Origin of the sequence: Spirillospora sp. NPDC052242 (genome assembly GCF_040679555.1) — a bacterium.
In the GTDB taxonomy this organism is placed as follows: Bacteria; Actinomycetota; Actinomycetes; order Streptosporangiales; family Streptosporangiaceae; genus Spirillospora.
The window spans coordinates 1-112766 of the sequence record NZ_JBFAUZ010000007.1 but is presented as its reverse complement, the minus strand read 5'-3'; the positions used below and the strand labels follow the sequence as shown (position 1 = coordinate 112766).

111 protein-coding genes (1 of these 111 running past the window's edge) are annotated in these 112766 nt (G+C 74.4%); 79 read left to right on the top strand and 32 right to left on the bottom strand.

What is annotated here, in order from left to right; genetic code table 11:
* The 5 genes in view from pnuC to AB0L25_RS07925 are tightly spaced (at most 44 nt apart) and all read left to right on the top strand, a layout consistent with a single transcriptional unit that may run on beyond the window.
* Positions 1-194, top strand: partial view of a nicotinamide riboside transporter PnuC gene (pnuC, locus tag AB0L25_RS07945; RefSeq protein WP_500169783.1) — the end only. The gene continues 460 nt to the left of window position 1, outside the view; only the last 194 of its 654 coding nucleotides appear in the window; its start codon lies off the left edge, out of view; its stop codon occupies positions 192-194.
* Positions 191-1468: a bifunctional 3,4-dihydroxy-2-butanone-4-phosphate synthase/GTP cyclohydrolase II gene (locus AB0L25_RS07940; protein ID WP_500169781.1), complete on the top strand. Its 1278-nt coding sequence runs from the start codon at positions 191-193 to the stop codon at positions 1466-1468. The genes pnuC and AB0L25_RS07940 overlap by 4 nt, the downstream gene beginning before the upstream one ends.
* A complete protein-coding gene (gene ribH / locus AB0L25_RS07935; protein WP_500169779.1) occupies positions 1465-1977 on the top strand; it encodes a 6,7-dimethyl-8-ribityllumazine synthase in 513 nt (170 codons plus the stop codon). Before AB0L25_RS07940 ends, ribH begins: the two co-directional genes overlap by 4 nt.
* A gap of 44 nt (positions 1978-2021) precedes the next feature.
* A complete protein-coding gene (gene hisG, locus AB0L25_RS07930; RefSeq protein ID WP_500169777.1) occupies positions 2022-2897 on the top strand; it encodes an ATP phosphoribosyltransferase in 876 nt (291 codons plus the stop codon).
* A complete protein-coding gene (locus AB0L25_RS07925; protein WP_500169775.1) occupies positions 2890-3336 on the top strand; it encodes a PH domain-containing protein in 447 nt (148 codons plus the stop codon). Before hisG ends, AB0L25_RS07925 begins: the two co-directional genes overlap by 8 nt.
* 28 nt (positions 3337-3364) lie before the next feature.
* On the opposite strand, the gene AB0L25_RS07920 is transcribed toward AB0L25_RS07925, so the two are convergent.
* On the bottom strand, positions 3365-4009 hold the full coding sequence (locus tag AB0L25_RS07920; protein WP_500169773.1) for a hypothetical protein: 645 nt from the start codon (positions 4007-4009) through the stop codon (positions 3365-3367).
* A gap of 139 nt (positions 4010-4148) precedes the next feature.
* Between AB0L25_RS07920 and AB0L25_RS07915 the strand changes: the two genes are divergently transcribed.
* From AB0L25_RS07915 to AB0L25_RS07900, 4 genes are read left to right on the top strand one after another with little or no spacing between them, the layout of a single operon-like run.
* Positions 4149-5033, top strand: coding sequence for an AAA family ATPase (locus AB0L25_RS07915; RefSeq protein WP_500169771.1), 885 nt, complete (start codon positions 4149-4151; stop codon positions 5031-5033).
* 1 nt (position 5034) lies between these two features.
* A complete protein-coding gene (locus tag AB0L25_RS07910; RefSeq protein ID WP_500169769.1) occupies positions 5035-6150 on the top strand; it encodes a vWA domain-containing protein in 1116 nt (371 codons plus the stop codon).
* On the top strand, positions 6143-7273 hold the full coding sequence (locus tag AB0L25_RS07905) for an XdhC family protein (protein ID WP_500169767.1): 1131 nt from the start codon (positions 6143-6145) through the stop codon (positions 7271-7273). Before AB0L25_RS07910 ends, AB0L25_RS07905 begins: the two co-directional genes overlap by 8 nt.
* Entirely contained in the window at positions 7263-7850 is a 588-nt protein-coding gene (locus AB0L25_RS07900; RefSeq protein ID WP_500169765.1) for a nucleotidyltransferase family protein, read from the top strand. The genes AB0L25_RS07905 and AB0L25_RS07900 overlap by 11 nt, the downstream gene beginning before the upstream one ends.
* Here AB0L25_RS07900 and AB0L25_RS07895 read toward each other — a convergent pair.
* From AB0L25_RS07895 to AB0L25_RS07880, 4 genes are all read right to left on the bottom strand, one after another.
* Positions 7828-8292: a MarR family winged helix-turn-helix transcriptional regulator gene (locus tag AB0L25_RS07895; RefSeq protein ID WP_500169763.1), complete on the bottom strand. Its 465-nt coding sequence runs from the start codon at positions 8290-8292 to the stop codon at positions 7828-7830. The genes AB0L25_RS07900 and AB0L25_RS07895 overlap by 23 nt on opposite strands.
* Positions 8293-8318: 26 nt before the next feature.
* A complete protein-coding gene (locus tag AB0L25_RS07890) occupies positions 8319-9536 on the bottom strand; it encodes a DUF6986 family protein (RefSeq protein WP_500169762.1) in 1218 nt (405 codons plus the stop codon).
* Positions 9533-10438, bottom strand: a complete 906-nt coding sequence (locus AB0L25_RS07885) for an aldose 1-epimerase family protein (RefSeq protein WP_500169760.1) — start codon at positions 10436-10438, stop codon at positions 9533-9535. Before AB0L25_RS07885 ends, AB0L25_RS07890 begins: the two co-directional genes overlap by 4 nt.
* Before the next feature lie 113 nt (positions 10439-10551).
* Positions 10552-11514 carry an oxamate carbamoyltransferase subunit AllH family protein gene (locus tag AB0L25_RS07880; RefSeq protein ID WP_500169758.1) on the bottom strand — a complete coding sequence of 321 codons (963 nt, stop codon included), beginning with the start codon at positions 11512-11514 and terminating at the stop codon, positions 10552-10554.
* Positions 11515-11735: 221 nt separating this feature from the next.
* Here AB0L25_RS07880 and AB0L25_RS07875 point away from each other — a divergent pair, with 221 nt between their 5' ends.
* Positions 11736-13478: a PucR family transcriptional regulator gene (locus AB0L25_RS07875; RefSeq protein WP_500169757.1), complete on the top strand. Its 1743-nt coding sequence runs from the start codon at positions 11736-11738 to the stop codon at positions 13476-13478.
* A 139-nt stretch (positions 13479-13617) separates the two neighbouring features.
* A complete protein-coding gene (locus AB0L25_RS07870; protein ID WP_500169755.1) occupies positions 13618-15063 on the top strand; it encodes a uracil-xanthine permease family protein in 1446 nt (481 codons plus the stop codon).
* Positions 15064-15184: 121 nt separating this feature from the next.
* Here the strand turns inward: AB0L25_RS07870 and AB0L25_RS07865 are convergent, their stop codons facing one another.
* The 5 genes from AB0L25_RS07865 to AB0L25_RS07845 all read right to left on the bottom strand — a co-directional run bounded on the left by AB0L25_RS07865 (position 15185) and on the right by AB0L25_RS07845 (position 19171).
* Positions 15185-16024, bottom strand: a complete 840-nt coding sequence (locus AB0L25_RS07865; protein WP_500169753.1) for a polysaccharide deacetylase family protein — start codon at positions 16022-16024, stop codon at positions 15185-15187.
* A 306-nt stretch (positions 16025-16330) separates the two neighbouring features.
* On the bottom strand, positions 16331-17176 hold the full coding sequence (locus AB0L25_RS07860) for a DUF2705 family protein (RefSeq protein ID WP_500169751.1): 846 nt from the start codon (positions 17174-17176) through the stop codon (positions 16331-16333).
* Positions 17155-18072, bottom strand: a complete 918-nt coding sequence (locus AB0L25_RS07855; RefSeq protein WP_500169749.1) for an ABC transporter ATP-binding protein — start codon at positions 18070-18072, stop codon at positions 17155-17157. The genes AB0L25_RS07860 and AB0L25_RS07855 overlap by 22 nt, the downstream gene beginning before the upstream one ends.
* 98 nt (positions 18073-18170) lie before the next feature.
* On the bottom strand, positions 18171-18545 hold the full coding sequence (locus AB0L25_RS07850) for an FKBP-type peptidyl-prolyl cis-trans isomerase (protein ID WP_500169748.1): 375 nt from the start codon (positions 18543-18545) through the stop codon (positions 18171-18173).
* A gap of 44 nt (positions 18546-18589) precedes the next feature.
* Positions 18590-19171: a uridine kinase family protein gene (locus tag AB0L25_RS07845; RefSeq protein ID WP_500169746.1), complete on the bottom strand. Its 582-nt coding sequence runs from the start codon at positions 19169-19171 to the stop codon at positions 18590-18592.
* A 48-nt stretch (positions 19172-19219) separates the two neighbouring features.
* On the opposite strand from AB0L25_RS07845, the gene AB0L25_RS07840 reads away from it, so the two are divergent.
* Entirely contained in the window at positions 19220-20614 is a 1395-nt protein-coding gene (locus AB0L25_RS07840; protein ID WP_500169744.1) for an acyl-CoA synthetase, read from the top strand.
* A 9-nt stretch (positions 20615-20623) separates the two neighbouring features.
* Here AB0L25_RS07840 and AB0L25_RS07835 read toward each other — a convergent pair whose 3' ends face one another.
* On the bottom strand, positions 20624-21199 hold the full coding sequence (locus tag AB0L25_RS07835; protein ID WP_500169742.1) for a TetR/AcrR family transcriptional regulator: 576 nt from the start codon (positions 21197-21199) through the stop codon (positions 20624-20626).
* An 89-nt stretch (positions 21200-21288) separates the two neighbouring features.
* On the opposite strand from AB0L25_RS07835, the gene AB0L25_RS07830 reads away from it, so the two are divergent.
* The 13 genes from AB0L25_RS07830 (at position 21289) to aroQ (ending at position 32400) form a co-directional block, all read left to right on the top strand.
* Complete coding sequence (locus AB0L25_RS07830; RefSeq protein ID WP_500169740.1) at positions 21289-21948, top strand: NAD(P)-dependent oxidoreductase; 660 nt, start codon at positions 21289-21291, stop codon at positions 21946-21948.
* 103 nt (positions 21949-22051) lie between these two features.
* On the top strand, positions 22052-22999 hold the full coding sequence (locus tag AB0L25_RS07825) for an ABC transporter ATP-binding protein (protein WP_500169738.1): 948 nt from the start codon (positions 22052-22054) through the stop codon (positions 22997-22999).
* Positions 22996-23835, top strand: a complete 840-nt coding sequence (locus AB0L25_RS07820) for an ABC transporter permease (RefSeq protein ID WP_500169736.1) — start codon at positions 22996-22998, stop codon at positions 23833-23835. The genes AB0L25_RS07825 and AB0L25_RS07820 overlap by 4 nt, the downstream gene beginning before the upstream one ends.
* A 40-nt stretch (positions 23836-23875) precedes the next feature.
* Entirely contained in the window at positions 23876-25120 is a 1245-nt protein-coding gene (locus tag AB0L25_RS07815) for a sensor histidine kinase (RefSeq protein ID WP_500169734.1), read from the top strand.
* Positions 25117-25722: a response regulator transcription factor gene (locus AB0L25_RS07810; RefSeq protein ID WP_500169733.1), complete on the top strand. Its 606-nt coding sequence runs from the start codon at positions 25117-25119 to the stop codon at positions 25720-25722. The genes AB0L25_RS07815 and AB0L25_RS07810 overlap by 4 nt, the downstream gene beginning before the upstream one ends.
* 89 nt (positions 25723-25811) lie before the next feature.
* The gene (locus AB0L25_RS07805; protein WP_500169731.1) at positions 25812-26975 is read left to right on the top strand and encodes a pyridoxal phosphate-dependent aminotransferase; all 1164 of its coding nucleotides are present in this window, start codon (positions 25812-25814) and stop codon (positions 26973-26975) included.
* An 82-nt stretch (positions 26976-27057) separates the two neighbouring features.
* Positions 27058-27537, top strand: coding sequence for a sigma factor (locus AB0L25_RS07800; RefSeq protein WP_500169729.1), 480 nt, complete (start codon positions 27058-27060; stop codon positions 27535-27537).
* Between the two features lie 10 nt (positions 27538-27547).
* Positions 27548-28246 carry an SseB family protein gene (locus tag AB0L25_RS07795; RefSeq protein ID WP_500169727.1) on the top strand — a complete coding sequence of 233 codons (699 nt, stop codon included), beginning with the start codon at positions 27548-27550 and terminating at the stop codon, positions 28244-28246.
* A 40-nt stretch (positions 28247-28286) separates the two neighbouring features.
* Positions 28287-29045, top strand: coding sequence for a phytanoyl-CoA dioxygenase family protein (locus tag AB0L25_RS07790; RefSeq protein ID WP_500169725.1), 759 nt, complete (start codon positions 28287-28289; stop codon positions 29043-29045).
* Between the two features lie 121 nt (positions 29046-29166).
* Positions 29167-30345, top strand: a complete 1179-nt coding sequence (gene aroC, locus AB0L25_RS07785; protein ID WP_500169723.1) for a chorismate synthase — start codon at positions 29167-29169, stop codon at positions 30343-30345.
* 14 nt (positions 30346-30359) lie between these two features.
* On the top strand, positions 30360-30872 hold the full coding sequence (locus AB0L25_RS07780) for a shikimate kinase (protein ID WP_500169721.1): 513 nt from the start codon (positions 30360-30362) through the stop codon (positions 30870-30872).
* Positions 30872-31948 (top strand): 3-dehydroquinate synthase, encoded by a 1077-nt coding sequence (gene aroB, locus AB0L25_RS07775; protein WP_500169719.1) that lies wholly within the window; start codon positions 30872-30874, stop codon positions 31946-31948. Before AB0L25_RS07780 ends, aroB begins: the two co-directional genes overlap by 1 nt.
* A complete protein-coding gene (aroQ, locus tag AB0L25_RS07770; RefSeq protein WP_500169717.1) occupies positions 31945-32400 on the top strand; it encodes a type II 3-dehydroquinate dehydratase in 456 nt (151 codons plus the stop codon). The genes aroB and aroQ overlap by 4 nt, the downstream gene beginning before the upstream one ends.
* Positions 32401-32413: 13 nt before the next feature.
* Here aroQ and AB0L25_RS07765 read toward each other — a convergent pair whose 3' ends face one another.
* The gene (locus tag AB0L25_RS07765; RefSeq protein ID WP_500169715.1) at positions 32414-32989 is read right to left on the bottom strand and encodes a TetR/AcrR family transcriptional regulator; all 576 of its coding nucleotides are present in this window, start codon (positions 32987-32989) and stop codon (positions 32414-32416) included.
* A gap of 158 nt (positions 32990-33147) precedes the next feature.
* On the opposite strand from AB0L25_RS07765, the gene AB0L25_RS07760 reads away from it, so the two are divergent.
* Complete coding sequence (locus AB0L25_RS07760; RefSeq protein ID WP_500169713.1) at positions 33148-33813, top strand: enoyl-CoA hydratase-related protein; 666 nt, start codon at positions 33148-33150, stop codon at positions 33811-33813.
* A gap of 82 nt (positions 33814-33895) precedes the next feature.
* The gene (locus tag AB0L25_RS07755; protein ID WP_500169712.1) at positions 33896-34942 is read left to right on the top strand and encodes an LLM class F420-dependent oxidoreductase; all 1047 of its coding nucleotides are present in this window, start codon (positions 33896-33898) and stop codon (positions 34940-34942) included.
* 84 nt (positions 34943-35026) lie between these two features.
* Here AB0L25_RS07755 and AB0L25_RS07750 read toward each other — a convergent pair whose 3' ends face one another.
* Positions 35027-36529 carry a flavin monoamine oxidase family protein gene (locus AB0L25_RS07750; protein ID WP_500169710.1) on the bottom strand — a complete coding sequence of 501 codons (1503 nt, stop codon included), beginning with the start codon at positions 36527-36529 and terminating at the stop codon, positions 35027-35029.
* A 122-nt stretch (positions 36530-36651) separates the two neighbouring features.
* Here AB0L25_RS07750 and AB0L25_RS07745 point away from each other — a divergent pair, with 122 nt between their 5' ends.
* From AB0L25_RS07745 to AB0L25_RS07720, 6 genes are all read left to right on the top strand, one after another.
* On the top strand, positions 36652-37740 hold the full coding sequence (locus tag AB0L25_RS07745) for a M24 family metallopeptidase (protein WP_500169708.1): 1089 nt from the start codon (positions 36652-36654) through the stop codon (positions 37738-37740).
* A gap of 40 nt (positions 37741-37780) precedes the next feature.
* Positions 37781-38338 carry an elongation factor P gene (gene efp, locus AB0L25_RS07740; protein WP_378306788.1) on the top strand — a complete coding sequence of 186 codons (558 nt, stop codon included), beginning with the start codon at positions 37781-37783 and terminating at the stop codon, positions 38336-38338.
* Positions 38339-38371: 33 nt separating this feature from the next.
* Positions 38372-38788, top strand: a complete 417-nt coding sequence (gene nusB / locus AB0L25_RS07735; RefSeq protein ID WP_026405821.1) for a transcription antitermination factor NusB — start codon at positions 38372-38374, stop codon at positions 38786-38788.
* Positions 38789-38837: 49 nt separating this feature from the next.
* Entirely contained in the window at positions 38838-39623 is a 786-nt protein-coding gene (locus AB0L25_RS07730) for a class I SAM-dependent methyltransferase (protein WP_500169706.1), read from the top strand.
* 34 nt (positions 39624-39657) lie between these two features.
* A complete protein-coding gene (locus AB0L25_RS07725; RefSeq protein WP_500169705.1) occupies positions 39658-40923 on the top strand; it encodes a DNA polymerase IV in 1266 nt (421 codons plus the stop codon).
* A 147-nt stretch (positions 40924-41070) separates the two neighbouring features.
* The gene (locus tag AB0L25_RS07720; RefSeq protein WP_500169703.1) at positions 41071-41499 is read left to right on the top strand and encodes an SCO2097 family morphological protein; all 429 of its coding nucleotides are present in this window, start codon (positions 41071-41073) and stop codon (positions 41497-41499) included.
* A 100-nt stretch (positions 41500-41599) separates the two neighbouring features.
* On the opposite strand, the gene AB0L25_RS07715 is transcribed toward AB0L25_RS07720, so the two are convergent.
* The 3 genes from AB0L25_RS07715 to AB0L25_RS07705 are packed head-to-tail and all read right to left on the bottom strand — an operon-like array spanning position 41600 to position 46467.
* Complete coding sequence (locus AB0L25_RS07715) at positions 41600-44146, bottom strand: transglutaminase TgpA family protein (protein WP_500169702.1); 2547 nt, start codon at positions 44144-44146, stop codon at positions 41600-41602.
* A gap of 53 nt (positions 44147-44199) precedes the next feature.
* On the bottom strand, positions 44200-45528 hold the full coding sequence (locus AB0L25_RS07710; protein WP_500169700.1) for a DUF58 domain-containing protein: 1329 nt from the start codon (positions 45526-45528) through the stop codon (positions 44200-44202).
* 3 nt (positions 45529-45531) lie between these two features.
* Positions 45532-46467, bottom strand: coding sequence for an AAA family ATPase (locus tag AB0L25_RS07705; protein ID WP_500169953.1), 936 nt, complete (start codon positions 46465-46467; stop codon positions 45532-45534).
* 520 nt (positions 46468-46987) lie between these two features.
* On the opposite strand from AB0L25_RS07705, the gene mraZ reads away from it, so the two are divergent.
* The 19 genes from mraZ to AB0L25_RS07610 all read left to right on the top strand — a co-directional run bounded on the left by mraZ (position 46988) and on the right by AB0L25_RS07610 (position 68780).
* On the top strand, positions 46988-47419 hold the full coding sequence (gene mraZ / locus AB0L25_RS07700) for a division/cell wall cluster transcriptional repressor MraZ (protein WP_500169698.1): 432 nt from the start codon (positions 46988-46990) through the stop codon (positions 47417-47419).
* Between the two features lie 233 nt (positions 47420-47652).
* Positions 47653-48651 (top strand): 16S rRNA (cytosine(1402)-N(4))-methyltransferase RsmH, encoded by a 999-nt coding sequence (gene rsmH, locus AB0L25_RS07695; protein ID WP_500169952.1) that lies wholly within the window; start codon positions 47653-47655, stop codon positions 48649-48651.
* On the top strand, positions 48648-49277 hold the full coding sequence (gene ftsL / locus AB0L25_RS07690) for a cell division protein FtsL (RefSeq protein WP_500169696.1): 630 nt from the start codon (positions 48648-48650) through the stop codon (positions 49275-49277). Before rsmH ends, ftsL begins: the two co-directional genes overlap by 4 nt.
* Complete coding sequence (locus AB0L25_RS07685) at positions 49274-51616, top strand: peptidoglycan D,D-transpeptidase FtsI family protein (protein WP_500169694.1); 2343 nt, start codon at positions 49274-49276, stop codon at positions 51614-51616. Before ftsL ends, AB0L25_RS07685 begins: the two co-directional genes overlap by 4 nt.
* Positions 51617-51709: 93 nt before the next feature.
* On the top strand, positions 51710-53245 hold the full coding sequence (locus tag AB0L25_RS07680; RefSeq protein WP_500169692.1) for a UDP-N-acetylmuramoyl-L-alanyl-D-glutamate--2,6-diaminopimelate ligase: 1536 nt from the start codon (positions 51710-51712) through the stop codon (positions 53243-53245).
* Entirely contained in the window at positions 53242-54681 is a 1440-nt protein-coding gene (locus AB0L25_RS07675; RefSeq protein ID WP_500169691.1) for a UDP-N-acetylmuramoyl-tripeptide--D-alanyl-D-alanine ligase, read from the top strand. The genes AB0L25_RS07680 and AB0L25_RS07675 overlap by 4 nt, the downstream gene beginning before the upstream one ends.
* Entirely contained in the window at positions 54678-55733 is a 1056-nt protein-coding gene (mraY, locus tag AB0L25_RS07670; protein ID WP_500169689.1) for a phospho-N-acetylmuramoyl-pentapeptide-transferase, read from the top strand. Before AB0L25_RS07675 ends, mraY begins: the two co-directional genes overlap by 4 nt.
* On the top strand, positions 55730-57190 hold the full coding sequence (murD, locus tag AB0L25_RS07665; RefSeq protein ID WP_500169688.1) for a UDP-N-acetylmuramoyl-L-alanine--D-glutamate ligase: 1461 nt from the start codon (positions 55730-55732) through the stop codon (positions 57188-57190). The genes mraY and murD overlap by 4 nt, the downstream gene beginning before the upstream one ends.
* Positions 57191-57201: 11 nt before the next feature.
* Complete coding sequence (ftsW, locus tag AB0L25_RS07660; RefSeq protein ID WP_500169686.1) at positions 57202-58503, top strand: putative lipid II flippase FtsW; 1302 nt, start codon at positions 57202-57204, stop codon at positions 58501-58503.
* A 25-nt stretch (positions 58504-58528) separates the two neighbouring features.
* Entirely contained in the window at positions 58529-59623 is a 1095-nt protein-coding gene (murG, locus tag AB0L25_RS07655) for an undecaprenyldiphospho-muramoylpentapeptide beta-N-acetylglucosaminyltransferase (protein ID WP_500169684.1), read from the top strand.
* A complete protein-coding gene (murC, locus tag AB0L25_RS07650; protein WP_500169683.1) occupies positions 59620-61041 on the top strand; it encodes a UDP-N-acetylmuramate--L-alanine ligase in 1422 nt (473 codons plus the stop codon). The genes murG and murC overlap by 4 nt, the downstream gene beginning before the upstream one ends.
* A 172-nt stretch (positions 61042-61213) precedes the next feature.
* Entirely contained in the window at positions 61214-61984 is a 771-nt protein-coding gene (locus AB0L25_RS07645) for a cell division protein FtsQ/DivIB (RefSeq protein ID WP_500169681.1), read from the top strand.
* A gap of 465 nt (positions 61985-62449) precedes the next feature.
* A complete protein-coding gene (gene ftsZ, locus AB0L25_RS07640; RefSeq protein ID WP_500169680.1) occupies positions 62450-63982 on the top strand; it encodes a cell division protein FtsZ in 1533 nt (510 codons plus the stop codon).
* Between the two features lie 5 nt (positions 63983-63987).
* Complete coding sequence (gene pgeF / locus AB0L25_RS07635; RefSeq protein WP_500169950.1) at positions 63988-64746, top strand: peptidoglycan editing factor PgeF; 759 nt, start codon at positions 63988-63990, stop codon at positions 64744-64746.
* Positions 64746-65459: a YggS family pyridoxal phosphate-dependent enzyme gene (locus AB0L25_RS07630; RefSeq protein ID WP_500169678.1), complete on the top strand. Its 714-nt coding sequence runs from the start codon at positions 64746-64748 to the stop codon at positions 65457-65459. Before pgeF ends, AB0L25_RS07630 begins: the two co-directional genes overlap by 1 nt.
* A gap of 102 nt (positions 65460-65561) precedes the next feature.
* Positions 65562-66092: a cell division protein SepF gene (locus AB0L25_RS07625; RefSeq protein WP_500169676.1), complete on the top strand. Its 531-nt coding sequence runs from the start codon at positions 65562-65564 to the stop codon at positions 66090-66092.
* Positions 66093-66113: 21 nt separating this feature from the next.
* Positions 66114-66398, top strand: coding sequence for a YggT family protein (locus tag AB0L25_RS07620; protein WP_500169674.1), 285 nt, complete (start codon positions 66114-66116; stop codon positions 66396-66398).
* Between the two features lie 49 nt (positions 66399-66447).
* Positions 66448-67374 (top strand): DivIVA domain-containing protein, encoded by a 927-nt coding sequence (locus AB0L25_RS07615; protein WP_500169673.1) that lies wholly within the window; start codon positions 66448-66450, stop codon positions 67372-67374.
* Between the two features lie 143 nt (positions 67375-67517).
* Positions 67518-68780, top strand: coding sequence for a prolipoprotein diacylglyceryl transferase (locus AB0L25_RS07610; protein ID WP_500169671.1), 1263 nt, complete (start codon positions 67518-67520; stop codon positions 68778-68780).
* 28 nt (positions 68781-68808) lie between these two features.
* On the opposite strand, the gene AB0L25_RS07605 is transcribed toward AB0L25_RS07610, so the two are convergent.
* Both AB0L25_RS07605 and ileS read right to left on the bottom strand, forming a co-directional pair.
* Positions 68809-69534, bottom strand: a complete 726-nt coding sequence (locus AB0L25_RS07605; protein ID WP_500169670.1) for a DUF1707 SHOCT-like domain-containing protein — start codon at positions 69532-69534, stop codon at positions 68809-68811.
* Positions 69535-69703: 169 nt separating this feature from the next.
* The gene (gene ileS / locus AB0L25_RS07600) at positions 69704-72883 is read right to left on the bottom strand and encodes an isoleucine--tRNA ligase (protein WP_500169669.1); all 3180 of its coding nucleotides are present in this window, start codon (positions 72881-72883) and stop codon (positions 69704-69706) included.
* Between the two features lie 691 nt (positions 72884-73574).
* Here ileS and AB0L25_RS07595 point away from each other — a divergent pair.
* The 3 genes from AB0L25_RS07595 (at position 73575) to AB0L25_RS07585 (ending at position 75594) form a co-directional block, all read left to right on the top strand.
* Positions 73575-73955, top strand: a complete 381-nt coding sequence (locus AB0L25_RS07595) for a TraR/DksA family transcriptional regulator (protein WP_500169948.1) — start codon at positions 73575-73577, stop codon at positions 73953-73955.
* 68 nt (positions 73956-74023) lie between these two features.
* Entirely contained in the window at positions 74024-74662 is a 639-nt protein-coding gene (gene lspA / locus AB0L25_RS07590) for a signal peptidase II (protein ID WP_500169667.1), read from the top strand.
* On the top strand, positions 74662-75594 hold the full coding sequence (locus AB0L25_RS07585) for an RluA family pseudouridine synthase (RefSeq protein WP_500169665.1): 933 nt from the start codon (positions 74662-74664) through the stop codon (positions 75592-75594). Before lspA ends, AB0L25_RS07585 begins: the two co-directional genes overlap by 1 nt.
* Before the next feature lie 6 nt (positions 75595-75600).
* On the opposite strand, the gene AB0L25_RS07580 is transcribed toward AB0L25_RS07585, so the two are convergent.
* From AB0L25_RS07580 to AB0L25_RS07570, 3 genes are all read right to left on the bottom strand, one after another.
* Positions 75601-75912 carry an AzlD domain-containing protein gene (locus tag AB0L25_RS07580; RefSeq protein ID WP_500169664.1) on the bottom strand — a complete coding sequence of 104 codons (312 nt, stop codon included), beginning with the start codon at positions 75910-75912 and terminating at the stop codon, positions 75601-75603.
* The gene (locus tag AB0L25_RS07575) at positions 75909-76628 is read right to left on the bottom strand and encodes an AzlC family ABC transporter permease (protein WP_500169662.1); all 720 of its coding nucleotides are present in this window, start codon (positions 76626-76628) and stop codon (positions 75909-75911) included. The genes AB0L25_RS07580 and AB0L25_RS07575 overlap by 4 nt, the downstream gene beginning before the upstream one ends.
* Positions 76629-76707: 79 nt before the next feature.
* Positions 76708-77115, bottom strand: a complete 408-nt coding sequence (locus tag AB0L25_RS07570) for a chorismate mutase (RefSeq protein ID WP_500169660.1) — start codon at positions 77113-77115, stop codon at positions 76708-76710.
* Positions 77116-77420: 305 nt separating this feature from the next.
* Between AB0L25_RS07570 and AB0L25_RS07565 the strand changes: the two genes are divergently transcribed.
* Both AB0L25_RS07565 and dnaE read left to right on the top strand, forming a co-directional pair.
* Entirely contained in the window at positions 77421-78284 is an 864-nt protein-coding gene (locus tag AB0L25_RS07565) for an AraC family transcriptional regulator (RefSeq protein WP_500169658.1), read from the top strand.
* A 126-nt stretch (positions 78285-78410) separates the two neighbouring features.
* The gene (gene dnaE, locus AB0L25_RS07560; RefSeq protein WP_500169657.1) at positions 78411-81941 is read left to right on the top strand and encodes a DNA polymerase III subunit alpha; all 3531 of its coding nucleotides are present in this window, start codon (positions 78411-78413) and stop codon (positions 81939-81941) included.
* 54 nt (positions 81942-81995) lie between these two features.
* Here dnaE and AB0L25_RS07555 read toward each other — a convergent pair whose 3' ends face one another.
* From AB0L25_RS07555 to AB0L25_RS07545, 3 genes are all read right to left on the bottom strand, one after another.
* Positions 81996-83678, bottom strand: a complete 1683-nt coding sequence (locus tag AB0L25_RS07555) for a LamG-like jellyroll fold domain-containing protein (RefSeq protein WP_500169655.1) — start codon at positions 83676-83678, stop codon at positions 81996-81998.
* A 357-nt stretch (positions 83679-84035) separates the two neighbouring features.
* Positions 84036-84926 (bottom strand): LLM class flavin-dependent oxidoreductase, encoded by an 891-nt coding sequence (locus AB0L25_RS07550; RefSeq protein ID WP_500169653.1) that lies wholly within the window; start codon positions 84924-84926, stop codon positions 84036-84038.
* Positions 84927-85050: 124 nt separating this feature from the next.
* The gene (locus AB0L25_RS07545) at positions 85051-85752 is read right to left on the bottom strand and encodes a DUF6882 domain-containing protein (protein ID WP_500169651.1); all 702 of its coding nucleotides are present in this window, start codon (positions 85750-85752) and stop codon (positions 85051-85053) included.
* Between the two features lie 182 nt (positions 85753-85934).
* Here AB0L25_RS07545 and AB0L25_RS07540 point away from each other — a divergent pair, with 182 nt between their 5' ends.
* Positions 85935-86483 carry a hypothetical protein gene (locus AB0L25_RS07540; RefSeq protein ID WP_500169649.1) on the top strand — a complete coding sequence of 183 codons (549 nt, stop codon included), beginning with the start codon at positions 85935-85937 and terminating at the stop codon, positions 86481-86483.
* Here AB0L25_RS07540 and ybaK read toward each other — a convergent pair.
* Together ybaK and AB0L25_RS07530 are read right to left on the bottom strand one after the other, a co-directional pair.
* Positions 86367-86873, bottom strand: a complete 507-nt coding sequence (ybaK, locus tag AB0L25_RS07535) for a Cys-tRNA(Pro) deacylase (RefSeq protein ID WP_500169647.1) — start codon at positions 86871-86873, stop codon at positions 86367-86369. The two genes, AB0L25_RS07540 and ybaK, sit on opposite strands and share 117 nt — an antisense overlap.
* Before the next feature lie 63 nt (positions 86874-86936).
* Positions 86937-87599: an LON peptidase substrate-binding domain-containing protein gene (locus AB0L25_RS07530; protein WP_500169646.1), complete on the bottom strand. Its 663-nt coding sequence runs from the start codon at positions 87597-87599 to the stop codon at positions 86937-86939.
* 241 nt (positions 87600-87840) lie between these two features.
* Here AB0L25_RS07530 and hisD point away from each other — a divergent pair, with 241 nt between their 5' ends.
* From hisD to AB0L25_RS07490, 8 genes are read left to right on the top strand one after another with little or no spacing between them, the layout of a single operon-like run.
* Positions 87841-89148 carry a histidinol dehydrogenase gene (gene hisD, locus AB0L25_RS07525; RefSeq protein ID WP_500169644.1) on the top strand — a complete coding sequence of 436 codons (1308 nt, stop codon included), beginning with the start codon at positions 87841-87843 and terminating at the stop codon, positions 89146-89148.
* Positions 89145-90233, top strand: a complete 1089-nt coding sequence (locus AB0L25_RS07520) for a histidinol-phosphate transaminase (RefSeq protein WP_500169642.1) — start codon at positions 89145-89147, stop codon at positions 90231-90233. The genes hisD and AB0L25_RS07520 overlap by 4 nt, the downstream gene beginning before the upstream one ends.
* Complete coding sequence (gene hisB, locus AB0L25_RS07515; protein ID WP_416500817.1) at positions 90230-90823, top strand: imidazoleglycerol-phosphate dehydratase HisB; 594 nt, start codon at positions 90230-90232, stop codon at positions 90821-90823. Before AB0L25_RS07520 ends, hisB begins: the two co-directional genes overlap by 4 nt.
* Before the next feature lie 2 nt (positions 90824-90825).
* Positions 90826-90996, top strand: a complete 171-nt coding sequence (locus tag AB0L25_RS07510) for a CG2302 family histidine operon protein (protein WP_500169640.1) — start codon at positions 90826-90828, stop codon at positions 90994-90996.
* Complete coding sequence (gene hisH, locus AB0L25_RS07505; RefSeq protein WP_500169638.1) at positions 90993-91634, top strand: imidazole glycerol phosphate synthase subunit HisH; 642 nt, start codon at positions 90993-90995, stop codon at positions 91632-91634. The genes AB0L25_RS07510 and hisH overlap by 4 nt, the downstream gene beginning before the upstream one ends.
* A 57-nt stretch (positions 91635-91691) precedes the next feature.
* Positions 91692-92411 (top strand): bifunctional 1-(5-phosphoribosyl)-5-((5-phosphoribosylamino)methylideneamino)imidazole-4-carboxamide isomerase/phosphoribosylanthranilate isomerase PriA, encoded by a 720-nt coding sequence (priA, locus tag AB0L25_RS07500; protein WP_500169637.1) that lies wholly within the window; start codon positions 91692-91694, stop codon positions 92409-92411.
* A complete protein-coding gene (hisF, locus tag AB0L25_RS07495; protein ID WP_500169635.1) occupies positions 92408-93169 on the top strand; it encodes an imidazole glycerol phosphate synthase subunit HisF in 762 nt (253 codons plus the stop codon). The genes priA and hisF overlap by 4 nt, the downstream gene beginning before the upstream one ends.
* Before the next feature lie 24 nt (positions 93170-93193).
* Positions 93194-94066: an ATP-grasp domain-containing protein gene (locus tag AB0L25_RS07490; protein WP_500169633.1), complete on the top strand. Its 873-nt coding sequence runs from the start codon at positions 93194-93196 to the stop codon at positions 94064-94066.
* 92 nt (positions 94067-94158) lie between these two features.
* Here the strand turns inward: AB0L25_RS07490 and AB0L25_RS07485 are convergent, their stop codons facing one another.
* Entirely contained in the window at positions 94159-95904 is a 1746-nt protein-coding gene (locus AB0L25_RS07485; protein ID WP_500169632.1) for a CocE/NonD family hydrolase, read from the bottom strand.
* A 292-nt stretch (positions 95905-96196) separates the two neighbouring features.
* Between AB0L25_RS07485 and AB0L25_RS07480 the strand changes: the two genes are divergently transcribed.
* Positions 96197-96784: a hypothetical protein gene (locus AB0L25_RS07480; RefSeq protein ID WP_500169631.1), complete on the top strand. Its 588-nt coding sequence runs from the start codon at positions 96197-96199 to the stop codon at positions 96782-96784.
* Between the two features lie 30 nt (positions 96785-96814).
* Here AB0L25_RS07480 and AB0L25_RS07475 read toward each other — a convergent pair whose 3' ends face one another.
* Both AB0L25_RS07475 and AB0L25_RS07470 read right to left on the bottom strand, forming a co-directional pair.
* Positions 96815-98005, bottom strand: coding sequence for a winged helix DNA-binding domain-containing protein (locus AB0L25_RS07475; RefSeq protein ID WP_500169629.1), 1191 nt, complete (start codon positions 98003-98005; stop codon positions 96815-96817).
* Positions 98006-98024: 19 nt separating this feature from the next.
* Positions 98025-98369: a hypothetical protein gene (locus AB0L25_RS07470; protein WP_500169627.1), complete on the bottom strand. Its 345-nt coding sequence runs from the start codon at positions 98367-98369 to the stop codon at positions 98025-98027.
* 142 nt (positions 98370-98511) lie between these two features.
* Here AB0L25_RS07470 and AB0L25_RS07465 point away from each other — a divergent pair, with 142 nt between their 5' ends.
* Positions 98512-99126 (top strand): phosphorylase family protein, encoded by a 615-nt coding sequence (locus tag AB0L25_RS07465; protein ID WP_500169625.1) that lies wholly within the window; start codon positions 98512-98514, stop codon positions 99124-99126.
* Between the two features lie 33 nt (positions 99127-99159).
* Here the strand turns inward: AB0L25_RS07465 and AB0L25_RS07460 are convergent, their stop codons facing one another.
* The 3 genes from AB0L25_RS07460 to AB0L25_RS07450 all read right to left on the bottom strand — a co-directional run bounded on the left by AB0L25_RS07460 (position 99160) and on the right by AB0L25_RS07450 (position 104264).
* The gene (locus tag AB0L25_RS07460; RefSeq protein WP_500169623.1) at positions 99160-100482 is read right to left on the bottom strand and encodes a hypothetical protein; all 1323 of its coding nucleotides are present in this window, start codon (positions 100480-100482) and stop codon (positions 99160-99162) included.
* A 63-nt stretch (positions 100483-100545) separates the two neighbouring features.
* Positions 100546-102372: an ABC transporter ATP-binding protein gene (locus tag AB0L25_RS07455; protein ID WP_500169621.1), complete on the bottom strand. Its 1827-nt coding sequence runs from the start codon at positions 102370-102372 to the stop codon at positions 100546-100548.
* A complete protein-coding gene (locus tag AB0L25_RS07450; protein ID WP_500169946.1) occupies positions 102369-104264 on the bottom strand; it encodes an ABC transporter ATP-binding protein in 1896 nt (631 codons plus the stop codon). Before AB0L25_RS07450 ends, AB0L25_RS07455 begins: the two co-directional genes overlap by 4 nt.
* Positions 104265-104451: 187 nt before the next feature.
* On the opposite strand from AB0L25_RS07450, the gene AB0L25_RS07445 reads away from it, so the two are divergent.
* The 11 genes from AB0L25_RS07445 to AB0L25_RS07395 form a co-directional block, all read left to right on the top strand.
* Complete coding sequence (locus tag AB0L25_RS07445; RefSeq protein ID WP_500169619.1) at positions 104452-105141, top strand: TIGR03085 family metal-binding protein; 690 nt, start codon at positions 104452-104454, stop codon at positions 105139-105141.
* 252 nt (positions 105142-105393) lie between these two features.
* The gene (locus AB0L25_RS07440; protein ID WP_026405868.1) at positions 105394-105600 is read left to right on the top strand and encodes a cold-shock protein; all 207 of its coding nucleotides are present in this window, start codon (positions 105394-105396) and stop codon (positions 105598-105600) included.
* Positions 105601-105768: 168 nt separating this feature from the next.
* Positions 105769-106152, top strand: coding sequence for a phosphoribosyl-AMP cyclohydrolase (hisI, locus tag AB0L25_RS07435; protein ID WP_500169617.1), 384 nt, complete (start codon positions 105769-105771; stop codon positions 106150-106152).
* Positions 106149-106808, top strand: coding sequence for a TIGR02234 family membrane protein (locus tag AB0L25_RS07430; RefSeq protein WP_500169615.1), 660 nt, complete (start codon positions 106149-106151; stop codon positions 106806-106808). The genes hisI and AB0L25_RS07430 overlap by 4 nt, the downstream gene beginning before the upstream one ends.
* Positions 106805-107488 carry a winged helix-turn-helix domain-containing protein gene (locus AB0L25_RS07425; RefSeq protein ID WP_500169613.1) on the top strand — a complete coding sequence of 228 codons (684 nt, stop codon included), beginning with the start codon at positions 106805-106807 and terminating at the stop codon, positions 107486-107488. Before AB0L25_RS07430 ends, AB0L25_RS07425 begins: the two co-directional genes overlap by 4 nt.
* 118 nt (positions 107489-107606) lie before the next feature.
* Positions 107607-108041, top strand: coding sequence for a DUF2752 domain-containing protein (locus tag AB0L25_RS07420; protein ID WP_500169611.1), 435 nt, complete (start codon positions 107607-107609; stop codon positions 108039-108041).
* Between the two features lie 89 nt (positions 108042-108130).
* Positions 108131-108937 carry an indole-3-glycerol phosphate synthase TrpC gene (trpC, locus tag AB0L25_RS07415; protein ID WP_500169609.1) on the top strand — a complete coding sequence of 269 codons (807 nt, stop codon included), beginning with the start codon at positions 108131-108133 and terminating at the stop codon, positions 108935-108937.
* A gap of 118 nt (positions 108938-109055) precedes the next feature.
* The gene (gene trpB, locus AB0L25_RS07410; RefSeq protein WP_500169608.1) at positions 109056-110294 is read left to right on the top strand and encodes a tryptophan synthase subunit beta; all 1239 of its coding nucleotides are present in this window, start codon (positions 109056-109058) and stop codon (positions 110292-110294) included.
* Positions 110291-111103: a tryptophan synthase subunit alpha gene (gene trpA / locus AB0L25_RS07405; protein ID WP_500169607.1), complete on the top strand. Its 813-nt coding sequence runs from the start codon at positions 110291-110293 to the stop codon at positions 111101-111103. The genes trpB and trpA overlap by 4 nt, the downstream gene beginning before the upstream one ends.
* 184 nt (positions 111104-111287) lie before the next feature.
* Positions 111288-111782, top strand: a complete 495-nt coding sequence (locus tag AB0L25_RS07400) for a vitamin K epoxide reductase family protein (RefSeq protein ID WP_500169605.1) — start codon at positions 111288-111290, stop codon at positions 111780-111782.
* A 106-nt stretch (positions 111783-111888) separates the two neighbouring features.
* Positions 111889-112766, top strand: an 878-nt coding sequence (locus AB0L25_RS07395) for a DsbA family protein (protein WP_500169603.1), incomplete at its 3' end; no start/stop codon positions are given.

Below are 112766 nucleotides of genomic sequence, written 5' to 3'. Positions count from 1 at the left end.
ACTTCTGGGTCGTGTGGGTACTGGTCGACCTCGTCGGCGTCCCGCTGGCCCTCCAGTCCGGGCTGTACGTCTCCGGCGCCGTCTACGGGATCTTCTTCGTGATGGTGATGGCCGGGCTCCGGAACTGGCTCCGCGAGTCCCGGGAGGTCCGGGCCCCGCGCACAACCCCCAAGGACAAGGCGGTGACCGCATGAGCGGCAACGACGGCACGACCGGCAACGGGACCATCGGCGAGAACGGGCCCATCGACAACGGGAACGGCATCTTCGACGACATCGCGGCGGCGGTCGCCGACATCGCGGCGGGGCGCCCCGTCGTGGTAGTCGACGACGAGGACCGCGAGAACGAGGGCGACATCATCTTCGCCGCCGCCAAGGCGACGCCGGAGCTGCTGACGTTCACGATCCGCTACACCAGCGGGGTCATCTGCGTCCCGATGGAGGGCGCCGACCTCGACCGGCTGCAGATCCCGCTGATGACCGCGCAGAACACCGAGCGGATGCGCACCGCCTACACCGTCAGCGTCGACGCCCGCGACGGCGTCACCACCGGCATCTCCGCCGCCGACCGTGCGAAGACCATCCGGACGCTGTGCGACTCGGCGTCCGAGCCGCGCGACCTCGTCCGTCCCGGGCACATCTTCCCGCTGCGCTACCGCGAGGGCGGCGTGCTGCGGCGGCGCGGCCACACCGAGGCCGCCGTCGACCTCGCCCGGATGGCGGGCCTCGCCCCGGCGGGCGTCCTCGCCGAGGTCGTCAACGAGGACGGCACCATGGCGCGCCTCCCCGAACTGCAGGTGTTCGCCAAGGAGCACGGCCTCAAGCTGATCTCCATCGAGCAGCTCGTCGAGTACCGGCGCCGCACCGAGGCGCTCGTCACCCGCGTCGTGGAGACCCGGCTGCCCAACCGGTACGGGACGTGGCGCGCCGTCGGGTTCTCCAGCGCCGTCGACGGCGGCGAGCACGTCGCGCTCGTCCTCGGCGACCTCGGGGACGGCGCCGACGTGCTGGTCCGCGCGCACTCCGAGTGCCTCACCGGGGACGTCCTGCACTCCGAGCGGTGCGACTGCGGCACCCAGCTCGACGCCGCGATGGAGCGCATCGCGCAGGAGGGCCGCGGCGTCGTGCTGTACCTGCGGGGCCACGAGGGCCGCGGCATCGGCCTGCTGGCCAAGCTGCGCGCCTACGCCCTCCAGGACACCGGCTCCGACACCGTCGACGCCAACCTGGAGCTCGGCCTGCCCGCCGACGCGCGCGAGTACTCCAACGCCGCGCACATGCTGCGCGACCTGGGCGTACGCTCGATACGGGTGCTCACCAACAACCCGGCGAAGCTGCGCGGCCTGCACGGCTTCGGCCTGGACGTGCTGGGCCGCGAGGCCATGCCGGTGGTGGTCACCGAGGACAACCGGCGCTACCTGACGGTCAAGCGCGACCGTCTCGGACACGACATCGAGGGACTCTCATGAGCGGCGCGGGACGCCCCGAGGACACCGTCGTCGACGCGGCCGGGCTCACGCTCGGCGTCGTCTGCACCCGCTGGCACGAGCCGATCACCGACCCGCTGCTGGAGCGGTCCCTCGCGGCCGCGAAGGCGTGCGGGATCGACCAGCCCGTGGTCGTCCGCGTCGCCGGCGCCCTGGAACTGCCCGTCGTGGCGCAGCAGCTCGCCCGCGACCTGGACGCCGTCGTCGTCCTCGGCGCGGTCATCCGGGGCGAGACGGCCCATTTCGACTACGTGTGCGACTCGGTGACCGCCGGTGTGACACGCGTCGCGCTCGACGAGTCGACTCCGGTGGGCAACGGGGTCCTCACATGTGACAACATTGAGCAGGCAATGCAGCGCAGCGGGCTGCCCGGCAGCCGCGAGGACAAGGGATGGGAGGCGACTGTGGCCGCACTCGACACGGCACTGACCCTGCGAGGTCTGCGGCATCACGGTCACGCCGGGTACGGCCTGGAGCATTCGGGCTCCTGAACGTCCCCGGAAACCCGTACGCATCCCATCGAAAGGCAACTTCCGTGCTGTCACTCGTCCTGCCCAAGGGGTCGCTGGAGAAGGCGACCATGCAGCTGTTCGACGCCGCCGACCTCACCGTCCGGCGCACCTCGGACCGCGACTACCGCGCCTCCATCGACGACCCGCGCATCGACCGCGTCCGCGTGCTGCGGCCGCAGGAGATCCCGACCTACCTCGAACAGGGCCTGTTCGACCTCGGCATCACCGGCCGCGACTGGATCACCGAGACCGACTCCGACGTCGTCAGCCTCGGCGAGCTGAAGTACTCCAAGGCCACCTCCAACCCGGTCCGGGTGATCATGGCGGTGCCCGAGGACGCGCCGTGGCGGAGCGTGTCCGAGCTGCCCGAGGGCGTCCGGATCTCCACCGAGTTCCCCGCGATGACCGAGCGCTTCCTCGAGAAGCACGGCGTGAAGGCCCGGGTCGTCCCGTCCTACGGCGCGACCGAGGCGAAGGTCCCCGACATCGTCGACGCGATCGTCGACCTCACCGAGACCGGCTCGTCGCTGCGCAAGAACGGCCTGCGGATCCTCGACACGCTCCTCACCAGCTACACCGAGCTGGTCGCCAACCGCGAGGCGTACGAGGACGCCGAGAAGCGCGCCGCGATGGAGGACGTCGCGCTGCTCCTGCAGGGCGCGATCCGCGCGCGGGGCAACGTCCTGCTCAAGCTGAACGTCGCGCAGTCCGACCTGCAGGCCGTCCTCGACATCATGCCGTCGATGTCGTCGCCCACGGTCACGTCCCTCGCGGGGGGCGAGTCCAACGCGGTCGAGTCGGTCGTCGCCAAGCGCGGCGTCAACACGCTGATCCCGGCGCTGAAGGCCGCGGGCGCCCACGACATCCTCGAGATCCCCATCTCCAAGATCGTTGACTGAGACCCCGGCCCTGCCGACCGAGTGGCGTCCCCGCACCACCCGGCTCGTCGCCTACGCCACGGCGGGCGCGATCACCCTGGCCATGATCGTGCTCGCCGTGTTCGTGGCGCCCCAGTTCACCGTCGTCGACCGTGTCCTGATGGTCCTGTTCGGCCTCGGCCTCGCCTGGATCCTGCACATGCTGGCCCGCTGCCGCGTCACGGCGGACGAGACGGGCCTCACGGTCGTCAACGCGTTCCGCACCCGCCGCCTCGAGTGGCCCGAGGTCCTCGACGTCACGATGACCGTCGGCGACCCCTGGCCGCGCCTCGACCTGTCCGACGGCACCGCGCTCGGCGTGATGGGCATCAACGGCGCCGAGAAGAAGCTCGCCGGCCGCCAGGTGGCCGAGCTGGCCGCGCTCCTCAAGGCCCGCGCCGAAGCCCCCGACCCGGACTGACCCGCGGCCCGGCCGCGGGGGAGCGGCGTCACGCGGCCGTGGCGAGGGTGAAGGCGCCCGCGATCAGCAGGGCGGCCGCCCAGAGGCGGTCGAGGTCCCACCACGTGCGCTTGAGGATCGCCGCGCCGACGAGTTCGTAGACGAGCACGGCGACGACGCCCGCGACGGCGAGCATCGCGAGCGTGTGCACGGCCGTCACGAAGATCCCCGCCGACAGCGCGCTGCCGGACGCGTCCGCGAGCCCGTGATGGTGGTGGCCCGCGGCGACGGGCGCCGCCGACGGGGCGAGCAGCGGCACCAGCATCAGCCCCGCGCCGTGCGCGGACGACATCACGAACGACCAGCCCGCGAGCTGCCACAGGCCCACCGGGGCGGGGGCGCGGTGCGCCGCGCGGCGCCCGAGCAGCAGCCACGCCCCGAACCCGATCAGCACCAGCCCGCCGCCCGCGGCGAGGGCCCGGGCGGGGACGACCGTGCCGATCAGCGCGACGGCGACCGCGACGGCGCCGATGGACGCCGCGTGCCCCGCGGCGATCGCCGGCAGCGCCTGCACGACGAGCGGACGGCTGCGCTCCTGCAGGCCGCGCGTCACCGCGAACAGCCAGCCCATCGCCGGATTCAGCCCGTGGAACGCGCCGAGCGCCACGAGCGCGGCGAGCGAACCGTCGCGCATGCCCCGTCCCTCTCCGTGCGCCGTCCGTCGCGGTCAGCGTCCGACGCGGGGCGCGGGATGTCCACCGGCGCGGAGGTGACAGTCGGGAAACCGCCCGCGCCCTATGGGCGATCGCGATCTCGGTGTATAGCCTGGCGATGTGGTGGCGGACACGGTGCCGGGCGGGGCGGTCGCCTCGCCGGCGGAGCTGGCGGGCCTGCTGGACCGGCACGACTACCTCTGCGACGAGGGCCTCGCCACGGCGTGCTTCCTCGCGCTGCGGATGGGACGGCCGCTGTTCCTGGAGGGCGAGGCCGGAGTCGGCAAGACCGAACTGGCCAAGACGCTCGCGCGGGCGCTGCGCGCGCCGCTGATCCGGCTGCAGTGCTACGAGGGGCTCGACGCGTCGCAGGCGCTGTACGACTGGGACTTCCCGCGCCAGATCCTGCACCTGCGGGCCGCCGAGGCCGCGGGCACGGCCGACGCCGCCCGGCTGGAGGGCGAACTGTACGACCGCCGGTTCCTGCTGGCCCGTCCGCTGCTCCGGGCCCTGGAGACGACCCCGAGCGTCCTGCTGGTGGACGAACTGGACCGCGCGGACGACGAGTTCGAGGCGTTCCTCCTCGAGATCCTCAGCGACTTCACGATCACCGTGCCCGAACTCGGGACGATCCGCGCCGAGCGTCCGCCCGTCGTGGTCGTCACGTCCAACCGCACCCGCGAGGTGCACGACGCGCTGAAGCGCCGCTGCCTCTACCACTGGCTCGAGCACCCGTCGTTCGAGCGGGAGGTCGCGATCATCCGGCGGCGGCTGCCGGACGCGACCGCGCACCTGGCGGGGCAGGTCGCGGACGCCGCGCGGCGGCTGCGCGGCGGCGGGCTGCTGAAGCCGCCGGGCGTCGCCGAGACCATCGACTGGACCGAGGCGCTGCTGGTCCTCGGCGCCCGCGAGCTCGACCCGGACGCGGCGGCGGTGACGCTCGGCGCCGTCCTGAAGTACCGCGAGGACCAGGAGCGCGGCGGCGCGCTGCTGGCCGGGGGCTGACATGGCGGGCACGGACGTGACCGGGACGCTCGCCGGGTTCGCCCGGACGCTCCGCGCGGCGGGCGGCGCCGCCGACCCCGAACGCGTGCAGGCGATGGTCGCGGCGCTGCGGCACCTCGACGTCCTCGACCCGTCCGACGTGTACTGGGCGGGACGCCTCACGCTGTGCGCGGGCCCGGACGACCTGCCCCGCTACGACCGCGCGTTCGCCGCGTACTTCTCCGGGGAGACGCCGCGCCCGCCGCGACGGCCACCGGTCGTCGTGCGCCCCTCGCCGGTGCCGGTGCCGGAGGCGGGCGGCGGCGACGGCACCGGCGACGCGCGCGCCGTCACCGCGAGCCCCGCCGAGGTACTGCGGGAACGGGACGTCGCGCGGCTCGGGCCCGCCGAACGCGCCGAGGTCGCCCGCCTGATCGCGCTGCTGGACGCGGGCGCCGAGCCCCGCCGCTCGCGCCGGTTCGCCCCCGCGTCCGCCGGTCGGCTGGACCCGCACCGGACCGTCCGCGAGACGCTCCGGCGCGGTGGCGAGACGGCCCTGCCGCGCCACCGCGCGCACCGCCTCCGGCCCCGCCGCCTCGTGCTGATCGTCGACGTCAGCGGCTCGATGGCCCCGTACGCGGACGCGCTGCTGCGGTTCGCGCACGCCGCCGTCAGGTCCGGCGGCCGGACGGCCGAGGCGTTCACCGCCGGAACCCGCCTCACCCGCGTCACCCGGGAGCTGGCCGCCCGCGACCCGGACGCCGCGCTGGCGAAGGCGTCCGCGGCGATCCCCGACTGGAGCGGCGGCACCCGCCTCGGCGAGGAGCTGCGCGAGTTCCTCGACCGCTTCGGGCGCCCCGGCATGGCCCGCGGCGCGATCGTCGTCATCGCGTCCGACGGCTGGGAGCGCGGCGACGCGGCCCTGCTCGGCGAGCAGATGGCCCGCCTGCACCGGCTCGCGCACCGGGTGATCTGGGCGAACCCGCACCGGGCCCGGCCCGGGTACGAGCCCCTCACCGCCGGGATGGCCGCGGCGCTCCCGCACGTCGACGACTTCACGTCCGGCCACAGCCTCGCCGCCCTGGAACACCTGGCCCGCCTCGTCGCGGGCGCCGAGAGGACGATCCATCATGCGTGACGTGCTCGGGGACGTCGGCGGCTGGTACGCCGCCGGGGAGACGTTCGGGCTGGCGACCGTGGTGCGGACGTTCCGGAGCGCGCCGCGGCCGCCGGGGGCCGCGATGGCGGTGTCGGCGGACGGGGAGGCGGCCGGCAGCGTGTCCGGCGGGTGCGTCGAGGGCGCGGTGTACGAGGTGGCGCGCGAGGTGCTGGCGTCCGGCGAGGCGGTGGTGCGGCGGTACGGGGTCAGCGACGACGACGCGTTCGCGGTCGGGCTGACGTGCGGCGGGATCCTGGACGTGCTGGTGGAGCCCGTCGGCCCGGAGACGTTCCCCGAGTTCGGCGACGTGGCCGCGGCCGTCGAGAAGGGGGACCCGGTCGCGGTCGCGACGGTCGTCGGGGGGCCCGGCCGGATCGGCGCGCGGCGGGTGGTGTGGCCGGACCGCGCGTCCGGGACGCTCGCGCCCGGCGCGGCGCACGCGGCGCGGCTGGACGCGGCGGTCGACGACGACGCGCGGGGGATGCTCGCGCAGGGCGTCACGGGGGTGCGGCGGTACGGGCGGGAGGGGGAGCGGCGGCTGGACGAGCTGGAGGTGTTCGTGCACGCGTTCGCGCCGCCGCCCCGGCTGCTGGTGTTCGGCGCGATCGACTTCGCGGCGGCCGTCGCGCGGATCGGCCGGTTCCTCGGGTACCGGGTGACGGTGTGCGACGCGCGTCCGGTGTTCGCGACGCCGAAGCGGTTCCCGGACGCCGACGAGGTGATCGTCCGGTGGCCGCACCGGTACCTCGCCGAGGAGGCCGTGGACGAGCGGACGGCGATCTGCGTGCTGACGCACGACCCGAAGTTCGACGTGCCGCTGCTGGAGATCGCGCTGCGCACGGAGGCCGGATACGTGGGCGCGATGGGGTCGCGCCGCACCCACGACGACCGGCTGGCGCGGCTCCGGGAGGCGGGCCTCGGCGAGGACGAGCTGGCCCGGCTGCGGTCGCCGATCGGGCTGGACCTCGGCGCGCGGACGCCGGAGGAGACGGCGGTGTCGATCGCGGCTGAGCTGGTGCAGCTCCGGTGGGGCGGGTCGGGGCGCCCGCTGACCGAGACCGAGGGGCGCATCCACGGTGCGGAGGCGGCCGATGAGGGGTGAGGCGTCCCCGGCCGGGCTGCTGCTCGCGGCGGGGGCGGGCCGCCGGTTCGGCCGTCCGAAGGCGCTGCTGGAGCTGGACGGCGAGCGGCTCGTCGACCGGGGCGTGCGGACGCTGCGGGAGGCGGGCTGCGCGCCGGTGCTCGTGGTGTCGGGGGCCGCTCCCGTGGAGGTCGTCGGCGCGGTCGTGGTGCCGAACGCGGACTGGCGGGAGGGCATGGGGTCGTCGCTGCGCGCGGGGCTCGCCGCGCTGCCGCCCGGCTGCCCGGCGGTGGTCGTCGCGCTCGTCGACCAGCCGGGGGTGACGGCCGAGGCGGTCCGGCGACTGATCGCCGCGTACCGGGACGGCGCGCGGATCGCGGTGGCGACCTACGGCGGCGCGCCGCGCAACCCCGTCCTGCTGGCGGACGAGCACGTCGCGGCGGCCGCCGGGTCGGCGGTGGGCGACCGGGGCGCGCGGGCCTTCCTGCGTTCCCGGCCGGACCTCGTGACGCCCGTGCCGTGCGACGGCGTCGCGGTGCCCGACGACATCGACACCCCCGCCGACCTGGACGCCTTCACCCGTCGCGGGCCTCGGTGAGCGCGCGCTCGTAGGTCAGCAGGGTGTCGATGAACATCCGGCGCTCCGCGGGGGAGAGGGGTTCCAGGGCGGTACGCCAGGCGCCCGCGCTGCGCCCCAGCCACTCGTTGATCGCCGGGAGGTGCTCGGCGGTGACGGCGACGATGGCGCGGCGCCGGTCGGCGGGGTCCGCGCGGCGCTCCACGATGCCCTGCCTGCCGAGGTCGCCGACCATGAGGCTGACCGTCGCGGGCGCCACCTCCAGCCGTTTCGCGAGCTCGTTGACGCCCAGCGGCCCGTCGAACAGCAGGTAGGCCAGCAGCGACAGGTGCCGCGGCGCCAGGTCGAAGCCGGCGAGTTCGGGCGGCGGCTTGATGCGCTTGGCGGTCCCGACCAGGCGCGGCATGAGCAGCAGCATCGTGCGGACGCCCGCGTCCACGCCGTCGTCCTCGGTCTCGCCCATGCTTGCGGAGCGGTCCATGCGGCGGGCTAGGAGAGGGGCGGGACGGCGGACTCGTCGAGCGCGCCGCAGTCCACGGCGCGGCGCAGCCGGTCGGTGAGCGCGCTGATCGTCGCCGGCTCGTCCAGCACGCCGCCCTCGCCGCCGGACCGTTCCCGCCACGCCCGGACCCGCGCGATGACGTCGTCCACGCCCGTCAGGTGGTAGCCGTACACGACGGCGTAACGGCTGGGCAGGTGCGCCGGGTGCAGGTCCCAGCCCTGGTGGAACCCGTGCCGCAGCGAGTGCCGGACGTGCGCGGCGTGCGCCGCCCACGCGGCGTTGACCTCGTCGGGGCCGTCGTCGCGCGGGACGACGTTGGTGGAGCCGTCCGACAGCCGCACCCCGGTCCCGGCGAACCCGACCTGCATGACGTGCCGCGCGAAGTCGCAGGCCGGGTGGTCGAGCCGCTGCTCCTCCGGCGGGAGGCCGACGGCGGCGGTGTAGTCGAACACGCCGAAGTGCGCGCCGGTCAGCCGCCCCCCGGCCGCCCGCACGATCGCGGGCGCCGCGACCCGCCCGTCCGCGTCGAAGACCGACTCGGGGGTCTCCACCTGGATCTCGAACCGCAGGATGCCCGCGGGCAGCCCGAGGGACGTCTCCAGCAGGTCCAGGTACTCGGTGAACAGCGCGACGTGCTCGGCGGAGATCACCTTCGGGAACGTGATCGTGAACCCGCCGGGCAGCCGGCCGAGCCGGTCCCGCAGCGCGGTGAGGAAGCCGTCCAGCGTCCGCATCGCCCGCTCGTGGCCGCCGTCGGCGAACGACTTGACCCGCAGCCCCCAGTAGTGCGGGAGCCCCTTCACCTCGTACGCGGCGGCCACGGCCTCGACGACCTGCCCGACGTGCGCGTCCTCCTCGGCGTCGGGACGGACGCCGTAGCCGTCCTCGAAGTCGATCCGGACGTCCTCGACCGGCTCGGCGGCCAGCTTGGCCGCGACCCGCTCCCGGACCGGCCCGGCCAGCTCCGGGTCGAGGCCGAACGCGGCCCCGAACGACCCGTCGCCCGGGGTGTGGGTGTTGAGCAGCCGCAGCGCCTCCGCGCCGAAGTCGGCGGGCGTCGAGGCGGCGAACCGGTCCGCCGGGACGTACACCGTGTGCACCGGCCGGCGGCCGTCGGCGCCGCCGGGCAGGCGCTCGCGGTGCGCGTCGCGGACGGCGGCGATGCGGGCGGACAGGTCGTCGAGCGAGGCAACGCTGAGATTCACCCCGCCATGATCCCCCAAGATCCGCGGAATGTGGCGCCGGGCGCGAGATCGATCAGCCCCTCGCCGGAGGCGAGCGCGTTCGGCGGGCAGGTCATCGGCTCGACGCCCAGCCCGGCGCGCGGCTCCGGCGCCTCGTCGGCGGTGTAGATCTGCATCCAGGGGTGCGTCTCGTCGGACCACAGCCGCACCGACCGGCCGCCGCCGCTGAGCGTCGCCCAGCAGCGGCCCGCGTCGTCCCGGCCCAGGTCCGTGTACGCGTGGTCGATCTTCCGGTCGCCGAGGACGGGGCCGTCGCGCAGGTCCCAGCGGGTGCCCACGACGTCCTGCACGGGCCCGGACGGGATCATCCGGTCGTCCACCGGGACGTACCGGGCCGCGTCGAGCGTCGCGGTGCAGCGGTCGAGCGGCTCGCCGACCGTGAGGTACGGGTGGGCGCCGTGCCCGTACGGGGCGGTGACGCTCCCCGGGTTGTGCGCGCTCATCCGGACGGTCAGGCCCGTGTCCGCGTCGAGCGCGTACTCGGCCTCGAGGTCGAGGCGGAACGGGTACCCGGCGGAGCCGAGCAGCCGGTGCGTCAGCCGCACCCGGTGCGGCTCGTGCTCGGCGGCCGTCCAGGACGACCACCGGACGAGCCCGTGGATCGCGCAGTCGTTCTCCGGCTCGGACAGATCCAGCCGGTACGCCTTCCCGCCGTACTCGTAGCGGCCCCGGTCGACGCGGTTCGGCCACGGGATCAGCAGGCTTCCGAACGCCGCCGGGGCCGGTTCGTCCGCGCCGTGGGTCAGCACGAGCGGCCGTCCGTCGCGGGTCAGCTCCCGCAGGCCCGCGCCCGACTCGGTGACGACGGCCCGGTACGGCCCGGCGGCGAGCGCGTACTGCGCCCCGGTGATCATTTCGGTCATACTCGGACGTTACCCGAGCGCACGACCGCCACACGGCACGGCTCGTCCGGCCACCTCTCATCCGGCACGGGTCATCCGGCACGGGTCATCCGGCACGGGTCATCCGGCACGGGTCATCCGGCGCGGCTCATCCAGCGGGGGCCGGTCAGCGCGATCGCGGCGCGGCAGCCGGCGAGCAGCCCGTGCGCCAGGTCGGTGCCGGAGGTGTGCCCGACGGCCAGCAGCCGCCGCACCGCCGGGCCCGGCGGCTCCGCCCCGGCGGCGCAGCGCAGCACCGCGCCGACCTCCGCGCCCGCGGCGCCCGCCGCCGCGCAGTGCAGCAGCGTCGCGGCGAGCGCGGTGGTGCGGGTGCCGGCGTCCGCGGTGACGGCCGCGCCCAGCCAGTCCGCCAGCCACACCGCGCGCCCGCCGGGACGGACGGCGCCGCCCGCGTGCCGCAGCGCCACGAGCAGGCCGCACAGGACGTCGTCCCCGCTCGGGGTGAGGCCGGGGCCGAGCCCGACGATCCGCTCGGCGGCCTCCACGGCGCCCGCGAGGTCCCCGGCGGCGCAGCGGGCGGCGAGCAGGCCGGGGTCGGGGTGGCCGGCCAGCCCGCCGCCGGTCATCCCGGCGTGCTCGCACGCGGCCTCCACGGCCCGCAGGCCCCGGGCGAGCGCGGCGGGATGGAGCGGTCCGAGGACGGGCGCGGGGTCCCACTCGCGGCGCACCCGCACCGCGAACCCGCCGGTCTCGACCCGCCCGTCCCCGACGACCGCGTCGGCGCCCTCGCGCACCGCGCGGAACGGGTGGTCGCGGCGCGCCGCCGGGACGACCACGGCGTTCGGCATGCGGGCGGCGTCGGAGGCGACCACGGCCAGCACCCGCGGCTCCGGCCCGCCGCGCACCTCCGCGTACACGGCCGCCGGGAACACGGCGATGACGCGGGCGGGCCGGCGCGGGCCGTCCAGCAGCGGCCGCAGCGCCAGGCTCGCGGCGCCCGAGCGGGGCTGGCGCGCGGCCGGCGGGCGGGTGCCGGGCGGCGCGGGGAGCGGCGCGGGCACGGGCGGCGATGCGGGATCGCGGACGAGCGGGGTCACGGAACCTCCCGAGGCCGGTTGACGGGCGCCGCCCGCGTCCTCGTCGACGGGGCGGCCCGGACTCTGCCGCGACCGTAGATCGCCGCCCGCGCGGGCCGTATGGACAAAGGTGCCAAGGCTTCTTGTCATTGTTCGCCTTTGTTGTCAGTGTTGATCAGGTACCGGTAGCGATCACGCCGTAACAGGCGATGTACGCACCAAAAGGCGAGGTGACCCCTGGCATGAGTTACATCAGCGCGGACCCGGGCCCACCGGCCCTGCGGCTCGCCAGCACCGGAACCCTGACCTACGGCCTGTCGGTCGGCGAGGTCCTCGGCGTCAGCACCCTGAACGGCGCCCGCCTCATCGCCGGCCGGGCCGGCCTCGACCGCGTCGTCCAGCGACTCAACGTGATGGAGGTCCCCGACGTCCTGTCGTGGGTCAAACCGAACGAACTGCTCCTCACCACCGGATACCCGCTGCGCCACACCCCCGAGTCCTTCGACAACCTGATCGCCGACCTGGACGAGCGCGGCCTCGCGGCCCTCGCGATCAAGCTCGGCCGCTACCTGGACGCGCCCCCGCCGGAGATGGTCGAGCAGGCCGACCGGCGCGGCTTCCCGCTGATCCTGCTGCCCCCCGACGTCGGCTTCGACGACATCCTCAACCAGGTGCTGACCGACATCCTGAACCGGCAGGCGGCCGTGCTCGCCCGCACCGAGGAGGTGCACCGCGCGCTCGTCCAGATCGTGCTGTGCGGCGGCGGGCTGCAGGAGGTGGTCGACGAGGTCGCGTCGCTGCTGGACGTGGCGGTGGTCGTGCTGGACGGCGAGCAGCGCGTCCTCGCGGGCGCCGGGCCGGACGAGGACGTCGCCGCGATGCGGGCGTTCGACGCGGGCCGGCACGCCGCCTGCGGGCGCGGCGGCTGCGGCATCACCGGCGCGCACGGCACCGCCGACCACCTGGTCGTGCCCGTGATGGCGGGCGGCTTCGACCACGGCCGGATCGTCGCGTTCAGCCCCGGCGGCGCGCTGCGCGGCACCGACCTCGGCATCCTCGAACGCGCCGCGACCGTCACCGCGCTCGTGGTGACCAAGCAGCAGGCGGTCGCGGCGGTGGAGAGCAAGTACCGGGCCGACTTCCTGCGCGACGTCCTCGCGGGCCGCGCGGGCGACGACGACCGGATCATCGCGCACTGCGACGGCTTCGGCTGGGACCTCGACCGTCCCATGATGGTCGTGGTCGCCGAACTGGACGGGCGCGCCCGCGGCGGGAGCGGCGGGGGAGCGGGCGCGGAACCGGACGGCGGGGCGCGCGGCGGGCGCGGCGCCGACGAGCGGTCCGCGCAGGAGCGGCTCGCCGCGGCCTGGACGGCCGCCGCGCGGCGGCACGACCGCGGCGCGGCGGTGGTGAGCTTCGCCCACGAGGTCGTCGCGATCGTCGGCGGGGACGGCGACGGCTCCGCCGAGCTGCCGACCGCGCCGGTGCAGACGATGATCAAGGAGGCGGCGGCGGTGTTCGCCGAGCACATGTCGGTGCGGCGGACGTTCTCCTCCGGCGTCAGCCGCACGGTGCGGTCCCCGGCCGCGCTGCCCGAGGCGTACGAGCAGGCCGTCAAGGCCGTCCGGGTGGGGCGGCAGCTCCACGGCCCCGGGGCGCGCGCGCACTTCGACCAGCTCGGCGTGTACCGGCTGCTGAGCCTGGTGTCGGACCCGGAGGAGCTCCACGCGTTCGTCCGCGAGACCCTCGGCGACCTGGCGTCCGACGCCGAGCCCGAACTGGTGGACCTGCGCCGCACCCTCCAGGTGCTGCTGGAGACCAACCTCAACGTCGCCGAGACGGCCCGCCGGCTCCACTTCCACTACAACACGCTGCGCTACCGCATCGGCAAGCTGGAACGGATGCTCGGCGCGTTCACCGAGGACGCCCATCTCCGGCTCAACCTCACCCTCGCCCTTCACGTTCTGCGCATGCGCGGTATCTGAGGGTAACGACAGCGCCCGGCGGTTGTCCGGGGGCCGCGCCGACGCGCCCCCCGGACGGCCCCGGTCCGCTCGCACGCCCTCCCACCTGGTAGATCTACCGTGCCGCACGGCGCGGCGACGCAGGACCGGGAGGGACCCGATGAAGATCGGCTGGAAGCTGCACGGCGACGGGCGGACGCCCCCGCCGGGCGAGATCGTCCGTCCGGACGAGCGGCTGTCGTGGCCGCGCACCGCCGGGATCGGCGCCCAGCACGTGGTGGCGATGTTCGGGGCGACCTTCGTGTTCCCCGTGCTGATGGGCCTCGACCCGAACCTCGCGATCATGATGTCGGGGTTCGCGACGATCCTGTTCCTGCTGATCGTCAAGGGCAAGGTCCCGAGCTACCTGGGCAGCAGCGCCTCGTTCGTCGGCGTGGCCGCGGCGATCCGGGCGGGCGGCGGCGACAGCGCGACCGTGACCGGCGCGATCCTCGTCACCGGCGCCGTGCTGCTGCTCGTCGGCGTGATCGTCCACCTGCTGGGCGGCGACCTCATCCACCGGATCTTCCCGCCCGCCGTCACCGGCGCGGTCGTCATGCTGATCGGCTTCAACCTCGCGCCGGTCGTCGCCGACACCTACTGGCCGCAGGACCAGTGGGTCGCCCTCGCCACGCTGTGCTTCGCCGTGCTGTGCACGGTGCTGCTGCGCGGCTTCTGGTCGCGGATCGCGATCCTGCTCGCGCTCGTGTTCGGGTTCGCCCTCTCCTGGCTGCTGGACGTCCTCGCCGGGCCCGTCACCTCCGTGCTGCCGGGACAGAACCTGCTGGACGCCGCGGGCCGCCCGTGCACGTCCGAGGGCCCGTACTGCATCGCCACCCCGTTCGCGCACGACCGCGTCGACTTCGGCGCCGTGTCGTCCGCCGACTGGTTCGGGCTCCCGCAACTGCACGGGCCCGACTTCAAGACGTCCGCGATCCTGCTCGCGCTGCCGCCGGTCATCGCGCTGATCGCGGAGAACACCGGGCACGTCAAGGCGGTGTCGGCGATGACCGGCGACGACCTGAACCCGATGCTCGGCCGCGCCCTCGCCGCCGACGGCGTCGGCACCACGCTCGCGTCCGCGGTCGGCGGCGCGCCCACCACCACCTACGCCGAGAACATCGGCGTCATGGCCGCCACCCGCATCTACTCCACCGCCGCGTACTACGTCGCGGCGCTCGTGGCGATCCTGTTCGGGCTCTGCCCCAAGTTCGGCGCGCTGGTCGCCGCCACCCCCGGCGGCGTGCTCGGCGGCATCACGGTCGTCCTCTACGGCATGATCGGCCTGCTCGGCGCGAAGATCTGGGTCGAGAACCGCGTCGACTTCGGCGACCCGGTGAACCTCGTCCCGGTCGCGGCCGCGCTCATCCTCGCGATCGGGAACGTGACGCTGAACGTCACCGACGACTTCCCCCTGCAGGGCATCGCGCTCGGCACCATCGCCGTCCTCGTCGGGTACCACGCGCTGAACGCCGTCCGGCGGCCGGACGGCGCGGGCGGCGGGGTGATCGCGCCGGACGAGACCGAGATCGGCGGCCCGGTGCGGCGCCGTCCCGGCGGGGAGTAGCGGGTCCGTGCCGGCGGGGCTGCTCGGGGAGCGGGGGACTCAACCCCGCCGGCGGGACGACGATAGAACGCGCCGCGCGGCCCGCGGCCCGTAACCGGGAATCCTCCGGATACGTCGGGAATCAGGCTCCGCCCTGGTCGGGCGCGTTGCCGCCGAGCGACCGCGGCAGGTAGTTCTCCAGCGCCGCGGGCCGGAACCCGGCCTTCCTGATCTTGTCGAGGAACGCCTTGAGCTGGCCCGCGAGCCCCTCGCGGAAGTGCATGAGGATGATGTCGCCGGGCTTGAACCCGGCGCCGCCGTCCCCCCGCGCGAACCCGTTGTACCCCACGCCCGGCCCGGACGTCCCGTTGTAGTATTCGGCGGACCACAGGACGAGCGCCTTCACGCCGCAGTCCTTCGACACCCGCCGGGTGGTCTCGTTGTAGCTGCCGAACGGGGGCCGGAACAGCGTCGGGCGCCGCCCGTACTGCTTCGCGATCGCGTCGGACGCCTCGCAGATCTCCTTCTTCTGCGCGTCCGGCCCGAGCGTCGCCATGTCGGGGTGCCCGACCGTGTGGTTCTCCATCGGCGACCCCGCCCGCTTCAGCGCCCAGAAGTACTGGCCGTGCCCGTCGATGTAGCGGGACGTCAGGAACGTCATGATCGGAACCTTCTCCTTCCGGACGAGGTTCACGAACTCGGCGTCGTAGACGTAGCCGTCGTCGATCGTCAGGAACACGACGCGGTCCTGCGTGTCGATGCTGTTGATCACCGGGGGCAGGCCGTCCGGCGCGGGCTTCGGCGGCGTCCACGAGCCGGGCTCCGGCGCCGGGAAGGTCCGGTCGGCGAGCGCCGCGGCGAGCTGCGTCCGGGTCGACGGCCCGGACTCGCCGGCCTGCGCGCGCACCACGGGCCAGCCGCCCGCCGTCACGCCGAGCACTCCGGCGGCGACCATCGCGATCACGGGCGTCTTCCCACGCATCGGCCGCGTTCTCCGTTCAGTCGAGCAGGCTCCGGGGGTCCGCCGGCGCGCCCGCGCGGCCCTGCCCCCCGTCGTCCGGGGCGGCGCGCGGCGCGTACCGACGGGACATATCTGATCATGCCCGGACGCGCGGCGCCGTAATTGCCCGATCTTCGGCGTGTATTCGACTGTCACCCCGAGGAAAGGCGACCGTCGGCCTCCGCTCCGCTCCGGCCGCCGGGGGCCCGCAGAAGCCCCGCGCGGGAGTGTGAGACCGGCCGCGCATGTCAGGCCGCCGTGGCGGGCGTTCGCCGACCGGTGGGCGGGTCAGGCGTCGCGGCGTTCGAAGAGGACGAGGGCGGCGGCGAGGAGGACCGCCGTGTAGATCGCGAACACGCCGAGGCCGGCCCAGGGGGCGAGCTGGTCCGGCTGGTGCGCGGGGGAGAGGATCGCGTTCCCCGCGTTGGACGGCAGGTACTTGTTGACGTTCTCGCCCCACGATCCCGGCAGGAAGCCGCCCGCGATGCCGAGGACGAACAGGAGCACGAACACCAGCACGACCGACCCCGCCGTGTGCCGCAGCAGCGTGCCGAGGGCGAGCGCCATGATCGCGATCAGCGCGAGCCAGAGGCCGCCGCCGGCGACCGCCCGCAGGACGCCGGGGTCGCCGATCGAGCCGTCCAGGTCCTTCGCGGCGAGGATGGGCTGCGCGACGAAGAACGACGCGAACGTCACCGCGACGCCGACGACGAGCACGACCAGGGCGAGCACGAGGGTCTTGGCCGCGAGGTAGTGGGCGCGGCGGGGCACGGAGGTCAGCGCGGTGCGGATCATCCCGGTGGAGTACTCGGCCGTGATCACCAGCACGCCGAGCGCGCCGAACACCACCATCGCGAAGTAGAACGCGACCTGGATCGGCGTCATCGGCGTGAACGTGGCCCGCTCGGTGTCGGTCATCTGGTCGTAGGTCGTGCTGAACGCCAGCGCCCACAGCGCCGAGAAGCCGATGAGGACGACGGCCCCCGCGAGCAGCGTCCAGAACGTCGACTTCACCGTGCGGATCTTCGTCCACTCCGCGGCCAGGACGTGCCCGAAGCGCACCCGGCGGACGTTCCGGGCGGGCGCGGCGGCCGGGGGCGCGGGCGCGGCCGTCACGTCGGCGTCCCCGTCCACGCGTGGTACTCGACGGCGTCGCCGGTCAGCCGCATGAACGCCTCCTCCAGCGACGGCCGGACCAGCGCGAGCTCGTGCACCCGCAGCGCGTGGTCGGCGGCGAGGTCGCCGACCTCCGCCGCCGTCGCGCCGTGCACCAGCAGCGACCCGTCCGGTCCGTCCTGGATCCGCCGCCCGCCGGACGCCAGCAGCCGCGCGAGCTCGCCGAGCTGCGGCGACCGGACGCGGACGTGCCCGGCGGCGTTCTGGTCGATGAACTCCCGCATCCCGGTGTCGGCGAGGATCCGGCCGCGGCCGATCACCACGAGGTGGTCGGCGGTGAGCGCCATCTCCGACATCAGGTGGCTCGACACGAACACCGTACGGCCCTCCCGCGCGAGCCGCCGCATCAGCGTCCGGATCCAGCGGATGCCCTCCGGGTCGAGGCCGTTCGCGGGCTCGTCGAACATCAGCACGCCCGGGTCGCCGAGCAGCGCGCCCGCGATGCCGAGCCGCTGCCCCATCCCGAGCGAGAACCCCCGGACGGGCCGCCGCGCGACGTCCCGCAGCCCGACCAGCTCCAGGACCTCGTCCACGCGCCGCCGCGGGATGCCGTTGCTCTGCGCGAGGCAGCGCAGGTGGTTGTAGGCGTTGCGGCCGCCGTGCACCGCCGTGGCGTCCAGCAGCGCCCCGACCTCGCGCAGCGGCGCGCCGAGGGAGCGGTAGTGGACGCCGTTCACGGTGACGTCCCCGGCCGTGGGGCGGTCGAGCCCGAGGATCATCCGCATCGTCGTCGACTTGCCCGCGCCGTTCGGCCCGAGGAACCCGGTGACGCGGCCGGGCGCGACGGTGAACGAGGCGTGGTCGACGGCGGTGGTGGCCCCGTACCGCTTCGTCAGCCCCCGCGCCTCGATCACTCCCGGCTGATACCGAACCGTCCGGCCCCGGAAACGGCGACGGCGGGCACCCGGGGCGGATTTCACCCCCGGATTGCCCGCCTTTGGTCCCCGCGGGGTCAGCCGACCGCCACGAGGTCGACCACGAAGATCAGCGTCTCGCCCGGCTTGATGGCCGGGCTCGGGCTGCGGTCGCCGTAGGCGAGGTGCGGCGGGATGACGAGCTTGCGGCGGCCGCCGACCTTCATGCCGGGGATGCCCATGTCCCAGCCCTTGATCATGCGGCCGGCGCCGAGCTCGAAGTCCAGCGTGGAGCCGCGGTTCCAGGACGCGTCGAACTCCTCGCCGGTGGACCACGACACCCCGACGTAGTGCATCGACACGCGCGAGCCCTTAACGGCCTCGGGGCCGTCGCCCACGGTGATGTCGGTGATGTCGAGCATCGAGGGCGGCTGACCCTCGGGGAAGTCGATCTCGGGGCGTTCCAGCGCCATGAACGGGCTCCAGCCTTGTCGTCCGTCGGATGAAAGGGATCAGCCTACCGGCGGGCGCGGAGCCGGTGGGCGAGGTCGGTGCCGTCGAGCCGCAGGTCGGCCCGGTGCCGGGTGCCGTCCGCGGCGAAGTGGGCGGCCTCGCGCACGGACCAGCCGTCCCATGCGTCGGCGAACGCGGGCCCGTCCCGGTCGAGGACGCGGGCGCGGCGCAGCGCGCGGGGCGCCTCGATCCACACCCGGTACGCGGCGGGCGACCCGGCCCACGCCGCGCCGACCCCCTCGGCCAGCAGGACGGGCGCGGGCGGGATCTCCTCGGGCGGCCCGTACGCCTCGCGGTGCCAGTGGAACCGGCGCAGGACGGCCGGGCGGCCCTCCCGCAGCGGCGCCAGCACCGTCCGCTCGAACGGCTCCCACCAGGTCAGCGGGTCGGCGTCCCACGGCACCCGGAAGTCGTCGGACCGGACGACCGGGGCGCCCGCCAGCACCCCGGCGAGCCGTCCCGCGAACGTCGACTTGCCCGCGCCGCTCGGCCCGTCGACCGCGACGAGCCGCACCGGCCCGCAGGACGGCGGCAGCGCCAGCAGGCGCGCGGCGAGCGCCGGGTAGGTGGTCGCGGTCTCCGGCATGGACGGCATACTTCCAGGTGCTCATCCGACGACCGGAAGGGGGCGGGGATGGATCTGCTCGGGGAAGCGGGCGGCCCGGTGCGGGTGGCGGGACGGGAGCTGGCGCGGGACGAGCTGCAGCGCCGGGCGTCGGCCGTCGCCGCCCGGATCGGCGGGGCGGACGCGGTCGCCGTGCACGCCACCGCGTCCCTGGAGACGGTCGTGGCCGTGGTCGGCGGGCTCCTCGCGGGCGTCCCGGTGGTGCCGGTGCCGCCCGACTCGGGACCGGACGAGCGGGCCCATATCCTCGGCGACTCCGGCGCCGCGCTGCTGCTCGGCGCGCGCGGCACCGCGACCCTCGACGGGGAGCCGCCGCTGGTACCGGTCGACGATCTCCCGCCGGGCGACCCGGGACCCGGCGGGCACGCGCCGGACGCGACCGCCCTGATCCTCTACACCAGCGGGACGACGGGCGCGCCGAAGGGCGTGCTGATCTCCCGCGGCGCGATCGCCGCCGGCCTCGACGCGCTCGCCGGCGCGTGGGCGTGGACCCCCGACGACGTCCTCGTGCACGGGCTGCCGCTGTTCCACGTGCACGGCCTGGTCCTGGGCGTCCTCGGCGCCCTGCGCGTCGGGTCGCCGCTCGTCCACACCGGACGGCCGAGGCCCGAGGCGTACGCGGCCGCCGCGGCGGACGACGGCGGCAGCCTGTTCTTCGGCGTCCCGACGGTCTGGTCGCGGACGGCCGCGGACGCGGCGGCGGCGGAGGCGCTGCGCGGCGCGCGGCTGCTCGTGTCCGGGAGCGCGCCGCTGCCGGTGCCCGTCTTCGAGCGGCTCGAGGGCCTCACCGGGCACCGTCCGGTCGAGCGGTACGGCATGACCGAGACGCTCATCACCGTCAGCGCGCGCGCCGACGGCGAACGGCACCCGGGGTACGTGGGCACGCCGCTGCCGGGCGTCGAGACCCGGCTGCGGGCCGAGGACGGCGCGCCCGTCCCGTCCGACGGCGAGACGCCCGGCGAGCTGCACGTCCGCGCCCCGCTGCTGTTCAAGGGGTACCTCAACCGCCCGGAGGCGACCGCCGCGTCGTTCACCGCGGACGGCTGGTTCCGCACGGGCGACATCGCCGTCATCGCCCCGGACGGGCGGCACCGCATCGTCGGCCGCGCCTCCACCGACCTGATCAAGAGCGGCGGCTACCGGATCGGCGCGGGCGAGGTCGAGAACGCGCTGCTGGCGCACCCGGCGGTGCGGGAGGCGGCCGTCGTCGGCACCCCGCACGCCGACCTGGGCGAGCAGGTCACCGCCTACGTCGTCGCGGACGGCGTGGACGAGCGCGGGCTGATCGACTTCGTCGCCGGGCGGCTCTCGGCCCACAAGCGGCCCCGCGCCGTCCACCTGGTGGACGGGCTCCCGCGCAACGCGATGGGCAAGGTGGTGAAGACCCGGCTCGGCGAGCTCTGACCGGCGAGGTCAGGGGAGCAGGGACGGCAGCAGGGGGCGCACGAGGTCGCGGGCGTACGACTCGGGCGGGTCGGGCGTCGCGGCGCCCTCGGCGAAGTAGCGCAGGAAGCCCTGCTGGAAGCAGGCGCCGATCAGCAGCGCGGCGGCCGCGGCGGTGTCGGCGTCCGCCGCGACCCGGCCGAGGTCGCGTTCGGCGTCGAGGTACTCGGCGAGCTCGCGGACCGGCACGTGCGGGCCCGCCCCGTATTTGCGCAGCGACTCGCGGGTCGCGGCCATCAGTGGCGGCTGCGCGACCATGGACGCCATCATCGGGAACGCGCGCCGGTAGAAGCGCAGCCCGTTGTGCACCACGGCCACGAGGTTCGACTCGACGGTGTCGCGGCCGGGCACGCCCGTGACGGAGAACGCGGGCATGCGCTCCTTGAGGACCAGCATCATCAGCTCGTCCTTGTCGCGGAAGTGCTTGTAGAGCAGCGCCTCGGAGTACCCGGCGGCCCGGGCGATCTCCTTGGTGGTGGCGCGGGCGACGCCGCGCTCGCGCATCACGTCGGCCGCCGCGTCCAGGATCCGCTCCCGTGCGCTCATCCGGCTCCCTCCGCTTGACAGGTGAGTGAATGCTAACCCAATCTAGGAGTGAGTAAAGATTCACTCACCCAGGTTCACCAGGAGGAACCATGCGACTCACGATCTTCGGGGCGACCGGCGGCACCGGGCTGCAGGTCGTCCGCCGGGCCCTCATCGGCGGCCACCGGGTCACCGCGGTCGTGCGCGACCCCGCCCGGCTGCCCGCCGACCTGCGCGACCGCACCGGCGTCGGCGCGGCCCTCGAGATCGTCCGCGCCGACGTCATGGACCCCGGAGCCATCGAGGGCGCGGTGAAGGGCAGCGACGCCGTCATCAGCGCCATCGGCACCCGCGAGGGCCGCGCCCCCACCACCGTCTGCGAGGACAGCGCGCGCAGCATCACCGCCGCGATGGCGGCCGCCGGGGAGCGGCGGTTCGTCATGGTCAGCGCGTCCGGGTTCGCCAACGGGCCCGGCGACGACCCGCTCACCCGGTACGTCGTCAAGCCGCTGGTGCTGAAGCCGATGCTCAAGCACGCCTTCGCCGACATGGGCCGCGCCGAGGACGTCGTCCGCGCCTCCGGCCTCGACTGGACGATCGTCCGCCCGCCGCGGCTCACCGACGGCGACGGCAAGGGCCGCTACCGCGCCGCGGTGGACCGCAACGTCCGCGGCGGCTTCACCCTCGCCCGCGCCGACCTCGCCCTCGCGCTGATCGACCACGCCGCCGACCCGTCCGCGATCGGGCACGTCGTCAGCGTCGCCGGCTGAGCAGGGCGGATGACAACCGTCACGACGATCGGCTGACAACCGCCGGGCGAAGCGGTGACAGCCGCTTCTACCGGCGGCACGGCGCCCCGGCGACGCTGGGGGCATGCAACCGAACAAGGTGATCCACGTCGACGGGCTGCGCCAGCGGTACGGCGACCACGAGGCCGTCGCCGGCGTCTCCTTCGAGGTCGGGGAGGGGGAGCTGTTCGCGCTCCTCGGCACCAACGGGGCCGGCAAGACCACCACCATGGAGACCCTCGAGGGGTTCCGCCCGGCGCACGCGGGCACCGTCCGGGTCCTCGGCCGCGACCCGCACCGCGAGCGCCGCGCCGTCCGCCCGCAGATCGGGATCATGCTGCAGGAGGGCGGGTTCTTCAACGACCTCACGGTCGCCGAGACCACCGCCCACTGGCGCGGGTTCACGCCCCGCGCGCGGCCCGCCGCCGAGGTGCTCGCGCTCGTCGGGCTGGAGGACCGGGCGGGCGTGAAGGTCCGGCAGCTGTCCGGCGGGCAGAAGCGCCGCCTCGACCTCGCGCTCGCGCTCCTCGCCCGTCCCCGCGTCCTGTTCCTGGACGAGCCCACCACCGGCATGGACCCCGAGGCCCGGCACGCCACCTGGCGGATCGTCCGGGACCTGGTGCGGGACGGCACCACGGTGCTGCTGACCACGCACTACCTGGAGGAGGCCGAGCAGCTCGCCGACCGGCTGGCGATCATGCACCGGGGCGTGATCGAGCAGACCGGCACCGTCGCCGAGGTCGTCGCCGGCCACGGCGACCGCATCAGCTTCCAGATGCCCGAGCGGCTGCAGGTCCGCGAGCTGCCCCTGCTCGGCGGCGCCGCCGCGGAGATCGCCGTGGACGGCGGCCGCGCCACCGCCACGTACACCGTGCGCGGCGACGGCATGCAGGCCGGGCTGTACGAGCTGCTGCGCTGGGCGGACGCGGGCGGCGTCGCGCTCGACGGCCTGCAGGCGCGCAGCGCGTCCCTCGAGGACGTCTTCCTCCGCACCGCCACCGCCGCAGCGACCCCCGAAGGAGCCTCCCGATGACCCTCACCGCCCCCCGCAGGCCCCGGGTCGCCGTGCCCGCCGTGTCGCCCCGGTCCCTCGCGCGCGTCGCGCGGTTCGACGCCGTCCTGCTCTACCGCAACCGCACCGCCCTGTTCACCGTCTTCGGGCTGCCCGTGCTGTTCATCGTGATGCTGATCCCGATGCGCGGCCAGGACATCGACGGCGTGGACGGCGCGCTGCTGCAGGGCACCGGCCACCTCGCGTTCTTCCTCATCTTCGCGATCTTCATGAACCTGGTGAACGTGTTCACCGCCCGCCGCGAGGACCTCACCCTCAAGCGGCTGCGCGGCACCGTGCTGTCGGACGCCGAGATCCGCGGCGGCAGCCTCCTCACCGCGACCGCGGCGTACGCGGTGCAGGCCGTGCTGCTGCTCGCCGTGCTCGGCACGGCCTTCGGCGGCCGGTTCCCCGCGGACCCGCTGCTGCTGCTCGCCGGCCTCGCCGGCGGCGTCGTCGTGTTCGCCCTGCTGGCGTTCGCGGTCTCCGGGCTCACCCCGAACGCCGAACTCGCCCAGCTCACCGTCCTGCCGATCATGTTCGCCTGCATGGCGGGCGGCGGCGTGATGTTCCCGCTGGACGCCCTCCCCGACGCCCTGGCCGCCGCGTGCCGCTGGCTGCCGCTGACCCCGGTCGTCGAGATCACCCGGACCGCCTACTTCGGGCAGGACTTCGCGGGATCCTCCGGGCACGCCGCGCTCGGCTTCGGCGAGGGCTGGGCCGCGTGCCTGCAGTCCTTCGCCGCCCTCGTCGTCTGGGGCGCGCTCGGCGCCGAGGCCGCCAAGCGCTGGTTCCGCTGGGAACCGCGCCGCGGGTGAGCGGCCGGATAACGTACCCGGGGGAGAGGGGGAACCCGTCATGGCGGTCGCCACGAAGGCCGAACTCGAAGAACAGAACGCCCTGCGGCTGGAGCGCTACCGCAAGGTGACGCAGCGGTCGTTCATGATGGCCGGAGTCGCCTTCATCGCCGTCGGGCTGGGCGCGCTCATCCCGTCCTACACCGAGGGCGACATCGGGATCCCCGTGGTCGTGCTCGCCCTCGCCGGCCTCGGCCTGCTGCTGTGGTTCTACGTGCGGCTCGTCCGGACGGGCCTGGACGGCGGGGCGCCGCGCCGCGACATCGTGCTCAGCGGCGCGGTGACCGCCGCGCTGGGCGCGATGATCCTCACCAGCCCGGTCTGGTGCATCATCCCGGCGTTCTGGGTGTCGGCGGTCGTGCTGTCGCCGGTGACCCGCCGGCAGATCGCGGCCATATGCGTCGGGACGGCGGTGTACTGCGCGGTGCTCGCCACGGTCTCGGCCGAGCGGAACTTCGAGGACGAGGCCATGACCTGGTACCTCGCGTTGCCCTTCTCCTTCCTCGTCTTCCTGGCGACCTGCCTGCTCGTCGCGTGGGTCAACCGGTACCAGCGCCGCATGTGGGACATGCACCTGGAGGCGTACGCCGCCCGCGACGCCGTCACCCGGCTCGCCGTCACCGAGGAGCGGCTCCGCTTCTCCCGCGACCTGCACGACCTGCTCGGGCACAGCCTCTCGCTGATCGCGGTGAAGAGCGAGCTCGCGATGCGGATGGCCGAGACCGACCCGGCCCGCGCGGGCGCCGAGATGGCCGACGTCCGCACCGCCGCCCGGGAGGCGCTGCGGGAGGTGCGGGCCGCCGTCCGCGGCTACCGCGCCGTCGAGCTGGACGCCGAGCTGGCCGGGGTGCGCGCGGTGCTGGAGGCGGCCGGGGTCCGCTGCGAGGCCGACGAGCCCCCGGCGGGCCTGCCGTCCGAGGTCGGCGCCGTGCTCGCCTGGGTGATCCGCGAGGGCGCCACCAACGTGATCAAGCACAGCGAGGCCCGCCGCTGCGGCGTCGCCCTGACCGTCTATGGTCATGCCGTGGTCCTGGAGATGCGCAACGACGGCGTCCGCGCGCGCGGCGCCGAGTCCCCCGGGTCGGGCCTGACCGGGCTCGAGGAGCGGGTCGCCGTCCTCGGCGGCGAGTTCAGCGCCGGACGGCACGGCCGCGACGGCTTCCTGCTGCGGGCCGTCGTCCCGCTGCCCGCCGGGGACGAGGGCCCCGCGGCCGAGGCCGTCCCGGCGGGCGGGAGGGAGCGGTGATCCGGGTCCTGCTGGCCGACGACGAGCACCTCATCCGGGGCGCCGTCGCCGCGCTGCTCGGGCTCGATCCCGACCTCGAGATCGTCGCGGAGGTCGGCCGCGGCGACGAGGTCGCCGCGGCCGTCGCCGCGCACGACCCGGACGTCGCCGTCCTCGACATCGAGATGCCCGGCGCGGACGGCCTCACCGTCGCCGAGGAGCTGCGCTCGTCCGGCGCCCGCTGCGCGGTGTGCATCCTCACCAGCTTCGGCCGCCCCGGCTACCTGCGCCGCGCCATGTCCGCCGGGGTCCGCGGGTTCGTCCCGAAGGACGCCCCCACCGAGGAACTGGCCGCCGCGATCCGCAAGGTCCACGCCGGGGGCCGCTACCTGGACGCCGAACTCGCGGCCGCCGCCATGGAGGCGGGCGACAACCCGCTCACCGAGCGGGAACGCGACATCCTCCGCCACATCGCCGCGGGCGCCGACACGTCCGGCATCGCCGCCCGCCTGCACCTGTCGGAGGGCACCGTCCGCAACTACCTGTCGACCGCGATGAGCAAGCTCGGCGCCTCCACGCGCCTCGGCGCCGTCCAGGCCGCCCGGGAGATGGGCTGGATCTGACCGCGGTCCGCGTGCGCCGGGTCACGTTTCCGGACGGCTCGGGTCCGTGCTCCCCGCGTATGCGGGGACGGCCCCTTTAGGCTTGTGGCGTGACTGAGCCATTGGTCGGACGGATGCGGGAGTTCGGCGAGACGATCTTCGCCGAGATGTCGGCGCTGGCGACCCGGACGGGCGCGATCAACTTGGGCCAAGGCTTCCCGGACAGTTCAGGCCCGGCGGACATGCTCGACATCGCCGTAGAGGCGATCCGAAGCGGGGCGAATCAGTACCCGCCCGGGCCCGGGCTGCCGGAACTCCGCGAGGCGGTCGCGGCGCAGAAGCTCGACCGGTACGGGCTGGCCTACGACCCGGCCACCGAGGTGTTCGTCACCGTCGGGGCCACCGAGGGCATCGCGGCGTCCGTCCTCGCGCTCGCCGAACCGGGCGACGAGGTGATCGTCTTCGAGCCGTACTACGACTCGTACGCGGCCGTCGTCGCGCTCGCCGGGGCCGTCCGCAGGCCCGTCACGCTGCGCCCCGTCGAGGGCCGGTTCACCTTCGACCCCGACGAGCTGCGCGCCGCCGTCACCCCGCGCACCCGGCTGATCCTGGTGAACTCGCCGCACAACCCGGCCGGGACGGTCTTCACGCGGGACGAGCTGGAGGCGATCGCCGCCGTCTGCCGCGAGCACGACCTGGTCGCCGTCACCGACGAGGTGTACGAGTACCTGACGTTCGACGACGCCGAGCACGTCCCGCTCGCCTCCCTCGACGGGATGCGGGAGCGGACGGTGTCGGTGTCGTCGGTCGGCAAGTCGTTCTCCGTGACCGGCTGGAAGACCGGCTGGGTGACGGCGCCCGCGCCGTTCATCCGGGCCGTGCAGTCCGTGAAGCAGTTCCTCACGTTCGCGGTCAGCGCCCCCTACCAGCGGGCCGCCGCCTACGCGCTGGCCAACGAGACCGCGTGGGTCGAGGAGCTGCGCAAGTCGCTGCAGGGCAAGCGCGACCGGCTCGTCACCGGGCTGGAGGCGGCCGGCTTCGACGTCTACCGGCCGCAGGGGACGTACTTCGTGCAGGCCGACATCCGTCCGCTGGGCTTCACCGACGGCATGGAGCTGGCGCGGGCGCTCCCCGGGCGGGCGGGCGTCGTCGCGATCCCGACGCAGGTGTTCTACGACCACCCCGACGCGGGTGCGCACTTCGTCCGGTTCGCGTTCTGCAAGAAGGACGAGGTCATCGACGCGGCCGTCGAGCGGCTCGCCGGGCTCCGCTGAAAAGTCGGGACGCGCCTGTAAAGGAGGCGCCGCGGGCGGGATTACGTGACGACATGATCCCGACCCCAGACGGGAGTCCTCCGTGGATGATCCCGAGTCACGGTTCACGCGGCTCTACGACGAGCACCACCGGCGCGTGCCGGCGTACGCGCTGGCCCACGCGGAGCCGCACACGGCCGAGGACGTCGCGGGCGAGACGTTCCTGATCGCCTGGCGGCGGCTCGACCAGGTCCGCGACCCTGCCCTGCCCTGGCTGCTCGGCGTCGCCCGCAACCTGCTGCGCAAGCAGTACGACCGGGGCCGCCGCGGCCGCGCCGGAGGCGGAGCTCGCCGCCGGTTCGACGCGGACGCGCGCCGGTCCGCGGACGGCGGCCGACCCGGCGCTCGCCGTCCGGCTGATCGTCTACCGGGAGTCGGCGGAGCTGCTCGCGTACGACTCCGGGCTCCTCACGATGTCGTACGGGCGCACGGGCTGGGTCGACCGGATCGGCGCGCGTCCCTGACCGGGGCGCTCACGGAGAGTATCCGGTTCGGCACCCCCGGCGGTCGCCGGAGGTTATAGCCTTCCGACCGTGTCCGGACTGACGATTCCCCAGCCCCAGTTCCCCGACGACGACGGCGGCGCCGACCCCCGGCTCTGCGAGGCGCTCGCGGGGTACGCGGCGGGACGGGTCGGCCAGCACACCGTCCTGCGCCGGCTGCAGGGCGCCCGGCTGCTGGTGCCCGTCGTCGCGATCCTCACCGAGGAGGAGGACGTCGCGCCCGGGGAGCTGCGGCGGGAGAAGTCGAGCGACATGGCGCTGCCGCTGCTCACCGGTGAGGACGGGCGCCGCGGCGTGCTCGGGTTCACCTGCACGGAGACGATGAAGGCGTGGCGGGCCGACGCCCGCCCGGTGGCGGTGCCGGCCGGGCAGGCGTGCCGCGCGGTGCTGGACGAGAACGCCGACGCCCTCGTGATCGACGTGGCGGGGCCGGTCCCGTTCGCCGTCGACGGGCTGCGGCTGCACCTGCTCGCCGAGGGGCGCCCGATCCCGGCGCCGCACGAGGATCCGGACGTCCTCGCCGCGGTCGAGGCCGCGTTCGGCTCCGACGAGGCGGTCGCGGGGGTGCGGGTCACCGTGGGCACGGCCGCCGAGCTGGCCGTCCGGTTCGCGGTGAACCCGGGGCACGACGAGCGCCGCACCGTCCAGCGGGTGTCGGACCGGCTCGCGGAGGTGCTGCGCGGCCGGATCGTCGGCGGCGTCGAGCTGAGCGTCGTCCGCCGCGGATAACCGTTCGACGGCCGCCCCGGCGGGCCGCCATCCTGGTGCGATGCACGACGAGATCGACATCGACGCGTTCATCGGCGACGGCTACGTCAAGATCACCGAGGCGTTCCCGCGCGAACTCGCCGACGAGGGGCGCGCGATCCTCTGGCCCGACACCGGTTCCGATCCGGACGACCGGACGACCTGGAGGCGGCCGGTCGTCCGGCTCGGGGGCTACGCGCAGGAGCCGTTCCGGGCCGCCGCGAACACCCCGCGCCTGCACGCCGCGTACGACGCGCTCGCCGGGAAGGGCGGCTGGGAGCCGATCGGCGGCCTGGGCACGTTCCCGGTGCGGTTCCCGAGCTCGGACGAGCCCGGTGACGACGGCTGGCATATCGACGCGAGCTTCCCCGGCGACGATCCCGCCGACTTCTGGGACGCCCGCGTCAACGTCGCGTCCAAGGGGCGTGCGCTGCTCATGCTGTTCCTGTTCTCCGACGTCGGCGAGGACGACGCGCCCACCCGGATCCGCGTCGGCTCCCACCTGGACGTCCCGCCGATCCTCGAGCCCGCGGGCGAGGCCGGGCTGGCGGTCATGGACCTGGCGCGGCGCGCCGTGCCCGCCACCGAGCACCGTCCCGTCGCGCTCGCGACCGGACGGGCGGGCGACGTCTACCTGTGCCACCCGTTTCTGGTGCACGCCGCCCAGCCGCACCGGGGCACGGAGCCGAAGTTCATGGCGCAGCCGCCGCTGCTCCCCGCGGGCCCGCTCCGCGACGACTCGCCCGTCGCGGCCGCGATCCGCCGCGGCCTCGCGGCCTGACCCGGACGGGCGCCTCCGGGGCGCGGCCGCCGGGCCGCGCGCGTCCGATCGGGACCGCCGGCCGTCTCAGGTGGTGGACGCCGGTCTCGGGGAGGCGCCCGGCGCCCATAGGATTCAGGGCATGCTGCGCTGGTTGACCGCGGGGGAGTCCCATGGCCCGGCCCTCACCGCGATCGTGGAGGGCCTTCCGGCCGGTGTGCGCGTGACCTCGGCGGACATCGCCGAGGACCTGCGCCGCCGGCGGCTCGGGCACGGGCGGGGCGCCCGGATGAAGTTCGAGCAGGACGAGGTGCGGATCCTCGGCGGGGTCCGGCACGGGGTGACGCTCGGCGGCCCCGTCGCGATCGAGGTCGGCAACACCGAGTGGCCCAAGTGGGAGACGGTGATGGCCGCCGACCCGGTCGACCCCGATGTCCTGGCGGCGCAGGCGCGCAACGCGCCGCTGTCGCAGCCGCGGCCCGGCCACGCCGACCTCGTCGGCATGCAGAAGTACGGGTTCGACGACGCCCGGCCCGTCCTGGAGCGGGCGAGCGCGCGGGAGACCGCGGCGCGGGTCGCGCTCGGCACGGTCGCGAAGGCGTTCCTCAAGCAGGCGCTCGGCGTGGACGTCCTCAGCCACGTGATCGCGCTCGGCGAGGTGTCGGCGCCGGACGGCGTCCTGCCGGAGCCCGGCGACCTGGCGGCGGTCGACGAGAGCCCGGTGCGGTGCTTCGACGCGGCCGCGTCGGCGGCGATGGTCGCGCACATCGACGAGGTGAAGAAGGCGGGCGACACGCTCGGCGGCGTCGTCGAGGTGCTGGCCTACGGGCTGCCGCCCGGCCTGGGCAGCCACGTGCACTGGGACCGGCGGCTCGACTCGCGGCTCGCCGGGATCCTCATGGGCATCCAGGCGATCAAGGGCGTGGAGGTCGGCGACGGGTTCACCACCGCGCGGCGGCGCGGGTCGGCCGCGCACGACGAGATCGAGGGCTCCGACGCGGGGATCCGGCGCCGGACGAACCGCGCGGGCGGCGTCGAGGGCGGCATGACGACGGGCGAGCCGCTGCGCGTCCGGGCCGCGATGAAGCCGATCTCGACGGTGCCGCGCCGCCTCGACACCATCGACGTGAAGACCGGCGGGCCCGCCAAGGCGATCAACCAGCGCAGCGACGTGACCGCGGTGCCCGCCGCCGGGGTGGTCGCCGAGGCGATGGTGGCGCTGGTGCTGGCGGACGCGGCGCTGGAGAAGCTCGGCGGCGACTCCGCCGAGGAGACCGCCCGCAACCTGCGCGGATACCTGTCCTCCCTGACCATCAAGTGAACGGGACCTCCTCCATGACGCGACCCAGGGCCGTCCTGATCGGGGCGCCGGGCTCGGGCAAGACGACGATCGGCGCGGCGCTCGCCGAGCGGCTCGGGGTGTCGCTGCGCGACACCGACGCGGACGCCGAGGCGGCGGCCGGCAAGCCGATCGGCGAGATCTTCATCGACGACGGCGAGGAGCGGTTCCGCGAACTGGAACGCGCTGCCGTCGCGTCGGCCCTCGCCGAGCACGACGGCGTCCTGGCGCTCGGCGGCGGCGCCGTGCTGGCGGCGGAGACGCAGGCGCTCCTCGCCGGGCACACGGTCGTCTACCTGCGGGTCGGTCTCGCGGAGGCGGTGAAGCGGGTCGGGCTGGCGTCGGCGCGGCCGCTGCTGGTGCTGAACCCGCGCAGCCAGATGCGCAAGCTCCTGGAGGAGCGGCTCCCGGTGTACGAGCGGCTGGGGAGCGTGCACGTCGACACCGACGGGCGCGAGCCCGCCGAGATCGTCGAGGAGATCGTCGAGGCGCTGGGGGCGGACGCGTGATGGAACCGGCGCGGGTGCGCGTGGAGGGCGCCGACCCCTACGACGTCGTGATCGGGACGGGCGTGCCGGCGGAGCTGCCGGGCCTGCTCGGCGACCGCGTCCGGACGGTCGCGGTCGTGCACGCCGAGGGCCTGCCGGAGATCGCGCGGCCGGTGTGCGAGGCGCTGGAGAAGGCCGGGTACGCGGTGCACGCGCTGCCCGTCCCGGACGGCGAGGCGGCCAAGGAGGTCGGGGTGCTCGCCGGGCTGTGGTCGGCGTTCGCGCGGCTCGGCATGACCCGGACGGACGTGGTCGTGGGCGTCGGCGGCGGCGCGACCACCGACCTCGCCGGGTTCGCCGCCGCGTCGTGGCTGCGCGGCGTCCGCTGCGTGCTGGTGCCGACGACGCTGCTCGGCATGGTGGACGCGGCGGTCGGCGGCAAGACCGGCATCAACATTCCCGAGGGCAAGAACCTCGTGGGCGCGTTCCACCCGCCCGCCGGGGTGCTGTGCGACCTCGCCGTGCTGGTGACGATGCCGCACGAGGACTACATCAGCGGGCTCGCCGAGATCGTCAAGGCCGGGTTCATCGCCGACCCGGTCATCCTCGACCTGGTGGAGGCCGACCCGGAGGGCGCCGCGCGCCCGGACGGCCCGCACACCCGCGAGCTCGTCGAACGGGCCGTCCGGGTGAAGGCCGAGGTCGTCGGGGCGGACCTGAAGGAGGGCGGCCTCCGGGAGATCCTCAACTACGGCCACACGCTCGCGCACGCGATCGAGAAGGCCGAGGACTACCGCTTCCGGCACGGCCACGCCGTCGCGATCGGCATGGTGTACGCGGCGGAGCTGGCGCGCCTCGCCGGGCGGCTGGACGCCGCGGACGTCGCGCGGCACCGGTCCGTCCTGACGTCGGTGGGGCTGCCGGTGGCGTACGCGGCGGACGCGTGGCCGGGGCTGCGCGCCACGATGACGATCGACAAGAAGTCGCGGGGCGCCGTGCTGCGGTTCGTGGTGCTGGACGGCGTCGCGAAGCCGGGCCGGCTGGAGGGCCCGGACGAGGAGCTGCTCGCCGCCGCCTACCGGGAGGTCGCCCGATGAGCCGGGTGCTGGTGCTGAACGGCCCGAACCTCGGACGGCTCGGGACGCGCGAGCCCGACGTGTACGGCGCGACCACGTTCGAGGGCCTGGCGGCGCTGTGCCGCGACGCCGGGCGGCGGCTGGACCTCGAGGTCGACGTCCGGCAGACCGACGACGAGGCCGAGCTGATCCGCTGGGTGCACGAGGCCGCCGACGAGCGGCTGCCGGTCGTGCTGAACCCGGCGGCGTTCACCCACTACTCGTACGCGCTGCGCGACGCCCTCGCGCAGCGGACCGCGCCGCTCGTCGAGGTGCACATCTCCAACCCGGCGGCGCGGGAGGAGTTCCGGCACACCTCGGTCGTGGCGGGCGTCGCGACCGGCACGATCGCCGGGTTCGGGACGTTCTCGTACGTCCTGGCCCTGCAGGCGGTCGTCGAACTGCTCGCCGAGGAGGCGGGAAAGCGGGGCTGAGCCGTTCCGGTGCTCAGGCCCCTTCGACGGCCGCGCGGGTCATGGCCTTGAGCTCGGCGACGACGTCGTCGAGCGGACGGACGTCGCGGTGGGCGCGGCACAGCACGGTCGCGCCCTCGACGGCGGCGACGATCAGCCGCGCGAGGCTCGCCGCCCGGTCGTCCGGGACGCCCGCGTTGCCGAGCCCGGTGGCGAGGGTGTCCTCCCAGCGGCCGAACGCGGCGGCGGCCGCGGCGGCGAGCTGCGGCGCGTCGTCGTGGCACTCCACGGTGACGGCCACGATCGGGCAGCCGGCCCGGAAGCCGCTGCGGATCAGCACCTGGCGCCACCAGCCGACGAAGGCGTCCACGGCGGACGCCGCGTCGCCGCCCTCGGTGGCCGCGACGATCCCGGCGTTGAGGAACTCCCCGGCGTAGCGGACGGCCTCCTCGGCGAGCTGCGCCTTGCCCTCGGGGAAGTGGTGGTAGATCGATCCGCGCGGCGCGCCGCTGTGCGCGATGACGTCGCGGAATCCCGTGCCGCTGTAGCCGCGCTCGCGGAACAGGTAGGCGGCGCTGCGGACCATGCGCTCCCGGCTGTCGGACCCCATGCCAACGATTATGACATTCATCATAAGCAACGCGCGTTGACCATGACGATCGTCATAGGAAACGCTCGCTATGTCGAACGTCATACTTGCCCGTAGGATGGGCCGGAGTTGTTACCGACGGGTAGCCCACATGCGGGCAGGGGAGACAAGGAGACCTCGTGATCGACCTCCAGCGTGACGGCGACGTGTTCGTCCTGCGCCTCGACGCGGGCGAGAACCGGTTCGGCCCCGACTTCCTCGACGCGGTCGAGGGGGCGCTCGACACCGTCGCCAAGGAGGACGGGCCGCGCGCGCTGGTCACCGTCGGGACCGGCAAGTTCTTCTCCAACGGCCTCGACCTGGAGTGGCTGGGCGCGCACAGCGACCGGTTCGAGGAGTACCTCGGCCGCGTGAACGGCCTGTACGCGCGGCTGCTCGAGCTGCCCGCGCCGACGGTCGCGGCGGTCAACGGGCACGCGTTCGCCGGCGGCGGGATGCTCGCCCTCGCGCACGACTTCGCCGTCATGCGCACCGACCGCGGCTACTTCTGCCTGCCCGAGGTCGACCTCGGGATGAGCTTCACCCCGGGGATGAACGCGCTGATCACGGCCCGGCTGTCGGCCGCGGTCGCGCACGAGGCCATGATCACCGGCCGCCGGTACACCGCCGAGCAGGCGATCGCCGCGGGGATCGTCCAGCGGGCGGTGCCCGAGGACGAGGTGCTGCCCGCGGCCGTCGAGCTGGCCGCGTCCCTCGCGGGCAAGGACGGGAAGGTCGTCGGGCGGATCCGGCGCGACATGTACCGCGGCACGCTCGCGGCGCTGCGCGGTCCCGCGCTCGGCTGACCCCGCCGCTGGGCGCGGGGCGCCCGGCGGGCTAGGTTGTGTTCGACTGGAATCGGATTCGGTAAATCGGGAAGGGGTGCCGATGCGCATCGGGATGGCCCTCAACTACGCGGGCGGTTTCAAAGAGACCGTCGAGGAGCTCGCCGACTACGAGAAGGCCGGGCTCGACATCGTCTACATCGCCGAGGCCTACAGCTTCGACGCGGTCAGCCAGATGGGATTCATCGCCGCGAAGACCGAGCGGCTGGAGATCGCGTCCGGCATCCTCAACATCTACTCGCGCACGCCCACCGCGCTCGCGCAGACCGCGGCCGGCCTGGACTACGTCTCCGACGGCCGGTTCACGCTCGGCATCGGCGCCTCCGGCCCGCAGGTCATCGAGGGCTTCCACGGCGTCCCTTACACCGCCCCGCTCGGCCGCACCCGCGAGATCATCGAGATCTGCCGCAAGGTGTGGCGCCGCGAGCGGCTCCAGCACCAGGGCAAGCACTACACGCTGCCGCTGCCGGAGGGGCAGGGCACCGGCCTCGGCAAGCCGCTCAAGCTGATCAACCACCCGGTGCGCGAGAGCATCCCGATCATGGTGGCCGCGATCGGCCCGAAGAACGTCGAGCTGACCGCCGAGATCGCCAACGGCTGGGAGCCGATCTTCTACATGCCGGAGAAGGCCGCCGACGTGTGGGGCCCGTCCCTCGCCGCGGGCAAGGCCAAGCGGGACGCCTCGCTCGGCGAGCTCGACGTCGTCGCGCAGGCCACGCTCGCGATCGGCGACGACGTCCAGGGCTACCTGGAGTTCGGCCGCCCGATGGCCGCGCTGTACATCGGCGGCATGGGCGCCAAGGGCAAGAACTTCTACAACGACCTCGCCCGCCGCTACGGCTTCGAGAAGGAGGCCGAGGAGATCCAGGACCTCTACCTGGACGGCAAGAAGGACGAGGCCGCCGCGAAGGTCCCGCAGGAACTGCTCGAGAAGATGTCGCTGATCGGCACCGAGGGGCACGTCCGCGAGCGGCTCGCCGCGATGAAGGAGTCCGGCGTGACCACCCTCAACGTGGCCCCGGTCGCCGGCGACCACAAGGGCCGCCTCGCGCTGATCGAGAAGGTGCGGGAGATGGCCGCCGACGTCTGACCCGGAGCCTGACCGCCCGCGGGGGCCGGACGCGCGCGCGTCCGGCCCCCGCGCGGTCACGGCGCCGCGGTCAGAGCGCCGCGGTCAGAGCGCCGCGTCGACCTCCCGCGCCGCCCGCTCGCCCGACCGGACGGCGCCGTCCATGTAGCCCGTCCAGTAGTCGGACGTCTCGGTGCCCGCCCAGTGGACGGGCCCGCACGGTTCGCGCAGCGCGGGGCCGAAGCCGGTCAGGACGCCCGGCGGGGCCAGCCCCACGGGACCGCCGCCGCTCCACGTCTCGTTGTCCCACCGCATCATCGCCGTCCGCACCGGGCGTTTGGCCCGGTCGCCGAACAGCTTCCCGAACGACTCCAGCCCGGCCGCCCGCACCTCCTCCTCGGACGCGGAGTCCAGGCGCCGGACGTTGTCGTGGTTGATGAACCCCATGAGGATGCCGCGCGACCCGTCCGGCGGGCTGTTGTCGAACGTCACGTCGATCGCGCCGCTGTCGGCGAGCGCCTGCCCGGTGAGGTTCTCCTCCCGCCAGAACGGCGTCTCGTACACCCCGACGAACTTCGCGACCGAGCCCATCGGGTAGCGCTGCATGAGCTGGGCCCGGCTCGCCGGCAGCCCCGGCGAGAAGTCGATCTTCCCGGCGATCGCCGGGGACATCGCGACGACCGCCCGCTTCGCCGACACCGTGACGCCGTCCGCCGTCACGGTCACGCCCCCGCCGCCGGTCTCGATCGACCGCACCGGCGCGTTGTAGCGGACGGCGTCGCCGAGCCGGGCGGCCAGCCGGATCGGCACCAGCTCCGGCCCGCCCGCGAACCGCAGCTCCTGCGCCCCGTCCCTGGTGTTGATCAGCCGGTCGATCGACCCGGGGCTGTCCGCGTTCCCGGCGGCGGCCGCGTAGTGCAGCACGTACAGCAGCGACACGTCCCGCGACCGCGCCGAGAGCGTCGAGCTGACGAAGACGTCCATGAGGAAGCGCGCGCCGGCGCTGAGGGAGTTGGACCGCGACCAGGTGTGGAACGTCTGCGCGTCCCACTCGTCGGCCTTGGCCGCCTTCCACGGCTCGCCCACCGGGACGTCCTCGATCATCCCGCCGAGCCGCAGCAGCGCCAGCTCCAGGTCGATGACGCCCCAGTCGGGCGGGACGGCGCCCAGCAGCCCGTCCGTCGCGTACAGCGACCGCCGCCCGTTGCGGTAGTAGACGTTGTCGCCCTCGTTGTAGGTCGGGAACGTCGCGACGCCCATCTCCCGCGCGAGGGCGGCGATGCGGTCCTGGGTGGGGCCGATGAACTCCGCGCCGCCCTCGGCGGTGGTGCCGTCGCCCAGCGGCAGCCCGTACACCCGGCCGCCGGGCCGGTCCCGGGCCTCGAGGACGACGACGGACCGGCCCGCCGCGATCAGGTCGCGGGCGGCGGTCAGGCCCGCGAGGCCCGCGCCGACGACCACGACGTCGGCGGACAGCCGCGCGGCGGACGGGGCGGCGGACGGGGCGGTGCGTGCGGCCGCGGACGGCGCGGCGGCCGAGGCGGCGACGGCGCCGGCGGCGGTGAGCGCGCCGGTGCCGAGCAGACGGCGGCGACTGACTCCTGTCACGGAATCCCTCCTGGGGGAAGACCAGAGCGGGGGACGGAAGATCACGCGGCGGCTCACGCTAGCGGCGGCGGACGGCGAAGTCGAGGCTTCTTCATGTTTCGCGATGCTCTAGAGTCCTCCCCATGGGGGAGACGCACACCGGACGTCGCCGCCGCCTGGCCGAGTACGCCGCCGCGCACGACGCGGACGCCGTCCTGGTCACCCGGCTCGTCAACGTCCGCTACCTGACCGGGCTCGCCAGCTCCAACGCCGCGCTGCTCGTCCCCGCGGGCGCGCCCGCCGTGCTGGCCACCGACGCCCGGTACGCCGGGACGGCAGAGCGGATCGCCCCCGAACTGCCGCTGGTCCGCGACCGGAAGACGGCCGCCGCGCTCGTCGCCCGCGCCGCCGCCGACGGCCACGCCCGGCTCGGCTTCGAACCCCACGCGCTCACCGTCGAGCAGCACACCGCGCTCGACGCGCAGGCCCGCGCGGCCGGCATCGCGCTCGTCCCGCTCGCCGGCCGCCCCGTCGAGGATCTGCGGCGCGTCAAGGACGAGGGCGAGATCGACCTCCTGCGGGAGGCGTGCGCGATCACCTGCCGCGCCTTCGACGCCGTGCTCCCCTCGATCGCGCCCGGACGCACCGAACGCGAGATCGCGATCGCGCTCGAGCGCGCCATGGTCGACCTCGGCGCCGAGGGCCCCGCGTTCGCCTCGATCGTCGCGTCCGGCCCGAACGGCGCCGTCCCGCACCACCGCCCCGGCCCCCGCGAACTCGAACGCGGCGACCTCCTCACCATGGACTTCGGCGCCCTCTACGGCGGCTACCACGCCGACATGACCCGCACCGTCGCGATCGGCGAGCCCGCCGGGTGGCAGCGCGACCTGTACGGCCTCGTGCACCGCGCCCAGCGGGCCGGAATCGACGCCGCCCGCCCCGGCGCCGAGACCAAGGCCGTGGACGCCGCGGCCCGCGACGTCGTCAAGGCGGCCGGGCACGGCGACGACTTCACCCACGGGCTCGGGCACGGCGTGGGCCTGGAGATCCACGAGGCACCGCTCATGGGGTACGACGAGACCGGTAAACTGACCGACCGAGTTCCGATCACCGCAGAGCCGGGGGTCTACCTCGCGGGCCGCGGCGGGGTCCGCATCGAGGACACGTTCGTGGTACGCGCGGACGGCCCGGAGCTCCTCACCACGACGACCAAGGACCTGCTCGTCCTCTAGACGAGCGCGAGCGCGGGTCCGCGACCGGGAGAACAACGCAGTGGCGACGACGAACGACCTGAAGAACGGCATGACGCTGAACCTCGACGGCCAGCTGTGGACCGTCCTGGAATTCCAGCACGTCAAGCCCGGCAAGGGCGGCGCGTTCGTCCGCACCAAGCTCAAGAACGTCCTGTCGGGCAAGGTGGTCGACAAGACCTTCAACGCGGGCACCAAGGTCGAGGTGGCCAGCGTCGACAAGCGGGAGATGCAGTACCTCTACCGCGAGGGCGACGACTTCGTGTTCATGGACACCGAGACCTACGAGCAGCCGCAGATCCCGGGCACCGTCGTGGGCGACGCCGCGAACTACCTGCTCCCCGAGCAGAACGCGGTCATCGCCTTCAACAACGACAACCCGCTGTACGTCGAGCTGCCCGCCGCCGTCGTACTGGAGATCACCGAGACCGAGCCGGGCCTGCAGGGCGACCGCTCCACCGGCGGCAGCAAGCCCGCCACGCTGGAGACCGGCGCCCAGATCCAGGTCCCGCTGTTCATCACCACCGGCGAGAAGGTCAAGGTGGACACCCGCTCCGGCGACTACCTCGGCCGCGCCTGACGTCCGCCTGCGAGCGGAGCGAGAGCGAGACACATGAGCGCGCGCACCAAGGCGCGGAAGCTGGCGCTGGACATCCTGTTCGCGGCCGAACTCCGCGAGGAGGAGCCGACGGCGGTGCTGGCCGCCCGCGGCCGTCCCAACCAGGACGAGCTGGCGGAGTACCCGCACGCCGTGCGGCTGATCGAGGGCGTCCAGGAGCGGCGGGAGCGGATCGACGAGCTGCTGGCGACCTACGCCACCGGCTGGACCCTGGAGCGGATGCCCGTCGTCGACCGCAACATCCTGCGGATGGGCGTGTACGAACTGCTGTGGGTCGACGACGTCCCGGACGGCGTCGCGGTCAGCGAGGCGGTCGGGCTGGCCACCGAGCTGTCCACCGACGAGTCCCCGCGGTTCGTCAACGGCCTGCTGTCGCGCCTGCAGCAGCTGAAGCCGTCGCTGGCGCTCTAGCCCGGGAGTTCGCGGACGGCCGCCGTCCGGACGGCTAGGGTGGGGTGCGATGAGCGACGTTAGGGGAGTGGCCGTGGCCGGCCGGCAACTGAAGCGGACACGGGGCGGCGGCCGCGTGCGCAACGCCGTCCTGTGGGAGGCGCTGCGCTCGGTCCTGGAGCGGATCACCCCGGAGGCCGGGGCGAGCGACATCGTGGACGTGGGCGGCGGGACCGGCGGCTTCGCGGTGCCGCTCGCCGAACTCGGGCACCGCGTCACCGTCGTGGACGCCAACCCCGACGCGCTCGCCGCGCTGGAGCGCCGCGCCGCCGAGTCCGGGGTGCGGGTCCGCGCCGTCCAGGGCGACGCCGTCGACCTGCCCGACCTGCTCGGGGCCGACGCCGCCGACCTCGTCCTGTGCCACAGCGTGCTCGAGTACGTCGACGACCCGGCGGCGGCGACGGCGGCGCTCACCGCGACCGTCCGGCCCGGCGGGTCGGTCAGCCTGCTGGCGGCCGGGCAGCTCGCCGCGGCGCTGTCCCGCGCGGTCGGCGGGCACTTCGACGACGCCCGGCGGGTGCTGGCGGACGCGTCCGGGCGGTGGGGCGACGGCGACCGGACGCCCCGCCGGTTCACCCGCGAGACGCTCACGGCGCTCGCGGAGGGCGCCGGCCTGCGGGTCGCCGAGCTGCACGGCGTGCGGATCTTCGCCGACCTGGTGCCGGGCGGGATCTCCGACGGCGACAGCGACTCCGCGGAGGCGCTGCTCGCGCTGGAGTCCGCCGCCGCCGTCCACCCCGTCCTGCGCGACCTGGCCGCCCAGCTGCACCTCGTCGCCGACAAGCCGGCGGCCTGAGCGCCGGTGCGGACCCCTCTCGCGAAGTCGTCCCGTGAGCCGTAAGCAGCAGCTCCACCGGCCCGGCCCGCAGCCCGGGCCGCCCGCCGACGACACCGGCTGCGCGATCCTGCACGTCGACATGGACGCGTTCTTCGTGAGCGTCGAGCTGCTGGAACGCCCCGAGCTGCGCGGCCGTCCGGTGATCGTGGGCGGCGCGGGCGCGCGCGGGGTCGTGTCGGCGGCGTCCTACGAGGCGCGCGAGTACGGGGTGCACTCGGCGATGCCGATGACGCGCGCGCGGCGGCTGTGCCCGCACGCGGTCGTCCTGCCGGTGAGCCACGGCAAGTACTCCCGGGTGTCGGCGTCGGTGTTCGAGCTGTTCCGGTCGATCACGCCGCTGGTGGAGCCGCTGTCGCTGGACGAGGCGTTCCTGGACGTCTCCGGGGCGGTGCGGCGGCTCGGGCGGCCCGCAGAGATCGCCCGGAGCATCCGCGAGCAGGTCAGCGCCCAGCAGGGCATCACGTGCTCGGTGGGCGTGGCCGGTACCAAGTTCGTCGCCAAGCTCGCCTCCACCCGCTGCAAGCCGGACGGGCTGCTCGTCGTGCCCGCCGACGGCGTCGTCGAGTTCCTGCACCCGCTGCCCGTCGCGTCCCTGTGGGGCGTGGGGGAGCGGACCGAGCAGGCGCTCGCCCGCCTCGGGCTGCGGACGGTCGGGCAGCTCGCGCAGGTCCCCGTCGCGACCCTCCAGCGGGAGCTGGGCAACGCGCTGGGCGCCCACCTGCACGAGCTGTCATGGGGCCGCGACCCCCGCGACGTCGTCGCGCACACCCCCGACAAGAGCATCGGCGCCGAGGAGACGTTCGAGACCGACGTGGACGATCCCGAGGTGATCCGCCGGGAGCTGCTGCGGCTCGCCGAGCGGGTCGGCGAGCGGCTGCGCGCGGGCGGGCACGCGGCACGCACCGTGAGCGTCAAACTGCGGATGGCGAACTTCAAGACGATCACCCGCTCCCGCACCCTCGCCGAGCCCACCGATCTCGCTCGTGTGATCTACATCACAGCGTGCGAGCTGTATGAGGGGGCCGGGCTGGAACGGGTACGACTCCGTCTGGTCGGGGTGCGGGCGGAGAACCTGCTCCCCGCCGGCGAGGCCCCCCGTCAGCTCGCCCTCGACGAACCGGAGAGCGGATGGCGTGAGGCCGAGCGAGCCATGGACCAGGTCGCACACCGGTTCGGCCGTGGCGCGGTCCGCCCCGCCGCGCTCGTCCGGCGTGCGGAGGACGGTGACGGACGTGACGGTGGTGACGGGAGACGATGAAAGAACACGGTGAAGTGTCCGAACAGCCCCGTACGGCGGGCCGTTCGCTTTCGTCCGCCCGCCAGTGCTCGTATTCTGGGCATATCACCGTTGACATTCCCGTCCTGCACCGGAAACCCCGTCGCGGGGCTGTCGTTGGGAGGCGCCGTGCCGCTGTCTGAGCACGAGCAGCGCATGCTCGAACAGATCGAGCAGCAGCTGTACGCCGAGGATCCGAAATTCGCGCACGCGGTCCGCTCGACCAACCCGCAGGTCCATTACAAGCGGCGGGTCGTCAAGTCCGCCGTGGGTTTCGTCGTGGGCGTCGGCGTGCTGATGGCCGGACTCGTGATCAACGCGGGGGCGGCCACCATCGCGATCAGCGTGGCCGGCTTCCTGCTCATGCTGGCCTCCTCCCTGTGGGCCCTCACGAGCTGGAAACGGATGGCCGGCATCGGCGACGAGCCCGCGCGGCCGAGCCGCCGGGGACGTCAGGGACGGCAGGGCGGCCGCCAGGACCGCCAGAGCCGCCCCAAGGGCACCTTCATGGAACGCATGGAGGAGCGCTGGCGCCGCCGCACCGAGGGCGACCTCTGACCCCGGCGCGGACCCGGCTCCGGGCTCCGCGCCGCAGCACTCCCGCAACCCGGGCGGCCCCGCCGCCCGGGTTCCGCGTTCCGTCAGTTGCGTGGTGCCGTCATCCGCGCCGGACCCGGTCGCCCAGCGCCCGCAGCCGCGCGACCGGCCCGTCCGGCCGGGCCGCCAGCGCCGCCGCCCGGTCCCCGGCCGACCGCAGCGTCCCGCGCGCCTCCGCCAGCGTGGACGGCGGCAGCAGCCGCGCCCGCAGCCGCGCGCGCCGCCCGGCCGCCGCCGCGACCGCCTCCCGCACCGTCCGGACGTCCGCCCGCAGCCGCTCGGGCGGCTCCGCCGAGCGCCGCCGCGAGTACCGCGCCAGCTCCTCGGCGCGGGCGATCCGGCGCAGCGCCTGCGCGCCCGCCGCGTCCAGCTCCAGCACCTCCCCGAGCCGCCGCGCCGCCGCGCGCGGCGAGTCCCCGGCGCGCCACTCCAGCCCGTGGTCCAGCGCGTCCGCCCGCAGCTCCCGCCACGCCGCGTGCGCCGCGTCCGCCGGGTCCTGCGCCCGGGAGCCCGCGCCCGCCGCGCCCGGCCCCGCGGGCGGCGCGCCGGGCGCGTCGTCCGCGCCGGTCCCGTCGCCCGGGCCCGTCCCGGCGCCGGCGAGCGCCGCCCACCGGCGCCGCCGCGCGATCACCCGCGCCACCGCCGGGACCGCCAGCGCCACCAGGACGAGCAGCCCGCCCGCGGCCCACGGCAGCGCCCGGAAGCCGTCCTCCGCCTCCTGCGGCCGCGCCGCCGCGTCCTGCGGGCGCGCCGTCGCCGCGCCGGTCGGCGAGTCCTGCGCCGCCGCCGAACCCTCGTCCGCCGACGACCCCGAGTCGCTCGAGGAGGACGACCCCGAGTCCGTCCCCGTCCCGGTGGACGTCACGGGCGTGCTGTAGGACGGCGCGGTCGCCGTGCCCTGCCCCTGGAGGCCCGACGGGGTCGGCTCGAACCGCACCCAGCCCGAACCCGGGAAGTACAGCTCCGGCCACGCGTGCGCGTCCCGCGACCGCACCGTCCACTCGTCCGGGCCGCTCTGCACCCCGGCCGTGTACCCGAGCGCCACCCGCGCGGGGATCCCCAGGATCCGCGCCATCAGCGCCATCGAGGCGGCGAACTGCTCGCAGTACCCCCGCTTGCTGTGCAGCAGGAAGTCCACCAGGTCGCTGCCGCGCTTGGGCGCCGGCGCCGACAGGTCGTAGACGAACCCGCCCGTGTCGGTGAACCACCGCTGCAGCTGGACGGCCTGGTCGTGCGCGCTCGACGAGCCGGAGGCGACCCGGCGCGTCAGCGACCTGACCTCCGGGGGGATGTTCCGCGGGAGGGCGGTGTAGCGGCGGACGACCTCCGCCGGATAGCCCCCGGCGTTCTCCAGGTCGTCGCCGCTCGGCTGCGGGACCTCGCTCTGCACGGTGTAGGACCGGCCCCCGGCCGAGTCGCGCAGCGAGTACACCATCAGCGACTCCGGGTCCACCCGCCAGTCGCCGTCGATCGAGACCCGCGACGGCGCGTACGGCAGCGGCAGGAACGTCATGTCCTCCACCTCGGCGCGGACCGACACCTCCGTCGTCACGTCGCGGGACCGGCCGGACGACAGCCCCGGCGGGTCCGGCAGCCGGTCGCCCTCGCGGAGCCGGTCGTCCGGCCTGCTGCGCAGCTTGCTGTAGGTCCACCGGCCGCCGTCGAACCGGTCCAGCGCGTACAGGCGCAGGTAACCGGGGCCGATCGGGTCCCGGGTGCGGTAGGTCAGCACCACCGAGTCGTCCAGTTCGGTCAGCTCCCGCTTCAGGCTGACCAGCGGATCCGGGGTCGTCACCGTCCGGGTGTCGCCGCCCGACCCGCCGCGCAGGTCCAGGATCCCGCGCTGCTGCAGGCCCGGCACCGCCGTCGGGAGCACCACCGCGACGGCCACCGCGCCGAGCGCGATCCGGCGCCCGCCCGACGTCGCCGTCCCCGCGAGCGCGCCGGGCAGCGCGGCCTCCCCGCCGCCCGCGTCGCCCCCGCCGGCGTCCGCCGTCTCGCGCGGCGCCGTCCAGCGCCGCCGCGCCACCAGCGGCCCCCAGCCGCCGACCTGCTCCCGCGAGTCGGCCATCAGCAGGGCGAGGAAGCCCAGCGCCCCCACCGCGAACGGCACCCAGCCGACGCCCTCGTCCCGCACCGCCGCCGGGACGCTGTACATCGCCAGCAGCGGCAGCCCGGCGGGCGCCGCCCGGCGCAGGCCCACCGCCAGGAAGTCCACCAGCACCGCGACCACCCCGACGCCCGCGGCCGTCAGCAGCTCGATCCCGGGCAGCACCGGCACCGGCGCGGCGTACCGGTTGGCCGACTCCCAGCCCGTGCCGATCAGGTCCGCCAGGTGGGCCAGCGACGCCGACGTGGGAACGACCCCGAGCAGCGACTCCGGCGCGGCGTAGAACAGGTTCAGGCCCAGCAGCAGCCCCAGCAGCCCCGCGAACGGCTGCAGCGGCGCGGGCAGCCGCAGCCGCCGCGCGACCAGCCCGCCCGCGGCCACCGCGAGCACCGCGCCGAGCGCCGCCGCGAACCAGCCCGCCGTCTCGAACAACGGGGCCAGCCCCACCGCGCCGGCGAGCGTCGCCAGCGCGGCCGTCATCGTCATCCGCAGCCTCATGACCCGCCCTCGTAGCAGTCAGCTCGCATCGATCCGCCCGCCCCCGCCCGTCCTCAGCCCGCCCGGGCCGGGTCCTCGCCGGCCCGCGCCCACACGTCGGCCAGCTCGGCCGCCGTCCGGACCGTCACCACCCGCCACCCGCCGGCGCGCAGCAGGTCCTCCGCCCGTCGCGGCGCCGCGCCCGCGCCGTTCCCCGCGCCGTTCCCCGCGGCGTGACTCGCGGCGTTCCCCGCGTCCATGCCCATGCCCGCGCCCCCGCCGGCGTCCGTGCGCGGGTCGCCCACCAGTACCGCCACGCGGGTCGCGCCCCGCCAGCGGGACGCCACGGTGCCCGCGTCCTCCGCCGACAGCGCCCCGAACACCGCGATCACCAGGCCGCCGCGCTCGCCGCCGCCCGCGCCCGCCGCGCCCGGCGCGAGCGACTCGGCGGGCAGCGCGTCGCCCGGGGACCTGCGCACCACCGCCAGCGCGTCCAGCAGCAGCCCCTCGAAGGCCCCGTCCGCGGACGCCGCCGCGGGCAGCTCCTCGCCGACGTCCGTCACGTACCGCAGCCGCATCCCCGTCCGCACCAGATGGACGCCGATCGACGCCGTCACCGACACCGCCCGCTCGAACGTGCCGCCCGGGCCGTCGCCCCAGTGGGCGCGGCGGCGGGTGTCGAGGAACAGCGTCCCGCTGCTCTGCCAGTGCTGCTCCTCGCGCCGCACCATCAGCTCGCCGCGCCGCGCCGTGGACCGCCAGTGCACCCGGCGCAGGTCGTCGCCGTGCCGGTAGTCGCGCGGCGCCACGTCGTCCTCGCCCGCCGCCGCGACCGCCCGGGCGAGGCTGTCGCCGCCGCCCGTCCAGGCCCCCGACAGCCGGCCCGGCCGCAGCGGCACGACCTCCGGCGTCACGGTGAGGGAGTCGGCCGCGCTGAAGGAGCGGACCAGCTCCACCATCCCGAACGGGTCGGTGAGCCGGACCGTCAGCGGACCCACCCGGTACCGGCCCCGCACGTCCGCCCGGACCCGGTACCGCAGCTCACGCGACCCCTGCGGCTCGATCCGGTCGATGAGGAACCGCGCCCGGCCGCCCAGCGCGTACGGAATCCGGTCCTCGACCATCAGCAGCCCGCTCGGCAGCCGCGACACGTTCTCCAGCCGCAGGTCGATCCGCGACTCGCGGCCCACCGGCAGCCGCGCCGGCGCCAGCCGCCGCGCGCACGCCAGCCGGTAGCGGGTGCGCGCCACCGCGAACGTGCACAGCAGCGGCAGCACCAGGACGAGCACCCCGGCGCGCAGCAGGTCGCGCTCGCCGAGCACGAACGCGCACGCGATCGCGGTCGCGCCGGCGGCGACGAACGACCGCCCGCGCGTGGTCAGGCCGGCCAGCGCTCTGCGCACCGGTCACCTCCGGGGGGCGGGCACCGGCAGCCGGCGCACCAGGTCGGCGACGACGTGCTCGGGCCGCCGCCCGTCCACCTGCGCCTCCGTGGTCGTCAGCATCCGGTGCGCCAGCACGGGGACGGCCAGTTCCTGGACGTCGTCGGGGATCACGTAGTCGCGGTCGTCCAGCGCCGCGTACGCCCGCGCCGCCTTCACCAGCTGCAGGGTGGCGCGCGGGGACGCGCCGAGCCGCAGCTCCGGGTGCGTCCGGGTCGCGGCGATGAGGTCGATGACGTACTGCCGCACGTCCGGCGAGACCTCGATGCCCCGCACCACCTCGATCAGCTCGCGGACGTCCGTGGCGTGCGCGACCGGGGTCAGCCGGTCCAGCGGGGACGAACGGCCGTGCACGTCCAGCATCTCCAGCTCGGCGGCGGGGTCCGGGTACCCCATCGAGATGCGGGCGGTGAACCGGTCGCGCTGCGCCTCCGGCAGGGGGTAGGTGCCCTCCATCTCGACCGGGTTCTGCGTGGAGATCACCATGAACGGCGGCTCGAGCGCGTACGTGGTGCCGTCGACCGTGACCTGCCGCTCCTCCATGCACTCCAGCAGCGCCGACTGCGTCTTCGGGGACGCGCGGTTGATCTCGTCGCCGACCACGATGTTGGCGAACACCGGGCCCGGCTTGAACTCGAACTCGCGCAGCTCCTGGTTGTAGGCGCTGACCCCGGTGATGTCGCTCGGCAGCAGGTCGGGCGTGAACTGCACGCGCCGGACCGAGCAGTCCACCGACCGGGCGAGGGCCTTGGCGAGCATCGTCTTGCCGACCCCGGGCACGTCCTCGATCAGCAGGTGCCCCTCCGCCAGCAGGACCGTGAGCGCGAGCCGCACCGCCGCCGGCTTGCCCTCGATCACCGATTCCACGGCGCCCCTGATCCGGCCCGCGACCTTCGCCAGGCCCTCGAGCCCCGGTCCGGGCTCCGCGCGGGCCGGTTCGCCGCGCGCGGCGGAGCGGGGGGATTCGCCGTGCGTTCCTACTGCCACCAAACCTCCTCAGCCGTCCGGCCGCGTGGGTGCCCGGCAGGGCCGGTGGGCCCAGGCAGGGCCCGTCCCCGGAAAACGCGGCCCCGCTTGCCGCGGGCGGTGCCGCGCTCCACGCGCCACCTCAACAGACAGTACGTCGTCACGATCGTCGTCGCGATGTCCACGGCGGACGTGAGCCCGGCATGTGGCGATCTAGACGGGTTCACGGTGAGACGTCCGTGAATCGGGTCGGCCGCCGCCGCGCGCCCGCCCGGCGTCCGGCGCGCGGGCGGCCCCCTCGGCGCCCCACTCCGCACCACCCGTCCTGACCTGCGATTTCTCTGACGATCTTGTTCCGCCGAAGCGGTTTTCGTTGTTGACGGTGGGGAAGAGTGGAGTAGAGTGGGGCGCCGTGGGGGGCGGTAGCGTCCCTTGCGGCGCGGGAGGTGGGCCGGTGTTCCTCGGCACCCATTCACCGCGTCTCGACGACAAGGGACGGCTGTTCCTGCCGGCGAAGTACCGCGAGGAGCTGTCGGGGGGATTGGTGATCACGAAGGGCCAGGAACGCTGCCTGTACGTCTTCCCCATGGCGGAGTTCCAGCGCATCACCGAGGCTCTGCGCGCCGCGCCGGTCACCGAGAAGGCGGTACGGGCCTATAGCCGCGTCTTCTTCGCCAGCGCGTCCGACGAGGTTCCCGACAAGCAGGGTCGCATCACCATCCCGCAGCCGCTGCGCACTTACGCGGGTCTCTCCAAGGAGTGCACCGTGATCGGGGCGAACACACGCCTCGAGATCTGGGACGCCAAGGCCTGGGAGACCTACCTCGAGCAGGAGGAGCAGGCCTTCTCCGACGTCTCGGAGGAGGTGTTGCCAGGGATCCTCTGAGGTGAACGACTCGTCGGTCCGACGACCGGCACTGGCCCGCGTTCGGCCAGGTCTCCAGCCGCTCTCCAGCCATCTGGCGCAGCTTCCCCGGTGCCAGGCGGCGACCCCCGCGCAGTCGCGGTGAACTTCCTCCAGGGCAGCGGATGGGGACCTGGCCGGGCGAGGCCGCCGCCGGGGGGCGGACACGGTCCGGACCGGCGATGCTGCACAGAACCGCGAGCGAGTGGCAGCGCATGGGGGGTTTCGACATGGACGTGGGCGACCACGCGGCCGAGGCCGGTCACGTACCGGTCATGCTCGGTCGCGTCCTGGAACTGGCGGCACCCGCGATCGACGCCGTCCCGCGCGACGAGACCCCCGTGCACATCGACGCCACCCTCGGCATGGGCGGCCACGCCGAGGCGATGCTGCGGGCCCACCCGCGGCTGCGCCTCATCGGCCTGGACCGCGACACCACCGCGCTGGAGCGCTCCGCCCGGCGCCTCGCCCCCTTCGCCGACCGCGTCGTCCTCGAGCACGCGGTCTACGACGAGATCCCGCGGGTGCTGCGCCGCCTCGGCGTCCCCGCCGTGCACAGCGTCCTGTTCGACCTCGGCGTCTCCTCCCCGCAGCTCGACGAGGCCGACCGCGGCTTCGCCTACTCCTACGACGCCCCCCTCGACATGCGCATGGACCGCACGCAGGGGCTCACCGCGGCCGACGTCGTCAACGACTACCCGCCCGCCGAACTCGCCCGCATCCTGCGCGAGTACGGCGAGGAGCGGTTCGCCCAGCGCATCGCCGCCGCGATCGTCCGGGAACGCGAGCGCGAGCCCCTGGAGACCACGCGGCGGCTCGCCGACCTCGTGCGCACCGCGATCCCGGCCGCGACCCGCCGCACCGGCGGCAACCCGGCCAAGCGCACCTTCCAGGCGCTGCGCATCGAGGTGAACGGCGAACTCGACACCTGGCGCCGGGCGCTGCCCGCCGCCCTGGACGCGCTCCCGGTCGGCGGCCGGGTCGTCGTCCTCAGCTACCACTCCCTCGAGGACCGCATCACCAAGCAGGTCCTCGCCGCGCAGGCGGCCGACACCACCCCGCCGGGCCTGCCGGTCCCGCTGCCCGAGCACGAGCCGCGGTTCCGGCTGCTCACCCGCGGGGCCGAGCTGCCGACCGACGAGGAGACCACCACCAACCCGCGGGCCGGATCGGTGCGGATGCGCGCCGCCGAGCGGGTCCGGGAGGCGACATGACGACCACCAGCAGACGCCCGCCGCGCACGCCGCCCAAGGGGAAGGCCCCGGCGCGGCGGGCCCCGGCGAAGAAGCCGCCGAAGGCGCCGGCCAAGGAGACCAAGGCCGAAATCAAGGTCGACGCCAAGACCGCGCCCAAGGCCGCGCCGAAGACCGCGGTCAAGACGCCGGCCAAGCCGGCGGCGCCGCGGGCGTCCAAGGCCAAAACCCGGGCCGAGGCCGCGCCGAGGCGGGCGGGGCACTCGCCGCCGCGCACCCCGTTCATCCTGCTCATCGTCGGCCTGCTCGGCGGCGCCCTGGTCAGCCTGCTGCTGTTGAACACCGTCCTGGCGAAGGACGCCTTCACCCTCACCCGGCTGCAGCAGAGCAACGAGCGTCTCGCCGAACGGCAGCAGGAGCTGGAACTGCAGAACGCGCAGGAGCGGTCGCCGGAGAAGCTCGCGGAGCGCGCCGAGAGCCTCGGCATGAAGGAGAACGAGGTCCCGGTGTTCTTCGACGCCGACACCGGCCGCCCCAGCGGCCAGGAGATCCGTCCCGTGCCGCACGCGGACGCCGCGGCGGCCGGCGCCGCCAGCGTCATCGGCGTGCCGGGCACGGTCGTCCCCGGCGACGGGGCCGCGCGGTGACCCAGCGGCCGGGACGCGGCGCCGCCGGGCCGTCGCCCGGCCGCGGGCGCGGCCCGCAGGGCCGCGGTTCCCGGGGGTCGGCGGGCCGGGACGACAAGAGCGGCCCGGGCGCGGCGCGCGCGTCCGGGCGCGCCGACGGGACGGGCGGTCGCGGGGGTCCGCGCCGCCCGGCCCGCGGCGGCACGACGCCCCCGCCGCGCTCGTCCGAGCCCGCCGAGCCGTCCGGCAAGAGCGGCCCGAAGAAGGCGGGCGGGGCGAAGGGCGCGGCCAAGCCGGGGCCCTCCAAGGCTGCCTCCGCGAAGGCCGCACCCTCGAAGACGACCTCGGGCAAGAGCGCCCCCGGCAAGACGGCTCCCGGCAAGACGGCTCCCGCCAAGACGGCGGCCGCCAAACCGGCTTCCGCCAAGACGGCGGCGTCCAAGGGCGGCTCCGCGAAGAAGGGCACCGGCGCCGCGCCGGGCAAGCGCACCCCGGTCGCGTCGCCGCAGGGGCGCGCCCCCGCCCGCCCCCGCAAGGGCGCCGACAAGGGCCCCGGACGGACGCGCCGGCCGCGGCGCGGCGGCGGTTCGGGCCCGCCGCGCGGACCGCGGCGGCACCGCGGCGTGTTCGACCGCCGCGACCCGCTGAAGCGCCTCAACATCGGGCTGCTCGCCGTCGCGTTCGTGCTGTCGCTGTTCGCCGGGCGCCTCGTCCAGCTCCAGACCATCGACGACGACCGGTACGCCGAGCTGGCGCTGCGGCAGCGGGTCAAGGAGATCGAGCTGCCCGCCCTCCGCGGCGAGATCACCGACGCGAAGGGCAACCCGTTCGCGATGACGGTGGAGGCCCGGTCGGTGTTCGTCGATCCGTCGATCATCGAGCCGGAGAAGCGGCAGGAGATCGTCAACGCGCTGGCGCCCACCCTCGGCCTCAACCCCGCCACCGTGATGAAGGCGGTCAGCAAGCCCGACACCCAGTTCGTGTACCTGGCGCACGGGGTGCGGCCGGAGAAGGCCCGCATGATCAACGACTGGGGTTTCGCCGGGATCGGAACCTTGCCGGAGTATCGCCGGGAGTATCCCAACGGTTCGCTCGCGGCGGGCGTCATAGGTTTCGTGAACGACTCGGGCAAGGGCGCGGCCGGGATGGAGGCCGCGATGAACGACGTGCTCGCGGGCCGCGACGGCCGGCAGCGCGTCGAGCTGAGCCTCGAGGGCCAGCACATCCCGATGGGCGAGGACCAGAAGCAGGCCCCCGTCCCGGGCCGCGGCGTCCGCCTCACCCTCCTGCAGGACCTGCAGTACAAGGCGCAGCAGGCGATCACCGAGCAGGTGAAGGCGACCAACAGCGAGGGCGGCAGCGTCATCGTCATGGACCCGCGCACCGGCAAGATCCTCGCGATGGCGTCCGCGCCCGGGTACGACCCGAACCGCTACGGCGAGTCGAACCCCGACGTGTGGGGCAGCCCGCTCGTCCAGCGGGCCTTCGAACCCGGCAGCACCGGGAAGGTCGCCACGGCCGCCGCCGTCCTCGAGCACGGCGGCGTCACCCCGCACACCCCGTTCGTCGTGCCCGACCGCATCAGGCGCTACGAACTGTTCCACGACTCGCACCCGCACCCGACCGAGCGGCTCACCTTCGCCGGCGTCCTCGCCGACTCCAGCAACGTCGGCACCATCCTGGCCAGCGAGCGGATCACCGAAGAGCGGCTCTACCGGACGCTCCGCGAGTTCGGCTTCGGGGAGAAGACCGGCCTGATCCTGCCCGGCGAGACGGCCGGGAGCCTCCGCCCGCCCGCCCAGTGGTCCGGGACCGACCGGTACACGATCGCGTTCGGGCAGGGCCTCTCGGTGAACGCCGTGCAGATGGCCAGCGTCTACGCGACGATCGCCAACGGCGGCGTCCGGGTCGAGCCGAGCCTCGTCGCCGGCACCGTGGACGAGGACGACGAGTTCCACCCGGCGGACGAGCCGGAGACCAGGCGGGTCGTCAGCGCCCGCACCGCGCGGCAGATCAGCGACATGCTGGAGGGCGTCACCACCGAGGAGGGTACCGCGCCCAAGGCGCAGATCGAGGGGTACCGGGTCGCCGGCAAGACCGGCACGGCCGAGCGGATCAACCCCGACACCGGGTCCTACGAGGGCGGCGGCTACGTGGCGTCGTTCGCCGGGTTCGCCCCGGCCGACGACCCGCGGCTGGTCGTTCAGGTCGTCCTGGAGAACCCCAGGCGCGGCAGCCACTATGGTGGCGACGTCGCGGCCCCGGTCTTCCGGGACGTGATGAGCTTCGCGCTGCAGACCCAGAAGATTCCGCCGACGGGAAGCGAACCGCCGACGATCCGGACTCACGCGCGGGACTGATCGCAGCGAGTACCCTTCCTCGCCGTGAGTCCACCGCCGAACTCATCGCCCGCGCCGCGGCGGTTCCGTTCCGATTCCACCGAAAGTCACGTCATGCGTCCGACCACCAATCCGGCCCGTCCGCTGAGCGGGCTCGCGGAGCACTTCGGGATCGAGGCCGGTGACCTGGGGCGGACGTCCGCCACCGGGATCACGCACGACTCCCGGGCGGTCCGGCCCGGCGACGTCTACGCGGCGCTGCCGGGGACGCGCGCGCACGGCGCGCAGTTCGCCGGGCAGGCCGCGCGGGCCGGCGCGGTCGCCGTCCTCACCGACCCCGCCGGGCACGACCGGGCCGCCGCGACCGGCCTGCCTGTCCTGGTCGTCCCGGACGTCCGCGCCCGGCTCGGCGACGCGGCGTCCTGGGTGTACGGGGAGCCCGGCCGCGACATCACCCTCATCGGCGTCACCGGCACCAGCGGCAAGACCACCACGGTGTTCCTCGTCGAGGCGGGCCTGCGCGCCGCCGGGCTCGAGACGGGCCTGGTCGGCGGCGTCGAGATCCGCGCGGGCGGCGACACGGTGCCGAGCGCGCTCACCACGCCGGAGGCCACCGACCTGCACGCGCTGCTCGCGATGATGCGCGAGCGCGGCGTCGGGGCCGCCGCGATGGAGGTGTCCAGCCACGCGCTCGTCCAGGGCCGGGTGGGCGGCGCCCGCTACGAGGTCGCGGTGTTCACGAACCTGTCCCAGGACCACCTGGACTACCACCCGACCATGCAGGACTACTTCCTCGCGAAGGCCCGGCTGTTCACCCCCGAGTACTCGGGCGTCGGCGTGGTCAACCTCGACGACCACTACGGCCGCGAGCTGCTGGAGATGGCCACCGTCCCGACCACGACGTTCTCCGCGTCGGGCGACCCGGGCGCCGACTGGCGCGCCGAGGACGTGCGCCTCGGCGCGGACGGCGCCTCGTTCCGCGTCGTCGGGCCCGGCGGCGTCGAGGCCGACGCGGGCGTGGCGCTGCCCGGCCCGTTCAACGTCGCGAACGCGCTCGCCGCGATCGTCGCGCTGGTGGAGGCCGGGATCACGCTGCAGGCCGCCGTGCGGGGCGTCGCGTCCTGCCCGGGCGTCCCCGGGCGGCTGGAGCGGGTCGACGAGGGGCAGGACTTCGTCGCCCTCGTCGACTACTCGCACAAGCCCGGCGCGGTCGAGGCGGTGCTGAACGCGCTGCGGCCGGTCACCGAGGGACGGCTCGCGATCGTCCTCGGCTGCGGCGGCGACCGCGACCGCGGCAAGCGCCCGCTCATGGGGGAGGCCGCGCTGCGGCTGGCCGACATGGCGTATTTCACGAACGACAACCCGCGGTCCGAAGATCCACTGGCCATCCTCAGCGCTATGGTCGAGGGCGGGCTCAAGGTGCCGCAGCCGCAGCGGGCGCACGTCGTGGTGGAACCCGACCGTGCCGCCGCGATCGCGCTGGCCGTCGGCCGGGCCCGTCGCGGCGACGTCCTGGTCATCGCGGGCAAAGGGCACGAGCAGGGCCAGAACGTGGCCGGCGAGGTGCATCCGTTCGACGACCGCGAGGTCGTCCGCGCCGCGCTGCGGCGCCACTTGGGTGAGACGAGAGGGGCGGGGACGCAGGCGTGATCCCACTTCCGCTGTCGACGATCGCGGAGATCACGGAGGGGACCGTGCACGGCGGGCCCCCGGACGCCGTGGTGCGCGGTCCCGTGGTCGTCGACTCCCGTGCGGCCGAGCCGGGCGCGCTGTTCGCGGCGCTGCCCGGCGAGCGCGCCGACGGCCACGACTTCGCCCCCGCCGCGCTCGCGGCCGGGGCCGCCGGGGTGCTCGCGCTGCGCCCCGTGGACGGACCCGCCGTGCTGGTCCGCGACGTGCAGGAGGCGCTCGGCCGGCTCGCCCGGGGGGTGCTGGAACGGCTCCCGGACACGACCGTCGCGGCGGTCACCGGGTCGGCCGGCAAGACCTCCACCAAGGACCTCATCGCGCAGGTCGTCGGGCGTTCCGGGCCGACGGTGTTCCCGCCCGGGTCGTTCAACAACGAGATCGGGCTGCCGCTGACCGTGCTGCGCGCCGACGCCGGCACCCGCCACCTCGTGCTGGAGATGGGCGCCCGCGGCGTCGGCCACATCGCCTACCTCACCGGCATCGCGCGGCCCGACGTCGGCGTCGTCCTCAACGTCGGGACGGCGCACGTCGGCGAGTTCGGCGGCCGCGACATGATCGCGAAGGCGAAGGGCGAGATGGTCGAGGCGCTCGCGCCCGAGGGCACCGCGGTGCTCAACGCCGACGACCCGCTCGTCAGCGCGATGGCGTCGCGCACGGTCGCGACCGTCGTCACGTTCGGGCGGTCGCCGGACGCGACCGTCCGCGCCGTGGACGAGACGCTGGACGAGCGGGGCCGCGCCCGGTTCACGCTCGTCACCCCCGAGGGCTCGGCGCCGGTCGCGCTGCGCCTGCACGGCTCGCACGCCGTCCCGAACGCGCTGGCCGCCGCCGCGGCCGCCCGCGCCGCCGGGATCGCGCCCGCCGACGTCGCCGCGGCGCTGTCGGAGGCGGAGCCGGTCAGCCGGTGGCGGATGGAGGTCACCGAGACCGCCGACGGCGTCACCGTCGTCAACGACGCCTACAACGCCAACCCGGACTCGACGCGCGCCGCGATCGACGTGCTCGTCCACATGGCCCGCGGGCGCCGCGCCTGGGCCGTCCTCGGCGAAATGGCCGAACTGGGCGACTCGTCCGCGGTGGAACATGCCAAGATCGGGGAGCATGTCGCCCGCAGCGGCGTCGCCGGCCTCATCGTCGTCGGCGCGAACGCCGCGGCGATGGCCGATGGGGCCGCACGGGCGACGTCATGGACGGGAGAGTGCGTGCAGGTGGATGACGTCGGCGCGGCGGTGGCCGCGCTCAGCGAGCGGCTAGCGCCGCGGGACGTCGTGCTGGTGAAGGGATCGCGGGTGGCCGGCCTGGAACGGGTCGCCGAGGGCGTCCTGGCCGGTCGGCCCGAGGCGGGCGCGACGGGCCCCGCCGACGGCGGCCGGGGTGACGCGGAGGCCGCCCGATGACCGACATCATGATCGCCGCCGGGGTGTCGCTGGTCTTCGTGGCGCTCGGCACCCCGGTGTGGATCAGGATCGTCAACCGGCTCGGCTACGGGCAGATGATCCGCGACGACGGGCCCGAGGCCCACCTCACCAAGCGCGGCACCCCCTCGATGGGCGGCACCGTGTTCATCGTCGGCTCGCTCGTCGGGTACGCGGTGTCCCACCTGGTCACCGGGAACGCCCCCACGGTGTCCGGGATCCTGGCGCTGTTCCTGATGACCGGACTCGGGCTGGTCGGGTTCGTCGACGACTACATCAAGGTGTTCAAGCAGCGCAGCCTCGGCCTGCGCAGCGGCGCCAAGATGATCGGCATCATCCTGGTCGGCGTCGTGTTCGCGGTCGTGTCGCTGCGGTTCCCCAACGGCTACGACATCACCCCCGCCTCCGCCCACATCTCCTTCCTGCGCGACTTCGGCCCCTCGATCGGCCCCTACTTCTTCGTGCTGTGGGCGCTGCTGCTCATCGCCGCGATGTCCAACGGCGTCAACCTCACCGACGGGCTGGACGGCCTCGCCGCCGGCCCGGCGGGCATGGTGCTGGCCGCGTACGTCGTCATCGGCAACTGGCAGCTGCGCAACAGCTGCTCCGCCGCCCTCGCCCCCAACTGCTACAGCGTCCGCGACCCCCTGGACCTCGCGGTCGTCGCCGCCGCCGTGCTCGGCGGCGTGTTCGGCTTCCTCTGGTGGAACGCCCCCCCGGCCAAGATCTTCATGGGCGACACCGGCTCGCTGGCCCTCGGCGGCGTGCTGGTCGCCCTGGCCATCCTCACCCGCACCCAGCTGCTGCTCGCGATCCTCTGCGGGCTCATCGTGATGATCACCCTGTCGGTGATCATCCAGGTCGGCGGGTTCAAGATGACCGGGAAACGCGTGTTCAAGATGGCGCCGCTGCAGCATCACTTCGAGCTGTCCGGATGGGCCGAGACCACGATCGTCGTGCGGTTCTGGCTCATGTCCGCCCTGTTCGTCGGGATCGGCATCGGCCTGTTCTACCTGGAGTGGATGCCGAAGTGACGAACGGTCCCTGGGACGGCCTGCCGGTGTGCGTGGCCGGGCTCGGCGTGTCCGGCGCGGCCGCCGCGCGGGCGCTCGCCGCGCGCGGCGCCCGCGTCACCGCCGTGGAGGCCCGCGACGACGCGGAGCGGCGCGCGCTCGCCGCCGAACTGGAGGCCCGCGGCGTCGCGGTCCGGCTCGGCGACGGCGACGCCCTGCCCGCGGGCGTCGAGCTGGTCGTGACCTCGCCGGGCTGGCGTCCGGACGCCCCGCTGCTCGCGGCGGCGGCCGCCGCCGGCATCGAGATCATCGGCGAGGTCGAGCTGGCGTGGCGGCTGCGCCCGGCCGAGGGCGCGGCGCCCTGGCTGGCGATCACCGGGACGGACGGCAAGACCACCGTCGTGCGGATGCTGGCGTGCATGCTCGCCGCCGCCGGGCACGACGCCCTCGCCGTCGGCAACGTCGGCACCCCGATCGTCGAGGCCGTCGCGGAGAGGCACGACGTCCTCGCCGTGGAGCTGTCGAGCTACCAGCTGCACTGGTCGAGCTCGCTCGCCCCGGCCGCGTCCGCCGTCCTCAACATCGCGCCCGACCACCTCGACTGGCACGGCTCCATGGAGGCGTACGTCGAGGCCAAGGGCAAGATCTACGCGCCCGGCTGCGTCGCCGTCCACAACGCCGACGACGCCACCTCCACGGCGCTCGCCGAGAACGCCCCGGGCGTCGAGCGGCGCGTCGGGTTCACGCTGCGGGTGCCGCGCCCGGGGGAACTGGGCGTCGTCGAAGAGCTGCTCGTCGACCGGGCCTACACCGACAACCCCGCGACCGAGGCCGCCGAGCTGGCCGCGCTCGAGGACGTCCGGCCGTTCGCGCCGCACAACGTCGCGAACGCGCTCGCCGCCGCGGCCCTCGCCCGCGCTTACGGGGTGCCGCCCGAGGCGGTCCGGGAGGGGCTGCGCGCGTTCGTCCCCGACCCGCACCGCATCCAGCACGTCGCCGACGTCGACGGCGTCGCCTACGTCAACGACTCCAAGGCCACCCAGCCGCACGCCGCCGCCGCGTCCCTCGCGGCCTACGAGCCGATCGTGTGGATCGCGGGCGGCCTGCTGAAGGGCCTGGACGTCGACGACCTGGTCCGATCGTGCGCGGCGCGGCTCCGCGGGGTCGTGCTGATGGGCCGCGACCGGCACCGGATCGCCGAGGCGCTCGCGCGACACGCCGCGGATGTCCCGGTCGTGGACGTCGCCGACACCGACACTGGGGCGATGGAACGCGTCGTCAACGAAGCCGCCGGGCTCGCCCGTCCCGGCGACACCGTGCTGCTCGCCCCCGTCGGGGCCTCCTTCGACATGTTCGCCAACTACCCGGCCCGCGGCGACGCGTTCATCGCGGCCGTCGAACGGCTCGCCGCGGCCCGCGGCGCGGCCGGCGGCGGCGACGCCGCCGGACCGGGGGACGGTCCCCGGAGCACCCGGTAGGGCGCGGCGCGATGGCCTCCGCACCGGCCGGTTCCGCACCGGCCGACCACGCGCCGGGCGACCGGGCCGGGGGCGGCGGCCCCCGGGCCCGGCGGTTCGGGCCGCGCGAGCGCGCGGTCGCCGCCGTCGGGCTGCTCGACCGCCCGCTGACGTCCTACTACCTCGTCCTCGGCTGCACCGTCCTGCTGACGGCGCTCGGCCTGACGATGGTGCTGTCGGCGTCCAGCGTCGACCAGCTCCAGGCGACCGGCTCGGCGTACACGCTGGTGCAGAAGCAGGCGCTGTGGCTGGTGATCGGGCTGCCCGGCATGTGGCTGGCGTCCCGCCTCCCGGTGAAGACGTTCCGCGCGTTCGCCTACCCGCTGCTGCTGCTGTCGATGGTCGCGCTCGCGCTCGTCCTGGTGCCCGGTCTCGGGCGCAGCGCGTGGGGCGCGACCCGCTGGATCGACCTCGGGCCCGTGCAGATCCAGCCGTCCGAGCCCGCGAAGCTCGGCCTGGTGCTGTGGGGCGCCGACCTGCTCGCCCGCAAGGAACGGCTCGGGCACCTCACCGAGTGGCGGCCGCTGCTGGTGCCGCTGCTGCCCGGCGCCGGGTTCCTGGTGCTGCTGGTCATGCTGGGCAGCGACCTCGGCACCACGCTGGTGCTGCTGACGATCTTCCTGGCGCTGCTGTGGGTGGTCGGCGCGCCCGGACGGCTGTTCGTCGGGATGGCCGGCATGGTGCTGCTGCTCGTGTCGATCCTCATCGTCGTCGAGCCGTACCGGATGCAGCGCCTCACCGGGTTCCTCGACCCGTCCGGCAACACCCTCACCAGCAACTACCAGAGCGTCCAGGGCCTGTACGCGGTCGCGTCGGGCGGCATGTTCGGAATCGGCCTAGGGGAGAGCCGCGCCAAGTGGGACTACCTTCCGCACGCCGAGACCGACTTCATCTTCGCGATCGTGGGGGAGGAGCTCGGGCTCGCCGGCACCCTCGTCGTGCTGGGCCTGTTCGGGCTGCTCACCTACGCGGGGCTGCGCATCGCCAAGCGCGTCCAGGACACCTTCACGCGCCTCGCCGCCGCGGGCGTCACCGCGTGGCTCGTCGTCCAGGCCGTCATCAACATCGGCGCGGTCATCAACGTCCTGCCCATCACCGGGATCCCGCTGCCGCTGGTGTCCTACGGCGGTTCCGCGCTGATCCCGACCCTGCTCGCGCTCGGCATGCTGCTCGCCTTCGCGAAGCGGGAGCCCGGCGCGAGGCAGGCACTCTCCGCACGGGGCCCCGGACCGGTCGTGAGGGCTCTAAGCTGGCTAGGCCTGGCACGTCGGTGATTTTCATGAGGAGTTGTCAACGAGCATGAGGGTTGTCCTGGCCGGCGGCGGCACCGCCGGACACATCGAGCCCGCCCTGGCCCTCGCGGACGCGCTGCGCCGCAACGACCCGAACACGGGGATCGTCTGCCTGGGGACCGAGCGCGGCCTGGAGACCCGGCTGGTTCCGCAGCGGGGGTACGAGCTCGCCCTGATCCCGCCGGTGCCGCTGCCGCGCACGCTGACGCCCCAGCTGCTGACGGTGCCCGGACGGCTGCGGGGCGCGATCAACGCGGCGGCGTCCGTCATCGACCAGGCGCAGGCCGACGTCCTCGTCGGCTTCGGCGGCTACGTCGCGACGCCCGGGTACCTCGCCGCCCGCAAGCGCAAGATCCCGATCATCGTGCACGAGGCCAACCCCAAGCCCGGCCTCGCCAACAAGCTCGGCGCCCGGTTCACCGAGCACGTCGCGGTGTCGCACGCGGACTCGCCGCTGCCCAACCCGACGTTCGTCGGGATCCCGCTGCGCCGCGAGATCGCCACGCTGGACCGGCTCGCGATGGGCGACAAGGCCCGCTCGTACTTCGGCCTGCTGCCCGACCTGCCCACCCTGCTGATCTTCGGCGGGTCGCAGGGCGCCCGGTCGCTCAACCAGGCCGCGGTGGCCGCCGCGCCGTACTTCCGGCAGGCCGGCATCCAGGTCCTGCACATCGTCGGGCCGAAGAACACCGAGGAGCCCGAACCGGTGTCCGGCGGACCACAGTACGTGACCATCCCTTACTGTGACCGCATGGACCTCGCCTACGCCGCCGCCGACATGGCCATGTGCCGCGCCGGCGCGATGACCTGCGCGGAACTGACCGCGGTGGCGCTGCCCGCGGTGTACGTGCCGCTGCCCATCGGCAACGGCGAGCAGCGGCTGAACGCCGAGCCGATCGTGGCGGCCGGCGGCGGGCTGCTCGTCGACAACGCCGAGCTGTCGCCCGACTGGATCGCGCACAACCTGCTGCCCGTGCTGGCCGACCCGGCCCGCGTCGCGAACATGTCGGAGGCCGCCGGGCGGATGGGCCGCCGCGACGCCGACGCGGCGCTCGCGCAGATGGTGTACGACGTGGTCCGCTCGGCGGGCGCCGCGCGATGAGCCTGATCGATCCCAGCGAGGTGGTTCCGGCCGGGGAGCTCGGCCGGGTGCACTTCATCGCCATCGGGGGCGCCGGGATGTCGGGCATCGCCCGGATCATGCTGCGGCGCGGCATCCCCGTGTCCGGCAGCGACGCCCGCGACTCCGAGCTGCTCGCCCAGCTCGGCGGGATGGGCGCCGACGTGTTCGTCGGGCACGACGCCGCGCACCTCGGGGACGCCGACACGGTCGTGGTGTCGACCGCGATCCGCGACGGCAACCCCGAGCTCGTGGCCGCGCGCGAGCGCGGCCTGCGGGTCCTGCACCGCTCCGCGGCGCTCGCCGCGCTGATGGCCGGCCGCCGCGCCGTCGCGGTCGCCGGCACGCACGGCAAGACGACCACCACGTCGATGCTCACGGTCGCGCTGCAGCACGCGGGCGCCGACCCGTCCTACTGCATCGGCGGGCAGCTCGTCACAACCGGCCTCGGCGCCGACGAGGGCACCGGGGACGTGTTCGTCGCCGAGGCCGACGAGAGCGACGGGTCGTTCCTGATGTACACGCCGCGCATCGCCGTGATCACCAACGTCGAGGCGGACCACCTCGACAACTACGGCGGCTTCGAGAAGGTCAAGGAGAACTTCGCCCGCTTCGTCGACCGCATCGAACCGGGCGGCACGCTCGTCGCCGGCGCCGACGACCCGGTCGCGATGGACCTGGCCGAGCGCGCGCGCGAACGGGGCTTGACCGTCCGGACGTACGGGGAGGCGGAAGGCGCCGACCTGCGCGTGACCGGATTCACCCCGCGCGGCCTCGGCTCCCGGTTCGAGATCGCCGGGGTCGGCGAGGTCGCGCTCGGCGTGCCGGGCCGGCACAACGCGCTCAACGCCACCGCCGTCGTCGCGGTCGCGCAGGCGCTCGGCCTGGACGACGCCGCCGTGCGGGACGGCCTCGCCGCGTTCGGCGGCGCGATGCGGCGGCTGGAGCGCAAGGGCGAGGCGGGCGGCGTGGAGGTGTTCGACAGCTACGCCCACCACCCGACCGAGGTGACCGCCGACCTGGAGGCCACCCGCGACTACGCGAAGGAGAAGGGCGGCCCGGGAGACGACGAGCCCCGCATCATCGCGGTGTTCCAGCCCCACCTGTACAGCCGCACCCGCTTCTTCGCCGCCGAGTTCGGCGCGGCGCTCGGCCTCGCCGACGTCGCGGTCGTCCTCGACGTCTACGGCGCCCGCGAGGACCCGGAGCCCGGCGTCACCGGCAAGCTCGTCGCCGACGCCGTCCCGCCGGGCACCGAGACCGTGTACGCGCCCGTCCGGGAGGACGTGCCCGGCCTCGTGGCGTCCCTGGCCCGGCCCGGCGACCTGGCCATCACGCTGGGCGCGGGGGACGTCACCGCGCTCGGCCCGCCGATCCTGGAACGCCTCGCGGCCCGCTGACCGGCGTCCGGAGCGAAGCGGAGGACGACGGTCAGCTGCTTTTGCCGGGGGGTGTGGGGGGTCGTCCCCCCACAGGTGTGCTGACCGGCGTCCGGCGTCCGGCGTCCGGGCGGGACACGCCGGGGGTGGTGGGGTCGGCGGTCGAGCGGGCCATCACTGTCAAGCTTGGGTCATGACCGAGTCGCGGACGGGTCGGCGCGAGCCCGCGGAGGCGGTGGAGCCCGACAGGGGCCCCGACATGGAGCCCGCCGCGGAGCCGCGGGCCGGCGGCCGCTGGAAGGCGGTGTTCGTCGCGCTGCTGGTGGTCGGCGTGCTCGGCGCGGTGACGTGGGTGCTGCTCGGCTCGCGCCTGCTGGTGGTGCGGCACGTGGAGGTGAGCGGCACCGACCTGGCGCCGCGCGACCGGATCACGGCCGCCGCCGGCGTCGACCTGGGCGTGCCGATGGCGCGGCTCGACACCGGCGAGGTCCGCGCCCGCGTCGAGCGGCTGCGCGAGGTCGAGTCGGCCGAGGTCGAACGGCACTGGCCGGGCACGGTCCGGATCGTCGTGGACGAGCGCGTCCCGGTCGCGGTGTTCGAGCACGGCGGGCGGTACCACCGGATCGACGGGCACGGCGTGGTCGTGGCCGACGGCACGGCCCGCCCGTCGGGGCTGCCGACGCTGAGCGTCGGCGCGCCCGGCCCGTCCGACGCGTCGACGCTCGCGGCCCTGCGGGTCCTCACCGTCCTGCCGGACGCGCTGCGCGGGCTGGTCGCCGAGGTCGAGGCGACCGCGCCCGAGGCCGTCACCCTGTACCTGAACGACGGGCGGACGGTCGTGTGGGGCGCGGCCGAACGGGCCGAGGAGAAGATCAGGCTGCTCGAGGCCCTGCAGCGGACCGAGGCGGGGCGCGCCGTCCGGAAGGTGGACGTGAGCTCCCCGGACGTCCTCATGACGAGCTGACCTCGTGCCGGTTCGCCTCCGGTGCGTGTGTCGGGGCGCGCGGCGCCGCCCGATGGGGCACGCTGGACGGGCCGGTCGCGCACGGGGCCGGTGGATTGGGACGACAGAGACGGATGATTCGGACGTTACGCGACGGGACGGTGCGGGAGACGGCCCCCATGGGAGGATGTCCCCCGCGCCGATGGCGTCGCCAACCTGGGCAAACCGGCGCTGAGTGCGACACGCCGGTTGAGTTCGGGGGAGGTTAGTTGACCCTGGCGGTAAGGCCGCCCTACTGTCCGTATCAGTCCTCAGGTTGACATAACTGTAAGCCTCAAGTTGAGGGTGAGGGTTGAGGGCGACCCGGTCCGGCGGACCGGACGCTCCCGGCTCGCGCCAATTGCACACAGGTCAGGAAACACCGCGGCGGCACGGTCGGCAGACCGGTCAGGCGGTCGGATAGAGCGAGCGGAAAGGCCCCTCGTCGTGGCAGCACCGCAGAACTACCTCGCGGTCATCAAGGTCGTCGGCATCGGCGGCGGCGGCGTCAACGCCGTCAACCGGATGATCGAGGAGGGACTCAAGGGCGTCGAGTTCATCGCTATCAACACGGACGCCCAGGCGCTGCTGATGAGTGACGCCGACGTGAAACTGGACGTGGGCCGGGAGCTCACCCGGGGCCTCGGCGCCGGCGCGAACCCGGACGTGGGCCGCAAGGCCGCCGAGGACCACCGGGAGGAGATCGAGGAGGTCCTCAAGGGCGCCGACATGGTGTTCGTCACCGCCGGAGAAGGCGGCGGCACCGGCACCGGCGGCGCGCCCGTCGTCGCCAACATCGCGCGCTCGCTGGGCGCCCTGACGATCGGCGTGGTCACCCGCCCGTTCAGCTTCGAGGGCAAGCGCCGCGCGATGCAGGCCGAGGCCGGCATCGAGACGCTGCGCGACGAGGTCGACACCCTCATCGTCATCCCCAACGACCGGCTGCTGTCGATCTCCGACCGGCAGGTCAGCGTCCTCGACGCCTTCAAGGCCGCCGACCAGGTGCTCCTGTCCGGTGTCCAGGGCATCACCGACCTGATCACCACCCCGGGCCTGATCAACCTGGACTTCGCGGACGTCAAGTCCGTCATGTCCGGGGCCGGCTCGGCGCTCATGGGCATCGGCTCCGCGCGCGGCGACGACCGCAGCGTCGCGGCGGCCGAGATGGCGATCTCCAGCCCGCTGCTGGAGGCCAGCATCGACGGCGCCCACGGCGTGCTGCTGTCCATCTCCGGCGGCTCCGACCTCGGCCTGTTCGAGATCAACGAGGCCGCCCAGCTGGTGTCGAACGCCGCGGCGCCCGACGCCAACATCATCTTCGGCGCGGTCATCGACGACGCGCTCGGCGACGAGGTCCGCGTCACGGTGATCGCCGCGGGGTTCGACGAGGGCCGCCCTGCCAAGCCGGCCCCGGAGCCGGACCACCGTAAGACGCCCCCGCCGCCGCGCCCGGCACCGCCGCCGCCCCCGAGCTCCGCGCCGGGGCCCGCCGCGCCCGCCCCGGCGGCGCCGCAGAACCCGATCCCGAGCCGGGTCGGGCGCTCGGAGGCGACCGGACCGCAGCAGGCCCCGCAGCACGGGCAGCAGCACGGGCAGCAGACGGTCGCGCAGGCCGCCGCCGCTCCGCAGCCGCCCGCCCAGCCGCCGGCCCCGGCGGCCCCGCCGCCGCGGCCCGAGCCCGAGCGGCCCGCGCCGCCCGTCGCCGCCGACGACCGTCCGGTCGCCGGCCGGCCCGCGCCCCGCGATGAGGCCGCGCACAGCCCCCCGCACGCCGAGCCCCCGGCGCAGCCCGCCGACCAGCGCGCCGGCGAGCAGGCGCAGCGCGCGCCCGCCCCGCGCCCCGCCGCCGACCAGCCCTCCCGCGTGCACGCCGGCGAGAACGACGGCGGCCCCGCCGCCACCGGCAAGCGCCCGCCGCGCCGCGTCGTGTTCGACGAGGAGGACGACCTCGACGTCCCCGACTTCCTGAAGGGACCGTGACCCCCATACACGGCGACACCGCCCGCGGCGACTTCGCCCTCGGCGCCGGCGTCCGCGCCGCGTTCACCGGCCGCGCCGGAGGCGTGAGCGAAGCCCCCTACGACTCCCTCAACCTCGGCGGCGCGGTCGGCGACGACCCCGCCGCCGTCCGCGACAACCGGAAGCGGGCCGCGGACCGCCTCGGCGTCGACCCCGCGCGCACCGTGTGGATGCGGCAGGTGCACGGCGCCGACGTCGCGTACGTCACCGCCCCCGGAGACCTCGCCGACACCCCCGTCGACGCGATCGTCACGACCGTCCCCGGCCTCGCCCTCGCGGTCCTGGTCGCCGACTGCGCCCCCGTCCTGCTCGCCGACCCCGTCGCCGGCGTCGTCGGCGCCGCGCACTCCGGCCGTCCGGGCACCGCCGCGGGCGTCGTCCCCGCGCTCCTGGACCGGATGCGCGAGCACGGCGCCGACCCGTCCCGGACGTCCGCCGCCATCGGCCCCGCCGCGTGCGGCGGGTGCTACGAGGTCCCGGCCGCGATGCGCGACGAGGTCGCCGCCGTCGTGCCCGCCGCGTACGCCACCACGTCCCGCGGCACCCCCGGCCTCGACATCCGCGCGGGCATCGCCGGGCAGCTCGCCGCGGCCGGCGTCACCGACGTCCGGATCGACCCCCGCTGCACCATCGAGGACTCCGGCCTCTTCTCCTACCGCCGCGACGGCCGCACCGGCCGGTTCGCCGGCTACGTATGGCTGACCGAACGCGAGGAACGCCCGTAGTGACCCCCGATGAGCGCCGCGCCGAACTGGCCGGCGGCCTCGCCGCCGTCCGCGCGCGCATCGCCGCCGCCTGCGCCGCCGCGGGCCGCGCCGAGCACGAGATCACGCTGATCGCGGTGACGAAGACCTTCCCCGCGTCCGACGTGCGGCTGCTGGCCGGACTCGGCCTCACCGAGGTCGGCGAGAACCGCGACCAGGAGGCCCGCCCGAAGGCCGCCGACTGCGCCGACCTGCCGCTCACCTGGCACTTCGTCGGCAGCCTGCAGACGAACAAGGCCCGCGCCGTCGCGGGCTACGCCGACGTCGTCCACTCGGTGGACCGGGCCCGCCTCGTCCGCGCGCTGTCGGACGCCGCCGACCGCGCGGGCCGGACGCTGCGCTGCCTGGTGCAGGTCTCGCTGGACGAGGCCGAACGGCGGGAGGGGCGCGGCGGCGCCGCCCCCGAGGACGTTCCGGGCCTCGCCGACGCGATCGCGGGGGCCCCGGGCCTGGAACTCGGCGGGGTGATGGCGGTCGCGCCGCTCGGCGCCGACCCGCTGCCCGCGTTCGCCCGGCTCGCGGAGGTCGCGGCCGGCGTCCGCCGAAACCATCCGGGCGCCTCGATCGTTTCCGCGGGTATGAGCGGTGATCTGGAACAGGCGATCGCGTGCGGCGCGACACACCTCAGGATCGGTACGGCGTTGCTCGGCGGCCGACGGGCAATCGTCAGGTAATGTCCCCCCAGTGGGACCTGCCGGAACGCGGGCCACGCAGACGGACGGTCACCCGCGGCGCCGGACGCGCCGGAGCCGCGGCCACAGGACACGGAGGGGCGTATGGCCAGCGCGATGCGCAAGATGGCGGTCTACCTCGGCCTGGTGGAGGACGACCGTTACGACGAAGACAGGTACGACGAGTACGACATCTACGACGATGAGACCGACCCCGGTGAGGGGCGCCGTCGTGAGGACGAATCCGGCGGTCAGCTTACCCGAGCCGAGGACGAACCGGACCGTGATCGGGAGCATCACGCCCCGTCCACCGTCGAGCGACGCTCCGTGGCGCTCTACGAGAGCGGTACCACCGACCTTGCGCGCATCACTACGCTGCACCCGAGGACCTACAACGAGGCGAGGACCATCGGGGAGCACTTCCGTGAGGGAACACCGGTGATCATGAACCTGACCGAGATGGTCGACAGCGACGCCAAGCGTCTCGTCGATTTCGCGGCGGGTCTCGTGTTCGGGCTGCACGGGAGCATCGAGCGTGTTACGAACAAGGTGTTCCTGCTGTCACCCGCCAACGTCGAGGTGACGGCGGAGGACAAGGCCCGGATGGCAGAACGAGGGTTCTTCAACCAGAGCTGAGATCCACATGCGAGAGTATCCGTGAACATCGTTTGGGCCGTGATCGAGGCCGTACTGATCCTCTTCCTCCTGCTGCTGATCGGGAGGTTGATCCTGGAGCTCCTGCAACAGTTCGCCCGGCAGTGGCGGCCGACGGGGGTGGTGCTGGTGATCGCCGAGACGGTCTACACCGTCACCGACCCGCCGCTGAAGTTCCTGAGGCGTTACATTCCGCCGGTACGGCTGGGTAACGTGTCGCTGGACCTCAGCTTCACCGTCCTCTTCTTTGTGGTCTGGATCTTGATCATCTTCGTACCGGGGCTCTGATCGGATACCGTCCTTTGGGACAGACTCCAAGCGCGCCAAGGAGACGAACATGCCGCTGACACCCGCCGATGTGCGGAACAAGCAGTTCAGTACCACCAGGCTGAGGCCGGGGTACGACGAGGAGGAGGTGGACGCCTTCCTCGACGAGGTCGAGGCCGAGCTCGACCGCCTCATCCAGGAGAACGAGGAGCTGCGGGCCAAGCTGGCCGAGTGCCTTCGCGGCAAGGTTCCCGCCATGGCCGCTCCCATCGTGGAGCCGAAGCCGGACGTCCAGAAGATCCCCGAGCCCCCCCGCCCCGAGCCGCAGCCGCAGGCGCCGCCGCCCCCGATGCAGCAGCAGCCCGAGCCGGAGCCGGCCCTCGGCGGCCTCGGCATGGCCTCCGCGCCGTCCGGTGGCGAGGACAACATGGACACCGCCGCCCGCGTGCTCGCGCTGGCGCAGCAGACCGCCGACCAGGCGATCGCGGACGCCCGCCGCGAGGCCGACGAGACGCTCGGCCGCGCCCGCCGCGAGGCCGAGGAGATCCTCGGCAAGGCCCGCCGGCAGGCCGACCAGATCGTCAGCGAGGCCCGCTCCCGCGCCGAGGCCCTCGACCGGGACGCCCAGGAGCGCCACCGCCAGGTCATGGGCTCGCTCGTGCAGCAGCGCGAGGAGCTCGAGCGCGAGGTCGACAACCTCCGCGCGTTCGAGCGCGAGTACCGCAGCCGCCTGAAGGTGTACCTGGAGGGCCAGCTCCGCGACCTCGAGGCCGGCAGCACCGAGACCGGCGCGTTCGCGGCCGTCCCCGGCGCCCCCGGGCAGCCGCAGAACCCGCAGACCGGTCCGCAGAGCGCCGTCCCGCAGGGCGAGAACCGCAACGGCGCGGCCCCCGCGGGCTTCCCGCCGCCGGCCGACCACGGCCCGCAGCAGGTCCAGCACTCGGCGACCGGCGCGTTCCACTCCGGCGGGGACAACCCGCCGCACGAGAGGCGCTGACGCGGGCACCGCAGGCGATAGGGTCTTTCCGTCCGCCGCGCCGAGGATGGCACCGTCGCCATCCCGGCGGCGCCGCGGCGGGTCGACCACCGGGCCCTCGGGCGGCCCGGAGCCGAGCGGTCTGAGCGAGGGGGAGAGACCCTGTGATCATCCTGAGTGGCGTGCTCGTGGTGGCGGCCATCGCCCTGCTCGTCGCGGGAATCGTCGCGGGCAACGGCGACAGCGCGCAGGTCTTCGGCCTGGACGCGCTGGTGGTGATCTACATCTCCATCGGCGTCAGCATCGTCTCCGCGCTGTGCCTGGCCATCGGGGTGTTCCTGCGGCGCAAGGAGCTGTTCGGCCCGGGCGTCTCCACGGCGCCCGCGAAGAAGCGCAAGCCGCGCCGGGAGAAGCGCGCCAAGCCGGTTCCGGCCGCGCCCGCCGCCGTCCCCGGGGCCGCCAAGCCCGCCGGGGCGCCGGAGCCGCTCGACGACGCCGTCGAGATCCCGGTCCAGCCGGTCGACGTGCCCGACGACGCGCTGGTGTTCGTCGTCCGCGGCCGCAAGCGCTACCACCTGGACACCTGCCGCCAGCTCGCCGGTCGCGAGACCGAGGAGCTGACCTACGCGGAGGCCCGCGAGGAGGGCTTCAGCTCCTGCACCGCCTGCATGCCGGACACCGCACTGGCGGCGCGCGCCAAGACGGAGCCGAAGGCGGGCGGGGACAAGGAGCCGAAGGCCGGCCGGGGCACGGAGCCGGTGAAGGCGGCGGAACGGTCCGGCGCGGAGGAGAACGGCCTCGCGGGCCTCGCCCGCCCCGCTCCCGCGCCGACGTCGCTCGACGTGACCGCCGAGATCCCCCGTGACGACGCGGGGGAGAAGCCGAAGCGCACCCCCGCGGGCCCCACGCTGATGGACCTGCCCGTCGCCGACCTCGTCAAGGAGAAGCCCCGCGAGCCCGAGGAGCCCGCGGAGCGGGCCCGGGACGACAAGGGCGAGCCGGAGGAGACCGGCACGGCCGGGACGGCGCCGAGCGCGGCGCCGGAGCCGGCGAAGGACGAGCCGAAGCAGGAGAAGCCGGAGAAGCCGGCCGGCGAGCCGTCCCCGGCGGACGCCACCGCCGAACTCGACACGGCCGCTCCGCGTCCCCGCGACGCCGGGAAGCCGGAGGAGACCGCCGAGGTGCCGCGGCAGGCGCCCGAGCCGGAGCCCGTCCGCGAGGAGTCCGCCGCGGAGCCGGACGGCGACGACCCGCAGGTCCGCATCCTGAGCGGCACCAAGCGCTACCACCGCACCGACTGCGCCCTCATCGAGGACATCGGCGACGAGGCGGACGACCTGGAGTCGCTCTCCCGCACCGAGGCCAAGGCGCGCGGCTGCACGCCCTGCCTCGTCTGCCAGCCCGACCGCGAGCGCGCCCGCGACTGAACGTCCGCTCCGCCGCCCGCCGTCCGCGTCAGTGGTGGGGGCGGCGGTGGCGCTCCGTCAGGCGGTGGTGCATCTCCGTGTGGCGGTCCATCACCCGGCGGTGCTGTTCCTCCAGCCGTTCGCGCCGTGATCCGGTCTCGCCGGCCTCCTTGCGCTCGACGGTGACGCCGGAGAGCAGGACCATGCCGGTCAGCCGGATCACCGGGGCGTCCGCGTCGACGACGTCGTCCTCCGGCAGGCTGTTCCCGCCGAGGATCGCCGTGGTGGAGTCGACGACCCGCACCCCGGGCGGGACGGTGATGGCCACGCCGCCCATGATCGCCGTGATGTTCAGCGTGACCTCGGACGCGCTGAGGACGGCGCGGCGGAAGTCCAGCTCGATGCCGCCGAGCACGGAGACGACCGTGGTGCGCTCCTCCACGAGCCAGCGCCCGCCGCGGGTCGCGCCCGACAGGACGGCCACGATGCTCGCCGGGTGCTCGGTGGGCGGCGCCGCCGGCGCGTCCTCCTTGCGGAGGCTGACGCGCGGGCCCGGCGCGGGCGTCGCGCCCGAAGGAAGGTCGCTGAGGAGGGGCTCCAGGTCCGCGTAGGTCTTGGCGCGGTACGCGGCGTCGATGCGCTCGGCGTGCTCCTCGGCCGTGATCCGCCCCTCGGCCAGGGCCTCGCGGAGGCGGTCGGCGACCTCGTCGCGGTCGGCGTCGGACGCCCGGAGCCGGGCGGGGTCCTGTCCGGAAGGATGCTCGGGAAGGTTCACCCTTCCATCATGGCAAAACGCGATGCATCTCGAAAACCCGCGGCCCGGCGGCGTCCCGTTCCGGCCGAGACTTACTTTGTCAAGGTGAGGGCGGCGAGGCGGCACGGGGCTTGAGAGACGTAAGACGCGGGGGTTCCGGGGCGGGATCGCGCCCCGGAACCCCCGCGGATCACACGGCCTTGCGGAGCCAGTAGCCGAGGCCCAGCTCGTCGTCGCGCCCGCCCTCGACGCCGTCGGGGCGGCCCTCGGCGACGGACGTGGCGAGGACCTCGGCGGCCAGCTCGGCGCCGTGGGCGCGCAGCGCCTCGGCGAGGTCGGTGCCGGCGGCCTCCCACCACAGCTCGATGCGGTCGGTCACCTCGAACCCGGCGGCCTTGCGGGCCTCCTGGACGAGCCGGACGGCCTCGCGCACGAGCCCCGCGCGGCGCAGCTCGGGCGTGATCGTGAGGTCGAAGGCGATGGTCTCGCCCGCGGCGCTCTCGACCGCCCAGCCGCTGCGCGGCCGCTCGGTGACGATCACGTCGTCGGCCGTGAGGCGCACGGTGCCGAGGTCGGCGGCGTCCACCTCGGCGGCCCCGTCCTCGCGCAGGGACCGGACGAGCGCGGCGGCCTCGGCCGACGTGACGGCCTTGGCGACCTTCGGGGTGTCCTTGGCGTACCGCTTGCCGAGCTCGCGGAAGTTCGGCTTGACCTCGTACTCGACGAGGTCGCCGCCGATGGAGGAGAGCTCCTCGAACGCCTGGACGTTCAGCTCCTCGGCGATCTGGGCGCGCAGCTGCTCGGGCAGGGCGGCCCAGCCGGCCGCGCCGACGAGGGCGCGGCCGAGCGGCTGGCGCGTTTGCACGCCGCTCGCGGCGCGCGCGGACCGGCCGAGCTCGACGAGCCGCCGGACGAGCGCCATCTGCTCGGTGAGCGCGGGGTCCAGGAGGTCCTCGCGGACGGCCGGGAACTCGGTGAGGTGCACCGACTCGGGCGCGTCGGCGGGCCGGACGACGTCCCACACGTGGTCGGTGACGAACGGGACCATCGGCGCCATGAGGCGGGTGAGGGTCTCGAGGCACTCGTACAGGGTGGCGAATGCGGAGGCGCCGTCGGGCGTCTCGGGGCCCTCCCAGAACCGCTTGCGGGAGCGCCGCACGTACCAGTTGGACAGGTCGTCGACGAACTCGGCGAGGCGGCGCCCGGCGCGGGCGGTGTCGAACCGGTCGAGGGCGGCGTCGACCTCGCCGACCGTGCGGTGCAGTTCGGCGAGCGCCCACCGGTCGAGGAGCGGACGGTCGGCCGGGTCGGGCGCCTCGCCCATGCGGTCGGGCGTCCACGCCTTGCCCTGCGCCGCCGCGGCGTTCGCGTACAGGACGAAGAACGACGCGGTGTTCCAGTAGGTGAGGAGCACCTTGCGGACGATCTCCTCGAGCGCGCCGTGGCCGACGCGGCGGGACGCCCAGGGCAGGCCGCTGGCGAGCATGAACCAGCGGAGCGCGTCGGCGCCGTGCTCGTCCATGAGCGGGATCGGGCGGAGCACGTTGCCGAGGTGCTTGCTCATCTTGCGGCCGTCCTCGGCGAGGATCAGCCCGAGGCACAGGACGTTCTCGTAGGACGACCGGTCGAACACGAGCGTGCCGACGGCCATCAGGGAGTAGAACCAGCCGCGCGTCTGGTCCTGGGCCTCGCAGATGTACTGCGCGGGGTAGGAGGACTCGAAGACGTCCTTGTTGCGGTGGGGGGCGCCCCACTGGGCGAACGGCATCGAGCCGGAGTCGTACCAGGCGTCGATCACGTCGGGGACGCGGCGGGCCTCGGCGCCGCAGGACGGGCAGGGGAACACGACGTCGTCGACGTACGGGCGGTGCGGGTCGAGCGCGGACATGTCGGAGCCCGCGAGCTCGCCGAGTTCGGCGAGGGACTCGACGCAGGTGACGTGCTCCTCGTCCTCGCCGCAGACCCACAGCGGCAGGGGGGTGCCCCAGTAGCGGCTGCGGGACAGCGACCAGTCGACGTTGTTGCGCAGCCACTCGCCGTAGCGGCCGTGCTTGACGGTCTCGGGGAACCAGTTGGTCTTCTCGTTCTCCTCGAGCAGCCGGTCCTTGATCTGCGTGGTGCGGATGTACCAGGCGGGGAGCGCGTAATAGAGGAGCGGCGTGTGGCAGCGCCAGCAGTGCGGGTAGCTGTGCTCGAAGTGGCCGCCCCGGTAGAGGAGTTCGCGCGCGCGCAGATCCTCGGTGAGGGCCTCGTCGGCGTCCTTGAAGAACTTCCCGCCGACCATGGGCACCTCGGGCAGGAACCGCCCGTCCGGCCCGATGGGGTTGACGATGGGCATGCCGTAGTTCTTGCAGACGGTCATGTCGTCGGCGCCGAACGCGGGCGCCTGGTGGACGAGCCCCGTGCCGTCCTCGACGGTGACGTAGTCGCCGAGGACGACGTAGTGGGCGTCGGGGATGTCGACGAGGTCGAACGGGCGCCGGTACGGAGTCCGTTCGAGGTCGGCGCCCCGGTAGGCGGCGAGCCGTTCGGCGCCCTCGCCGAGGACCTGGTCGACCAGGGGTTCGGCGACGACGAGGACCTCGTCGGAGCCGGCGGGCCGCGCGGCGACGTAGGTGACGTCGGGGTGGACGGCGACGGCGGTGTTCGACACGAGCGTCCACGGCGTCGTCGTCCAGATGAGCAGCGCGGCGCCGAGGTCGGCGAGCGGTCCGGACGTCACCGGCATCCGCACGTACACCGACGGGCTGGTGACCTCCTCGTACCCGCCGGGCTGGCCGAGTTCGTGGTCGGACAGCCCGGTGCCGCAGCGCGGGCAGTACGGGGTGATGCGGAAGTCGCGGAACAGCAGGCCCTTGTCGTGGATCTGCTTGAGGGACCACCAGACGGCCTCGACGTACTGGGGGTCCATCGTGCGGTACGCCTGGGCCGTGTCGACCCAGAAGCCCATCCGCTCGGACATCTCCTCGAAGGCGTCGACGTGCCGCAGGACGGACTCGCGGCAGCGGGCGTTGAACTCCGCGACCCCGTACTCCTCGATGTCCTTCTTGCCGGTGAGGCCGAGCTCCTTCTCCACGGCGACCTCGACGGGCAGGCCGTGGCAGTCCCAGCCGGCCTTGCGGGGGACGTGGTAGCCCTTCATGGTGCGGTAGCGCGGGAAGACGTCCTTGAAGACGCGGGCCTCGACGTGGTGCACGCCGGGCATGCCGTTGGCGGTGGGCGGCCCCTCGTAGAACAGCCAGCGGGGACCGGACGCGGTGCGCTCCAGCGACCGCTCGAAGACCTTGTTCTCCTGCCAGCGGCGCAGCATGTCCCGCTCGAGGGCGGGCAGATCGACCTGCGCGGGCAGTGGCCGAAAACCTTGGCTCACGATGGCGGACCTCCGGATCGACGTGAAAACGAGCCTGCACGTGTCCGGAGGGACGAGACGCGCGCCCGGATCGTCCGGACGGGCCCCGCGGTACCACCCTCCTTGACCGCGCCGGGGTCGGCGCGGACCGCTTCGTTCGAGCCGCGGCGACCGGGTCTACTGGGCCCCGTGCGGTCGGGGCGGTTCTTCCGGAGGGCTCCGGGGTGATCAGACCGCCGTGCTCGCCCCCGGGCTCGCACCGTCCCCGGGTCGCTCATGGCTGCGTGCGGCGGCAGGTGTCCCCATCATCGCCTGCTGCGGCTGCGTGTTCCCCGACTTTAACGCACCGGAGGGCCGTCCTCTTCCGGTTATCGGCTGCGGCGGCCGTTCGTCCGTCATGGTTCCTTTCCGAGGATTCGGTGATCCCCGGGGTTTCCGGAAACTCGGGCGGGGGGCATAAGCCGTCGGTAACGATCCCAGGTCGTCGTCGACCGTGCCCGTGAAGGGGGACACCATGCCCGGACTGCCCACCGAGGCGATCAGCGTGACGGAGGCCGGCGCGGCGGCCGGGACGGGCAAGACCCGGGCCGGGGCGGCCACGAAGGCGAAACCGGCGACGAAACCGGCGGCGAAACCGGCGGCCAAGTCCCGGGGCGTCGCGAAGACGCGGCGGGGCGCCGGCGGGGGCGGCAAGGGGCCGGACGCCGCGGGCCTGCCGGTCCGCGCGGGCGAGGAGCTCTGGACGCCGGACGAGCTGGCGGAGGTGCGGGCGGGGCTGGAGGAGCAGATCGCCGAGCTGCGCGCCGACATCGCCAACTCGGCGAGCCAGATCGCCGAGGGCGACACCAGCGAGGGCGCCGGCGACGACCAGGCCGACGCGGGCGCGAAGACGTACGCGCGCGAGCACGAGCTCGCCCTCGCGTACAATTCGCAGGACCTGCTCGCGCAGAGCGAGCGGGCCGTCCAGCGGATGGACGCCGGCACGTACGGGATCTGCGAGGTCTGCGGCGAACCGATCGGCAAGGCGCGACTTCAGGTGTTCCCTCGTGCGACCCTGTGTGTGACATGCAAACAACGCGAGGAACGTCGCTGAGCGACTCAACGAACCCAGAGGGCGGGGCCGGGGAATCCACGGGATCTCCTCGGCCGCGCCGTGTCGGCGTGCTGGCCGCGGTGGCCGCCCTGGCGCTCGCCGCCGACATCGTGACCAAGATCATCGTGGTGGCGACGCTCCAGAACGAGGAGCCGATCCGGCTGCTCGGCGGGCTGCTCACGCTCCGCGAGACCCGCAACAGCGGCGCCGCGTTCTCGATCGGCACCGGCTACACGATCGTGTTCACCCTGATCGCGTCCGGTGTGGTCGTGGCGATCATCTGGACGGGGCGCAACCTGCGGAGCCTGCCGTGGGCGGTCTGCCTCGGCCTGATGCTCGGCGGCGCGCTCGGCAACCTGGTGGACCGGGTGTTCCGTGCGCCCGCGCCGCTGGAGGGCCACGTCGTCGACTGGATCCAGGTGCCGAACTGGCCGGTGTTCAACCTGGCCGACTCGGCGGTCGTCTGCGGCGGCGTCCTGGCCGTGATCCTGGCGGCGCGCGGCCTCCAGCTGGACGGCACCCGCATCACCGACGACAAGGACGCCGAGGGCGCCGAGGGCGCCGAGGGCGCCGCCGCGGCGGCCGAGCCCGCGGAGCCGAAGCCGTCCGACGCGAAGCCGTCCGACGCGAAGCCGTCCGCCCCGGAGGCGGCCGGCCCGAAGCCCGCGCAGGAGCGGGACGCGCGGACGCCGGGGGACGAGTCCTGATGGGCGAGACGCGCAGCCTCCACGTCCCCGACGGGCTGGAGGGGGAGCGGGCCGACGCGGCGCTGTCGCGGCTGTTCGGGCTCTCCCGCGGCCGGGCCGCCGACATCATCGCCGCGGGCGACGTCCTGCTGGACGGGCGCGAGCTGGCGACCAAGTCGGAGCGGCTGCAGGCGGGGGCGTGGCTCGAGGTGACGCTGCCGCCGCCGCCCGCGCCGCCCGCGCCCGTCGCCGAGCCGGTCCCGGGGATGGGGATCCTGTTCGAGGACGACGACATCGTCGTGATCGACAAGCCGATCGGCGTCGCGGCGCACCCCACGACCGGCTGGACGGGCCCGACCGTCCTCGGCGGGCTGCTCGGCGCCGGGCACACGATCGCGACGAGCGGCGCGTCCGAGCGGCAGGGCATCGTGCACCGGCTGGACGCCAACACCACCGGCGCGATGGTGGTGGCCAAGAGCGAGGGCGCCTACTCGCACCTCAAGCGCGCGTTCCGCGACCGCCGCGTCGACAAGCGGTACCGCGCGCTCGTCCAGGGCCATCCGGACCCGTTCCGCGGGACGGTCGACGCGCCGATCGACCGGCACCCGTCGGGCGACGGGCGGTTCGCGGTGGTGGCGGGCGGGAAGCCGTCGGTGACGCACTACGACACGGTCGAGGCGTTCCGGGCGGCGACGCTGCTCGACATCGGGCTGGAGACCGGCCGCACCCACCAGATCCGGGTGCACATGTCGGCGATCAAGCACCCGTGCGCGGGCGACCACCTCTACGGGGCCGACCCGACGCTGGCGGCGCGCCTGGGGCTCACGCGGCAGTGGCTGCACGCCGCGCGGCTCGGGTTCGAGCATCCCGCGACGGGCCAGTGGGTCGAGTTCGAGAGCCCCTACCCGGACGACCTCGCGCGCGCGCTCGAGATCGTCGAGTCGGAGTCCTGAGCGGGCTCACACCCCCAGCAGCCTGAGCCCGGCGGCGGTCGCGGCCGCGACCCCCAGCACCACCAGGAACGGGGCGCGCAGCAGCAGCGCCGCGACCGCCGCGCCGAGCCCGGCGACCCGGGCGGGGTCGAACTCCAGGGACCGTCCGTCGGCGAACGCCTGCACGGCGATCAGCGCGGTCAGCAGCGCGACCGGGACGAGTTCGGTGAACCGCCGCACGCGCGGGTCGTCCAGTACGGACTGCGGCGCGACGAGCCCGGCGAACTTCAGCGCGTAGCAGCCGAGGGCGGTGGCGAGCACCGCGATCCAGACGCTCATGCGGACTTCTCCCGGCGGAGCAGGGCGGGCAGGGCCGCCACGGCGGCGAGCATGACGGGCACCCCGGGCGGCAGCAGCGGCGTCGTCGCGAGCGCGACGGCGGCGGCCGCGAGCGCCACCCGGGCCTCGGTGCGCCCGGCGGTGAGGCGCGGCCACAGCAGCGCCAGGAACGCGGCCGGTCCGAGCACGTCCAGGCCCAGGGCGTCCGGGTCGCCGATCCGCCCGGCGCCGACCGCGCCGACCAGCGTGGTGACGTTCCAGGCCACGTAGAGGGTGATCGCGGTCGTGTAGAAGCCGGCGCGGGCGGACGCCTTGTCCGGCTGGGCGGTCGCGACGGCGGTCGTCTCGTCGATGACGACCTGCGCGGCGAGCGGCCGCCGCCAGCCCCGCACGTCGAGCGTCCGCGCGAGCCGCAGCCCGTAGAGAGCGTTGCGGCCGCCGAGCAGCACCGCGCCGAGGGACCCGGCGACGAGTCCGCCGCCCCCGCCGACGACGCCGGCCAGCGCGAACTGGGACGCGCCGGTGAACGCCAGCAGGCTCAGCACGCACGCCTGCGCCACCGTCAGGCCCGCGGTGACGGCCGCGGCGCCGAACGCCAGGCCGGACACGCCGACCGCGACGCCCACGCCCAGGCCGTCCCGGATCGCCGCGGAGCGCGCGTCGCCGGACGGGGCCCCCGCGGCGTCGCCGTCCGTCCGGGTGTTCGCCATCGTCATGCCGCCGACGTTAGGCGAGGCCGCGCCGGGCGTATTGAACGTTCTTGCGCCCTTCGCGTGGCGCCCCTCACACGCCCGGTCACGTGCGGGACGCCTCGACGGCGTCGAGCCCGGCCTCGATGACGGCGGTCATGATCCGGGCGAGCCGTTCGGCGCCCAGCGACGGCGCGTGCTCGGCCATCGCCGCGGCGATCGCGCGCTCCCGCTCGGGGTCCCGCCCGGCGAACCCGCCGACGGGCTTGAGCCGCTGGACGACGCCCGCGACGGCCACGCGGCGCTCCAGCAGCGCGGCGAGCGCGGCGTCGATCCCATCGATGGCGGCCCGCGCCTCGCCGACACTCGTGAGCGCCCCCACGTCCGGCAACACCACCCGCACCACGTCCCCGCCGATGGCGGTGCCTGGACGGGCGTCTTGCGGGGGGTCGGCCTGCGCGTCGGGCGGGAGGGCGGCCTGGGGGGCGGCGGGGGCGGTGGTCGGGTCGGTCATGTGGGTGCTCCCTCTCTGGCGGGCCCCGGTCGGGGCGGGCCGTGAGGGGGGAAGTCCGGGCCGCCCGGTCGGGGAAGTGTCGTTCCACGAGAAAAGGCAGAGCCCGTGGGGGGCTCTGCCTCGGCCGGCTCCGGGGTCGTCGCTTACGTGCTCGCGTCGACCGGCTCGGTCGGAGCCGGCTCGGTAAACGCGGTATAGCGACGGTCCATGGCGACGATGGTAGGCGGGACGGTCGGGTGCGCGTCAAATTCCGGGACGGTTCGTCTCGTGTCGTGAGACGGGAGGTGCCGACTAGCATGTCAGGCATGACGGGAGAGGTCGCGCATTACTGGCGGCATCCCGCGCTGCCCGACGTCGGGCTGCTGCGGGCGCGGTACGTGACGCACCGGTTCTCGCGGCACGTCCACGACGGGTACGCGATCGGGGTCATCCTCGACGGGGTGGAGGAGTTCGAGCATCCGGGGGGCGTCGAGCGGGCCGGGCGCGGCGCCGTCGTCGCCGTCAACCCGGGCACCGTCCACACCGGGCAGGCGGGGGAGCCCGACGGCTGGGCGTACCGGATGACCTACCCGTCGGTCGAGGTCCTCGCGGAGATCGCTGCCGAGCTGGGCCTGCCGCGCGGCACGCCCGCGTTCCCGAGTCCCGTCCTGGACGATCCGGACTCGGCGCGGCGGCTGCGCGCCGTCCACCGGGCGGGGGAGCGGGGCGACGCCCTCGCCGCCTCCACGATGCTGCGGACGGCCTACGCGGGGCTGCTGCGCCGCCACGCGGCCCGGTACCCGGGCGCGGGGTCCCCGGCCGGGCCGCCCGCCCTGCCGCGGGTCGTGCGGGACGCGCGGGACCTGCTGCACGCGAGCCTGATCGACCCGCCGACGCTGGAGGAGCTGGCCGCGACGGTCGGGACCCGGCCGTTCCCGCTGCTGCGGGCGTTCCGGGAGGCCACGGGCCTGCCGCCGCACGCATACCTGAACCAGGCGCGGGTCCGCGCGGCGGCCGCGCTGCTGGACGAGGGGCTGCGGCCGGGGGAGGTCGCGGCCCGCACCGGGTTCGCCGACCAGGCGCATCTGACGCGTCATTTCAAGCGCACCATGGGCGTCCCGCCGGGCGCCTACCGGGCCGCCCGGGGGTTCGGGAGTGTCGGGTCCCGGGAGACGCGCGAAGAGGGTTAAGGTTTCAGGACCGCGTCGCCCCGGAGCTCCCGTCCGGGCCGGCGATCTTCCCCCGGGACCGACGGCGACACCGCGTGCCGACCGCACGCGGGCGGTCGCATGCCACGAGCAGGAGGTGCGCCAGGCATGGCCGACTCTTTCGTCCATCTGCACGTTCACACCGAGTACTCCATGCTGGACGGGGCCGCCCGGTTGAAGCAGATGTTCGAAGAGGTCGGGCGGCAGAAGATGCCCGCGATCGCGATGACCGACCACGGCAACATGCACGGGGCCTTCGACTTCCACAAGCAGGCCACCGCCGCGGGCGTCACCCCGATCATCGGCATCGAGGCGTACATGGCGCCCGAGTCGCGGTTCCACAAGAAGAAGGTCCAGTGGGGCGAGCCGAGCCAGAAGCGCGACGACGTCTCCGGCGGCGGCCTGATCAACCACATGACGCTGTGGGCGCGCAACAAAACGGGCCTGCACAACCTGTTCAAGCTGTCGAGCCGGGCCTACACCGAGGGCTTCGTCTTCAAGTACGCCCGGATGGACGAGGAACTGCTCGCCGAGCACGCCGACGGGGTGATGGCCACGACCGGCTGCCCGTCCGGCAAGATACAGACGCGGCTGCGGCTCGGGCAGTTCGACGAGGCGCTCAAGGCCGCCGCCACGTTCCAGGACATCCTCGGCAAGGAGAACTACTTCCTCGAGCTGATGGACCACGGGCTCGACATCGAGCGCCGCGTCCGCGAGGGCCTCCTGGAGATCGGCAAGAGGCTCAACATCCCGCCGGTCGTGACGAACGACTCGCACTACACCCACGAGTCCGAGGCGACCGCGCACGACGCGCTCCTGTGCGTCCAGGTCGGCAAGCAGCTCGCCGACCCCGACCGGTTCCGGTTCGACGGCAGCGGCTACTACCTGAAGACGGCGGACGAGATGCGCGGCATCGACTCCTCGGACGCCTGGCAGGAGGGCTGCCGCAACACCCTGCTGATCGCGGAGCGGGTCGAGCCGGAGGGCATGTTCGAGTACCACGACCTCATGCCGCGGTTCCCCGTCCCCGAGGGCGAGACCGAGGAGACGTGGTTCCGCAAGGAGGTCTGGAAGGGTCTGGAGCGGCGGTTCCCGGACGGCATCCCCGAGGAGTACAAGAAGCAGGCCGAGTACGAGATGGGCGTCATCCTCGGCAAGGGCTACCCGTCGTACTTCCTCGTCGTCGCCGACTTCATCATGTGGGCCAAGGAGAACGGGATCCTCGTCGGTCCCGGGCGAGGCAGCGCCGCGGGCTCGCTCGTCGCGTACGCGATGGGCATCACCGACCTCGACCCGCTCCCGCACGGGCTGATCTTCGAGCGGTTCCTGAACCCCGAGCGCGCGTCCATGCCCGACATCGACATCGACTTCCCTGAAGACCGGCGCGCCGAGGTCATCAAGTACACGACGGAGAAGTGGGGCGCCGACAAGGTCTCCTTCATCGCCACCTTCGGCACCATCAAGGCGAAGGCCGCCATCAAGGACGCCGGCCGCGTCCTCGGCTTCCCCTACGCCCTCGGCGACCGCATCTCCAAGGCGTTCCCGCCCGCGGTCATGGGCAAGGACATCCCCCTGTCGGGCATCTTCGACGAGAAGCACCCCCGGTACGGCGAGGCGGGCGAGCTCCGCAAGCTGTACGAGGAGGAGAACGACGTCAAGCAGATCATGGATCTGGCCCAGGGCCTGGAGGGCCTGATCCGGCAGACGGGCGTGCACGCCGCCGGGATCATCATGTCCGGCGAGACGATCACCGACCACGTCCCGATCATGCGGCGGGACGCCGACGGCGCGATCATCACGCAGTTCGACTACCCGACCTGCGAGACGCTCGGCCTGCTGAAGATGGACTTTCTGGGCCTGCGGAACCTGACGATCATCGACGACGCGCTGCAGGGGATCAGGAAGAACAAGGGCACCGAGGTCGACCTGCTCGCGCTGCCGCTGACCGACCAGCCCACCTACGACCTGCTCGCCCGCGGCGACACCCTCGGGGTGTTCCAGTTCGACGGCGGGCCGATGCGGTCGCTGCTGCGGCTGATGAAGCCCGACAACTTCGAGGACATCTCCGCCGTCGGCGCCCTGTACCGGCCCGGCCCGATGGGCGCCAACTCCCACACCAACTACGCGCTCCGCAAGAACGGCCAGCAGGAGATCACCCCGATCCACCCCGAGCTGGAGGAGCCGCTCAAGGAGATCCTCGACACCACCTACGGCCTGATCGTCTACCAGGAGCAGGTCATGGCGATCGCGCAGAAGGTGGCGGGGTACACGCTCGGCAAGGCGGACCTGCTGCGCCGCGTCATGGGCAAGAAGAAGAAGGCCGAGCTGGACGCCCAGTTCGTCGGGTTCGAGCAGGGCATGGTCGACAACGGCTTCTCCAAGGAGGCCGTCAAGACCCTGTGGGACATCCTCGTCCCGTTCTCCGACTACGCGTTCAACAAGGCGCACTCCGCCGCGTACGGGCTGGTCTCCTACTGGACGGCCTACCTGAAGGCGAACTACCCCGCCGAGTACATGGCGGCGCTGCTGACGTCCGTCGGCGACGACAAGGACAAGAGCGCCCTGTACCTGAGCGAGTGCCGCCGCATGGGCCTGAAGGTGCTGCCGCCGGACGTCAACACCTCCGAGGCCGACTTCACCCCGCTCGGGGACACCGAGATCCGGTTCGGGCTGTCGGCGGTCCGCAACGTCGGGACGAACGTCGTCGACGGCATCGTCGCGGCGCGCAAGGAGAAGGGCGCCTACACCGACTTCAACGACTTCCTCAACAAGGTCCCGCCGATCGTGTGCAACAAGCGGGTCGTGGAGTCGCTGATCAAGGCGGGCGCGTTCGACGAGCTCGGCCACGAGCGCAAGGCCCTGCTGATGGTGCACGAGCAGGCCATCGACTCGGTCATCGACATCAAGCGCAAGGAGGCCATCGGGCAGGACTCCCTGTTCGGGGCCCTGGAGGACGACGGCGGCGAGGACGCGTTCGCCGTCGCGATCCCCGAGGGCGAGGAGTGGGACAAGACCACCCTCCTCGCGTTCGAGCGGGAGATGCTCGGCCTGTACGTCTCCGACCACCCGCTGCTCGGCGTCGAGCACATCCTGGAGCGCGAGGCCGACTGCGCCATCGCGTCCCTCAACGAGGGGGAGCGGCCCGACGGGCAGATCGTCGTCGTGGCGGGGCTGCTGTCGGGCCTGCAGCGCAAGGTCACCAAGCAGGGCAACTCGTGGGCGATGTTCCAGCTCGAGGACCTCGCCGGTTCCATCGAGGTGCTGTGCTTCCCGTCGGCCTACCAGCTGTGCTCCACGCTGCTCGCCGAGGACGCCATCCTGATCGTCAAGGGCAAGCTGGACCGCCGCGAGGACGTCGCGAAGATCATCGCGATGGAGGTCACCCAGCCCGACCTGACGATCACCGACGCGGTCGGGCCGCTGTCGGTCAGCCTGCCGCTGAACCGCTGCACGCCGCCGACCCTGTCGCGCCTCAAGGAGGTGCTGACCACCCACCCCGGCTCCGCCGAGGTGCACCTGCACCTGCAGAACGGCCCCCGCACGACGGTCGTCCGGCTCGACGACCGGCTGCGCGTGTCGCCGTCCCCCGCGCTGATGGGCGACCTGAAGCAGCTTCTCGGCCCGTCCTGCCTCGGCTGACGGTCCCGGGCCGGTCCGGTGACCGGACCGGCCCGGGACGTCCCCCGCGCGCGGCTACTCGATCATGAACTCGCGGGTGCGGAGCGGACGGTCGACGACGCGGACGTCCCCGAGCCAGGCGTGCAGGACCTGGTTGAGCCGCCCGCCGTACTCGCGGCCGCCCAGCATCCACGGCAGCCCCAGCGTGGCGATCCCCTTCGACGGGGTCGCCGGGTTGCGGACGACCGGGCAGCCCTCGACGTACATGGTGGTGCGGCGCCCGTCGTTGACGACGGCGACGTGGCACCACTCGTCCACCGGCAGCTCGTGGCCCCAGTTGGTGACGAGCCCGTCCCGGTTCAGCGGGAGCGGCGCCCACTGGAGTTCGAGGCTCGCCGACAGGCCGAGCACGGCCACCGGCTCCTCCGGGTCGCCCTCGGTCTTCCCGGCCCGCCCGAGGGTGCCCCACCGGCTCAGCAGCGCCGCCCAGCCGTGGCGCCGGCCGTCCCAGTCCGCCGGGACCTTGAAGAACGCCTCGATGGTGTAGCCGCGGCCGAAGTCGGCCTTGTTCAGCGGCGCGTCCGCGGCGGTCTCCAGGTAGGCGCCGCGCAGCGGGCCGTTGCCGCCGCCGAAGAACAGGCTGCCGTGGCCCGGCTGGTCCGGGTGGTGGTCGGCGGACCAGCGCAGCGCCTCCGCCGGGGTGCCCGGCACCGCCTTGCGGGCCAGGTGGTTGCCCCGCCCGGACAGGTCCGCGACCCGCTCGGCGTCCCCGACCGGCGTCCCGTCGGCGCGCCCGGAGTCGAACCGCCAGTACGCCACCGTCCCCGGCACCAGCAGCCGCTTCGCGGGACGGGACGGCCGGACGGGCGCGGGCGCGAACCCCGCGAACCGCCGGTCGAAGTCGATCGGGACGCTGAACCGGTCGTCGTCCCCGGTCAGGATCAGCTCGCGGCGCTCGAGCTCGTTCAGGTCGTCCTCGTCGCGCCCGCTCACCCACGGCGCGTACGTCTCGACGTCGACGACGCCGCGGGCGAGGTCGAAGCGGTACAGCCGGATCATCGCGGCGCCGCCGTAGTAGCGGTCCTGGTAGTTCGCGATGTGCACGTGGACGTCGTTGCCCGCGGCGTTCTTGCGGACGGTGCGGGCGGGCGGCCAGAAGTGGCCGTTCAGGCACAGGAAAATCTGGTCGTTGCCGTCGATCAGCTCGTCCCACAGCCGCTCCCCGTAGGCGGAGAACGCCGCCTCCCCGGGACGGTCGCCGATGTGCACCAGCTCGTGGGTGGTGAGGATCGCGGGCGTCTTCGGGTGCCGCTTCAGGACGCCGCGGGCCCAGTCGAACCCGGCGGCGGACGCGCGCCAGTCCATCGCGAGCAGCAGCCACTCCCGGCCGCCGCCCTCGAACCGGTGGTAGGTGTGGTAGCCGTCGGGGGACGCGCCGCCGAACGTCCGCATCCGGCGGTACCGGTGCGGGCCGAAGTGGTCGAGGTACGGGCTTGGGCCGCGCCGGTCGTCCGTCGAGGAGTCGATGTCGTGGTTGCCGGCGAGGACGCTGTAGGGCATGCGGCCCCGGTCCAGGGTCCCGAACGTGCGGGCGATCTCCTCCAGCTCGCCGTCCGCCGCGTTCTGCACGAGGTCGCCGAGGTGGGCGAGGAACACGATGTTGTCGGCCTTGCGCCGCTCCAGGACGTGCCGGAACGACGCCCGGACCGGGTCGGGGTTGATCGCGTCGCCGTCGAAGAGGTACTGGGTGTCGGGCATCACCGCGAGCGTGAACGTGGAGTCGTCCGCCCGCGCCGCCCGCGCCGCGCCGGGGCCCGCCGGGGCCCGCCGCCGCGGCGGCCGGTCCGGCGGCGGCGACGCCCGCCACCGCGGCGCCGGCCCCGGCCGCCCCCGCGCCGAGCAGGAAGGCCCGCCGCCCGGTGCCGCCCGTCCCGTCCCGCCCGTCCCGGGTCCGTACCGTGTCGCTCACGTCTCGGTCCGTCACGTCTCGTGCTCCCTCCGCGCCGATGATCAACGAGCACGGTAGGAGCGCGCGGCGGACCTGCCGGGACGGCCGCGGGCAACGGCCGCGGAAGCGTGGATGAACAGATCATCGGCGCCCCGGCGGGGCCCGGTTCAGCCGCCGAGGAGGGCGCCGGCGGCGGGCACGACCTCGCGCGCCCAGCGGCGGACCTGCGTCTCGTCGGCGTGCTCCGGCCAGTAGACGAACGTGTCGAAGCCCGTCTCCGCCGCGAGGTCGGCGAGGACGCGCGCCCACCCGGCGGCGTCGGTGCGGATCGGCTCCTCGCCCTCCAGCCGGACGGTGCCCGGCCCGTCGGTGATGTGCCCGACGAGCTGCGCCATGCGGGTGACGGCGGACGGGGCGCGGCCCGCGTCCTCGGCGGCCCGGGTGACGGCGTCCTGCGCGGCGCGCCACCGCTCGTACGGCAGGTAGTGCGGGATCGGCGCGGCCCAGCCGTCGGCGACGCGCCCGGTCAGCGCGTGCGCCCGCGGCCCGACGCTGCCCAGCCAGATCCCGATGGGGTGCGCGGGCGCCGGACCGGCGTGGACGCCCTCCGCGGAGTAGTGCTCGCCCTCGATCCGGACGGTCTCGCCCGGCCGCCACATCGCCCGGATGATCGCGATCGCCTCCTCGAGGGCCCGCAGCGCCTCCCCGGGCGTGCGGGACGGCCCGCCCATCGCGGCGATCGCGGGCCAGAACGCGCCCGCGCCGAGCGCCAGCTCGAACCGTCCGCCGCTCAGCAGGTCGAGGGTCGCGGCCTGCTTGGCGAGGACGGCGGGGCCGCGCAGCGGCAGGCTCGCCACGTCGGGGAAGACCCGCAGCCGCTCGGTGTCGGCGAGCAGCGCCGCCATGAGCGCGACCGTGTCGGCCTGGTCGGCGGCGTACGGGTGGTCCTGGACGCCGAGCAGGTCGAGGCCGTCCTCGTCGGCCGCGCGGGCGAGGGCGCGGACGTCGTCGAGGCGTGCGGCGGACGGGGCGAGCTGGATGCCGAATCGGTACGTCATGCGTCCGACGCTAGCGAGGGGGGCCCGGGCCGCGAATCCGTAGCGGTACGGGCGGCGGCCACGGGAGCGGCCGACGTGGTCAGCCGCTCAGGGATCAGCCGCTCAGGGGTCAGCCGCTCAGGGGTCAGCCGCTCAGGCCGGCGGGGCTCAGCTCGGCCCGCCAGTCGAGGAAGCGGCCGAGGCCGTCGAAGTGGACGCGGGCGCGGGCGCCCGGCGCCAGCACCTCGGTCTCCATGTCGGTCTGCCGGTAGCCGACGCGGTGCTCGGCGAGGAACCCGGCGAGGGTGAGCCGCGGCTCGTGCGGGAACAGGCCCGTGGCGTCCTTGAGCAGCCGCGGCACGGTGACGGGGTCGAAGGACGTGGCGGGCACCTGGGGGTCGTCGACGTGCAGGTACGCCGAGCCGCCGTCGTAGCCCGCGTTGATGTAGCCGCCGCCGCGCAGCACGCCGCCCGCGGCCATCGCGATCAGCTCGCCGCCGTGCCCGGCCGTCCCCTCGTACCAGGACAGGTCCACCTCGGGGGTGGTGAACTCGGTGATGCCCAGCCGTTCGCCGACCGTCCGGACGACCAGCGTCGGGACGACCGCGGGGTGCTCGTCGCCGAACTGCGGGTTCGCCCATCCCCACAGCCAGGTGCGCTCGCGCACGGCGTAGCTGCCGAGCAGCGAGACCCGGACCGTGACACCGCCGCTGGTGTAGGTGCGGGCGGTGAGGTCGGCGCTCCAGTCCTCGCGGGGCAGGAATTCCGCGAGCGCCTCCTGCCGCTGCAGGACGACGGCCGCCAGGGCGGCGCCGAGGCGTTCGAACGCGGGACTGAATCCGGACATGTCGGGCACACTATCCCAGTGGTCGAGGCGGGTACGGGCGTCGCGAGACCGCCCTTGCATTGTCGATCGGCTGACCACGGCAGGCTAGTCTTTCGCCGACAGCGGAGTCTCGGATGGGAGCGGGCGAGGTGCGCGGACCGACCGGTAGACGCGTTGCGGCCGGGCTGGTCACGACCCTGATCATGACGGTGCTCGGACCACTCGCGGGCCTGCTGTGGGCGTGGACCGCGCCCGAGGTGACATATGTCATCTTCCGCGGTGACACCTACCTCGCCGACCCCGAGAGCCAGGCGCCGATCGGCACCGACATCCGGTTCGCCCTGATCGTCCTGGCGGCGGGCGTGCTCTGCGGCGCCGCCGCCTACCTGGCGGGGGGCCGCGGCAACGACATCGCGCTGCTGCTGGGCCTGGCCGCGGGCGGCGTCCTCGCCGGGGTGCTCGCCTGGCGCACCGGCCACATGATCGGTTTGGACGAGTTCCGCGCCGCGGTGCGCGCCGCCGCCGACCGGGAACGGGTCACCGGCGTCGCCGAGCTGCGTGCCCGGGGGCTGCTGGTGTGCTGGCCCGTCGCCGCGGTCGGCGCCTACGGCGTCCTCGAACTGGTGGTGCGGCGGCTACCCGCGCGCGACGACGGCGACCCGGGCGCCGGTGAGCCGGACGAGGTCGGCGGGGCGCAGTTCGATCTGGAGTCCGCGCCGACCGGCGGAGACGTAGATCGTCGGGAGGGCTGAGGCCGACGCGTCCAGCACCGTCGGCAGCCGCCGGCGCTGCCCGAGCGGGCTGATCCCGCCGACGACGTACCCGGTGGCGCGCTCGGCGTCGCGCGGGTCGGCCATCTTCGCCCGCTTCCCGCCGGCGGCCGCGGCCAGCGCCTTGAGGTCCAGGCTGCCCGAGACCGGGACGACCGCGACGGTGAGGTGGCCGTCCACCTTGGCCAGCAGCGTCTTGAAGATGCGGTCGTGCGGGATCCCCAGCGCGTCGGCGGCGGCCGCCCCGTAGGACTCGGCGTCGGGGTCGGGCTCGTAGGGGTGCAGGGTGTGCTCGATCTTCGCCTTCGCGGCGGCGACGGTGGCCGGCGTCCCGCCGCCTCCCTGCTTCCCGCCGGACTTCGTCTTGCTCATGGGCCGAGTCTCTCGCACCCGTCCACCGGTTTTCCCGCGCGCGCGGGGGCGTGCGCGGGCCCGTCAGTTCGGGTGGAACGAGCCGTCCAGGAACTGGCCGGCCGGGAGGGTCGGCAGCGACGCCAGAATGCGGTTCTCCCGCAGCAGCAGGTCGCGTTCGGCCCGCAGCCGCAGCGCCGCGTCCTCGCACTCCAGCATCCGCTGCTTCTCGTGGCCGTCCAGGATCAGCGAGGACGCGATCAGGTACGACAGCCGCACCGGGTCGGCCGGCAGCTCGACCTCCTCGGCGGGCCCCGCCCCGGCGGCGCGCAGCCGCTCCAGGTACCGGCCGAACAGCCAGCGGACGTGCCGCGCCGCGGGCGCCGGGTCGCTCCCGCGCTCCTCGGGGAGGAACTCGACCTCCCCCTGCAGGTAGGGGCGCGAGCGGTCCAGCTCCTTCAGCCGGAACCGGCGGGTGCCGACGGCCACGACGTCGAACCGCCCGTCCGGGTGCCGCGTCGTGTCGTGGATCTCGGCGAAGCACCCCACCCCGGACAGCCGGCGCGCCGCGTCGTTGCCGACCTCGTGCCCCAGTTCGATGTTGACCACGCCGAACCCGTGCGGTTCGGGCGTTTCCAGGAGGTCGGCGACGAGCCGGCGGTACCGCTCCTCGAAGAGGTGCAGCGGCAGGACCAGGCCCGGGAACAGCACGGTGCCCAGGGGGAAGAGGGCGATCCGCTCCGTCACGCTGTGTCTCCTGTGCTCGCGGGGGGCGCCCGCCGATGTGGACGCACTCCACAGCAGCCTACGTCGCCGCCGATGATCTTGGTAAGCATCGATTTTTCAAATTGTGAAGCGGGAGTCACCGCGGCGGGCGCGCGGCGGGACGGCGCCGCGGTGGCGCCCGCCGCGTGGCGTGCGTCTCTCGTGCGTCTCGGCACGTGAGACGGTGCGCGAGGGGGCGGGCGCACTCCGTAGACTGGTCCGCGTGATTTCCCGTATCGACCTGCGCGGCCCGCTTCCCGGCGAGCTGCGCTCCGTGCTGCCCCGCGCCGAACTCGACGTCGAGGCCGCCCTGGACAAGGTGCGGCCCATCTGTGCGGACGTCCGCCATCGCGGCGCCGCGGCGGTCCGGGAACACACGAAGATCTTCGACGGCGTCGAGCTGGAGAGCACCCGCGTCCCGGTCGCCGAGATCCACCGGGCCCTCGCCGAGCTCGACCCGAAGGTCCGCGACGCCCTCGAGGAGAGCATCCGCCGCGCCCGCGTCGTGCACCGGGCGCAGCGCCGCACCGACGTCACGACGCAGGTCGTGCCGGGCGGCACCGTCACCGAGCGGTGGATCCCCGTCGGCCGCGTCGGGCTGTACGTCCCGGGCGGCCGCGCCGTGTACCCGTCGAGCGTGGTCATGAACGTCGTCCCCGCGCAGGAGGCGGGCGTCGCGTCGCTGGCCGTCACCTCGCCCGCGCAGTCCGAGTTCGGCGGACGGCCCCACCCGGCGATTCTCGCGGCGTGCGCGCTGCTCGGCGTCGACGAGGTGTACGCGGCGGGCGGCGCCCAGGCGATCGCGATGTTCGCCTACGGCACCGAGGAGTGCCCGCGCGCCGACCTCGTCACCGGCCCCGGCAACGTGTACGTCGCCGCCGCGAAGCGGCTGCTCAAGGGCGTGATCGGCATCGACGCCGAGGCGGGCCCGACCGAGATCGCGATCCTCGCCGACGGCACCGCCGACCCGGTGGACGTCGCCGCCGACCTGATCAGCCAGGCCGAGCACGACGTGCTCGCCGCCGCCGTCCTCGTCACCGACTCGCCCGAGCTGGCGAACGCGGTCGAGGCCGAGCTGAAGGCGCAGGTCGCGCGGACGAAGCACACCGAGCGGATCACCGAGGCCCTCGCGGGCCGCCAGTCCGGCATCGTCCTGGTCGACGACGTCGAGGCCGGGCTGAAGGTCGTGGACGCCTACGCCGCCGAGCACCTGGAGATCCACACCGCCGACGCGGCCGCCGTCGCCGCGCGCGTCCGCAACGCCGGGGCGATCTTCGTCGGCCGGCACGCGCCGGTGTCGCTCGGCGACTACCTCGCCGGGTCCAACCACGTGCTGCCCACCGGCGGGTGCGCCTGCCACTCCTCGGGCCTGTCCGTGCAGTCGTTCCTGCGCGGCGTGCACGTCGTCGAGTACGACCGCGACGCGCTCGCCGCCGCCACCGGCCGGGTCGTCGCGCTCGCCGAGGCCGAGGACCTGCCCGCGCACGGCGCCGCGCTCAAGGCCCGCTTCGACTGGGAGATCCCCTCGTGACCGACCTGTCCGACCTGCCGCTGCGGGACGACCTGCGCGGCCGGGAGCCCTACGGCGCCCCGCAACTGGACGTCCCGTACGCGCTGAACACCAACGAGAACCCGTACCCGCCGTCCGAGGCGCTGGTGAAGGCGCTCGGCGAGGCCGTCACGGACGTCGCCGGCACCCTCAACCGCTACCCCGACCGGGACGCGGTCGCGCTCCGCGCCGACCTCGCGGCGTTCCTCAACGCCGACACGCCCGGCGCCGGGCTCACCGGCCGCCGGGTGTGGGCGGCGAACGGCTCCAACGAGATCATCCAGCAGATCCTGCAGGCGTTCGGAGGCCCCGGCCGCACCGCGCTCGGGTTCGAGCCGTCCTACTCGATGCACCCGATCATCACGGCGGTGTCCGGCACCCGCTGGGTCAACGCCGCCCGCGACGAGGACTTCGGCCTCGAACCGGCGCGCGCCGTCGCCGCCGTCGAGGAGCACCGCCCCGACGTGGTGTTCCTGACGTCGCCGAACAACCCCACCGGGACGTCCCTGCCGCTGGAGACGATCGAGGCCGTGCTGGACGCCGCGCCCGGCATGGTCGTGATCGACGAGGCGTACGCCGAGTTCCGCCGCGCCGGCACCCCGTCCGCGCTGACCCTGCTGGACGGACGGCCCCGCCTGATCGTCACCCGCACGATGTCCAAGGCGTTCGCGATGGCGGGCACCCGCCTCGGCTACCTCGCCGCCGACCCGGCCGTCATCGACGCGCTGCTGCTGGTGCGGCTCCCGTACCACCTGTCGGCCGTCACGCAGGCCGTCGCCCGCACCGCGCTGGCGCACGGCGACGAACTGCTCGGCACCGTCGACGCGCTGCGCCGCGAACGCGACGACCTCGTCGGGTGGCTGCGCGGCGAGGGCCTCACGGTCGCCGACTCCGACGCCAACTTCGTCCTGTTCGGCCACTTCCCGGACCGGCGCCGGGTCTGGGAGGGCCTGCTCGAGCGGGGTGTGCTGATCCGCGAGGTCGGGCCGCCCGCATGGCTGCGGGTCAGCGTGGGCACCCCCGACGAGATGGCGGCGTTCCGCACCGCACTGAAGGAGAGTCTGTGACGCGCAAGGGCAGAGTCGAGCGCGGGACCAAGGAGACCCAGGTCCTCGTCGAGATCGACCTCGACGGGACCGGCCGGGTCGACGTGGCCACCGGCGTGGGGTTCTTCGACCACATGCTGGCGCAGCTCGGCAAGCACGGGTCGTTCGACCTGACCGTCAAGACGACCGGCGACCTGCACATCGACAGCCACCACACGATCGAGGACACCGCGATCGCGCTCGGCCAGGCGTTCCGCGAGGCGCTCGGCGACAAGGCCGGCATCCGCCGGTTCGCCGACGCGTCCATCCCGCTGGACGAGGCGCTCGCGCAGGTCACCGTGGACGTCTCGGGCCGCCCCTACCTCGTGCACGTCGAGCCGGACGGCATGGCCCCGATGATCGGCCCCGAGTACGACACCACGATGACCCGGCACGTCTTCGAGTCGTTCGTGTCGAACGCCCGGGTGGCGCTGCACGTCCACGTCCCTTACGGGCGCAACGCCCACCACATCGTCGAGGCCCAGTTCAAGGCCCTCGCCCGGGCGCTGCGCGACGCGGTCGCGTTCGACCCGAAGGTGCACGGCGTGCCGTCCACGAAGGGGGCCCTGTAACCGTGGAGATCGGCGGCCTGGAATTCTCCTACGGCAACGTCGCGGTCTTCGCGGTGGCGGTGTTCCTGCTGGCCGGGGTGTACAGCTTCGTCAAGCAGGGCCTCAAGATCGCCGCGGTGATCGTGTTCGTGCTGGCCGCGATGGCGTTCGCCGGGGGAGTGATGTGGCTGTGAGCCGCCCCGAGATCGTCGTCCTCGACTATGGGTCGGGGAACCTGCGGTCCGCCGAACGGGCCGTGGCCCGCGCGGGCGCGTCCGTCACCGTCACCGCCGACCGGGACGCCGCGCTGAACGCGGACGGCCTGGTCGTGCCGGGCGTCGGCGCGTTCGCCGCCTGCATGGCCGGGCTGAAGGCGGTGCGCGGCGACCAGATCATCGGCCGCCGGCTCGCCGGGGGACGGCCCGTGCTCGGCATCTGCGTCGGCATGCAGATCCTGTTCTCCAAGGGCATCGAGCACGGCGTCGTCACCGAGGGCTGCGACGAGTGGCCCGGCACCGTCGACCGGCTCGACGCGCCGGTCGTCCCGCACATGGGCTGGAACACCGTGGACGTCCCCGAGGGCTCCACCCTGTTCCGCGGCATCGAGGACGCGCGGTTCTACTTCGTCCACTCCTACGCGGCGCGCCGCTGGGAGCTGGAGCCCGACCCGATGGGCCGCATCCGGCCGCCGCTCGTCACGTGGGCCGAGCACGGCGACCGGTTCGTCGCCGCCGTGGAGAACGGCCCGCTGTGCGCCGCGCAGTTCCACCCGGAGAAGTCCGGCGACGCGGGCGCCGAACTGCTGCGCAACTGGCTGTCCACCCTCGCCTAGACGCCGCGACGCCACCGACCGGTATCGATAGGCTTTCCGTATGACTGGGGTTTCCGCATGACACTGACGCTGCTTCCCGCCGTCGACGTCGCCGACGGGCAGGCCGTGCGCCTCGTCCAGGGCGAGGCCGGCACCGAGACCTCCTACGGCGCCCCGCTGGAGGCCGCCCTTGCCTGGCAGGAGGCGGGAGCGGAGTGGATCCATCTGGTCGACCTGGACGCCGCGTTCGGCCGCGGCTCCAACCGGGAGCTGCTCGCCGAGGTCACCGGCAAGCTCGACGTGAAGGTCGAGCTGTCCGGCGGCATCCGCGACGACGCGTCCCTGGAGGCCGCCCTCGCGACCGGCTGCGCCCGCGTCAACATCGGCACCGCCGCGCTGGAGAACCCCGACTGGTGCCGCAAGATCATCGCGTCGCACGGCGACCGCATCGCCGTCGGCCTGGACGTGCGCGGCACCACGCTCGCCGCCCGCGGCTGGACCCGCGAGGGCGGCGACCTGTGGGAGGTCCTCGCCCGCCTCGAGGACGACGGCTGCCCCCGCTACGTCGTCACCGACGTCACCAAGGACGGCACCCTGCGCGGCCCCAACACCGACCTGCTGCGCGACGTGTGCGCCCGCACCGACAAGCCCGTCGTCGCGTCCGGCGGTGTGTCGTCCCTGGACGACCTGCGCGCCATCGCCGGGCTCGTCCCGGACGGCGTCGAGGGCGCGATCGTCGGGAAGGCGCTCTACGCGGGGGCGTTCACCCTCGAGGAGGCCCTGGAGGCCGTCAAGTGACCGTCGCCGTCCGCGTCATCCCCTGCCTGGACGTCGACGCCGGGCGCGTCGTCAAGGGCGTCAACTTCCAGAACCTGCGGGACGCGGGCGACCCGGTCGAGCTCGCGCATCGCTACGACGCCGAGGGCGCCGACGAGCTGACGTTCCTCGACATCACCGCGTCCAGCGCCGACCGCTCCACCACCTACGACGTCGTCCGCCGCACCGCCGAGCAGGTGTTCATCCCGCTGACGGTCGGCGGCGGCGTCCGCACCGTCGACGACGTCGACCGGCTGCTGCGCGCGGGCGCCGACAAGGTGTCGGTGAACACCGCCGCGATCGCCCGCCCCGAGTTCCTGCGGGAGGCCGCGCACCGGTTCGGCTCCCAGTGCATCGTGCTGTCGGTGGACGCGCGCCGCGCGCCCGGCACCCCGTCCGGGTTCGAGGTCACCACCCACGGCGGCCGCAAGGGCACCGGCATCGACGCGATCGAGTGGGCCCGCCGCGGCGCCGAGCTCGGCGTCGGCGAGATCCTGCTGAACTCGATGGACGCCGACGGCACCAAGAACGGCTTCGACCTGGAGATGCTCGGCCGCGTCCGGGAGACCGTCGCGATCCCGGTGATCGCCAGCGGCGGCGCCGGCGCGGTCGGCCACTTCGCGCCCGCCGTCGAGGCCGGCGCCGACGCCGTTCTCGCCGCGAGCGTCTTCCACTTCGGCGACCTGAAGATCTCCGACGTCAAGGACGCCCTGAGCGCCGCCGGACACCCCGTCCGCTGACCCGGAGGACCCGGAGGACCCCCCATGCGCGTCGCTCTCGCCACCTGCTCCCGCCTGCCCGACGGCAACGACGACGTCCGCGCCCTCGCCGGGGCCCTCGCCGGCCTGGGCGTCCGCGCCGAGCCCGCCGTCTGGGACGCCGACGTCGACTGGTCCCGGTACGACCTCGTCGTCGTCCGCACCACGTGGGACTACACGCACCGCCCGGACGAGTTCCTCGCGTGGGCCGACGGGCTCCCGCACGTCCTCAACCCCGCGTCGGTGCTGCGCTGGAACACCGACAAGCGGTACCTGCGCGACCTGGCCGACGCGGGCGTCCCGGTCGTCCCGACCCGCTGGGACCCCGACGACGTCCCGTCCGACTGGCCCGAGTACGTGATCAAGCCCGCGGTGTCCGCCGGGTCCCGCGACACGGCCCGCTGGAGCACCGCCGAGGCCGCCGCCGCCCGCGCCCACCTGCGCGGACTCCGCGACGCCGGACGCACCGTGATGCTGCAGCCGTACCTGTCCCACATCGACACGGCGGGGGAGAAGGCGCTGGTCTTCCTCGACGGCGAGTACAGCCACGCCGCCCGCAAGGCCCCGATCCTCGCCCCCGGCACGGGCGTCCAGGGCCTCGTCGTCCCCGGCGACGGCCGCGGCGCCGTCACCGGCGCCGCCGCGACCGCGGCCGAGCTCGACGTCGCGCGCCGCGCCCTCGCGGCCGTCCCGGGCGCCCCCGACCTGCTCTACGCCCGGGTGGACCTCGTCCCCGGGCCCGACGGCTCGCCGGTCGTCCTGGAGCTGGAGCTGACCGAACCCAACCTCTTCCTGGCGCACGGCGACGACGCGGTGATGGTCCTGGCCAAGGCGATATCCGCCCGAGGGGACGGCCCCCTGGAGCCCCCGTCACGGTGACGGCGATCCCCGCGTGCCGTTGCGGGGACTCGTGAATCGCGCGGCTTCCGCACGCACCGCGGCCCCGGGCGCGGGCGGTCGGGGAGCGAGGGTCAGGTCCCGTTCCGGACGAGGTGCTCTTCGGCCTCCGGGTCGGGGTCGGCGCACTCGGGGGACGCCTCGACGATCGGCAGGATGATCGCCGACGGGTGGTCGGGGTCGTGGAAGACCTCCTGGTGCGCGGCGACCATCGTCCGGGCGGTGACGAGCGGCTCGCCGGTGCCCGGGTTCGCCGCGACCTTCGGGTGGGCGCCGCTCGCCACGTGCACCCGGACGCGGTGGCCGCGGCGGAACCGGTGGCCGGTCGGCCACAGGTCGACCGCGATGCGGCGGATGCCGTGGGTGCCGACGGGCTTCTCGGCGGCGGCCGGGAGCCGCAGGCCGCCCTCGCACACGTTGCGGGACGCGCCGTCCGGTCCCACGTCGCAGAGCCGGACGACGAAGTCGGTGTGCTCGCGGTCGGACCGGACGAACAGGTCGGCGGCGAGCGGCCCGATGACGTCCAGGTCCCGGTCGAGGACGGGCGAGGTGAACACGAGCACGTCGTGCCGCCGCTCCAGCGGCCGGTTGTCGACCGGCCGGGAGCTGCCGAGCAGCGTGGGGCCGCCGAGCGCCGGGGTGGGGTGCTCGGGGTCGAACCGGTAGGCGCTCGGCCGGGAGCGGCGCGGGCCGTCGGGGCCGAGCCCGCCGCCGGGGTGCAGGTGCCAGCGCTCCTGCCGCATCCCGGGCGGCGGCCAGTCGCGGTAGTTGCGCCACTCGCGGGCGCCCGTCACGTACACCCGGACCGGGTCGGGGCGCAGGCCGGACGCGTCGCCGAGCAGGTGCGCGCGGAACCAGGCGAGCGACTCCCGCAGCGACACGATCCCGTGCCGGGGGTCGGTGTGCCACCAGGGGCCGATCGTGAGGTAGGGCCGGTGCCCCGCGGCCCGCAGCGCCAGGTAGTCGCGGATCTCCCACGGCAGGAACACGTCGAACCACCCGCCGAGCAGGTTCACCGGCGCCGCCACCTCGCCGACGGTGCCGCTGAAGTCGCGGGTGTCCCAGTAGCCGTTGTCGGCGCCCTGCGCGGCGAGGAGGTCCTGGTAGAAGCGCATCTCCTCGCCGCCGGTCAGCACGTCCAGCTCCGACAGCGGACGTCCCGACGCGGCGGCCCGCGCCACCCTGCGGCGCGCGAACAGGGGCCCGGTCAGCAGGCCGAGCGGCTGCTGCTGCTGGTGCGTCAGGTTCGTCCAGGTCAGCGTGGACTCCAGCGCGAACGATCCGCCGACGTAGGCGGCGTCCCGGAACGAGGACGCCGTGACCTGCAGCGACATCGCCTTCAGTTCGGGACCGGCCTCGGCCGCCGTCGCCCACGCCGTGTACCCGAGGTAGCTGGCGCCGTAGGTCGCGAACGATCCGTTGAACCACGGCTGCCGCTTCAGCCACTCGACGGTGGCGAGCCCGTCGTCGCGCTCGCTGCCGAGCGGGTCGAACTCCCCGCCCGAACCGAACGTCCCGCGCGCGCTCTGCGCGACGAGCTGGAACCCGAACGGGACGAACAGCAGCCCGTTCGCCAGCGCGGCGGGGCCGCGCCGCCCGTACGGGGTCCGCACGAGGATCGTGGGCGGCGGTTCCTTCGCCCCGGCCGGGATGTACCGGTCGGCGAGCAGGGTCACGCCGTCCCGCATCGGGACGGGGATGTCGCGCTCGACGGTGTAGCGGGGCAGTCCGGGCGGCCGGGGCAGTCCGGGCGGGCGCGGGAGCCCGGGCGGGCGGGGGATCCGGAACGGCGGAGTGGGCAGTCGGTCCCACGGGGCCATGTTCCCTCCCCCTGTCCTGGACGTTATGTGCGTTCACGACCACATCGGCTCTCACGACCATACGTAACCGTTCATGCCGCGCCGAATCCCCGGCGTCACACCGGTCACGGCCGTCCGGCCCGCATCAGAAGCCCCTGCGAAACCCCTTCCGAATCTCGTTCGGGGCGGGTGGCGGGGCCCGGCGGCGGCCCCCGTCTGGTGGACGGGCCCTCCGGATGAGATCGTGGACGGGACCGATCCTGATCAGGGGGAACAGCAGGGGGACGACATGTGGCCAGGGGCGAATCTGCCGATGGGAACGCCGCCCGCGGGACCGGCCGGCCCGGCCGGGCCGCCGCCGCCCATCCGGCCCGCCGCGGGCTGGTACGCGCTGCCGATCAGCCTCGGCGTCCTGGCCGTGCTGGTCTTCTTCGGCGCGTTCGCGCTGCTGTGGACGGAGTCGGAGGTCGCCGACGGGCCCTCGTCGGAGGGCCCCGAATCGGGCGTGGCGCTGCGCCTGGAGGAGGGGTACGGCTACTTCGTCTACGTGCGGGACGGCGGCTCGGAACCGCAGTCCTGCGCCGTCGTGACGGGGGAGGGGACGGTCCCGGTCCGGCTGACCACGGAGCACTCGTGGGTGGCCTCGGAGGTCGAGAACCACACGTACGCGGCGACGTTCACCTCCCCGGTCACCGGGCAGGCGCAGGTGGCGTGCCAGGGGACGGGCGGCTGGATCCGGGTGCAGCCGGACGACGCGTCCCTGCTGTACCTCGGTCTGGCGTTCTTCCTGTCGCTGGGCTTCGTGATCGTCGCCCTCGCGTCGCTGCCGGTGATCATGCTGCGGCGCAGTGCGGCCCGGCGCCGCGCCGCCGCCGTGACCGGCCCGCCGTACCCGTACTGAGCCCCGGCGGGGACGTGCCGGGGCGGCGGGTCAGGAGCCGAGTTCGCGTTCGAGCGGGGTGCGGAACCTCGGGACCGCGCGGACGTCGCCGTACCAGGCGGCGATCCGCTCGGCCTCCCGCTCGGCGGCTACGCGCGCCTCGGCGCCCGCGTCCTCCAGGAAGCGCAGCGCGATCTCGCCGTCCGGGCGCTGCGCCCAGCCGCCGACGATGCGCCCGTCCCACCAGATCGTCGGGCCGATGTTGCCGTTGCGGTCGAACAGCGCGGGACGGTGCTCGCCGAGGAACCAGCCGCGTTCCTGCCAGCCCATCGGGGTGGGGTCGAGGGCGGGCAGCAGCGCCGCCCACGGCTCGGGGGCCTCGACCGGCTCCAGGTCGTCGCCGAGGACGATCCCGGTGGTGCCGCCGAGGTCGACCTCGGCGGTGTCGAGCGGGGCCAGCGCCTTCTTCACCTGCGCGGCCGTCCAGCCGGTCCACCACTTGAGGTCGGAGAGGGGCGCGGGCCCGAACGCCCGCAGCCACCGTTCGACCAGTTCGGTGCGGGCGTCGTCGGCGGGCATCGGCGCGATGCCGTCCGGCAGCCACGTCTCGACGGGCGCCCACCGGTACTGGCTGCTCGTCCACGACCCGTTCGGACGGCCGCGCACGATGCGGCCCGCGCAGCCGAGGACGACCAGCACCCACGTGGTGATGCCGGTGGGCCTCGAGTAGGACTTGCCGGGCGCCGGATCCACCCGCGTGCGCAGCAGCGGCTCGTCTGCGCCGAGCTGCGCGCCGGTCGCCTCACCGCGCGCCAGCAGCGCCCGGTGCGCGGCCTCCTCGACTTCGGTGAACCACGCGACGATGTCGGTGATGCCCGGGTCCCGCTCGAGGAGGCCCTTCTCGATCATGCGGGCGTACGTGGCGCGCTGCTTGACCGCGAGCGCGTCGGCCGTGGACGCCTGCAGGACGGGCACGAGCTCGGTGGGCGCGACGAACATCGTGCGCCGCATCGCCAGCATCCGCAGCAGCGTCCGGTCGTCGTACAGGGCGCGCTCCACCGCCGCCGGGGTCGCCCGCACGGCGCGCGCCGCGACGGACAGGAACACCGTCGCCGGGTCGGTGGCGTGCAGGACGACCATGGAGCGGGCGATGTCCAGGACGTCGTCGGTCCTGGACATCGCGGCCAGCCGGTGCCGTCGCCCGAGCCGGGCCCGCCGCTCCGCGACGCTGATCGAACGCATGTACGAGAGTGTACGCCGCTCAGCCGTTCGCGGTGATCTCGACGACGACCTGTTCCTGCGTCACCGACTTCACCGAGACGTCGAAGCCCTCGGCCTCCTCGCCCTGCTCGCCGTCGCCGACCGGGAGGGTGATGTTGTTGCCCTCGATCGCGAGGGTGACGGTCTCGCCCTGGACGCTGACGAGTTCGGCGTCCACGCCGAGGATCGACGCGCTGGCCTCGACGCCGCGGTCGAAGGTGACGGTGCAGGAGTTCACGCCGCAGTCGGTCTCGGCGTTCGTCCCGCCGCACGCGGCGAGGGCGCCGAGGGGCAGCAGGAGAACGGGGAGGATGGCCAGCTTCCGCCGGGCAAGGGAGTTGGTCATGAGGGGAGTCTATGAGGGCGGCGCCCGGCCGGTCGCCCTCCGGCAGGCTGAACTTCGCGATGCGAAAGTAGTACCGGACGGTGACGCTCGCGGGGCGCGGCCCGGCTGGAACGGCGGGCACCCCCGTGATCTTCTGGACCCTGTGGAGGAGGACGCCGCCGCGCCCGGCGGGCTCGTCGTGTGCGCCGCGCTGCGCCTGGAGGCCCGCGCGGTGCGGCGCGGCCTCGCCCGCGCGCCCGTCGTGGTCGTCGGCTACCGGGCCCGCCGCGGGCCGCCCGCGGCCGGCGGGGTGCTCGCGGTGGTGGGGTTCGGCGGCGCGCTGGACGCGCGGCTGCGCCCCGGGGACGTGCTGGTCGCGGGCGAGGTCCGGGGCGCCGGGCCGCCGGTGCCCTGCCTCCGGCCGCAGGCCCTCGCGGACGCCCTGGCGGAGGAACTGGCCGGCGCACCGGCGGGGGAGCGGGCCGGGGCGGGCGCCGGGGTGCTGGTCGGGCCGCTGCTGACCTCCCCGGACGTCGTCGGCGGCGCCGGACGGGCCCGGCTGGCCGCGCAGGGCGCGCGCGCCGTCGACATGGAGACGGCGGTGCTCGCGGCGGCGGCGCCGGGCCGTCCCATCGCGGCCGTCCGGGTGATCGTGGACGGGCCGCGCCGGCCGCTGTGGAGCCCGGGGACGCTCGTCCGGGGCGCGGCCGCCTGGCGGACCCTGGCGCGCATCGGCCCGGCCCTGGAGCGCTGGGCGGCGGCACCGGACGGCCGGTAGCGCGTCAGGACGGGAGCAGGGGGGACGCGGGGATCAACCGACCGCGCGGGCGGCCGCGGCGGCCCGCACCTCGGGTTCCTCGGCCACGTCGTGATGCAGGCGTTGCAGGCGCAGGCGCGTGTCGCGGGTGAGCGGCGCGGACCGCGCGGCCTCCTCGCGGACGTCGGACTCGCAGTCCCACAGGCCCTCGACGGCGTAGGACTCGGCGGTGTGCGGCGCGGTGCGGGTGAGCGCGGCCAGCAGGCGCGGCCGCAGGTAGGCGTAGGTGGATTCGGTCCAGGCGTTCTTCAGCAGCGGGACGGCCTCGCCGGCGCGCAGCCGGCCGAGGCCCTCGACGGGACTCACGGCCCCGCCCCATTCGCGTTTCTCGACCGTCTCGCGTAGTTCGTCCATCAGCAGGGGGATGTCCTGCCGGGTTCCGTGGCGCGCGAGGATCCGCAGCCCCATGTCCTCGCACCCGCCCTTCGCCGCGGCCCACGCGCGCGCCCGCGGCAGCGTCTCCGGCCCGTACTGCGTCAGCGCCCGGCACACCGCCGCGCCGAACCGTCCGGGACGCTCCGGCAGCATCTCCTCGGCGAGGTCGAGCAGCGCGAGCGTCCGTCGCCGCCCCAGCTCGAAGATCGCCGGGACCGTGCCGGGACCGCGCCGCCGGGCCAGCTCGAGCAGTTCCGCCTCGGTGCGCGCGGCCAGGTCCGCCCCGTCGCCCGCCGGGCCGCGCGTCCCGCCCGCCGGCGCCGGCCGCCACGGGAGACCGGCCGCCCGCGCCCGCGCCCGCAGCATCGCCCTGTCGCGGGCCCGCTCGCGGTTGCGCCCCAGCGCGTCGGCGATCCGCGGCTGCCGCGCCGCCCACGCGTCGATCACCGGGTTCTGCTCCGCGGGCACCAGCTGCTCGAGGTCGCCGTCGTCGCAGCGGGTCGCGACGACCTCGTCCAGCCCGAGCGTCAGCGCCGGGTCGCCCAGCTCGATCAGCTCCACCAGCGCGTCGAACCAGTGCGCGCCCTCCTCGGCGTACCGCCGCAGCGGCGCGGCGGCCTCCCGCCGGCTCAACCGCACCAGGTCCGACAGCACCTGCAACGCGAGCTGGACCCGCCACGGGTCCTCGTCGACATGGTCGGACGGATGGAACAGATGCTCGGCCACCGGCCCCGCCGGAAGCTCCAGATCCACCAGCAACCGGGCGTAGTACAGGCCCCGCGACTCGCATTGCGGGTCCCACCGGGGATCCCTGCGGATGCAGTCGTAGACGTACTCGCCCGAACCGGGCCTGTCCGCCGCGCGGCGCGCGGCCCTGCCGAGTCCTCGCTGCAGCTGTCCGTGCAGCGTCCTCGCCGATTCCATCACGACTTCATTGCTCACCTCAGCAGAATGCGCACTGGACCAGATAACGGGCAAGTGCTTTACCGCAGGTAGTCATGTCCGTCACAGCGTGCGCTGCGCCGCCCAGGACGCGTGCAGGTCGGCGTAGACCCCCGGCCGGGACACCAGCTCCGCGTGCGGCCCGCGCTGCACGATACGTCCCGCCTCGAACACGATGACCTCGTCGGCCGCCTCCGCCGTGGACAGCCGGTGCGCGATGGCGATCGCCGTGCGGCCCCGCGTGACGCCGTCCAGGGCGCGCTGGATCCGCACCTCCGTCGCCGGGTCGACCGCCGACGTCGCCTCGTCCAGCACCAGCAGGTCCGGGTCGGCGATGTAGGCGCGGGCCAGCGCGACGAGCTGCCGCTCGCCCGCCGACAGCGACTCGCCGCGCTGCCCGACGGGCGTCTCCAGGCCCTTCGGGAGCCCGTCGAGCCAGTCGGCCAGCCCCAGCTCCGCCAGCGCGCGCGCCAGGTCGTCGTCCGTCGCGTCCGGACGCCCGTACCGGATGTTGTCGGCGAGCGACGCGTCGAACAGGAAGCCGTCCTGCGGCACCATCACGATCCGCTCCCGCAGCGACGAGAACCGCACCCGGTCCAGCGGCACCCCGTCCACCAGCACCCGCCCGGACGTCGGGTCCATCAGCCGGGTGAGGAGCTTCGCGAACGTCGTCTTGCCCGACCCGGTCTGCCCGACGATCGCGACGCGGCTGCGCGGCGCGATCGCCGCGTCCACGTCGTGCAGGACGGGCGGCCCGCCGGGGTAGGCGAACCCCACGGACTCGAACCGCACCTCGATCGGGCCGCGCGGCAGCGTCTCGCCGTCCTCGCCCGGGTCCGCGACGTCCGGGACGACGTCGAGCACGCCCAGCACCCGCCGCCACCCGGCGATCGCGTTCTGCGCCTGGTTGAACACCTCGGTCGCGGTCTGCATGGGGCTGACGAACAGCGTCACCAGGAACAGGAACGCCACCAGCTCCCCGGCCGTCAGGTCCCCGGCGACGCCCAGCAGCACCCCGGCGACCACCACCGCCGCCGTCGCGATCGCCGCGACCAGCTCGCTCACCGGGAACGTCAGCGCCACCATCGCCTGCGCGCGCGTCTGCGCGACGCGGTGCGCGTCCACCGTCTCGTCCACGCGCCGCCCGGTGCGCTCCTCCACCGCGTGCGCGCGGATGACCGGGGCGCCCACCACCGACTCGCTCACCGCCGCCAGCAGGTCGCCCATCCGCTCCCGCACCCGCATGTACGCCGCGGAGATGATCCGCTGGAAGCGGCGCAGCGCGAACGCCAGCGGCAGGAACGCCAGCCACACCAGCAGCGCGAGCTGCCACGAGTACACCAGCATCAGGACGCTCGCCACGACCAGCTGCCCGATCGAGACGATGAACATCAGCCCGCCCGACTGCATGAACTGGCTGATCTGGTCGACGTCGCCCGTCACCCGCGACACCAGCGACCCGCGGCGCTCCCCGCTCTGGGTGAGCATCGACAGGTCGTGCACGTGCCGGAACGCCTTCACGCGCAGCGTCGCCAGCCCGCCCTCGGACGTCTTGTACAGCCGCACGTTCATCAGGTACGACGCCACCGCCGTCACCAGCACCGCAACCGCGCACACCAGCACGGCCGTGCGGATGAACCCGATGTCGGGCCCGCCCGTGCCGCCCGTGCCGCCGAGGCCCTTGTCGATCGTCTGCTGGACGGCGATCGGCACCACCACGCGTCCCGCCGTGGACACCAGCGCCAGCAGCAGCGTCACGGGCAGGCCCGCCGTGAACTCGGGGCTCAGCCGCATCCCGCGCCGCAGCGTGCCGAGCGCGCCCTCGTCCGTCGCGTCGTCGAGGCCGCGCGGGGCCCCGGCCGCCCTCTCGGGGGTGTTCAGAACCGTCATGCCAGGGCCTCCTCGCCGCCCTCGACGGCGGTGCCGTCCAGGTCCCGCTCGCCTTCCGTCTCGTCGTAGGCGTTCACGAGGTCGCGGTAGCCCTCGGACGTCTCCAGCAGCTCGGCGTGCGTGCCGCGTCCCGTCACCCGGCCGTGCTCGAGGTAGACGACCTCGTCGGCCAGCGCGATCGTCGCCTTCCGGTACGCGACGACGACCACGCTCGAGCCGCTCCCCGCGCCCTCGCCGTCCGCGCCGTGTTCGCGCAGGTTCCGCAGGATGCGCGCCTCGACCTGCGGGTCGACGGCCGACGTCGCGTCGTCCATCACCAGCAGCCGGGGCCGCCGGATCAGCGCGCGCGCCAGCACCAGCCGCTGCCGCTGCCCGCCCGACAGCGTCGCGCCCCGCTCCCCGACCCGCGTGTCCAGGCCGTCGGGCAGCGCCGCCACGAACCCGTCGGCCTGCGCGAGCCGCAGCGCCTCCCAGACCCGCTCGTCCGGCGCGTCCAGCCCGAGCGTCACGTTGCCGCGGACGGTGTCGTCGAACAGGAACGTCTGCTGCGGGACGAGCGCGACCGTCTCGGCGACGCCGCCGCGCCGCACGTCCCGCAGGTCGACGCCGTCCAGCAGGACCGAGCCGTCCGCCGGGTCCACCAGCCGGACGAGCAGCGACGTCAGCGTCGACTTCCCGGAGCCGGTCGGCCCCACCACCGCGACGGTGCGGCCCGGCTCGACGGAGAACGACACGTCGTGCAGGACGTGCCGCGGCCCGCTCCCGTTCGCGTTCGCGTGGCCGTTCGTGTTCGCGTCGCCGGTCGCGGTCCCGTGCCCGTTCTCGCTCAGGTCGGCGTGCTCGTCGGTCTCGTACGCGAACCGGACGCCCCGGACCTCCATCGCCGCGGCCGTCCCGCCGGCCCGGCCGGGCGCCTCGTCCCCGTACGGCAGCGACCCGGTCGCGTCCAGCACGCCCCGGACCCGCTCCCAGCCGACGACGCTGCGCGGCACCTCCGCCAGCACCCAGCCGAGCGCGCGGATCGGCCACGACAGCAGCGTGAACAGGTACGCCACGTGCACCAGGTCGCCCGCGGTCATCGCGCCCGCCTCCAGCCGCAGCGACCCGATCAGCAGGACGGCCAGCACGCCCAGGTTCGGCAGCGCCTCCAGCACCGGGTCGAACAGGCCGCGCAGCCGCCCGACGGCGACGTTGGCGTCCCGCAGCTCGTTGGCGGCCGCCGCGAACCGCTCCGTCTCGGCCGTCTCCCGGCCGAGGGTCTTGACCACCAGGCCGCCCTCGAAGCTCTCGTGCGCGACCTCGCTGACCTCGGCGCGCAGCCGCTGCGCGTGCGTCGCCACCGGCGCCAGGCGGCGCTGGTACAGCACGTTCACCAGCGCGATCGCGGGGAAGATCAGGAACCCGACGGCGGCGACCGCGACATCGGTGAGCAGGATCGACACCGCCGAGATCAGCAGCATGAACACCACGCCGACCGCCATCGGCAGCGGCGCGATCGGCGCCCACGCGGCCTCCACGTCGGCGTTGGCGTTCGACAGCAGCTGCCCGGTCGGGTGCCGGTGGTGCCAGGCCAGCGGCAGCCGCAGGTACTGCCGGGTCACCTCGCGGCGGTACTTCGCCTGCATCCGGTACTGCATCAGCCCCGCGTAGAAGCGGCGCCCGGCCACGCCCAGGGCCTTGAGCGCCGCCACCCCGACGATCGCCGCCGAGGCGGCCGCGAGCGCCCCCGCGGCGGCCCGTCCCTCCTCGAACGCGGGCAGGACGACGTCCTCGGTCACGATGCCGAGCACCTCGGCCGTCGCCACGGTCATCGCCGCGTACAGGGCGCTGGCGAGCACCGACAGCGCGAACACCCGCGGCTCCGCCCGCACGGCGACCCACAGCACGCGCATCCCCTCCCGGAGGACGGGCGGGCTGACACGTCTGGACGCAGGCGACACGGCGACTCCTCGATCACGGCGGGAGCCCGGAAAAGCGCACCCCGCGGCCGGACGGCGGGGGACTGCGGGCCCGGATATTCCCTACCATGCGGGTACGCCCCTTATTCCCGGCTCGTCGGGCGGGGCCTACGATCGTCCGATGCGAAGCACCGCGCACGAAGGGCCCGCCCGCCGCGAACGGCGGCTGCTGGCCGACGCGCTGGACGCGGCCGGGCCCGAGGCGCCGACCCTCTGCGAGGGCTGGGACGCCCGGGACCTCACGGCACACCTGGTCGTCCGGGAGGGGCGCCCGGACGCGGCCGTCGGAATACTGCTGCCCCCGCTGTCCTTCTACGAGCGGCGAGTCCGCAGTCGGGCGGCGGACGTCCCGTTCGACCGGCTCGTCGACCGATTCCGGCAGGGCCCGCCGAAGTACTCCCCGTTCGCGCTTCCCGGCGTGGAGGAAAACGCCAACGCCGTCGAGTTCTTTGTCCACCATGAGGACGTCCGGCGGGCCGGCGCGGGCGCCGAGCCCCGCGAGATCTCGCCGGATCTCGAGGAAGTCCTCTGGCGACGGATAAAAATTGCCCGCTTTGTCCTAAGAAATGTTCACGTGGAGGTAACGTTCGTGCGCCCCGACGGGCGGGCCGCCCGCGTCTCGCGCGGCCCCCGCGGAGCGCGCGACGGCGCCCCCGGCGGCGCGGGCGCGGCCTCCGGCGGAGTGCGCGTACACGGCCCGGTCGGCGAACTCGTCCTGTGGGCGCTCGGCCGCCGCGACGTCGCCGACGTGCGCCTCGAAGGCGACACGGACTCTGTCAAGACCCTGACCGAGACCGGTTGGAGTCTTTAACGGGCAGGTAACGGCAAGGTTCGCCGAGAGGAGAAACACAGGGGCTTGCGGCTCCTCCGCTTTACGCGGAAGCGGTGATACGGTGGGGCCGTCGGTTGCAGTCGTGGTTCTCGATCGTTTGTCAGACGCCCGCGGACTGATGGCAGCGGGCGTTTTGGCTTTTCCGGGACCGTACCGGGGGCGAGGGCGTGCCGCAGCGACCGCGCCGGGCCCGCGAGGTGTGGGCCCATGTTTTGCCGCAAGGAGAAAGACATGCCCCAGCAGGGCACCGTGAAGTGGTTCAACGCCGAGAAGGGCTTCGGCTTCATCGCCGTCGACGGCGGTGGACCGGACGTCTTCGTGCACTACTCGGCGATCCAGACCTCCGGGTACCGCACTCTGGACGAGAACCAGCGCGTCCAGTTCGAGGTGACGCAGGGTAACCGGGGTCCGCAGGCCGACCAGGTCGTCCCCCTGTAACACCCGAAGTCGTACGTCAGGGCCCGCCGCCCCGCTCCCGGGGACGGCGGGTCCTTTCGTGTCCCGGCCCGTGTTCCGGCTCGTGTCCCGGCCCGTGTCCCGACACGCCGCGCGCGTCCGCCCGGGGGTCGTGCGGCGCACCGCGCCGCAGCGGGCACAATGGACACCATGTCGGTTCCACCGTCCAACCTGGACCCCAAGATCGCCGATCGCCTCAAGCGGAGCGCCGACGGTCTCGTCCCCGCCATCGCCCAGCAGTACGACACCGGCGAGGTGCTCATGCTGGCCTGGATGGACGACGAGGCCCTCCACCGCACCCTCACCACCGGCCGCTGCACCTACTGGTCGCGCAGCCGCGGGGAGTACTGGGTGAAGGGCGAGAGCTCCGGGCATCAGCAGTGGGTCAAGTCGGTCGCGCTCGACTGCGACGGCGACGCGATCCTCGTGAAGGTCGACCAGGTCGGCGCCGCCTGCCACACCGGGGACCGCACCTGCTGGGACGCCGACGTCCTGGACGCCGTCGTCGGGGAACGTCCCGCCGACGGATCATGACCCCCGGGCGGGAACGCGGGCTCACCGCCCTGCTGTGCGCCGCCGGCGCCGGGCTCGTCCTGCTCGCCGCCGGGCGGACCTGGGCGACCGTCACGGCCGACGGGGCCATCACCCCGTTCACCCGGGAACTGACCGGCGGCGCCCTCGGCGGCGCGCCCGGCGCGCTCGGCTGGGCCGGACTCGCCGGCCTCGCCGCCCTGTTCGCCACCCGAGGCCGCGTCCGCGCCGCCGTCGGCGCCCTCATCGCGCTGTTCGGCGTCGGCATCGGCTACGCGGCCGCCATGGCCGCGCGCGGGTCCCACGTCGCCGCCGAGGCCGGCGACGAGAGCGCCCTGCTCAAGCTCGGCGCCGACCCGTCCGTGCACGTCAACGCGTGGTGGACGGTGTCGGTCGCGGGCGGCGTCCTGCTCGTCGCCGCCGGGCTGGTCACGCTGCTGCGCGGCGCCCGCTGGCCGGGCATGTCCGCCCGCTACGAGCGCACCGGCACCGCCGCGCCCGGACCGCGCCGCGCACCGGCGGGCGACGACCCGTCCGCGATGTGGAAGTCGCTCGACCGCGGCGAGGACCCGACCGACGCCGCCGAGGACGAACCCGGGGATCCCCCGGCGCCCGTCCGGGACGGCGAGGGCGCGGCGGCCCGGAACGGCGGATCGTGAGCGCGGGCGGCGCCCGGCTCGTCCTGGTCGCCGAGCACGACGCCGCCGTCGCCGAACTCCAGCGCCGCTACCTCGCCCGCGAGGGCCTGCGGGTGCGGATCGAGCCCGACCCCGGCCGCGCGCCCGCCGCGGCCGCGCGCGCCCGGCCCGACGCCGTCGTCCTCGACCTTTCAGCCGCCGCCCGCCCCGCCGACCTGTACCGCCGCACCGCCGACGCGGCCGATCCCGCGCCCGTCGTCGTGACCGGCGGCCCCCCGGGCGGCCCCCGCACCACCGCGCCCCGCCCGCGGCGCGTCGAGCGGCCCTTCGCCCCGCGCGTCCTCGTCGCGGCCGTCACCGACGCCCTGCGCGGCGCCGCGGCCCGGCCGGGCGCCGTGGCCGGCCCGCTGCGCGCCGGGCCGCTCGCCCTCGACCCGCACCGCCGCACCGCCGCCGTCGGCGAACGCCGCGTCGTCCTCACCGGCACCGAGTCCGACCTGCTCGAGTTCCTGATGACCAATCCCGGCCGGGTCTTCACCCGCGAGCAGCTCCTCGACGCCGCCTGGGGGCCGGGCGCGGGCGCCGGGAGCCGCACCGTGGACGTCCACATCGCCCAGCTCCGCGCCAAGCTCGGCGTCGGCGCCCACCACGACGGCCCCATCCGCACCGTCCGCGGCGTCGGCTACGTCCTCGACGCCTGACCACGGCCGTGCGCTCCCGAGGGCGCCTGCCGCGCCGTGGCGGCTCGTGGCGGCCTCGGGGCCGGTCGGCGCGCGCGGACGCCGTGTCGTGCGGCCCGGGTGCCTCTACGCTGGGCGCATGACCGCGCACGCGCATCCGTCGGCGCCGCCGAGGCGGCGGGTCCGGGCCCTGCTGCCGCACGCCGCCGTGCTCGCCGGGGCCGCGGCCGGCGCGACGCTCGTCGCGTTCGTGGACCCGAACGAGGCGGGCCACTACCCGTCGTGCCCGTTCCTCACGCTGACCGGGCTCTACTGCCCCGGCTGCGGCATGACCCGGATGGTGCACGCCCTGACGCACGGCGACGTGGGCACCGCCTTCGGGCTCAACCCGCTGCTGTTCCTGCTGCTGCCCGTCTTCGGCTACCTGTACGGGCGGTGGGCCGTGCTCAGCGCGCGCGGGCGGCCGATGCGGTCCGCGCTGTTCCGCCCCGTGCCCGTCTTCACGTTCCTGGGCGTGATCGTCGTCTACTGGGTGCTGCGGAACCTGCCGTTCGCGCAGGCCCTCGCGCCCTGACCGGAACCTGACCGCCCTGCTGCGAGAAGCGTCCGGAAGGGCGGCTACGATCGGTGCACGGATCGACCTGAAATAGGGGGCCTGTCACCTTGAGTGTTTTGGACGAGATCATCGAGGGCGTCCGTGCCGATCTCGCCGACAGGCAGCGCGAGGTCCCGCTCGACGCCCTCAAGGAGAAGGCGTCGACCGCCCCGCCGCCCCGGGACGCGCTGGCCGCGCTGCGCGGCCCCGGCGTCTCGGTGATCGCCGAGGTCAAGCGCAGCAGCCCGTCCAAGGGCGCGCTCGCCGCCATCGCCGACCCCGCCGCGCTGGCCCGCGACTACGAGGCCGGCGGCGCGAAGGTCATCAGCGTGCTGACCGAGCGGCGCCGGTTCGGCGGCAGCCTCGCCGACCTCGCCGAGGTCCGCGCCAACGTCGACGTCTGCGTCCTGCGGAAGGACTTCATCGTCACCTCCTACCAGCTGTGGGAGGCGCGGGCTCACGGCGCCGACATGGCGCTGCTGATCGTCGCCGCCCTCGAGCAGGACGCCCTGGTGTCGCTGATCGAGCGCGCCGAGTCGATCGGGCTCGTCCCGCTCGTCGAGGTCCACACCGAGGAGGAGGCGGAGCGGGCCGCGGCGGCCGGCGCCAAGGTCATCGGCGTCAACGCCCGCGACCTGCGCACGCTGCAGGTCGACCGCGGCGTGTTCGCCCGGGTCGCGCCGCTGCTGCCCAAGGGGGCGGTGAAGATCGCCGAGTCCGGCGTGCGCGGCCCGCACGACCTGCTGTCCTACGCGTCCTCCGGCGCCGACGCGGTGCTGGTGGGGGAGAGCCTGGTGATCGGCCGCGACCCGCGCGCCGCCGTCGCCGACCTCGTCGCCGCCGGTGCGCACCCCGCGCTCCGGCAGAGCGGCTGACGGCGGAACGGTAGGGTACGGCCATGCAGGTCGAACCGCTGCACGAGCGATGGCGGGCCCGGTCCATTTCTCGCTGACCGGACACATCCCCACACGCCACGACAGGACACGTGCTCTCATGACCACCGACACCGCGGGCGCCGCCGTGCCCGACGCCCTGCCGGACGCGCAGGGCCGCTTCGGGCCCTTCGGCGGGCGGTTCGCCCCCGAGGCGCTGATGGCGGCGCTCGACGAACTCACCCGCGAGTTCGAGACCGCCAAGCACGACCCCGCGTTCACCGCGGAGCTCGACGGGCTCCTCGCGAACTACGCGGGCCGCCCCAGCCTGCTGACCGAGGCGAAGCGGTTCTCCGAGCACGCGGGCGGCGCCCGTGTGCTGCTCAAGCGCGAGGACCTCAACCACACCGGCTCGCACAAGATCAACAACGTGCTGGGGCAGGCGCTGCTCACCCGCCGGATGGGCAAGACCCGCATCATCGCCGAGACCGGTGCCGGCCAGCACGGCGTCGCCACCGCCACCGCCGCGGCCCTGCTCGGCCTCGACTGCACCGTCTACATGGGCGAGGTCGACACCGAGCGGCAGGCCCTGAACGTCGCGCGGATGCGGATGCTCGGCGCCGAGGTCGTCCCGGTCCCCACCGGAAGCCGCACCCTCAAGGACGCCGTCAACGAGGCGTTCCGCGACTGGGTCGCCAGCGTCGACCACACCCACTACTGCATCGGCTCCACCATGGGCCCGCACCCGTTCCCGATGATGGTCCGCGAGTTCCACCGGGTCATCGGCGCGGAGGCGCGGCGGCAGTGCCTCGAGCTGACCGGCGCGCTCCCGGACGCCGTCGTCGCCTGCGTCGGCGGCGGCTCCAACGCGATCGGCGCGTTCCACGCGTTCGTCCCGGACGAGTCCGTCCGGCTGTACGGGTTCGAGGCCGGCGGCGACGGCGTCGGCACCGGCCGGCACGCCGCGACCCTCACCGGCGGCTCCCTCGGCGTCATCCACGGCATGCGCACCTACCTGCTGCAGGACGACGACGGGCAGACCCTCGAGACCCACTCGATCTCCGCTGGGCTCGACTACCCCGGCGTCGGCCCCGAGCACGCCTGGCTGCACCATTCCGGCCGCGCCGAGTACCGGGAGATCACCGACGCCGAGGCGATGGACGCGTTCGCGCTGCTGTGCCGCACCGAGGGGATCATCCCCGCGATCGAGTCCGCGCACGCCCTCGCCGGCGCCCTCAAGGTCGGCGCCGAGCTCGGCCCGGACGCCACGATCGTCGTCTGCCTGTCCGGGCGCGGCGACAAGGACATGCACACGGCCGCCACCCACTTCGGCCTGATGCCCGAAGGGGAGGGCCGGTGACAGCCAAGACCGCCTACGACAAGGCCCGGGCCGAGGGACGCGCCGCGCTCGTCGGCTACCTGCCCGTCGGGTTCCCCACCTTCGAGGGCGCGATCGAGGCCGCCAAGACGATGGTCGACGCGGGCTGCGACGTCATCGAGCTCGGCCTGCCCTACACCGACCCGATGATGGACGGCCCCGTCATCCAGGACGCCGTCCACCGGGCCCTCGTCGGCGGCTTCCGCGTCGCCGACGTGTTCCGCACCGTCGAGGCCGTCGCCGCCACGGGCGTCCCGACGCTCGTCATGACCTACTGGAACCCGGTCGACCGCTACGGCGTCGACGCGTTCGCCCGCGACCTGGCGTCCGCCGGCGGGGCCGGGCTCATCACCCCGGACCTCACCCCGGAGGAGGGCGGCGACTGGCTCGCCGCGTCCGACGCGCACGACCTCGACCGGGTGTTCCTGGTCGCGCTCAGCTCCACCGACGAGCGCATCGAGACGATCACCAGCGTCAGCCGCGGGTTCGTCTACGCCGCCTCGCTGATGGGCGTCACCGGCACCCGCAACGCCGTCGACACCGGCGCGCCGCGCCTCGTCGAGCGCACCCGCGCGCTCATCGACAAGGGCGGCGCGGACCTGCCCGTCGGGCTCGGCCTCGGGGTGAGCGACGGCGCCCAGGCCGCCGAGGTCGCCGGGTTCGCCGACGGCGTCATCGTCGGCACGGCGTTCGTCCGCCGCCTCCTCGACGCCCCCGACCTCGCCACCGGCCTCGCGGACCTGCGCGCCCTCACCGAGGACCTCGCGGCCGGCGTCCGCCGCGGCGCCTGACCGCCCGCCGGAGCACGACCGGACGCACGACGGGACGTCCCCGGGAACCGCCCGCGCGGCGGTTCCCGGGGACGTTTCGCATCCTTCCGGGAACGAACGGGCGGCGCCGATCGGTTGATGCTTGTGGGACCGCCGCACTCCCGTAGGGTGTGTTCGCCAGCGGAGGCGGTCCCGGAGGATCACGATGACGCAAGAGATGACGGCGGAGGAGCGCGACGGCGCGGCGGCCAGGGAGCCGGCGCGCCCGATGTGGTTCCTGGCGTCGGCCTGGCTGCTGACGATCGCCGGGCTCGGGATCTCCGGCTACCTCACCGTGACGCACTACGACGAGGCGGCGCTGGTGTGCTCGGCCTCGTCGACGATCGACTGCCACGCGGTCACGTCCAGCGAGTACGCGGCCCTGCTCGGCATCCCGATGCCGTTCCTCGGGCTCGCCTTCTTCGTCGGGTTCGCCGCGCTGATCACCCCGTGGGCGCTGCGGTCCCCGTGGCCGCCGTTGCGCTGGGGACGGATCGCGAGCACGTCGGTCGGCGTGCTGTTCGTCGTCTATCTCGTGACCGTCGAACTCGCGGTGCTGCATAAGATCTGCCTGTGGTGCACCGGTGTGCACGTCATCGCTACCCTGCTCTTCGTCCTCGTTCTGTTCGACGAATTCCGGCGGATCGGTCAGGTCGACTAGCGGGACGCGCCGGCCGATCCGGCCGGCGGGACGACCGGCAGGGACGACCGAACCGCCGGGACCGCGCCGCCCCACCCGGCGCGGCCCCCCACGCATAGGAGTGTCCATGAGCAAGGCCGCACGGGAGCGGTCCGCGCGGGAGCGCCTGGCCGCCGAGCGCAAGCGGCAGGCCGCGCGGGCGAAGCAGCGGCGGCTGCTCGCCATCGTCATCGGGTCGGTGGTCGCGGTGGCCGTCGTGGTCGTCGGCACCGTTCTGATCATCGAGCAGCGGAACAAGAACAACACCGCCGTCGCGCACGAGGGCAGACTCGCCCCGCTGACCCGGCAGGACGACGGCTCGGTCGTGATGGCCCAGCCGGGCGTGGAGAAGCCGGTCCTTGAGGTCTTCGAAGACTTCCAGTGCCCCATCTGCAAGGACTTCGAAGAGGCCACCGGCGAGACGATCGAGAAGCTCGCGCTCGACGGCAAGGTCAAGGTCGTCTACCGGCCGTTCCACCTGTTCGGCCAGCAGCAGGACCCGATCAAGATCAACTCGCTGCGGTCGGCGAACGCGGCGCTCTGCGCGCCCGCCGACAAGTGGATCTCCTACCACGACGCGCTGTTCGAGTTCCAGCCGCGCGAGGGCAGCGAGGGCTTCGCGCCCGACGACCTCGTCAAGTGGGGCCGTGACGTCGGCATCACCGACCCCAACTGGGAGTCGTGCGTGCGCGACATGAAGCAGGAGGCGAAGGTCCAGCAGATGACGACGTACGCGCTCGAGCAGCGCGGCGTCGAGGGCACGCCCTCGATCTTCCTGGACGGCAAGCAGCTCGACAACGGCATCGCGATGAACCCCGCGACGCTGCGCGCCACCGTCGACGCCGCCGCCGCGGCCGCCCCGTCGCAGTCGCCGTCCGCGCGCGCCGGCCCGGCGATCGTCGGCAGTGCGCCGATTGTCCGCCGTGCCGCCCTTACCGGCGCGTCGCGGTCGCGGTTCGCGGCCGC

Excerpts from the sequence above, each read along its gene's own strand:
- AB0L25_RS07940 (WP_500169781.1), top strand. The coding sequence starts at position 191 with ATGAGCGGCAACGACGGCACGACCGGCAACGGGACCATCGGCGAGAAC.
- ribH (WP_500169779.1), top strand. The coding sequence starts at position 1,465 with ATGAGCGGCGCGGGACGCCCCGAGGACACCGTCGTCGACGCGGCCGGG.
- AB0L25_RS07920 (WP_500169773.1), bottom strand. The coding sequence starts at position 4,009 with ATGCGCGACGGTTCGCTCGCCGCGCTCGTGGCGCTCGGCGCGTTCCAC.
- AB0L25_RS07910 (WP_500169769.1), top strand. The coding sequence starts at position 5,035 with ATGGCGGGCACGGACGTGACCGGGACGCTCGCCGGGTTCGCCCGGACG.
- AB0L25_RS07905 (WP_500169767.1), top strand. The coding sequence starts at position 6,143 with ATGCGTGACGTGCTCGGGGACGTCGGCGGCTGGTACGCCGCCGGGGAG.
- AB0L25_RS07900 (WP_500169765.1), top strand. The coding sequence starts at position 7,263 with ATGAGGGGTGAGGCGTCCCCGGCCGGGCTGCTGCTCGCGGCGGGGGCG.
- AB0L25_RS07895 (WP_500169763.1), bottom strand. The coding sequence starts at position 8,292 with ATGGGCGAGACCGAGGACGACGGCGTGGACGCGGGCGTCCGCACGATG.
- AB0L25_RS07885 (WP_500169760.1), bottom strand. The coding sequence starts at position 10,438 with ATGACCGAAATGATCACCGGGGCGCAGTACGCGCTCGCCGCCGGGCCG.
- AB0L25_RS07875 (WP_500169757.1), top strand. The coding sequence starts at position 11,736 with ATGAGTTACATCAGCGCGGACCCGGGCCCACCGGCCCTGCGGCTCGCC.
- AB0L25_RS07870 (WP_500169755.1), top strand. The coding sequence starts at position 13,618 with ATGAAGATCGGCTGGAAGCTGCACGGCGACGGGCGGACGCCCCCGCCG.
- AB0L25_RS07865 (WP_500169753.1), bottom strand. The coding sequence starts at position 16,024 with ATGCGTGGGAAGACGCCCGTGATCGCGATGGTCGCCGCCGGAGTGCTC.
- AB0L25_RS07850 (WP_500169748.1), bottom strand. The coding sequence starts at position 18,545 with ATGGCGCTGGAACGCCCCGAGATCGACTTCCCCGAGGGTCAGCCGCCC.
- AB0L25_RS07845 (WP_500169746.1), bottom strand. The coding sequence starts at position 19,171 with ATGCCGGAGACCGCGACCACCTACCCGGCGCTCGCCGCGCGCCTGCTG.
- AB0L25_RS07840 (WP_500169744.1), top strand. The coding sequence starts at position 19,220 with ATGGATCTGCTCGGGGAAGCGGGCGGCCCGGTGCGGGTGGCGGGACGG.
- AB0L25_RS07835 (WP_500169742.1), bottom strand. The coding sequence starts at position 21,199 with ATGAGCGCACGGGAGCGGATCCTGGACGCGGCGGCCGACGTGATGCGC.
- AB0L25_RS07830 (WP_500169740.1), top strand. The coding sequence starts at position 21,289 with ATGCGACTCACGATCTTCGGGGCGACCGGCGGCACCGGGCTGCAGGTC.
- AB0L25_RS07825 (WP_500169738.1), top strand. The coding sequence starts at position 22,052 with ATGCAACCGAACAAGGTGATCCACGTCGACGGGCTGCGCCAGCGGTAC.
- AB0L25_RS07820 (WP_500169736.1), top strand. The coding sequence starts at position 22,996 with ATGACCCTCACCGCCCCCCGCAGGCCCCGGGTCGCCGTGCCCGCCGTG.
- AB0L25_RS07815 (WP_500169734.1), top strand. The coding sequence starts at position 23,876 with ATGGCGGTCGCCACGAAGGCCGAACTCGAAGAACAGAACGCCCTGCGG.
- AB0L25_RS07790 (WP_500169725.1), top strand. The coding sequence starts at position 28,287 with ATGCACGACGAGATCGACATCGACGCGTTCATCGGCGACGGCTACGTC.
- aroC (WP_500169723.1), top strand. The coding sequence starts at position 29,167 with ATGCTGCGCTGGTTGACCGCGGGGGAGTCCCATGGCCCGGCCCTCACC.
- AB0L25_RS07780 (WP_500169721.1), top strand. The coding sequence starts at position 30,360 with ATGACGCGACCCAGGGCCGTCCTGATCGGGGCGCCGGGCTCGGGCAAG.
- aroB (WP_500169719.1), top strand. The coding sequence starts at position 30,872 with ATGGAACCGGCGCGGGTGCGCGTGGAGGGCGCCGACCCCTACGACGTC.
- aroQ (WP_500169717.1), top strand. The coding sequence starts at position 31,945 with ATGAGCCGGGTGCTGGTGCTGAACGGCCCGAACCTCGGACGGCTCGGG.
- AB0L25_RS07765 (WP_500169715.1), bottom strand. The coding sequence starts at position 32,989 with ATGGGGTCCGACAGCCGGGAGCGCATGGTCCGCAGCGCCGCCTACCTG.
- AB0L25_RS07755 (WP_500169712.1), top strand. The coding sequence starts at position 33,896 with ATGCGCATCGGGATGGCCCTCAACTACGCGGGCGGTTTCAAAGAGACC.
- AB0L25_RS07745 (WP_500169708.1), top strand. The coding sequence starts at position 36,652 with ATGGGGGAGACGCACACCGGACGTCGCCGCCGCCTGGCCGAGTACGCC.
- nusB (WP_026405821.1), top strand. The coding sequence starts at position 38,372 with ATGAGCGCGCGCACCAAGGCGCGGAAGCTGGCGCTGGACATCCTGTTC.
- AB0L25_RS07730 (WP_500169706.1), top strand. The coding sequence starts at position 38,838 with ATGAGCGACGTTAGGGGAGTGGCCGTGGCCGGCCGGCAACTGAAGCGG.
- AB0L25_RS07715 (WP_500169702.1), bottom strand. The coding sequence starts at position 44,146 with ATGAGGCTGCGGATGACGATGACGGCCGCGCTGGCGACGCTCGCCGGC.
- rsmH (WP_500169952.1), top strand. The coding sequence starts at position 47,653 with ATGGGGGGTTTCGACATGGACGTGGGCGACCACGCGGCCGAGGCCGGT.
- ftsL (WP_500169696.1), top strand. The coding sequence starts at position 48,648 with ATGACGACCACCAGCAGACGCCCGCCGCGCACGCCGCCCAAGGGGAAG.
- AB0L25_RS07680 (WP_500169692.1), top strand. The coding sequence starts at position 51,710 with ATGCGTCCGACCACCAATCCGGCCCGTCCGCTGAGCGGGCTCGCGGAG.
- mraY (WP_500169689.1), top strand. The coding sequence starts at position 54,678 with ATGACCGACATCATGATCGCCGCCGGGGTGTCGCTGGTCTTCGTGGCG.
- ftsW (WP_500169686.1), top strand. The coding sequence starts at position 57,202 with ATGGCCTCCGCACCGGCCGGTTCCGCACCGGCCGACCACGCGCCGGGC.
- murG (WP_500169684.1), top strand. The coding sequence starts at position 58,529 with ATGAGGGTTGTCCTGGCCGGCGGCGGCACCGCCGGACACATCGAGCCC.
- murC (WP_500169683.1), top strand. The coding sequence starts at position 59,620 with ATGAGCCTGATCGATCCCAGCGAGGTGGTTCCGGCCGGGGAGCTCGGC.
- AB0L25_RS07645 (WP_500169681.1), top strand. The coding sequence starts at position 61,214 with ATGACCGAGTCGCGGACGGGTCGGCGCGAGCCCGCGGAGGCGGTGGAG.
- AB0L25_RS07625 (WP_500169676.1), top strand. The coding sequence starts at position 65,562 with ATGGCCAGCGCGATGCGCAAGATGGCGGTCTACCTCGGCCTGGTGGAG.
- AB0L25_RS07615 (WP_500169673.1), top strand. The coding sequence starts at position 66,448 with ATGCCGCTGACACCCGCCGATGTGCGGAACAAGCAGTTCAGTACCACC.
- AB0L25_RS07585 (WP_500169665.1), top strand. The coding sequence starts at position 74,662 with ATGGGCGAGACGCGCAGCCTCCACGTCCCCGACGGGCTGGAGGGGGAG.
- AB0L25_RS07580 (WP_500169664.1), bottom strand. The coding sequence starts at position 75,912 with ATGAGCGTCTGGATCGCGGTGCTCGCCACCGCCCTCGGCTGCTACGCG.
- AB0L25_RS07575 (WP_500169662.1), bottom strand. The coding sequence starts at position 76,628 with ATGACGATGGCGAACACCCGGACGGACGGCGACGCCGCGGGGGCCCCG.
- AB0L25_RS07570 (WP_500169660.1), bottom strand. The coding sequence starts at position 77,115 with ATGACCGACCCGACCACCGCCCCCGCCGCCCCCCAGGCCGCCCTCCCG.
- AB0L25_RS07565 (WP_500169658.1), top strand. The coding sequence starts at position 77,421 with ATGACGGGAGAGGTCGCGCATTACTGGCGGCATCCCGCGCTGCCCGAC.
- dnaE (WP_500169657.1), top strand. The coding sequence starts at position 78,411 with ATGGCCGACTCTTTCGTCCATCTGCACGTTCACACCGAGTACTCCATG.
- AB0L25_RS07555 (WP_500169655.1), bottom strand. The coding sequence starts at position 83,678 with ATGCCCGACACCCAGTACCTCTTCGACGGCGACGCGATCAACCCCGAC.
- AB0L25_RS07550 (WP_500169653.1), bottom strand. The coding sequence starts at position 84,926 with ATGACGTACCGATTCGGCATCCAGCTCGCCCCGTCCGCCGCACGCCTC.
- AB0L25_RS07545 (WP_500169651.1), bottom strand. The coding sequence starts at position 85,752 with ATGTCCGGATTCAGTCCCGCGTTCGAACGCCTCGGCGCCGCCCTGGCG.
- AB0L25_RS07540 (WP_500169649.1), top strand. The coding sequence starts at position 85,935 with ATGACGGTGCTCGGACCACTCGCGGGCCTGCTGTGGGCGTGGACCGCG.
- ybaK (WP_500169647.1), bottom strand. The coding sequence starts at position 86,873 with ATGAGCAAGACGAAGTCCGGCGGGAAGCAGGGAGGCGGCGGGACGCCG.
- priA (WP_500169637.1), top strand. The coding sequence starts at position 91,692 with ATGACACTGACGCTGCTTCCCGCCGTCGACGTCGCCGACGGGCAGGCC.
- AB0L25_RS07490 (WP_500169633.1), top strand. The coding sequence starts at position 93,194 with ATGCGCGTCGCTCTCGCCACCTGCTCCCGCCTGCCCGACGGCAACGAC.
- AB0L25_RS07485 (WP_500169632.1), bottom strand. The coding sequence starts at position 95,904 with ATGGCCCCGTGGGACCGACTGCCCACTCCGCCGTTCCGGATCCCCCGC.
- AB0L25_RS07480 (WP_500169631.1), top strand. The coding sequence starts at position 96,197 with ATGGGAACGCCGCCCGCGGGACCGGCCGGCCCGGCCGGGCCGCCGCCG.
- AB0L25_RS07475 (WP_500169629.1), bottom strand. The coding sequence starts at position 98,005 with ATGCGTTCGATCAGCGTCGCGGAGCGGCGGGCCCGGCTCGGGCGACGG.
- AB0L25_RS07470 (WP_500169627.1), bottom strand. The coding sequence starts at position 98,369 with ATGACCAACTCCCTTGCCCGGCGGAAGCTGGCCATCCTCCCCGTTCTC.
- AB0L25_RS07455 (WP_500169621.1), bottom strand. The coding sequence starts at position 102,372 with ATGACGGTTCTGAACACCCCCGAGAGGGCGGCCGGGGCCCCGCGCGGC.
- AB0L25_RS07450 (WP_500169946.1), bottom strand. The coding sequence starts at position 104,264 with ATGCGCGTGCTGTGGGTCGCCGTGCGGGCGGAGCCGCGGGTGTTCGCG.
- AB0L25_RS07445 (WP_500169619.1), top strand. The coding sequence starts at position 104,452 with ATGCGAAGCACCGCGCACGAAGGGCCCGCCCGCCGCGAACGGCGGCTG.
- AB0L25_RS07440 (WP_026405868.1), top strand. The coding sequence starts at position 105,394 with ATGCCCCAGCAGGGCACCGTGAAGTGGTTCAACGCCGAGAAGGGCTTC.
- hisI (WP_500169617.1), top strand. The coding sequence starts at position 105,769 with ATGTCGGTTCCACCGTCCAACCTGGACCCCAAGATCGCCGATCGCCTC.
- AB0L25_RS07430 (WP_500169615.1), top strand. The coding sequence starts at position 106,149 with ATGACCCCCGGGCGGGAACGCGGGCTCACCGCCCTGCTGTGCGCCGCC.
- AB0L25_RS07420 (WP_500169611.1), top strand. The coding sequence starts at position 107,607 with ATGACCGCGCACGCGCATCCGTCGGCGCCGCCGAGGCGGCGGGTCCGG.
- trpB (WP_500169608.1), top strand. The coding sequence starts at position 109,056 with ATGACCACCGACACCGCGGGCGCCGCCGTGCCCGACGCCCTGCCGGAC.
- AB0L25_RS07400 (WP_500169605.1), top strand. The coding sequence starts at position 111,288 with ATGACGCAAGAGATGACGGCGGAGGAGCGCGACGGCGCGGCGGCCAGG.